This window comes from Mesorhizobium sp. M0870, from assembly GCF_040319775.1.
Lineage (GTDB): Bacteria > Pseudomonadota > Alphaproteobacteria > Rhizobiales > Rhizobiaceae > Mesorhizobium.
In genome coordinates, this window is the sequence record NZ_JAMYOI010000009.1 from 112,262 (window position 1) to 225,715 (window position 113,454).

The following is a 113,454-nucleotide window of genomic DNA, read 5'->3' on the forward strand; positions in this document are numbered from 1 at the left end:
CGGCGACGAGCCGACGACGGCGGAGAAGATGTCGGGCGACTTGGCGACGCTCTCGACATCCTTCCAGCGGGTGACGAACCACAGATTGACCGCCGGCACGAAAGCGACAGGCGCGCTGCGCCTGAGCTCTGCATAGATCGGGTAGGGATCGGCTTCCAATGCCTCGACGGTGATATTTTCGGCAAAGCTCAAATCCGCCACTCCCCTTGGTGTAAGGGGCGGCGTGGCACGCCGCCCCTTTGCTTTTCTCAATCTTTCAACGGCTGGCCGAGGGTTTCGAAGGCTATGGGATCGCGGCTCTTCAGCGCGCTGGCCAGCAGCAGGCCGACGATCGCGGCGATCAGCACCAGCCCCGGCAGGAACACACCGAGAAAACCGCCGGCCCCGGACAGGCTGCCGAAATTGATGACGATCAGGTAGATGATGATGACGAAGGCGATGAAGGTCAGCCCGGGCAGGATGGTGGTCTTCATCGCGTTCTCCTGCGTCGATGGATTGGCGCGGAAGAACATCACCACGGCAAGCGAGGCCACCGCCATCATGACGATGACGCCGAGCGTCGCGACATTGGTCAGCCACGAAAACAGCGCCAGCACCGGATCGAGGCCGAGCACGGCGAAGAGGCCGACGACGACCGCGGCGAGCACGCTCTGGATGATGGAAGCGACATGCGGGCTCTGGTGCACCGCATGCGTCACGCCGACCGTCTGCGGCAACAGTTTTTCGCGGCCCGAGACATAGATATAGCGCGCAACCGCATTGTGGAACGCCAGCACGCCGGCAAACAGGCTCGACACGAACAGGATGCTCATCGCCTGCGACAGCATCGTGCCGGCGTAACGATCCGACAGGCCGAACAGGAAGGTCGTCGGATCCTGCAGCCCTTGCAGCGTCGGCAGCAGCTTGTCGACACCGGCGCCGACCGCCATCAGCCATGCCGTGAGCATGTAGAAGACACCGATCAGCACGACCGAAAAATAGGTGGCGCGCGGAATGGTGACCTTTGGATCGCGGGCTTCCTCGGCATAGATCGTCGTCGCCTCGAAACCGATGAAGGCGGCAAAGCAGAACAGGATTGCGATGGCCGGCGAGCCGCTGACGATCTGGCTCCAGCTGAATGGCGCCGCCGACAGGCCGCTGTCGCCGCCGGTCTTGAGGATGGCGATGTCGAGGACCAGCACCACAAGATATTCGCACAGCACCAGCACCGTCAGGATCTTGGCGGAGAGGTCGACCTGCCGATAGCCGAGCACGGCGACCAGCGCGATGGCGATGAAGCTCCACACCCACCAGGGCAAATTGATGCCCCAGCCGGCGAACAGGCCTGATGTCGCGGCACCGAGCAGGCCCATGACCCCGATCTGCATGGCATTGTAGGACAGGATGGCGATCAGCGCCGTAGCGCCGCCGGCCATGCTGCCGAGGCCGCGCGCGGCATAGGCATAGAAGGCGCCGGCATTGCCGACATGGCGTGACATGGCGACATAGCCAACCGCGAACAAAAGCAGCAGCACCGTCACGATCAGATAGGTGCCGGCAAAGCCGGCGCCATTGCCCATCAGCATGCCGAGCGGCGTGCCGCCGGCGACGGCCGTGAGCGGGGCGGCCGCCGAAATCACCATGAAGGTGATGGCGCCGACGCCAAGACTGTTCTTGCGCAGCCTGTTGGCCGGCGCCTGTTCTGCAACTGCCGTCATTGATCCCTCCTGTTTGCAAACCCTCAGGCTCGCCGGCCGAATGGCCTGTCCCATGCACTCTGGTGGTCGGTTCATTATTCGAACCGTTATTTTGAATATAGACTTGCAAACAATGCCGATGCCTGTCAAGTTAATTCACACGTTAAATGATTGTCCCGAACCGGGAGGCAAATTTGAGTACGGTCGGAAAAGCGATCTCGCTTCTGGAGCTGTTCAGCGTCGACGAGCCCGAGCTCGGCCTGTCCGATCTGGCGCGCCGCTCGGGCTTCGACAAGGCGACGACAAGGCGGCTGCTGGTTGCGCTGGCCGGCCATGGTTTTGTCGAGCAGGATATCGGCACGCGGCACTATCGCCTCGGCGCCGGCCTGTCGCGGCTGGCGCGCATCCGCGAAGCGCGCTTTCCCTTCCTGCAGACGGCTGTTCCGCTGGTGCGGGACCTGGCAGCATCGACGGCCGAGACCGTGCATTTGTCGGAATTCGGCGTCGACAGCCTGGTCACCGTCCATGTCGAGCATCCGGCATGGGCGAACCGGGTCAACATCGACATCGGTCAGTTGCTGCCCCTGCATTCGACCGCGTCAGGCATCGCCTATCTGGCCTTCGCCCGCGACGAGACCGTCAAGGCATGCCTGACGGGTTCGCTCGACGCTTTCACGGCCCATACGCTGATCGAGCCGGCCGCAATCTCAAGATCCATGAGCGAGGCGCGCGAGCGCGGCTATTCGATCTGCGACCAGGGCTATGAGGAAGGTGTGATCAGCGTCGCGGCGGCAATCCGCGGGGCGGATGGCTTTGCGCTCGGCACCATCGCGGTGGCGGCGCCAAAGGCCAGAACGACGGCAGCCGCGATCGCCGAACGGGGACTTGCCGTGAGGGAGGCGGCACGGGAGATTTCCATGCGCCTCAACGGCGAAAACCTGCAAATCTTGAGGAGGCAGGCCTGATGCCCTCGGAGACAGCGCCCCGCATCCTGGTCATCGGCACCGGCGACACAAAGGCCGAAGAGCTGCTGTTCATGAAACAGTGCATCGAGGCGTCGGGCGGCAGCGCCGTGATGATGGATGTCAGCGTGCTGGGCGACCCGCCCTACAGCCCGGACCACGACAAGCACGCCGTGGCCCGGGCTGTAGATGTGACGATCGCCGAGATCGTTTCGAGCGGTGATGAGAACACCGCCATGACGCTGATGGCCGGCGGCGCCGTGCAGCTGGTGCGCAAGCTCCATCAAAGTGGCGAGATCGACGCGTTCATTGCCATAGGCGGCTCCATGGGAACCGATCTGGCGCTCGACGTGGCGCTTTGCCTGCCGCTCGGCGTGCCGAAATTCGTCGTCTCGACCATCGCCTATTCGCATCTCATCCCGCCCGAGCGCGTCGCCCCCGACCTGATGATGATCCTCTGGGCGGGCGGACTGTACGGCCTCAACAACATCTGCAGGCTGGTCCTGTCGCAGGCCTGCGGTGCGGTCGTCGGCGCGGCTAAAATCGTACTGGCGTCTCGCGCGTCGGCGCAGGCACCGGGGCCGACCATCGGCATGACCTCGCTCGGCAGCAGCTGCCTGCGCTACATGAAGACGCTGAAGCCGGCCCTGGAACGGCGCGGCTATGACGTTGCGGTCTTCCACACCACCGGAATGGGCGGCCGCGCCTTCGAATCGATCGCCGGCCAAGATCATTTCTGCGCGGTCTTCGACTTCAGCCTGCAGGAAATCACCAATCATCTCGCGGGATCCGTCGTCAGTTCCGGCGCCGACCGGCTGGAGAATGCCGGCGCTCGCGGCATTCCGCAGATCGCCGCACCCGGGGCGGTCGACATGGTCGATCTGCCGACCTGGCAGGATTTGCCGGCTAAATTCTCGACGCGGCCGTTTCATGCCCACAACAGGCTGATCGCTTCGGTCACCGTCGATGCCGACGATCGCCGCCAGGTCGCCAAGACCATCGCCGCCAAGCTCGGTGCCGCGAAAGGCCGCTCCGCCTTCATCCTGCCAACCGGAGGCATCCAGGAATGGGACGTGCAGGGCGAGCCGCTCTATGACCCCGAGGCTCTCGCGGCCTTCACTGACGAAATGCGCAGGGCTATTCCCGCCGGGGTCGAGTTCCACGAGATCGACGCTCACATCAACAGCGACGACTTCGTCGGCAAGGCGCTCGAGATCTTCGACCGCTGGGTCGAGGAAGGCATCGTCCCGCGCGGCAAGCCGGCCAAGGGAGTGGCAGCGTGAGTGCTGTTCCCGCCCAGGCGCTTGTCCTCGATTTCGGCGGCGTCGTCACCCGGACCCTGTTCGAAACGCATGCTTTGACCGAACAGGCGCTCGGCCTTGCGCCTGGAACGCTGCAATGGCGCGGGCCGTTCGATCCTGACAGCGATCCGCTGTGGCGCGCGATGCAAGCAGACGAGATCAGCGAGCGCGACTACTGGCGCTCCCGCACCAGTGAGGTCGGTCAGCTCATCGGCGAGGACTGGCAGGCGATGGAAACCTTCGTCCGGCGCGCGCGTGGCGCGGAGCCGGAAAAGGTGGTGCGGCCCGAAGCCGACAGCGCCATTCGCACGGTGCATGCGGCCGGCTTTCGACTGGCCATACTGTCCAATGAACTCGACCTGTTCTACGGCGCCGACTTCCGCCAGCGGCTGCCGTTGCTCGGCTTCTTCGATGTGATCACCGACGCCACCTACACCGGCATCCTCAAGCCCGATCCGCGCGCCTATGCCTTGGTCACCGAAGCGCTCGGCCTGCCGGCCGGTGCTTGCGTCTTCGTCGACGACCAGCAGCGCAATGTCGATGGCGGCTGTGCTGCCGGCATGCGCACGGTTCATTTCGACGTTGCTCACCCGGCCCAATCCTATGCCGAAGCACTCGGCCATTTCGACCTCGTTTCAGCTGCCTGAGATTTTTGCGGAGCCCTTTCATGCGCGACATCAATTTCCTCACCGAGACCAACGCCAAGCCGATCTGGCACCCAATGGCGCATCCGGCCGAGATGCGGGCCAACCCGCCAAAGGTGATCATGAAGGGCGAGGGCGTGATGGTCACCGACATCGCCGGCAACACGGTGCTCGATGCCGTCGGCGGCCTGTGGAACGTCAATCTCGGCTACAGCTGCGCCCCGATCAAGAAGGCGATCGCCGACCAGCTTGGCGCGCTGCCCTATTATTCCGGTTTTCGCGGCACCTCGACTGGACCGTCGATCGAACTCGCCTACGAACTCTGCGAATGGTTCGAGCCTGAAGGCATGGTGCGGACCTTCTTCACCTCGGGCGGCTCGGATTCGGTCGAAACGGCACTGCGACTGGCCAGGCAATATTGGAAGATCCGCGGCCAGGCCGACCGCACCAAGTTCCTGGCGCTGAAGAAAGGCTACCACGGCACGCATTTCGGCGGCGCGTCGGTTAACGGCAACGCCAATTTCCGTCGCAACTACGAGCCGCTGCTGCCCGGCGTCTTCCACATTCCCGCACCCTGGACCTTCCGCAATCCATTCGACGAGACCGATCCCGCGCGGTTGGCGAGGCTCTGCGCCAAGGCGCTGGAGGACGAGATCGCCTTCCAGGGCGGCGACACCATCGCCGCTTTCATCATGGAGCCGGTTCTCGGCGCCGGCGGCGTCATCGTTCCGCATGAGAGCTTCATGCCGCTGGTGCGCGAAATCTGCGACCGCCACGAGATCCTGCTGATCGCCGACGAGGTGGTGACGGGCTTCGGCCGCACCGGCGCATGGTCGGGTTCGCGTCTGTCCGGCGTGAAGCCGGACTTCATGACCATCGCCAAGGCGATCACGTCAGGTTATTTCCCGCTCGGCGCGACCTTGATCGGCGGAAAAGTCGCCGATGTCTTCGAGGCCGACAAGACCAGTTTTGGTGCGATCGGCCACGGCTATACCTATTCCGGCCACCCGGTCGGCTGCGCCGCGGGTCTGGCGGCGCTTGCCGAGACCAAACGGCTTCGCCTGAACGAGAACGCGGCGGCACGGGGCGTCGAACTCGCGGCCGCGCTGGAGGAGCTGAAGGCCAGGCATGCGATCGTCGGCGATGTCAGGTACAAGGGCTTGATGGCGGCGCTGGAGTTGGTCTCGGACCGCACGACGAAAAAGCCGGCCGACAAGAAGACCATGGCCGTGGTTTCGGAGGCCGCCTATGAGGCCGGCGTCATGCTGCGCGTGTCGGGCAACGCCATCATCCTGTCGCCGCCGCTCATCATCACCGCCGCCGACGTGACGAAGATCGGTGAGGCGCTGGATGCCGGCCTGTCGAAGGTCTGACGGTTTAGTGGATGGAACGGAGTTTCGAGATGCAAATGGCTCAATCGCAGGAAGCTCTGGTTAGCCGGCGTTCCCGCCTGCTCGGGGGGAAATCGCAATTGTTCTATGATGAGCCCGTGCACCTGGTGCGCGGTGAAGGCGTCTGGCTCTACGAAGCCGACGGCCGCAAATATCTGGACGCCTACAACAATGTCGCGCATGTCGGCCACTGCCACCCGCATGTGGTCGAGGCCCTTTGCCGGCAGGCAAGCCTGCTCAACACACACACGCGCTACCTGCACACCGCCATCCTCGACTATGTCGAGCGGCTGACCGCGACCTTCGATGCCAGCCTGTCGACCGCCATCCTGACCTGCACCGGCAGCGAGGCCAACGACATCGCGCTGCGCATGGCGCAGGCCGCGACCGGCCGCATGGGCATCATCGCCACCGACGCCACCTACCATGGCAACACCACGGCGGTTTCGCAGCTCAGCACCCGCATGCCGCCGGTCGGAGGCCGCGCCCGCAACGTCAGGCTGGTGCCGGCGCCCGACAGCTATCGCCAGCCGGATGCGATGGCCAACAGCAAAGCCTTTGGCGACGCGGTGCGCGAAGCCATCGCGTCGCTGGAAGAGAACGGCATCGGCCTGTCCGGCATCATCCTCTGCCCGCTGCTCGCCAATGAAGGCTTTCCGACGCTACCCAGCGGCTTCTTCGACGGTGCCATGCGCGCGGTGCGCGACGCCGGAGGACTGGTCATCGCCGACGAGGTGCAGCCCGGTTTCGGCCGAACCGGCAGCCATTTCTGGGGCCACCAGCGCGCCGGCTTCGTTCCCGACATCGTCACCATGGGCAAGCCGATGGGCAACGGCCATCCGGTCGCCGCCGTGGTCACCACCAAGGACACATTGGCGACCTTCCGCAACGCTTTCCGTTACTTCAACACCTTTGGCGGCAATCCGGTTTCCTGCGCGGTGGCCAATGCCGTCCTCGACGTCATCGAGCAGGACGATCTCGTCGCCAACGCACGCGATGTCGGCGCCTATGCGCTCGGTCTGCTGCGCCCGCTGGCCGAGCGCCATGAATGCATCGGCGAGGTCAGGGGCGCCGGCCTGTTCTTCGGCGCCGAACTGGTTCACGACCGCGAGACGCGCGAGCCGGCGCCCGACATTGCCGAGCAGGCCGCCAACCGCATGCGCCATCGCGGAGTGCTGATGGGCAAGACTGGTATCCACGGCAATGTGCTGAAGATCCGCCCGCCAATGCCGTTTTCACGCGACAATGCCGACGTCCTGATCGGGCTGCTTGACGAAGTGCTTGGTGAAGTCGGCGGAGTGAAGGCGTGAGCGCTGTTTCCGCGCAGTCCGAGCCCGAGACGGCAGCCGATGTCACGGCGCTTGCCAGGCGCGCGCTCACCCATTGGGGCATTGATGAGGGTGAGCCGGAGCTGCTGAAATTCCGCGAGAACGCGGTGTTTCGCGTCATCTTGCCAACAGGCCAGCCGGCCGCCATGCGCATTCATCGGCTTGGCTATCACACGGACGCCGCCCTGCGCTCGGAACTGCAATGGATGGGCTTTCTGCAATCGGCCGGCATCGCCACACCCTCGCCGGTCGCCACGCCGGCCGGCGATCTGTTCGTGCTTGTCAGCGCCAACGCCTCAGTGCAACCCCGTCAAGTCGATTGCTTGAGCTGGCTGGAAGGCCGCGCCGTCGGCGCGCGAGGCGTGCCGCTGGATTTTACGCCCGAGCAGGCAAGACAGGTCTTTACCGCGATGGGGCGAACCATCGCCCACATGCACAATGTCACGTCTGCCTGGACGCCGCCCGCCGGCTTTGCCCGCCATGCCTGGGATTTCGACGGCTTCTTCGGTGCGAACCCGATTTGGGGCCGTTTCGAGACCTCGCCCTTCCTCGACGGCCCTCGTCGCGAGCTGGTTTTCCAGGCGCGGGAAAAGGCCGTGGAGGCGCTGTCGGAGCATGAACGCAGCGCCCGCAATTTCGGCATCATCCACGCCGACCTGGTGCGCGAGAATGTGCTCGTCCATGACGGCGCGATCCGCATCATCGACTTCGACGATTGCGGCCATGGCTGGCACATGTACGACCTTGCCGTCGCGCTGTACCAGAACCGCGAGGAGGCGATCTATCCGCTGATCGAGGCCGCTCTGCTCGACGGCTATCGGCAGGAGCGGGAGCTGACGGCGCGCGACATCGCCGCGCTGCCGCTGTTTTCGGCCTTGCGCGCCTTCGCCTTTCTTGGCTGGGTGCAGAGCCGCGTCGAAGGCGACATCACCAGGGATGTCGGCATGCGCATGTCGGCCATCGCGGCCGATGTGGTGATTGCCTATCTGCGTGGGGAATAGGCCGATCGACAAGAACTGGCGGGTCATCAGCCCTTCGCGAAATGGATGCTGACCGTGCCCGAACTGCCGAAATCGGCGACGATGGTGTCGCCGGGACGCGCCTCGACCGGGCGCACGAACGATCCTGACAGCACCACCTCACCTGCCGCGATCGACATGCCGTAGCGGGCGAGCCGATCCGCCAGCCAGGCGATGCCCATCGCCGGATGGTTGAGCACGCCGGCGCCGAGCCCGGTTTCCTCGACCTCGGCGTTGCGCGAGACGATGGCGCCGATCCAGCGCATGTCGGCCTCATCAGGACGTTGCGGCCGGCCGCCGATGACAATGCCGGCATTGGCGGCATTGTCGGAAATCGTGTCGAAGAAGGTGCGTGCCTTCTTCGTCTCGGCATTGACGCGCTCGATGCGCGTATCAAGGACTTCCAGCGCCGGCGTGATGTAGTCGGTTGCGTGGAGCACGTCGGAGATGGTCACGCCGGGGCCTTTCAGCGGCGCCTTCATGACGAAGGCGATCTCGGCCTCGACGCGCGGCTGGATGAAGCGGCCGGCCGGCACCGTCGCGCCGTCATGGAAGAACATGTCGTCGAACAGCACGCCCGAATCCGGCGTGTCGATGGCAAGCGCGTACTGCATTGCCTTCGATGTCAGCCCGATCTTCCAGCCCTTCGGCTTCAGCCCGGCATCGATCTTGCGCGTCACCAGCGCCGCTTGCACGCGGTAGGCGTCCTCCATCGTCGCATCGGGAAAATCGAGGCTGAGCAGACGGATCTGGCGGCGCGACCGCTCGGCCTCGAACAGCCGTGCCGCGGCGTCTTCCACTTGCTCCGGGGTCATTGCGCTGCCTCGTCGACGACACCGTTTCTGAGCACGCCGATGCCATCGGCCTCCACCTCGATCACATCGCCGGGCTTCAGCCAGATCGGCGGATCGAAGCGGGCGCCGGCACCCGTCGGCGTGCCGGTGACGATGATATCGCCCGGCACCAGCGTCGTGAAGGTCGAGATGTAATTGATGATCTTGCGGAACGGGAAGATCATCCGGCTGATGCGATCCTGCTGGCGCAGCTCGCCATTGACGCGGGTGGTCAGCGCAATGTCGGCAATCTGCGCCTCGTCGGTGAACGGCACCAGCCAGGGGCCGATCGAACCCGTGCGGTCGAAATTCTTGCCTTGCGTGACGTTGAACTTGGCATGGCGCACCCAGTCGCGGATGGTGCCCTCGTTGCACAGCGACAGCGCCGCAATATGGCCGAGCGCGTCGGCCTCCGCGATGCGCCGGCCTGCCTTGCCGATGACGATGACGATTTCGCCCTCATAGTCGAGCTGGGGTGATTCCGGCGGCCGCACCAGCGGCGCGCCATGGCCGACGAATGAACGGGGAAAGCGGATGAACAGCGACGGGTTGGAGGGCGCAGCCTGGCCGTCCTTGTACTCCTCGTTGCGGTCCGGATAGTTGACGCCAACGCAGATGATCTTTTCCGGCGACGGGATCGGGATTTCGTAGGCGATGGCGTCGAGTGGGAAGTCCGGGGCGAAGGCCTCGGCCTCTTCCGCCAGCCGCCGCAAGGCGCCGGCCTCGATCACTTCGCGCAGCGTCGGCCACTGTCTGTGGCGCGCCGACAGGTCGATGACGCCCTTGCTCGTGATCGCGCCATAGCGCGCCTTGCCGCCGACGGTGAAGGTGGCGAGCCGTGCGGGGTTCATGCTGCGGCTCCGGCTTTGGTGATGTTGATTGCGGGCAAGGTTGGAGCTCTACGGCGCCCCCCTCTGTCCTGCCGGACATCTCCCCCTCTTGGGGGGAGATTGGATATCGTCTCTGCCTTCGCCAATTTCCAGCGTTGCGAGAAGGGCCCGGGCCGCGAGGCCAGCCAATCTCCCCCCTTGAGGGGGGTGAGGAGTGATCCGCGTAGCGGACGGGAAGCCAATTGCTTGGCTTTCCGGACGACGAACGCCCGAAGCGGCAGCGAAGGGCCGGGTCCGGCAGGACAGAGGGGGGCGCCAAGGAACGCAGACATCTCCAAAATCCACTAAGGCGCAATGATCGGCGAAGCCGCCAAATCCGGCTGGCGCACCGCAGCTCCGGCAAATACACTACCCTCCTCGAACCAGCTTTTCGGCGCCGGCGCGCCCCACAGCGTCTGGCGCTGCGGGTCCTTGAGGTCCCATTTGATCGGCTCAAGGTCCGGATCGACCGTCTGGTAGTCCGAACAGTAGATCTCGATGCGGTGGTTGTCCGGGTCTCTGACATAGAGAAAGAAGGCGTTGGAGATGCCGTGCCGGCCAGGGCCGCGTTCGATGTTCGGCAGATAGCCCGTCGTCGCCATCAGGTCGAGCAGGTCGATGATGTTGAGCGGCGTCGGCACCCAGAAGGCGACGTGGTGCAGGCGCGGGCCGATGCCGTTGGTGAAGGCGATGTCGTGCACGCCGCCCTTGCGGTGCGTCCACGCCGCCCACAGTCTTCCGCTGCTGGCGTCCTCGGTATACTCGGTCACCCGGAAGCCGAGCTCGTTGTAGAAGGCGACGGACTCGTCGACATTGGGCGAGAAGCAGTTGAAGTGGTCGATGCGCAGCGGCTTCACGCCCTTGTACAGCGCGTATTTCTGGTGGATCGGCGGCAGCCGCTCCATCTCAGCGTAGAATTCGAGCGGAATGCCGTGCGGATCGCGGGTGCGCAAGGTTCGCGACTGGTAGGGTCGCTTGACCCATTCCACCGGCAGGCCTTTTCCCTTGAAGAAATGCACCGCTTTGTCGAGATCCTTGTCCGAGAAGACCTTGAAGCCGAGGTCGCGGGCTTCGGCCGTGGCCCCCTTCTTCAGCACGATACAATGGTGCCCGCGCTCCTCCAGCGCCCTGAGATAGATGGTGTCCGAAGTCTCGTCGGTGACCTGGAGGCCGAGCGTATCGACATAGAACGCACGGGCTTTGGCGAGGTCGGTGACGGCTAGCTCGACATGGCTGAGGCGCACGATGTTGAAGGCGGGATAGAGATTGGGCTTGGGCAAGGGCATCTGATTTCCTCCGGTCAACCGCCGAGTTTCTGGATCGCGTGCGCGGTCGTCGCGAAGGCTACGTTCTTCGTCTCCATGTAGAAGTCGAAGGAATGGTCCCCGCCGTCGCGGCCGATGCCGGAATTCTTGACGCCGCCGAACGGTGTCGGCAAATGGCGCACATTCTCCGAGTTGACCCAGATCATGCCGGCATCCAACGCATCGGTGAAGCGGAAGGCGCGGGTGACGTCGGACGTCCAGAGATAACCGGTCAGACCGTATTGGGTGTCGTTGGCCAGCGCGAGCGCTTCAGCCTCGTCCTTGAAGGGAATAGCGCTCAGCACCGGCCCGAAAATCTCCTCCTGCGCGATACGCATGCCGTTGGAGACGCTGGTGAACAGGGTCGGGCCGACATAACAGCCGCCGCCCGGCCCATCGACCTTGCCGCCGCCGACGGCGAGCGTGGCCCCCTCCGACCTGCCGATCTCGATATAGGACAGCACTTTCTTTTCATGCACCGGATGGATCAGCGGCCCGATCACCGTTTTCGGATCGAGCGGATGGCCGACGACGATGCGCTTCGCCCTCTCCGCGACTTTGGCGGTGAAGCTTTCATAGATCGAGGCTTCGACCAGCAGTCGCGACGACGAGGTGCAGCGTTCGCCATTCAGCGAATAGATCATGAATACGGCGGCGGCGGCGGCGCGTTCGAGATCGGCGTCGGCAAAGACGATCACCGGGTTCTTGCCGCCAAGCTCGAAATGCACGCGCTTCAGCGTGTCGGCGCCTTGTTTCATGATCATCGAGCCGGTGCGGCTCTCGCCGACAAAGCCGATCGCCTTGATGTCGGGATGCTCGGTCAACGCCTTGCCGGCATCTTCACCCAGGCCGTTGACCAGGTTCCAGACACCCTTCGGCAGGCCGGCCTCCTCGGCGATCTCGACGAGCAGGCGGGCGGTCAGCGGCGAAAATTCAGCCGGTTTATGAACCACCGTGCAGCCAGCCGCCAGCGCTGGCGCGATCTTCCAGGTCGACAGCATGAACGGCGTGTTCCACGGCGTGATGATGCCTACCGGGCCGATTGGCACCCGCGTGGTGAGGTTGACCTGGCCCGTGGTCCGCAGCGTCTCGCCGTCGCGAGCTTCGGGCGCACGGTCGGCGAAGAAGCGGAAATTCTCGGCACCCCGCAACGCCGCCTTGGCCATAAATTTCAGCGCCTGGCCGGTATCCATGCATTCGACGAAGGCGATCTCCTCGGCACGCGCCTCGATCGCGTCGGCGATTCTGTGCAGCAGCTTCTTGCGTGCCTCGCCAGGCATGGCGGCCCAGGCCGGGAAAGCCGCCTTCGCCGCCCTGGCGGCGCGGTCGATGTCGGCAGCCCCGCCGCGCGCGACGCTTGCCAGCGGCTTCAGGTTGACCGGCGACAGCGTTTCGAACGTCGTGCCGTCGAGCGCCGGCACCGCCTCGCTGCCGATCTGGTTCAACACGCCATCGTGCTTGAAGCGGGCCAGATAGGCCTCGGCCTTATTCAGATTGCCTTGCAGGTCGGACATGTCGGGTTCCGTCACTTGCCGCGCAGTCGCGGGTGGATTGCGTTTCTCTTCCAGCTGAGCACCGGGTCGATTTCCCGGATTTCGAGCGACAGGGCGAAATGCGGGGTCTCGAACAGCGTGCCAAGGTATTCGCTCACCGCCGCGAAGACAGCCTCGCCAGTCCGCTTCTTGTCGTCGGCGCTGCGGCCGGTGCCGATGCGAAACGACATGTCGAGAAAGGCGTTTTCCGGCAGCCTGTCGGCCATCGCGTAGGCCTCGGCGCGAAACGCCCGCACCCGCACGGCGCCGGTTTCGAACAGCCCGGTGTCCAGCACTGTGCGCAACACCAGAGCGCACAATTCGCCCATATCGACCTTGGCATCGAGATTGGCCGAATACTCGATGGAGAAGTGAGGCACGGCGTTTCGTTCCCTGGGTTATCGCCTTGTTGTAGTTAACGCGTTAATTACATGCAGCATGCGCGAAGTCAAGCCTTGCATCGGGCTTGGCGCAACGATACGGGATGGCGGGAACGGGCCCTGGCAGGCGGATTCGGCCGAGGGAGGCCTGTTTCGATCGCAAGCGTGGGAGGCTCTTTTCTTGCTGCCTGAAACCCGTCGTTCTCTGCCGATGGCGCTGCTTCATGCCCGCGAAGCGGTGATGGCGCGGTTTCGGCCGATGCTTGCCGCGCATGACGTGACCGAACAGCAATGGCGCGTGCTGCGCGTGCTGAGCGAAGCCGGCCCGGTCGAGGCGACGGAACTCGCCGACCGCGCCTCGGTTTTGCCGCCCAGCCTGACGCGCATCATCAAGGCGCTCGAGGGACGCAAATTCATCACCCGCAACAAGGCCGAAGGCGACGGCCGCCGCGTCGTTCTAACCATTGCGCCCGCCGGTTCCGCCTTGATCGACGCCCTGTCGCCCGAGCGTCGCGTCATTTATGACGACATCGAACAGCGCTTCGGCCACGAAAAGCTCGAGCAGTTGCTCGATTTGCTGGAGACGCTGATCGATGGCGAAAGCTGATCGTTCCGGCTACCGCAGAAGTTTCGACGGTCGCTCGGGTTGACGGCCCGCATACCTTGGAAAGGCCGAAACACCCGATGGGGGTCAGTTAACCTCGCAACCTCACCCCTTCCGGATCGAAGAACGGTATCGGCGCCACGACCGCACGCGTCGGCTGACCACCGATATCAATGTTCAATTCGGTGCCGACAGCCGTGAAGGGCAGCCGCAGATGCGCGGTGGCCAGCACCTTGCCGAGGGAATAGCCGTGGTCGCTGTAGGTGACGATGCCGGCGTCCTCGCCATCGGCCAGAACCTTGGCATCGGTCGCGGCCGGCTTGTCGCCGTCGAGGATCAGTCCGACCCATTGCTCGTCGAGGCCGGTGTCGCGGACCTTGAGAAGCGCCTCGCGGCCGACGAAATCGCCCTTGTCGAACTTGATCCAGCGGTCGAGGCCGACATGGAACGGGGTGCGGCTCTCGTCCATGTCGATGCCGTGCGCCGGGTAGGCCTTTTCCAGGCCCAGCGTGAACATCGCCAGCACGCCATAGGGTTTCAGGCCAAAGTCACGGCCGGTGCGCATCAGCGCGTCCCAGAGCGAGGCCGCCTCGTCGGCCGGCACGAACAATTCGAAGCCGAGTTCGCCGGTCACGCCGGTGCGCGAGATCAGCACCCGCGTGCCGTTGATATGGCCCGACGTGAACGACCAGCGCTTCAGTCCATCCAGATCGGCATCCGCAATCAACGCTTTCAGCAGTTCGCGCGAGCGCGGACCCTGGATGGTCGGGAAGGCGATGGCCGCCGTGATGTCGGTGACATAGGCCTTGCGGCCCTGGGCGTGATGATGCAGCCAGGGCAGCATCTTCAGGCGGTTGACCGAGCCGGTCACCAGCATGAAGTGCTCCGGGCCCAACCGAAACACGGTGAGGTCGTCCATGATGCCGCCATCGTCGCGGCAGACCGTGGAATAGCGGACCTGGCCCGGCTTCATGGCGGCGGCATTATTGACGATGACATGGTTGACCAGCGCCTCGGCGTCCGGCCCCTTGACGTCCATCTTGCCCATCGTGCTGAGATCCTGCACGCCGACGTTTTTGCGGGTGTTCAGGTGCTCGTCGGCAATGCCGGAATAAGTTTTGGCCGAGATGAAATCGCCGCCGACACGACCCATGGTCGCGCCCAGCCCGACGATGCTGCTGTAGAAAGGGGAACGCCGCTCAGCCAAGGAAGTCTCCATCATCCAAGAAAAACGGCAGCGCCAGGCGGCGCTGCCGAAGGTGATTGCGTCAGGATCAGCCGCCGTAGACGTCGAACGAGAAATATTTGTCGTTGATTTCCTTGTATTTTCCGTTGGCGCGCAGCGCGTCGATGGCCGCATTGAGCTTGTCGGCCAGTTCCTTGTTGCCCTTCTGCAGCGCGATGCCGACGCCGGGGCCGTGAATGGCCGGATCGGCCGTCAGAGTGCCGAGCAGCTTGCAGCAGGCGCCGTCGGGCTTCTTCAGCCACTCGGTCAAGATGATCGAGCCGTCCATCATCGCGTCGAGGCGGCCATTGGCCATGTCGGTGCGGGCGTCGTCGCCGGTCGGATAGGCCTTGACCGTCGAGTCAGCATATTTCTGGTCGGCGAATTTCTGGTGGATGGTCGCGGTCTGCACGCCGAGCGCCTTGCCTTTCAGGTCGTCCGGCGAGGTGCCTGATATGGTCGAATCCTTCGGTACGGCGATGGCCGGCGGCGTCTGGTAGTATTTGTGGGTGAACTCGACCTTCTCGGCCCGCTCGGGCGTGATGGTGATGTTGATGATGGCGTCGAACTTGCCGGCCTGCAGCGCCGGTATGGAACCATCGAAATCCTGCACGCTGAACTCACACTCGGCCTTCATCTCGGCGCACAGCGCCTTCCCCAAGTCGATGTCGAAGCCACCCAGCGTGCCGTCGGCACTGGCGTAATTGAAGGGCGGATAGGCGCCCTCGGTACCGATCCTGAGTTTTTTGTCCTGGGCGGAGGCGGCGCCCGTGGCAAGGGTGAGGGCGACGGAAGCGGCAAGCACGAAACGACCGGAAAGACGCATGTTCGAGTTCCCCGTTGAAAGCGGGAAGTCTACGGTCTTCCGGGCGTGTGGCGGAGACGGAAACGACATGCGCTGCGGCGATCGCGGCGCGGCGGGCGATCCAGGCCAGGCGATCGGTGGTGCGTTACCCGGCGCGCTGCTTGTTGGTCGCCGCCCGGTCGATGGCCAACTCCCCGGCCGAGAGGACAACGCCAAACTTTTCGGTGGCTTCCTCTGATGTGTAGTACCCCAGCGCCACGTCGCGCAGCACCAGATCCGGATCGCGCTGCAGCGGATCGCCGTAGCCGCCGCCGCCCGGCGTGCCGACGCGCACGCGGTCGCCGGCCTTGAGCGCAATGTCCTGCTCCTTCGAAAGGTGCAGCGGCACATGTTCCTCGCCGTTGCGGAAGACGGTCACCGTGTTGACCGCGCCATCCCTGCCGCCGAGTGCGCCCTGTGGGCCGAAACGGCCGTGGTCCATGACGAAGGAGGCCCGGGCGTCACCGCGCAGGATTTCGACCTCATAGGCGAGGCCGAAACCGCCGCGATGCTTGCCAGCGCCGCCCGAACCCTCGCGCAAGGCATAATGGCGGTAGAGCACCGGGAATGCCTGTTCCATGATCTCGACCGGTGGCGACTTCGAGATGCCGATGGTCGAGCAGCCATTGGTCAGCCCGTCATGGCCTGAATTGCCGCCATAGCCGCCGCCGGAGATCTGGTACATCACATAATCGCGGCCGCGCGCCGGGTCGTTGCCGCCAAGAGCGAAATTGCCGCTGGAGCCGGCGGGCGCCGCCGTCACCTTGTCGGGCAGCGCCTGCACCATGGCCGCGAACACCGCCTCGGCGATGCGCTGCGACACTTCGGCGGCGCAGCCCGAGACGGGGCGCGGGTATCTGGCGTCGAGGAAAGTGCCTTCCGGCCGCTTGACTTCAAGCGGTTCGAAGGCACCGGCGCTGATCGGCACATCAGGGAAAATGTGGCGCATGGCGAGATAGACCGAGGACAAAGTCGTCGCCAGCACGCTGTTCATCGGCCCGGCGCAGGGCTTTGACGAGCCGGTGAAATCGAAAGTCAGCGTATTGCCTTTTTTCTCGACGGCGAGCGCGATGGTCAGCGGCTCGTTGACCACCCCGTCGGAATCGACAAACGCCTTGGAATGGTAGGTGCCGTCGGGAATGGCTGAGATGTTGGCGCGCATCTGCTCGGCGGCGCGGCGGCGCAGTTCGGCGATCGCCTCGACAACGGTTTCGTCACCGTAACGATCCAGGATTCCGTTAAGCCGGTCCTGGCCGATCAGCAGTGCGGCGGCCTGGGCCCTGATGTCGCCGATGCGCTGGTCGGCAACGCGGATGTTGGAGCAGATGATGGCGTAGATCTCCGGATCGAGCACGCCCTTCTTGAACAGTTTTACGGGCGGCAGCCGCAGGCCTTCCTGCTCGACCGCGGTCGCGGAGGCCGAAAAACCGCCCGGCACCGAGCCGCCAATGTCTGGCCAGTGGCCGGTGTTGGACAGCCAGCAGAAGATTTTTCCGGCCCGGTAGACCGGCATGGCGAAGCGCACATCCATCAGATGGGTGCCGCCGAGATAGGGGTCGTTGACGATGTAGATGTCACCCGGCTCCGGGGCTAGGCAGCGGCCGTCGGCGATCATCTCGATCACCGTCCTGGTCGAATATTGCATGACGCCGACGAACACCGGCAGGCCTTGGCTTCCCTGCGCGATCAGCGAACCATCGACAGCCGAATAGATGCCGTCGGAGCGGTCGTTGGCTTCGGCGATGACAGGCGAGAAAGCGGCGCGAGAGAACGTAAGGTCCATCTCGTCGCAGACCTGTTGCAGGGCCGCCTGGAGGACCGAAAGGGTGATGGCGTCGAGTTTTGCCATATCAATGTCAGGCATCTCAGGCCTCGCCGATGTCGATGATGATGTTGCCGTCGGCGTCGCAGCGTGCGCGGTCGCCGGGCTCGAGCACGGTGGTGGCGTCCATCTGTTCGAGGATCGCCGGCCCTTCGATTTCAGCGTCAAGCGGCAGTTTTTCGCGTGCATATACCGGCGTATCGTGCCAACGCCCGCCATACCAGACCGGCCGGATTTCGCGCCTTGCCTCATCCAGCGTTGTTGCGCGCCCCGCCGGATCGATCAGCCGCGACAGATCGATCGCCGGACGCACGCCGGTCACCGACGTGTTGAGATTGACGAGGTTGGCGCGGATTTCCGGCAGTTCGACCTTGAAGCGGGCGAAATAGGCCTTTTCGAAAAGCTGCTGCAGTGTTGCCCGCGTCACCGATGAGGACGGCAGCGGCACGTTGATGATGTGGGTCTGGCCGACGAACTGCATGTCGGCGGAGTGGGTAACGCGGATCGTCTCCGGCTTCACCGCTTCCTTGCCGATCAGCTCTTCACCTTCGTTTCGGTGGCGTTCCAATACAGTATGAAGCTGTTTTTCGTCGAGCACCGCCACCGGCTGGTTGATGGTGTTGACGAAGTCATGGCGCAGGTCGGCGACGACGCAGCCGAGTGCGTTGGTGATGCCCGGACGCGCCGGCACCAGCACCTTGGGCAGGCCGAGTTCGCGCGCCAGGGCGGTCGCATGCAGCGGGCCGGCGCCGCCAAAGGCGAACAGCGCGAAATCACGAGGGTCATGGCCGCGCGACACCGAGACCATGCGGATGGCGCCGGCCATCTTCATGTTGCCGAGCCGCAGCACCGCGCCCGCCGCCTCGACGCCGGACAGGCCGGTCGCCTTGCCGATCTTGTCCTCGAAAATGCTGGTGACGCGCTCTGGTGTGACGGGATTTTGGACCGCCAGCAGCTTCTTCGGCGCCAGCCGGCCGAGCACCAGATTGGCGTCGGTAATGGTTGGCTCGAGGCCGCCACGTCCGTAGCAGATCGGGCCGGGATTGGCGCCGGCACTTTCCGGACCGATCTGGATCAGGCCGGCCGCATCGACGCGGGCGATCGAGCCGCCGCCGGCGCCGACCGTGTGCACCGCCACCATCGGCACATGGATCGGCATCGCATATTCGATCTCGATCTCGTTCGAGACTGCCGGCTCGGCATTGCGGATCAGCGCCACGTCGGTCGAGGTGCCGCCCATGTCATAGGTGACGAGGTTTTCGAAGCCGGCGCGTTTTCCGGTATAGGCGGCGGCGATGACGCCGGAGGCCGGGCCGGACATGACCGTCTTGGCCGATTCACGTGTGACGAAGCGGGCCGAGATCATGCCGCCATTGCCGTTCATGATCAGGAAGTCGCGGGCATAGCCTTTTGCGCCCAATTCCTTGCGCAGCCGCTCGACATAGCGCTCGAGGATCGGCTGCACGGAGGCGTTGACCGACGCGGTGACGCCGCGCTCGAACTCGCGCGCCTCCGACAGCAGCGCGTGGCCTGCCGTGATGTAGCCGTTCGGCCAGAGCTCGGCGGCGATTTCGGCGGCGCGCCGCTCATGTGCCGGGTTGGCGTAGGAATGCAGGAAATGGATGACGAGGGATTCGCAACCGGCCGCGATCAGCGTCTGCACGGCGTCGCGCATCTCGGTCTCGTCGAGCGGCGTGCGCACCGCGCCCGATGCTTCGACGCGCTCCGAGACTTCGAGCCTGAGATTGCGCGGAATGATCGGCACGAAGCTGCCGGTCATGCCATAGGCCTGCGGCCGCGTGCGCCGACCCAGTTCGATCACGTCGCGAAAACCGCGCGTGGTGATCATGCCGGTTTTCGCCAGCCGGCGTTCCAGCACCGCATTGGTGGTGGTGGTCGTGCCATGCACGATGAGGTCGATGCTATCGATGGCAAATCCGGTGGCGCCGAGTGCCGAAACGACACCGAAAGCCTGGTTGTCCACCGTGGTCGGCGTCTTGGCCAGATACACCCGGCCGCCGTCGCTTCCGTCGATCAGGAGCAGGTCGGTGAAGGTGCCGCCGACATCGATACCGGCGACGACATTTCCCCGGGAATTGCGCGCTTGCGCCGAAATATTCTCTTCCATCGTCGAAACCCGAAATGCGCGGACTACGGATATGCGCCAGTTTGGAAAGCTGTTTTAAGGGAGCATCTTGACGCAAATATCGTTTGTATACTAATAAATTCCGGACACAAGAGCTTGCCGCTTTGCAGTGTGCGAACAGCCCGCCGGGATCTGAATGGTCCGGGCGTGCAGGTGAAAGTTTGGCGCCCGCGTCCACGGTTGGGCCAGAAGGTTGGATTTGATGAACACCACATCCGCTCTCAACACCGTCGGCGCCCGACCGCTGCAGTTCCCGATTCCGGCCAACGTCTATGCCGAAACCGTCGTCTCGGTGAAGCACTACACCGACCGGCTGTTCTCGTTCCGCATCACCCGTCCGCAGTCGTTGCGCTTCCGCTCCGGCGAGTTCGTCATGATCGGCCTGCCCAATGCCGAGAAGCCGGTGTACCGCGCCTATTCGGTGGCAAGTCCGGCCTGGGACGAAGAGCTGGAATTCTTCTCGATCAAGGTGCCGGACGGCCCGCTGACCTCGGAGCTGCAGAAGATCCAGGTCGGCGACACCGTCATCATGCGCCAGAAGTCGACCGGCACGCTGGTGGTCGACGCGCTGACCCCGGCCAAGCGGCTGTTCATGATCTCGACCGGCACCGGCATCGCGCCTTTCGCCAGCCTGCTGCGCGACCCTGACACCTACGACAAATTCGATCAGCTGGTCCTGACCCATACCTGCCGCGACAATGCGGAACTCACCTACGGCCAGGAGCTGGTCGCGGCGTTGGAAAGCGACCCGCTGATCGGTGAACTGACCACTGGGCGCGTCACGCTCTACAATTCGACGACCCGCGAAGAGTCGGCACGCATGGGCCGCATCACCGCGCTGATCGGCTCCGGCAAGTTCTACAGCGATCTCGGCATCGACAAGCTCAGCCCGGAAACCGACCGCATCATGATCTGCGGCTCGATGCATATGCTGAAGGACGTCAAGGACCTGGCCGAAAGCCTCGGCTTCGAGGAAGGCTCGCTGAGCCATCCAGCGACTTTTGTCGTCGAGCGCGCCTTCGTCGGCTGAGCCGCACCAACATCTCGAAGTCTATGCTTTTGACCGCACGGTCAAAATTGCTGCTTTCGCCGCCTTTTTCGGTTATGACCGCCCGCAGGACTCGTGAAGTACGGCTTCACGGGCTATCTTCGGCACACGTCGCTGAATGAAAGGGCAGGAGATGAGCAGCACAATCCGAGAAGCCGATATCGGCTCGTCCAAGGTGACGCCGCTGCCGGCGCGTGCCGCCGCCAACACAGCCGTTCCACCGGACCATCGCATTGCGCGCAATCCCGGCATGAAGCTCGATCTCGGCTTCATGGAATCGGTGCGCAGCGTCAACCGCTCGGCGCTGGAACGGCGCGTCGCCAGCCTGACCAAGCGGCGCTCGATCAAGGCCGACAACCAGGCGGCCTGGCTGCTGCGCGCTGTCGCCTGCATGGATTTGACGACGCTGAATTCCAACGACACCGAGGAGCGTGTGCGCCGGCTCTGCGCCAAGGCGATCAATCCGTTCCGCCGCGACATCGTCGAGGGCCTGGGCATATCAGGTGAAACCATCCGCCCGGCCGCCGTCTGCGTCTACCATCCCTTCGTCACCACCGCCGTCGATGCCGTGCGCGGCGCCGGCATCCATGTCGCCGCCGTCTCCACCGCCTTCCCGCATGGTCTGGCACCCCTGTCGACCCGCCTGCAGGAAATCGAAGCCTCGGTCCGCGACGGCGCCGACGAGATCGACGTGGTCATTCCACGCGGGCTGGTGTTCGGCGCCAAATGGCGCGAGCTATACAATGAGATCGTCTCGATGCGCGCCGCTTGCGGTGACGCGCATCTGAAGGTCATCCTCGGCACCGGCGACCTCGCCACGCTGCGCAATGTCATGCTGGCCTCGATGGTAGCGATGATGGCAGGCGCCGACTTCATCAAGACCTCGACCGGCAAGGAAAGCGTCAATGCGACGCTGCCCGTCGGCCTCGCCATGGTGCGCGCCATCAGGGCCTATTTCGAGGAAACCGGCTATCTCATCGGCTTCAAGCCGGCCGGCGGCATTTCCACGGCCAAGGCCTCACTCGACTGGCTGGTGCTGATGAAGGAAGAACTCGGCCGCCCATGGCTGGAGCCGGACCTGTTCCGCTTCGGTGCGTCGAGCCTCTTGACCGACATCGAGCGCCAGCTCGAGCACCATCTGACCGGACACTATTCGGCCAATCATCGCCACGCGGTGGCTTGAGAGATTTACCCCCACCCCGATCGGCAAGCCGATCGACCCTCCCACAAGTGGGAGGGGTGAAGGAGGCGCCCAATGAACATTCTCGACCGCTACCACGCCATGGAATACGGCCCGGCGCCGGAAGCCCGCAACGAGGCCGATGCATGGCTTGCCGCGCGCGATTTCGGCAAGGCGCTGTTCATCGGCGGCGACTGGAAAGCCGCGTCCGGCGGCAAGACTTTCGAAACCAGCGAGCCGTCTTCCGGCAAGCTGCTGGCCAAGATATCCGACGCCAATGCCGTCGACATCGACGCGGCGGTTGCGGCGGCCACCAAGGCGCTGCCGAAGTGGTCGGCAGCCTCGGGCTATCAGCGCGCCAAGGTGCTTTATGCCATCGGCCGCGCCATGCAGCGCCACCAGCGCCTGTTCGCGGTGCTTGAGACAATCGACAATGGCAAGCCGATCCGCGAAAGCCGCGACATCGACGTGCCGCTGGCCATCCGCCATTTCATCCACCATGCCGGTTGGGCGCAGGCGCTGGACAGGGATTTCCCCGGCCACAAGGGTGTCGGCGTGGTCGGCCAGATCATTCCGTGGAATTTTCCGCTGCTGATGCTTGCCTGGAAGATCGCGCCGGCCCTCGCCGCAGGTTGCACCGTGGTGCTGAAACCAGCCGAGTTCACACCGCTGACATCAATCCTGTTCGCCGAGATCTGTGAGCGCGCCGGCGTACCGAAAGGCGTCGTCAACATCGTCCAGGGCGGGCCTGGGGCTGGTGCGGCCATCGTCAACCACCCCGGCATCCAGAAGATCGCTTTCACCGGCTCTTCCGAGGTCGGCAAGATCATTCGCAAGGCGACCGCCGGCTCGGGCAAGAAACTGTCGCTGGAGCTTGGTGGCAAGTCGGCCTTCATCGTCTTCGAGGATGCCGATCTCGACAGCGCCGTCGAAGGCCTGGTCGACGGTATCTGGTTCAACCAGGGCCAGGTCTGCTGCGCCGGTTCGCGACTGCTGGTCCAGGAAGGCATCGCCGACGCCCTGATCGCCAAGGTCAAGACGCGGATGAGCCGGCTGCGCGTCGGCAGCCCGCTCGACAAGAACACCGATATCGGCCCGCTGGTCGACGCCACACAGCTCGAGCGCGTCAAGGGCCTGGTCGCCGAAGGTGCCAGGCAGGGCGCCGTCTGCTGGCAGCCGGATGCGGCGCTGCCGTCTTCCGGCTACTACCATCTGCCGACGCTCGCCACAGGTGTTTCGCCGGCTAACATATTGGCGCAAGAAGAGGTGTTCGGCCCTGTTCTGGCGACCATGACCTTCCGCAACACCGAGGAAGCGATCGAGCTTGCCAACAACACGCGCTATGGCCTCGCCGCCTCGGTGTGGAGCGAGAACGTCAACCTTGCCCTGCACGTCGCGCCGCAATTGAAGGCCGGCGTGGTCTGGGTCAACGGCACCAACATGTTCGACGCCGCCTGTGGCTTCGGCGGCTACCGCGAGAGCGGTTTCGGTCGCGAAGGCGGGCGCGAGGGCATGTTCGAATATCTCACGGCGAAGCTGCCGCTCGGCCAGATCATCAAGCCGGCGACGACCTCCGCACAGCCGGTCGAGCAGGCCGACGGCTCGGCAATCGACCGCACGGCTAAGCTGTTCATCGGCGGCAAGCAGGTACGGCCGGACGGCAATTATTCGCTGGCTGTCGCCACCGCCAAGGGCAAGCTTGCCGGCGAGGTTGGGCTCGGCAGCCGCAAGGATATCCGCGATGCCGTCTCTGCCGCCCGCGGTGCCAAGGCCTGGCCGGAGGCGACCGCCTATAACAGGTCCCAGGTGCTCTATTATTTGGCCGAGAATCTTTCCGGCCGTGCCGGCGAGTTCGCCGCCCGTCTCACCGAATTGACCGGCGCTACGCCCAAGGCCGCGCGGGAAGAGGTAGAACAATCCATCGAACGGCTGTTCCTCTATGCCGGCCTAGCCGACAAGTTCGAGGGCCGCGTGCACCAGCCGCCGGCGCGTGCCGTGACGCTGGCGCTTCATGAACCGGTCGGCGTCGTCGGCATCGTCGCCCCCGACAGCTCGCCGCTGCTCGGCCTGATCTCGCTGGTCGCACCGGCGCTGGCCATGGGCAACACCGTGGTCGCGGTGCCTTCGGAGCGCTATCCGCTGCTGGCCACCGATCTCTACCAGGTCATCGAATATTCCGACATTCCCTCAGGCGCCATCAACATCGTCACCGGCCGCAGCTCCGAACTCGCCGGCGTGCTGGCCAAGCATGACGATGTCGACGGGCTCTGGGTGTTCGCCGATGCAGAGACCTGCGCCAAGGCGGAGGCCGAGTCCATCGGCAACCTCAAGCGCGTCTGGAGCGGCAATGGCCGCGGCATCGACTGGGCATCCGACGAAGCCGCCGGCGACGCCTTCCTGCGCCGCGCCGTCGAGGTCAAGAATGTCTGGGTGCCTTACGGCGATTAATGTATGTCGCCCAAAAGTGCGCAGCGGTTTTGGGGCAACGACATATATAAAGGCAAAGAGCCAAAGCGCGTCGCGCGCTTTGATCTCCCCCCGGCGCGGTAGAGATCGTGTTCGGGGTTGACGCATGGACAGATGTTCTTTAACGAGAAAAAACATCTTTATCAGTGAACGATCAACGGCGCAGGCTGCACGATCATGCGCGACTGGCACATGACGCCTTGGCCAGCCGCGGATTAGACCCGGACTATCCCTAGCGGACGAGGAGAACAGTATGGCTGATCTGGCAGGCAAGGTCGTTGTCGTCACGGCAGCGGCGCAAGGCATCGGCAAGGCGAGCGCGCTGGCTTTCGCAAAAGCTGGCGCCACCGTCTACGCCACCGACATCAACGAGGCACTGCTGGCGGAGCTCGCCAAGACGCCGGGGATCAAGACCCGCAAGCTGGACGTACTCAACGACGAAGCCGTCAACGCCGCCTTCGCCGAGATCGGTGTCGTCGACGTGCTGTTCAACTGCGCCGGTTTTGTCCATTCGGGCTCGATCCTTGAGATGAAGGACGGCGACCTCGATTTCGCGCTGAACCTCAATGTTCGCGCCATGATCCGCACCAGCCGGGCCGTGCTGCCCGGCATGCTGGAACGCGGCGACGGATCGATCATCAACATGGCCTCGCTGGCCAGTTCGACCAAGGGCGTGCCCAACCGCTTCGTCTACGGCCTGACCAAGGCCGCCGTCATCGGCCTGACCAAGGCGATCGCCGCCGACTATGTTGGCAAGGGCATACGCTGCAACGCCATTTGCCCCGGCACGGTCGAGAGCCCGTCGCTGCAGGACCGCATGCACGCGCAAGGCGACTACGATGCCGCCCGCGCCGCCTTCATCGCCCGCCAGCCGATGGGCCGGCTTGGCACGCCGGAGGAGATCGCGGATCTCGCCGTCTATCTGGCCGGCGCCACCTATACGTCAGGGCAGGCGTACAATATCGACGGCGGCTGGTCGATCTGACTGCGGAAATCTTGCGCGAGCCGGACGATTTGGCCCTTTCCCGGCGTTTGACAGGGGATCGAAGAGTCTGAAAATCCCGCGCGCCGCTATCTTGCATGGCGATCGCGCTTGTCCGTAGTCAGGTCGATGGGTACGGTCCGCCGGTTCCGCGAAGGCGCAATCGCCTTGGCGGAAAGTTTGCAAAAGGCCACGAGGCCGCAATCAGGAGAAGAATTTAGATGAAACTGCTGCGCTATGGCGAGGTGGGAAGCGAACGTCCCGGCCTGCTCGATGCGGATGGAACGATCCGTGATCTCTCCGCTCACGTTACCGATATCGGCGGCAAGACGCTCGATCCGGCATCGCTGGCGGCACTCGCCAAGCTCGATCCGAAGTCGCTGCCAGCGGTTTCCGGCAGCCCGCGCCTCGGCGCCTGCGTTGCCGGCACCGGCAAGTTCATCTGCATCGGCCTCAACTATTCCGACCATGCCGCCGAAACCGGCGCCACCGTGCCGCCGGAGCCGATCATTTTCATGAAGGCAAGCTCGGCCATTGTCGGGCCGGATGACGACGTGTTGATCCCCCGCGGCTCGGAGAAGACCGACTGGGAAGTCGAACTGGCCGTGATCATCGGCAAAACCGCCAAATATGTCAGCGAGGCCGATGCGCTCGACTATGTTGCCGGCTATAGCGTTGCCCACGACGTCTCCGAACGCGCCTTCCAGGCCGAGCGCCAGGGCCAGTGGACCAAAGGCAAGTCCTGCGACACGTTCGGCCCGACCGGCCCATGGCTGGTGACCAAGGACGAGGTAGCCGACCCGCAGAACCTCAAAATGTGGCTGACCGTCAACGGCAAGACGATGCAGAACGGCTCGACCAAGACCATGGTCTATGGCGTCAAGTATCTGGTTTCCTATCTCAGCCAGTTCATGTCGCTGCACCCCGGCGACATCATCTCCACCGGCACGCCGCCCGGCGTCGGCCTCGGCATGAAGCCGCCGGTGTTCCTGAAGGCAGGCGATGTGGTTGCACTGGGCATCGAAGGGCTGGGCCAGCAAAAGCAGACGTTCAAGGCGGACGTATAGAGGTTGCGCTGCCCCCTCATCCGGCCGCTTCGCGGCCACCTTCTCCCCGCTGGGGAGAAGAAGTGAGCGTCGGCGCTGACAATCTCCTCTCCCCTCGGGGAGAGGTCAGCCGAGCGAAGTGGAGGCTGGGTGAGGGGGCTGCGCCCGCCTACTTTAGCACCTTCCCATCAGCCCCAAACCTATATGTCTTCGCCGGATCCGGCGTCGCATAGAGCGTCGCACCCGGCTCTGCATCATAGACGCCGAAAATGCGCACGGTAATCAGCCCCGCCTTCTCGCAATCGAGATACAGATTGGTGTCGGCGCCGAGGTGCTCGGCGTGCACCACCGTTCCCTTCCAGGCGCCTGACTTCGGATCGACGGTCAAATGTTCCGGCCGCACGCCGATGGTCTTGGCGGTTTCGCCAAGCCTGGCGCCGTCGACGAAATTCATTTTCGGTGAGCCGATGAACCCGGCGACAAACTCATTTTCCGGCGAATTGTAGAGCTCCATCGGGCCACCGATCTGCTCGATTTTCCCTGCGTTGAGCACCACGATCTTGTCGGCCAGCGTCATCGCCTCGACCTGGTCGTGGGTGACGTAGATCATCGTCGCCTTCAGCCGGCGATGCAGCTGCGCGATCTCCAGCCGCGTGTTGACGCGCAGTGCCGCATCGAGGTTCGAAAGCGGCTCGTCGAAGAGAAAAAGCTTTGGCTCGCGCACCACGGCGCGGCCGATGGCGACGCGTTGGCGCTGGCCGCCGGACAGTTCGGCCGGCCGCCTCGCGAGATAGGGCTCCAGCGACAGCATCGAGGAGGCGATGCCAATGCGGCGCTCGATTTCGGCCGCCGGCGTTCCTGCCTGCTTGAGGCCAAGGCCCATATTGTTCTTCACCGTCAGATGCGGGTAGAGCGCATAGGTCTGGAACACCATGGCGATGCCGCGCTTGGCCGGCGGCGTGGCGGAGACGTCCGCGCCGTCGATCACCACACGGCCCGAGGTCGAATCCTCCAGTCCGGCAATGACTCTGAGCAAGGTCGACTTGCCGCAGCCGGACGGGCCGACGAAGACGACGAACTCGCCGTCGTTCACTTCGAGGTTGATGCCCTTCAGCACCTCGACCGGCCCGAAGGCCTTCTTCACGTTCTCAATGTTCAGCGAGCCCACGGCAGTCCTCCAAATTGGAATGTGGGCGCCAGGGCACCCCCTGACGACAATTCTGCGGTCACAATCGCACCGCCTTTCCACTGCGCACGCTCTCGTCGGCTGCAAGGCAGACCGCGAGCGATCTGACCGCGTCGTCCATGTGTTTGGTGAGATCCAGATCCTCGCGGATCGCCTTCAGCATGAAGGCCTGTTCGAGGTCGCAGAGGTCCTGGTGGCCGGGCTCGCCTTCCATCGACAGCATTTCGTCGGCCTTGAGAAACTTGCCGTCCGCGCCGGTCGCGGCGCTGTGCAGGCGAATGGTCGAGGTCTTGGTGTGGGTGTCGATGTCGTCGGACTTCACACCTTCCTTCATGACGATCGACACGCAGCCATTGGGCGAGATGACGTCCTTCACAAAGAACGCCGTTTCCGAAATCATCGGCCCCCAGCCGGCTTCGTACCAGCCGACCGAGCCGTCGTCGAACAGCACCTGCAAATGGCCGTAATTGTACATCGAGGCCGCCACCTCCTCGGTCAGCCGCACGCCCATGCCGCGCACCTCGACCGGCCTGGCGTCGGTGATCTGCAGCATGACGTCGAGATAGTGCACGCCGCAATCGACGATCGGCGACGTCGTCTGCATCAACTGCTTGTGCGTCTCCCAGGTGTGGCCTGAGGATTGCTGGTTGAGGTTCATGCGGAAGACGTAGGGGCCGCCGAGCTTGCGCGCTTCGGCGATCAGCCTGATCCAGGACGGGTGATGGCGCAGGATGTAGCCGATCACCAGCTTCTTGCCATTGGCCTTGGCCGCCGCGACGACGCGCTTGGCATCGGCCACGGTCGTTGCCAGCGGCTTCTCGACGAAGACATGGCAACCGGCTTCGAACGCCCTCACCGCATAGTCGGCATGGCTGTCGGAATAGGTGGCGATGCAAGCGACATCAGGCTTTTCGTCGCGCAGCGCCTCGTCGAAGGAGCGCCTGATGGCATAGCCCGACAGCCCGTCCGGCAACGGCACGTCCGAGCGGTTGATCAGCGCCGCGATCTGGAAGCCCGGATTGCTATGATAGGCCAGCGCATGGCTGCGGCCCATATTGCCGAGGCCGGCGACGACGACGCGAAGAGGTGTTTCAGAGTTCACTTGACGGCTCCGGACGTGATGCCGCGGATCAGCTGCCGCGAGAAGATGACGTAGAGGATCAGCACCGGCATGATCGCCAGCGACAGGGCTGCCAGGATGGCGTTCCAATTGGTGACGAACTGGCCGAGGAACAGCTGCGCGCCGAGCGTCACCGTCTTGGTTTCTTCAGACGGCGCCAGGATCAGCGGGAACCACAGATCGTTCCAGATCGGGATCATGGTGAAAACGGCGACGGTCGCCATCGAGGGCCTGACCAGTGGCAGCACCAGCCGGAAGAAGATGGTGTATTCCGACAGGCCGTCGATGCGGCCGGCATTCTTCAGATCGTCGGACACCTGCTTCATGAATTCCGACAGGATGAAGACGGCAAGCGGCAGGCCCTGCGCGGTGTAGACCAGGATCAGCGCCGTCAGCGTGTTGACCAGCCCGCTCGCCACCATCAGTTGCAGGATGGCGACGGTGCCCAGCCGGATCGGGATCATGATGCCGAGCGCCAGATAAAGCCCCATCAGCGAGTTGCCGCGGAAGCGGTATTCCGACAGCGCGAACGCCGCCATGGCGCCGAACAACAGCACGAAGAACAGCGAGGCGACGGTGACGACGAGGCTGTTCTGGAAATAGTGGATGAAGTCGCCCTGGCCGATCACCGTCGTGTAGCCGATCAGGTCGAAGGTTTTGGGCGTCGGCGGCGTCAGCGGCGCGCCGAAGATGCCCGCGCGCGACTTGAACGAGTTCATGATGACGAGGATCACCGGAAACAGCGCGATCGCCGTGTAGGTCAACAGGATCGCGTGGGCGCCGATGGTGCGGGGCACGGAACGGGTGGCGGTGCTCATTGGGAGGTCTCCTGACGCACACTTCCAAGGAATGGCGCCAAGGCACCCCCCTCTGTCCTGCCGGACATCTCCCCCGCAAGGGGGGAGATCGGATGTCGCGACTGCTTTCGCCAATCACAACGCAGCAAGATGGCCGGCAAGGCCAACGCTGCCAATCTCCCCCCTTGCGGGGGAGATGGCCGGCAGGCCAGAGGGGGGTGTTCAAGCTCGACATCTCGCCCCTCAGAACTGGTAGCGACGCAGGCGCGTCTGGACGAGGAAGAGGTAGACGCAGACGCCGCCGAGGATGATCAGGAACATCATCGTGGCAATCGCCGCGCCCATATTGGGGTCGCCGGTCTGCAGCTGGAAGCCGAAGAAGGCGCGGTAGAGGAAGGTGCCGAGAATGTCGGTCGAATAGTTCGGCCCGGCGAGCGCGCCTTGCGCGGTGTAGATCAGGTCGAAGGCGTTGAAATTGCCGACGAAGGTGAGGATCGAGATAATGCCGATCGACGGCAGGATCAGCGGCAGCTTGATCTTCCAGAACTGTGAAAGGCCGGTAATCCCATCGCATTCGGCGGCCTCGATCACCTCTTCGGGGATCGACAGCAGGGCGGCATAGATCAGCATCATCGGGATGCCGACGAACTGCCACACCGAGATCAGGCTGAGTGCGGTCAGTGCATATTGCTCCTTGCCGAGCCACGGCGTGAACAGGCCTTTGAGGCCGACGAGATCCATCAGATGCGGCGCCACGCCCCACAGCGGCGACAAGATCAGCTTCCAGGCGAAACCGACGATGACGAAGGACAGGATGGTCGGAACGAAGATCGCGGTGCGGTAGAAGGCCGCGAATCTGAGTTTCGGGCTGGACAGAAGCGCCGCCAGCATGACGCCGATCGGGTTTTGCACGATCATGTGGATGATGAAGAACCAGGTGTTGTTCCTGAGCGCGTTCCAGAAACCCACCGACCAGTTGGGGTCGCCGAACAGGGTGCGGAAGTTTTGCAGCCCAACGAAGACCTGGTGCTGCTCGATGTTGCGGAACAGCGACAGCTGCAGCGTGCCGGCGAGCGGCAGGATCATGATCGCCGTGTAGACAAGCACGGCCGGCGCCAAGAAGATGCCGATGTGCCAGCGGAACGGTCTTTTCGGTCTGATATCTGCGGCCATGAGTTCGGTCCCCGCCGTCTCTCGGTTCCAAAGGGTATCGATCTAGATGATGCCTCGATGCACGGCCCGAACACTCTTGCCCGATGCGGCAAGAACAAAGGCCTGCGACTGATCAGCTAGCCTTCCCCACAACAGTGAGGGTAAGGCCGGGAGGCGGTGCCGACAATCGCAATCTGAATAGGTGCACTGTGAATGAGGTGGTCCGGAACCGGCCAGGCGTGCGCCCGGCCGGCTCCGTTGCCTGAGCTCTTACTTCGCCGGCTTGTACCAGCTGTCGAGGCCGGTCTGCAGCTTCTTGGCGGCAGCTTCCGGCGTATCGGTGCCGTTGATGACGTTGGCCGATTCGACCCAGGTCTCGTTCTCGAGGTTCGGCGTGCCGCGCGACAGGATCTGGTAGGTCGAACGGATCGTCGGCTTGCACTTGGCGCGCCAGGAGACGAATTCCTGCGCCAGCGGGTCTGCCATCTTCACCGGCGAGGAGTTCAGGCTGAAGAAGCCCGGCAGCGCGTTGGCGTAGATGGTGGCGAAATCCGGCGAAGCGACCCAGGACAGGAAGGTCTTGGCCGCATCGGCATTCTTCGAAGCCGCATTGAGGCCCATGCCGATATCGGTATGGTCGGAGATGTAGCAGGTGTCGCCGGCCTTCTCGACCGGCGGCGGGAAGGCGCCCATCTTGAACTGCGCCTGGGTGTTGAACAGGCCGATTTCCCACGAGCCGGCCGGATAGATGGCTGCGCGGCCGAGCGTGAACAGGTTCTGGCTATCCGGATAGGTCTGCGCCTCGAAGCCATCGCCGAGATAAGGCTTCCACTTGGCCAGTTCCTCATAGGGCGCGACCCAGTCCTTGTCGGTCAGCTTCTGCTCGCCCTTGATCAGCGCCGCGCGGCCGTCCTCGCCCTTCCAGTAGTTGGGGCCGATGTTCTGGTAGCCCATGGTCGCGGCTTCCCAGAGATCCTTGGTGCCCATCGCCATCGGGATGTAGGTGCCGTCGGCCTTGATCTTGTCGAGCGCGGCGAAGAACTCGTCGCGGGTCTCCGGCACCTTGATGCCGAGCTTGTCGAAGGCGTCCTTGTTGTAGATGAAGCCGTGGATGACCGAGGCCATCGGCACGCAGAAGCTCGCCTTGCCGTCGTCGGTCTGCCAGGCGGATTTGGCGACGGGTGAGAAGTTCTCCATGCCGGGTAATGCCGAGAGGTCGGCAAGGTTGCCCTTCTTGAACAGCTCGAGCGACTTGTCGAATGGGCGGCAGGTGATCAGGTCGCCCGCCGAACCGGCGGCGAGCTTGGCGCCCAGCGCCGCGTCATATTCGGTCGGAGCCGACGGCGCGAACACCACCTTGATGCCCGGGTTCTTGGCTTCGAAGGCCGGGATCAGCTTGTCCTTCCAGATGGCAAGGTCGTCACCGCGCCAGCTTTCGATGTTGAGCGTTACGTCTGCGGCAGAAGCAACCCCGGCCGAGCCGAGAATGCTGGTGCCCAAAAGCAGTGCCGTCAGTAGTTTCGTTGTCATGCTCAGTCTCCCTGTTGACCTTTTTCAGGTTCGGTTTTGATGAGAACGGAGGCAGTGCGCCCTTTGCTCCCCTCTATCGCGGAAAGGGCCGGCCGCAGCTTCTGGCCGGCCTCTTCCAGTATCTTCTGCGCCGCGTCAGTGCTGTCGGCGCCGGCGGCGAGCAGAATGGCGGTCTTGACCGCGCCGCCGCTCTTCTCGAGCAGGCGGGCCGCCTCGTCCGTGTCGCGCCCGCTGACGGCGGCGACGATGCGCGCCGCGCGGTCGCGCAGCTTGATGTTGTCGGCCATGAGATTGACCATGTAGCCGTCATGCACATGGCCGAGATGGATTGCGGTCAGCGTCGACAGCATGTTGAGCGCGATCTTCTGGGCGGTGCCGGCGCCCATGCGCGTGGAGCCGGCGATCAGCTCCGGCGGCGTTTCGAGCAGGATAGCGGTTTGCGCCTGGCGCAGCAGAGCCGAGTTCCGGTTGTTGGCGATGCCGATGGTGGCAGCCCCACGGCGGGCAGCCTCCTCGATGGCCCGCACCGCATAGGGGGTCGTGCCACTGGCGGAAATGGCGATCAGGCAGTCGCCCTTGCCGAGGCCTGCCTCGGCAACCGCTGCCGCAGCCTCCTCGGTATCGTCTTCCGGCCCTCCGGCCAGCGTGCGGAAAGCGTCGTCGCCGCCGGCGATCAGGATGGCGATGCGGTCGCGGTGAATGCCGAAGGTGCCCGGCAACTCCAGTGCATCGGCCAGTGCCATCAGGCCTGAGCTGCCGGCTGCGGCGTAGGCGAGCTTGCCGCCGCTCTTCAGCCTGCCGGCAATGATCTCGGCGGCCCTGGCGATGGATGGAATGGCGTGGCGCACGACCTTGGCGGCTTCGATCTGCGCATCGGCCAAATAGGAAAGGACGGTGTCCGGAGCCTGGATATCCAGCCCCTCGGCATTTTTGTGAAGCGCTTCGGTGCGCGTTTCGGCCATCCCGGTTCCTCCAATACCAGAACAATACCAAAAAAATACCACTTGTCCACACGCATTAACGAATTCGCTGGTCGGAAATCGCTGAATCGACGAAATACGCAGATTTTTCAATAAAATACGGCTTAATCTTTTTGAAACGGAAATTAACCCTTGGCTATTGGTATTTTATTGGTATTATCCGCTTGGAGGAGAAATCACGTGAATTTCGTGCTCGGAATCGATGGCGGCGGCACCAGCTGCAGGGCCGCCCTGGCAACGGCGGACGGCATGGTGATCGGCCGCGCCAAAAGCGGCGCCGCCAACATCCGCACCGACCTGACCGGCGCCCGCTTGAACATCGTCGAGGCCGCGCGGCAGGCGTTCCTCGCCGCCGGGCAGGATGCGGAATTGATCCCGCGAACACCCGCAATTCTCGGCCTTGCCGGCGCCAATGTCGGCACCTACCGGCAGCAGCTCGAAGCGATCCTGCCGTTCAGCATCAGCCGCGTCGAGACCGACGCCGAGATCGCACTGGAAGGCGCCGTCGGCTCCGGTGACGGCGCCATGGCGATCCTCGGCACCGGCACCGCCTATATGGCGCGCAGACAAGGCAAATCGCGCGCCATCGGCGGCTGGGGCTTCCAGGTTGGCGACCAGGGCAGCGGCGCCCGTATCGGCCGCGACCTGCTCGAACAGACACTGCTTGCCTATGACGGCGTTCGCGCCGGTTCGCCGCTGACGCAGAGCATGCTGGCCGTCTTCCGCAACAACCCGGAGGACGTCGTCGAATTCACCACCAATGCCAAGCCGGGCGACTTCGGCGGCTTCGCGCCCAAGGTGTTCGAGCATGCCGAAAAGGGCGACAGCGTCGCCAACTGGATCCTCGACAGGGTGGTCGCCGACGTCGAAGCCTCGCTCGGCGCGCTCGACCTTGCCGACGACGCGCCGCTGTGCCTGCTCGGCGGGCTGGCGCCGCTCTACGCGCCGCGGCTGTCTGCCCGCTATCGGGCGCTGCTGAAGCCGCCGCTCGACGACGCGCTGGGCGGCGCGGTGCAGATGGCGGTTCGCCTTTTCGCCGGACACGCGGAGGCAACTCGATGAGCGAGGCCGCCGACCAGATCTTCGCCACGCTCAAACATCAGGCGCAAAGCGGCGCGCCGCTTTATCTGCAGCTTCGCAAGAGCATCGAGGACGCGGTCAATCGCGGCCTGATCGGGCCGGGCGACGCGCTGCCTTCCGAGCGCGACATCGCCACCAAGGCCGATATTTCGCGGGTTACCGTGCGCAAGGCGGTGCAGGACCTAGTCAAGGGCGGCATCCTGGTGCAGCGCCACGGCTCCGGCACCTTCGTGGCGCCGCGCATGGAGCGTGTCGAACAGTCGCTGTCGCGGCTGACCTCGTTCACTGAGGACATGGCGCGGCGCGGCATGGCTGTGCGTTCGGCATGGCTCGACCGCGGCCTTTACGCACCTTCGCCCGACGAGATGATGGTGCTCGGCCTGTCGTCGAGCGAACTGGTGGCGCGGGTGGCGCGCCTGCGCATCGCCAACGACACGCCGCTGGCGATCGAGCGCGCCTCGCTGTCGGCAAGCGTCTTGCCCGACCCGGCCGATATAGGCTCCTCGCTCTATGCGGCGCTGGAATTGACCGGCAACCGGCCGGTGCGCGCCGTGCAGCGCATTTCCGCCGCCAATCTCGGCGACAGCGACGCGCGCCTGCTCGAAGTGCCGCCAGGCATCGCCGGCCTGCACATCGAACGCATTTCTTATCTGGCGAGCGGCAAGGTGATCGAATTCACCCGCTCTATATACCGGGGCGACGCCTATGATTTCGTCGCCGAACTGCGGCTGACAGGGCCGAGCGAAGAGGGCCGACCATGAGTAAAGAGCCAACCAAGTCGACCGATGTGACCCATATGCGGCGCGAGATCGAGGAGATCCCGCAAGCCGTCGCCCGTCTGCTCGATGGCTCAGGCACCATGCTGACCGAGGCCGGGCGCGGCATCCGCGAACGCGACCCGCAGTTTGTCGTCACCGTGGCGCGCGGCTCGTCCGACCATGCCGCCACTTTCATGAAGTATGCCGTCGAGCTTACCGCCGGCCTCGCCGTGGCGTCGGTCGGACCGTCCATCGCCTCGATCTATGGCCGAAAGCTCAGGCTCGCCGGCTCGGCCTGCCTGGCGATCTCGCAGTCGGGCAAGAGCCCCGACATCGTCGCCATGGCCGAAACCGCGCGTGCCGGCGGCGCGCTGACCGTCGCCATCACCAACACCGCCGATTCGCCGCTGGCGCGTGCCTCGGACTATGCCATCGACATACTGGCCGGCCCCGAGCGCAGCGTGGCGGCAACCAAGACCTTCATCAATTCCGCCGTTGCCGGTCTCGCTTTGATGGCGCATGCCACCGGCGACGAAGCGCTGCTGGTGGCACTGGCCGGCTTGCCGGAGCATTTCCGCAAGGCGATCGCCTGCGACTGGATGAGCGTGCTGGCCGAAACGATCGAGAAACAGAAATCGCTGTTCATTCTCGGCCGCGGCCCGTCGGCGGCGATGGCCAATGAGGCGGCACTGAAGTTCAAGGAGACCTGCGGCATTCATGCGGAGGCCTACAGCGCCGCCGAAGTCATGCATGGCCCGCTGGCGCTGATCGGCCCCGATTTTCCGGTGTTGGCGCTGGCCGCGCGCGATGCGTCCGAACCGTCCATCGCCGAGGCCGCCGACAGCCTGGCGGCCAAGGGCGCGCCGGTGTTCGTCACCTCCGCACTTGGCAAACGCGCCGTGCGCCTGCCGCATGTCGCCACCGGGCACCCGCTGACCGATCCGCTGACGCTGATTGTGTCCTTCTACATGTTCGTCGAGGCCTTTGCCCGCCACCGCGGTCTTGATCCGGATACGCCGCGCAATCTTCGCAAGGTGACGGAGACAGTATGAACGATCGCTTTGCCCTGACTGGTGCCCGGATTTACGACGGGGACGACTGGCATGAAGGCCACGCGCTCGTCGTGCGCGACGGCCTCGTCGAGGCTATTTTGCCCACCAGCGCCATCCCCTCGGATATCCGCGTCGTCGAGACTGGCGGTGGCGTGCTGGCGCCGGGCTTCGTCGACCTGCAGGTCAATGGCGGTGGCGGCGTCATGCTCAACGACCATCCCGATGTCACCTCGATCGAAACCATCTGCAAGGCGCATGCGCCCTTCGGCACGACGGCGCTGCTTGTGACGCTGATCACCGACACGCCCGGCGTCACCGCCGCCGCCGTCGCCGCCGGCGAAGCAGCGGCGCTGCGGAAGGTGCCGGGCTTCCTCGGCCTGCATCTCGAAGGCCCGCATCTGTCGATCGCGCGCAAGGGCGCGCATGATCCGGCGCTGATCCGGCCGATGACGGACGCCGACCAGGCGATGCTGATCGCGGCGCGGCAAAAGCTGCCGGTGCTGCTCACCACCATAGCGCCGGAATCCGTCGAACCGGCGCGTGTCTCGGCACTCGCCAAGGCCGGCATCGTCGTCAGCCTTGGCCATTCCGACACCGGCTACGCCACCGCCAGTACCTTTGCCGAGGCCGGCGCCTCGATGGTCACCCATCTGTTCAACGCGATGAGCCAGATCGGCAATCGCGAGCCCGGGCTGGTGGGCGCGGCCATCGACATCGGCGCGTTGTCGGCCGGTCTCATCGCCGACGGCATCCATGTCGATCCCGCCACCATCAAGATCGCGCTGCGCGCCAAGCAAAGTCCCGGCAAGATCGTGCTTGTCAGCGACGCCATGGCGACGATCGGCACCGACATGACCTCGTTCACGCTGAACGGCCGCACCATCTACCGCAGGGACGGCAGCCTGCGGCTTGCCGACGGTACACTGGCGGGCGCCAATCTCGACATGATCTCTGCCGTGCGTTTCATCCACCGCGTAGTCGGGGTCGAGCTTTCCGAGGCCTTGCGCATGGCCTCGCTCTATCCGGCGCAGGCGATCGGCCAGTCGCACCGGCTCGGCCGCTTCGCCAACGGCACGGCCGCGGACATGGTCGCGCTGTCGGACGATCTCGACACGAAGGGCGTCTGGATCGGCGGCGAAAAGGTTTTTGCGGCCGGTTCCGCCACTGCGTTGATTTCAGGTTCAAGTCGGCTGACGTCATGAAACCTTTTGATTTTGAGGTCGTTGTCGGAGCGTATGTCCGAGGCGAAACCCAAATTGAAACAGGCCGACGGCATCAAACCGCGCGATGCCTTGAAGCCGCGACAGCAAGCGCCGCGTGACCAGAGGCCACGCCACGAGGAGTTGCGCGAAAAAAAGCCGTCGGCCGCCGAAGCTGCCCCCGAGGTCGACGGCCAGCCGGGACCGCCACCGGAGGCTGTCGAGCCCGATCCGCAACTGACGCTCGAAGAGGCCGAGCAGGCGCGCAAGAAATATCTGCTGCGGCGTTTCTGGATCAGCGCGCGCGGTTACTGGAGCCGGCGCGGCGACCGGCTCGCCTGGCCGTTCACGATCGGGGTGTTGCTTCTAATCTGCATCAATATCGGCTTCCAGTATGGCATCAATGTCTGGAACCGCTCGATGTTCGATGCGCTCGAGCAGCGCAACGCCCGCAGCGTCTACTTCCTCAGCGCGCTATTCGTACCGCTGGTGATCTGCAGCGGCAGCCTTGTCGTCGCGCAGGTTTACCTGCGCATGACGATCCAGCGCCGCTGGCGTTCCTGGCTGACCACCGCGGTCATTGCGCGCTGGCTGGCAAGCGGTCGCTACTACCAATTGAACCTCGTCGGCGGCGACCACCAGAACCCCGAGGCCCGCATGACCGAGGATTTGCGCATCGCCACCGAGTCGCCGGTCGATTTCATCGCCGGCGTCCTCAACGCGTTCCTGTCGGCCTCGACCTTCATCGTCGTGCTGTGGACCATCGGCGGCGCGCTCACCCTGCCGATCGGCAGCGAGAGCATTACCATTCCCGGCTTCCTAGTCATCACCGCGATGATCTATGCCGCCATCACCTCGACCTCGATGGTGGTCATCGGCCGCCATTTCGTCCGGCTCTCCGAGCAGAAGAACCAGGCGGAAGCCGAATTGCGCTACACGCTGACGCGCGTGCGCGAAAACGGCGAGAGCATCGCCTTGCTGGGCGGCGAGGAGGAGGAGCGCAGCGGCATCGACAGGAATTTCGGCCATGTGCTCAGGCAATGGGCGCTGCTGACGGGCCAGCACATGCGCACGGCGGCGGTGTCGCAGGGATCGAGCCTGTTTGCGCCGGTCGTGCCGATCCTGCTGTGCGCGCCAAAATTCCTCGAAGGCTCGATGACGCTTGGCGAGGTGATGCAGGCAGCGTCTGCCTTTGGCATCGTGCAAGGCGCGTTCGGATGGCTGGTCGACAACTACCCGCGTCTTGCCGACTGGAACGCCTCGGCGCGGCGCATCGCCTCGCTGATGATGTCGCTCGACGGGCTCGAGCGTGCGGAGCAGAGCGACGCGCTCGGACGCATCCAGCACGGCAAAACCGAAGACGGTGCGATGCTCAGCCTCGACGATCTCTCCGTCACGCTCGACGACGGCACCTCCGTGGTCAAGGAAACCGAGGTTGCGATCGAACCGGGTGAGCGCGTGCTGGTGGCTGGCGAATCCGGCTCGGGCAAGTCGACGCTGGTGCGGGCCGTTGCTGGCCTGTGGCCATGGGGCGGCGGCAGCGTCAATTTCCACGCCGACAGGCGACTGTTCATGCTGCCGCAACGCCCCTACATCCCCTCGGGCACGCTTCGCCGCGCGGTCGCCTATCCCGCGGCGGCGGACAAGTGGACGATCAAACAGATCAAGGCCGCCCTCGACAAGGTCGGCCTTGCCTATCTTGCCGAAAGGATCAAGGAAGAAGCGCCATGGGACCAGACGCTGTCGGGCGGCGAAAAGCAGCGCCTCGCCTTCGCGCGCCTGCTGCTGCACCGCCCCGATATCGTCGTGCTGGATGAAGCAACCTCGGCGCTCGACGAGAAGAGCCAGGACACCATGATGGCGACGGTGATCCGCGAATTGCCTGATGTCACCATCATCAGCGTGGCGCACCGGGCCGAGCTGGAAGCCTTCCACAGCCGCAAGATCACCCTCGAACGGCGCGAGGGCGGCGCCAAGCTTGTCAGCGACATCAATCTCGCCCCACGCAAGCGCAACCTGCTGAAGCGCGCCTTGTGGGGTTCCGGCAGCCGGGCCGAAAGGCCGCGCAAGGAGTAAGGCGCCCCTGCCCCAGCGCAACTATGATGCGTATATGTCCTTGTAGGTGTCGCGCAGCAGGTTCTTCTGTACCTTGCCCATGGTGTTGCGCGGCAGTTCATCGACGAAGATCACCCGCTTCGGGTGCTTGTATTTCGCCACCCGCCCGGCGATGGCGCCGAGAATTTCGGCATCGGTGATCGGCGATGACGGCGCACGCACGACGACGGCGGTGACGCCTTCGCCGAAATCCGGATGGGCAACGCCGATGACGGCGCTTTCGCTAACCCCGTCGAGCGCGTCGATCTCGCTTTCGAGTTCCTTCGGATAGATATTGTAGCCGCCCGATATGATCAGGTCCTTGCCGCGGCCGACAATGTGGACGTAGCCGTCGGCGTCGACCATACCGAGATCGCCGGTGATGAAAAAACCGTCGGCGCGGAATTCCGCCTTGGTCTTCTCCGGCATACGCCAATAGCCGCCGAAGACGTTGGGGCCTTTGACCTCGATCATGCCGACCTCACCCTGCGCAAGTGCTGCGCCGCTGTCGGGATCGGCGATGCGAAGCGTGACGCCGGGCAAGGGGAACCCGACCGTACCGGCGCGCCGCTCGCCCTCATAGGGGTTCGAGGTGTTCATGTTGGTCTCGGTCATGCCGTAGCGTTCGAGGATCGCGTGGCCGGTGCGCTCGCGCCAGGCCTTGTGCGTCTCGGCCAAAAGCGGCGCCGAGCCGGAAATGAACACACGGATGTTTTTTGCCGCCTCATGGGCCAGCCCATCCTGCTGCAGCAGGCGCACGTAGAAGGTCGGCACGCCCATCAGGGCCGTGGCACGCGGCATCAGCGAGACGATGCGGGCCGGATCGAACTTCTGCTCGAACAGCATCGAGGCGCCGGCCATCAGGACGACATTGGTGGCGACGAACAGGCCGTGCGTGTGGAAGATCGGCAATGCGTGGATCAGCACGTCGTCTCCAGTGAAACGCCAGTGCTCGACCAGCACGCGCGCGTTCGAAGCAAGGTTCTCGTGGCTGAGCATGGCGCCTTTCGAACGGCCGGTGGTTCCCGACGTGTAGAGGATTGCCGCGAGGTCATCCGACCCGCGCGCCACGTCATGAAAATCCGTCGGCAGCCGCGAGGCCTGGTCGGTCAGCGATCCCCGGCCGTCGCGGCCGAGCGTGACGGTGACGGCGCCCGTCTTTTCCGCCAGCGCGCCGATATCGGCCGCTCTTGCCGGATCGCAGACGACCAGGCGTGGTTCCGCGTCGCCGAAGAAATACTCCAGCTCGGCCAGCGTATAGGCGGTGTTGAGCGGCAGGAAGACGGCGCCGGCTCGCAAGCAGGCGAGATAGAGCATGACCGCTTCCGGGCTCTTCTCGACCTGCACGGCAATGCGGTCACCGGGTTCGACATCCAGTTGCAAGAGCGCATGCGCAAGCTGCGCAGAGCGGGCCAGCATATCGCCATAGGTGAGCAAGCGGCCATCATCGGTCTCCATCAGCAAGCGCGCTGGCGCCGGCATCCGGGACCGGAACGCATCGAACAGATGATTGCTCATGAAGACTTCCTGGGGTGCTACGGCGCTGAGCATGCGCCTGTCGCGGCATGCCCCGGCGGCGAGAGTTCGCGGTTCTTGGCCGCGCCGTCAAGCCCGCCGACAGCGGTTCACGCCGGCCGCTCTCCACGCAGGCTGAGCGCAAGAAACGAGCGCAAGAGACCCGCCAGGAAACGACTGCTATCGCCGAGCGCGTTTGCCGGCGAGTTCCTTCGTTTCGTCGTCCTGCTCGAAGCGCTTCATGCACATGGCGGCAGTCAACCGGTAGTGGTTGAGCAGTGCCTCGACGGCGCCGTCGGCATTGCCGTCCAGGGCACATTCGGCGATCAGGCGATGCTCGCCGAAATCGTCGCGCTGGACGCCTTCGCCATCATTGGCCATTTGCCGGTAGCGATAGGCGTGATCGGAGAGCTGGTCGCAAAACCCCACCAGCCATTGCGACCGGCAGGCCGAAATCAGCACCCTGTGAAAGATGCGATGCAGCCTCTCCCAATCGGGATTGAGCGAGACGAGGTTCTGCGGCGAAAAACGTGACGCACGGCCCAGGCGATGCAGCGCCAGCACGAGTTGTTCTTCCCATTCGGCGGTGCGGTGGACGATGGATTCGCGAAGCGCCCGCTCCTCGAGCCAGCAGCGGGTGCGCGTCAGCTCTTCGAGTTCCGGCGCACTGACCGGCATGATGAAGAAGCCGCGCTGGTCGTGCCGGCCGAGAAGTCCTTCCGAGGCGAGGCGATTGAGAGCCTCGCGGACAGGTGAGGCGCCGGCCCCATATTTGGAGACAACCCATTCGACCCGCAGTTTGCTCTCGGTTTCAAGGACACCGCCGAGAAGATCGTCCCGCAATTGCTGATAGACCGTACTCGCAAGCGTGCTCTTCGGTCCCGCAGCGTCGTCGTTCAGATTGGCAGCTCCGTATGTCATAGCGACTCCTTGTCCCCAAGACTTGGCCTGGGCGATTCGAGTCTGAAAGCATTCGCCGTCTCGTACTTGTACCATACAGCGCGAGCATTCGCCTGCTCAAGCAGAAGATCACGCTATTGTACTTTAGCACGAAGGAATATGCGGCATTCCGGAGCTCAATGCTGTAATTCCGCGCATTTTCACAACCTGTGGAAACTTAACATGTTTTGTATGCACGCAGGAGAATCTGTCTTTCTGTTCTTTTGTATGCGCGCGAGATCAACTGTCTGCTTTGGGCATAGGCCGGCGGACCTTGAGACCGAATCAGGCAACCGCTCAGCCCGATGCCGTTGCGCATCAGATCTTCACAAGCCCCGCCCGGGACCAGAACCTTAGCCGGCATGTCGGGCCGACCGCGGGAACACCGCCGGTCAGCCGGCTGCGTTGTCGGCTGCCGTCCTGATCGCCTGGATGTTCTGACGATAAGCCTCGACGCTGCCGCCTTTGAAGATGGCGGCGCCCGCCACCAGCACGTCGGCGCCGGCAGCGGTGACCAGCGGCGCGGTCTCGGCTGAAACACCGCCGTCGATCTCGATGCGGATCGGCCGGCCGCCGATCAGGGCCTTGACCCGCTTCACCTTGTCGACGACCGCCGGGATGAAGGCCTGGCCGCCGAAGCCCGGATTGACGGTCATGATCAGGATCAGGTCGAGCCGGTCGAGCACGTATTCGACCACGCTTTCCGGCGTCGCCGGATTGAGCGACACACCGGCCTTCTTGCCAAGGTTCCTGATGGTCTGCAGCGAGCGGTCGAGATGCGGGCCGGCCTCGGCATGGACGGTCAAACCGTCGCAGCCGGCCTCGGCAAAAGCGGCCAGATAGGGGTCGGCCGGGGCAATCATCAGATGGCAGTCGAAGAAGGCCTTGGTGCGGTTGCGGATCGCCTTGATCACCGGCGGGCCAAAGGTGATGTTGGGCACGAAATGCCCGTCCATAACATCAAGATGGATCCAGTCGGCGCCGGCCGCCGCCACCGCTTCGACCTCATCGCCGAGTTTGGAAAAATCCGACGCCAGCACCGATGGTGCAATCAGGGTCTTTCTGCTCATGGGTGCGGCCTTTCCGAGTGTCCTTCTCGTTCGGCCACCCTATCGACTGCCTAATGTGCCACAGCCGACTTGTCGAGGGTGCAGGCGCGGGCACCGCGCAGGCTGACGTGCCAGCATCCCCGATCACGTGCGGCCAATTCCCGCTTGCCCCCACAGCTACGAAGAAAAACCCGCCGAATTGCTCCGGCGGGTTTCTGGTCTCGTGTCGAGCAGTGGTTATTGCTGCTGGAGTTTCAGGATTCTGTCTGGAACCGGATCCTGTTGCTGTTCGACCTGCGGCCTGCGCCGTGGCAATACCTGCTGCAGCAGCAGGCCGGGGTTGAGCTCCAGCGACGGTTGTCCGCGGACGGGCCGGCAGTTCGGATAGCGCCCGATCGTGCCTTCCGGGCAGCGCCGCCTGATGATCGGCTGGCATTGGCCATTGATCATCTGCGAGCCCGGTGCGCATTCCACCTCCTGTCTGGGCTTGCGGCATGCGCCGTTGATCACCTGCGTCCCACGCGGGCAGACACACTCGCCGCGCTTGTTGTGGACCTGGCCGCGTATGTCGCATTGCTCCTGCGTCGGCTGCTTGCGCCGGCAGGCATTGCCCCGCACCTCGGTACCCCTCGGGCAGACACAAATGCCGTTGGCGTCGTGGACCTGACCACGGATGGTGCACTGCTCAGGCTTTGGCCGGATCGGACGGCAGGCGCCGTTTCTGACCTCGGTACCCCTTGGGCAGGCACAATCGCCATCCGCGTCGTGGATCTGACCACGGATGATGCACTGCTCAGGCTTCGGCTGGATCGGGCGGCAGGCACCATTGCGCACCTCGGTCCCTCTCGGGCAGACGCAGTCTCCATCGGCGTCGTGAACCTGACCACGGATCGTGCACTGCTCAGGCTTTGGCTGGATCGGGCGGCAGGCATTGCCCCTGATCTCGGTTCCCCTGGGGCAGACACAATCGCCATCCGCATTGTGGACCTGGCCACGGATGGTGCACTGCTCGGGCTTGTCGGTCCTGACACATCTGCCGTTCTCGAGCCCGGTTCCGCGTGGGCAGACGCAACGTCCGTCCTCGGTGCGGATCTGGCCTTCGAGCAGCACACAGCGCTTCGGCTGTTCCGGCTTCGGCACGATACCACCGCCCGGCGAGCACTGGCCGTTGCGGTAGGTAGTGCCTTCCGGGCAAACGCAGCGGCCGGCATCGTTCATGACGAAGCCTTGCGAGCATTCCTTCTTCGTCTCCTGGCTAATGGTGAAGGGATGGCAGGCATAGGCCTTGCCACGATCGCCCTGCACATTGGTCTGATCGCCGCCGAGCACCTCGCCACCGCCTTGCACCCGTGTCTCGGGAGAGAGCACGCCGACGCAGTTCTGGCCGCTGACATTGCCCTGCAGATTGGCCAGGCGACCGTCGTCGGGAATGACCACGGTGACATGGTGCACCTGGCTTTCGCCGGCGCCGAGCGTCAGGTTGGCAATGCAGGACGCAGGCAAGGTTGCCGGTTCCGGCGAACAGCCAAAGGGCGGATCGATCGACGTGATCTCAACGCCTTCCAGCCTGCCGAGACCCTCCACGCCGATCGCATCGCCAATGCGGACCGGCCCGGAGAAGGGGGTCGTTCCGTCATTGGTGATAGTGATCTCGAACGAACAGGGTTGGCCGAGCCTGCATTCACGGTCGCCGGTCTTTTCGACACGGATGGTCGAAGAACCGCCGCCCTTGGCGCAGGCCTGGCCAAAGGGATAGACGACGTCGTCGCCCGGTGCCGGCCCATAGGAGCCGCGCGCGCAGTTTTCGAACGCGCCATTGGCCGAGACCGTCACGTCGAAGTGGCGGCTGGTTCCAGGTACCATGACGGCACCGGGAATCTGGCACGACAGCGCGTTGGCCGGAACCGGTCCACACGCCCATTCCGCACCGTCAGGGGTGACGGTCTGGATCTGGACAGGCGCGCCGCCGGCAACCAGCGTGGCGGCATCGTTGACCCGCACCGGGCCGGTGGGGGCAGCGGTGCCAAGGCTGATGACGGTGATGCGGCAAGAGATGACCGCAGCGCCGGCGAGCGAGCCGTTGCACACCTTGGCGATGCGCAAGGTCGGCTTGCCGCCATTGGGATGACGGAAGCGTTCCTTTGCGCAGGCCTTGTTGTTGGTGAGATCGTTTTCACCGGGGATGGGCTTCACCGTCGCGCAATTCTCGACAGTGTCCGACTGGTAGCCGGCCGGCATGACCGCCTTGACGACGATCGGCGTCGAGCCGCCCGGAGGCAGCGAGATGCCCGCATTGTCGCAGCGGAACAGCCCGGGGCCGGTTGGTGCGCAGGTCCATGGCGGGCTCGGGCCGAAGGTCGAGGAGGCTGGCGCGCCGCCGGGATAATTGTCGATGACCGTCAGCGGTCCATTGTAGGTGGCGCTGCCGTTGTTGATGATGTCGATCACGAAGTAGCAGATGCCGTCGGCCGTGCAGACCGGGATACGGGCACGCTTCTTCAGGATCAGGTCGACCTTCTTTTCGACCGGCGGCCGGCAGTCGCGGTCGCGATCGCCACGCCGGCAGACCGGGATCGAGGCACAGCCGCGGTCGTTCGACTGGCTGCCGAACAGTGGCTTGTCGCTGGCCCCGTAATTATAGGTGGCGCAGTTGCGCAAGACGCTGCCTTGCCAGCCTCCGGCCGGCTTGAAGCCGAGCTTGAGGTCGACGGAGGCCCCCGGATTGAGCGTGGTCACCGGATGGGTGCAAATCATAGGGGTGGTGCCGGGTACGCAGACCCAGGGCGGATTGGGCCCTGAATCGAGTGTCGAGCCGGCCGGCAGCGTCACCTCGTCGAGCACGATCTTGCCGTGGTAGGCACCGGTGCCGACATTGGTGACCCTGATGGTGAAGTCGCAGCCGCCGCCCATCGTGCAACGCGTCACGTCGGCGCGTTTCTCAACCTTGAGGTCCGGCTCCTTGTCCTTGGGCGGGCACCTCTGGTCACGCGGGATGACGATGTCGATGGTCTGCGTGCAGCACAGGCCCCAGCCTTCCTTCGGACCGGCATAGGTTTCGATGCCGGTGACGATGAGGTGGATGACGTCGCCGGGCGATGCGCCGACGATCTTCCAGTTGAGCACACCGCCGCCCGCCGGCACCAGTTGGGTGTCGGGGATGACGGTGACGCCTGATGTGGTCGTCGAAACCTGCACCCATTTGCCGCCCATCTCCGGGCCGACCGGCATGTGGTAGATGAAGGCACCGCCGCCGGGCACGCAGTCGACGGTGCCGCGCTCCACCTTGAAGCATTCCTTGCCGGGAGGTGGCGGCGGCGGGTTGCACTTGGTGACGTCGATCTTGATCGAGGTCTTCACGCCGGTCTTGAAGTCGCCGTCGTCGGGCTTGCTCGGATCCTGCGACGGGATGATGGTCCCGGTGCCCGGTCTGGCGGTCACCTTGATCATCCCGTGGTTGTCGACGATCGTCGGCGCGGGAAATGCCGCATGATCGATCTTGGCCGTGATCTTGAAGTTGATGACGCGCTCGTTGGGAGCGCCGGCGCCGTCGAGATCGGAAGTGGAGATGCGGAAGTCTGAAACAACAGCGGTATCGTTGGGACCCGCCGAGGTGCTGATCGTCGCGCCCGGCAGTGGTCCGCCGGATGAATCCGTGCCGTCGCCGGACACATTGACGTTGACGATCTCAAGGCCGTGCGGAAGCTGGTCCTTGAAGTCGACCCGGACCTTCTTCAGCCTGGCCTCAAGGCTTGGGTCGGCAAGGCCCTGCGGATCGCCGCGCAGGCCGAAGCTCAGCGAATAGACGACGTAGTCGCAGCCTCGTTGAGTGCCTTTCTTGGTGAAGAAGGGTACGACCCGGTCGGGCCTCGGAGTGATGACGCGCGAACTGTCGAGATCGAGCTTCAGCTCCGGGGTGATCGGGGCAGCGCCTTCCGCAAAGCCTTGCACCGGGGTTAGCATGGCGACCGCGATACCGGCCGCCATCAGCCAGCGCGCGCCGCGCCTGGCGTATGACAGGGGTTTCATGATCGTCTCCACGACGGTTTCTTGAGTGTTGGTTGCGAATGGGGAGAGTGCGAGATTTTTCATCTTCCCCTCCTCAACGTTCGCAGCTGACGGCTGGGGTTCGGAGCGGCAAGATCATCTTGCAGCAAGGGTAGTAGCCACCCTTGTCCTTGTCGGACTTCCTGTAGAAGCAAAGTCCAACATCCACTCTGTCGCCCGGATAGTGGCCGGTAATGTCGATCGTGTAAGGCTGGCCGGGCGCATGCGACTGGAATGACGTCACCCCGACGCCTGGCGTCCTGGACTTTGTCTCATTCGAAGGTTGGGCCTTTATCGAATCGCCGCCGAAGCCGGCACGGTCATGGAGATAGAGATCGGCCTGGAGGCCGCGAGGCGTACAGTAATACCTGATATCCTCGACATCGATGCACGGAGGCAGATTGCCGGGCGGTGGGAAGTCCGGCGGGTAGAAGGGGGGCAGGTAGCCGCCCGGGATTTCTTCATAATAGCCGGCGCGGCCTTCACAAGGATGCCAGACGGCAACGTCGCCGACATGACCCTCGACCTCCGGGTCTTCGAAATAGCCGTCGAAGTCGACGAACCAGGAGCCGAAGGGCGGCACATTGGCCGGCTTGACCAGCTCTTTCGGCGTGATCTGCACGCCGTGCACGGCGAGCGGCCCGCCGGCGGCGAGCTGTTCGGCGAGAGCCGGATTGTCGCGCAATTTGTCGCCGGTGTTGACCAGCGTCTGCGTGCAGACCGATGTGTCGAGAGTGCCGTCGGAATCATAACCATACTGCAGGTCGAGACCGCCGGCCGACTGCCTGTTGCCCTGAGGGAAACCGACCGCATATTCCTGCGGCACTTCGACCCAGACCGATTCCGTCTCCGGATCGTCCGGGTTCTCTCGGAAGTAGCGGATGACCTCGCCCTTGCCGGAATCGGCGAACTGGCTGTAATCGTAGCGGTTCTCGACCGGGCCGCGCTGGGCCAGGTACATGAAGCCGGTGTTGTCGAAAGCGATGTCGGTGACGGCGTAGTCCTTGTCGGCCTTGACCGTCAGTTCCCAACGCGGGTCGCCGGCAAAGGTGCCGTTGCGGGCAATGCCCACCGACCAGATTTCAGACTTTTCACCGACCGAATAATAAAGCCGGCCGCCATGATAGGAGACGGCCCAGATGCGGCGCTCGTCCTGCGTGTAGCCCCAGCTGTCGGGGTCTTCGCTGTCGAAAGCCGCACCCTGTATGTCCATCACCGAACCATCGTCGGCGATCGGAGCTAGCCCATGCGCCGGGCGCCCGGCAACGCCGTGGTCGAAGCTGTCGATCAGCGTACCGGTGGCATCGATGCGATGGACCAGGCCGGTATCGAGGTCGGAGGCGAAGAACTGGCGATGAGCGGCGTCGAAGGTGAGATTGCCGATACCGGGACCGCTGTTGGTGTCGATGTCGGCGAACTTGGAGACCTGGCCGGTGATGCCGTCGATTTTCCAGATGGTGCCCGGCCCGCCACCGTTTTCGGTGCCGAACTGGCCGTCCATGAAGGTGGCGCCGGCCGCGCCGCGGCGCTGCCGCTCGGGGCGGCCGTCATCATCGGCGTCCGGGGTGACGATGCGGATGCCGTGCAGCGAGGCGGCGCCGGCATAGAGATTGGGAATGCCCGATGGAACGCCGTCGCGCACGCCGTCATCATAGGTGACGCCGAACACCTGGCCGATCTGCTCCGCCGTCACCTCGAGGGGCGGCGGCGTGTTGACCAGTTGCCCGGAGGCTGGGCCGCCCAGATGCGAGACGTCGAACACGCGCAAGGTGGCTCGCGTGGTGTCGATGAAGGTTTCGTCGACCGGATCGACGCCGGGCGGCAGGCCCCCTTTTTCGGAATCAGGGGGGTCGAAATTGGGAATGACGGTGCCGGAGAATCCAGTCACCGCCATCGAACCGGGATAGATGATCCGGGTTTCCTGCGCCTGGGCGGCGCCCAGCCACAGGCCGAGTGCCAGCGCCAGCAACCCGCCTGGATGCACAGCGCGGCGCAAGCCGCCATCAAGAGACGACACGAACGAGCCGCGGATGCGAGACATGACACTACCCCCCGTAGTCGACGGGAGAACGTCGGGTCTGGCCGCGCAAATCAGGGCAAGGCGCGGCGGTCCGGCTCGTTCTTCCCTGATCGAATTGTCTGCTTTCCTCAAAATCACGATACGCCTGCTCTTACGCAGGGTCAACGGAACCAGCGGGAAGCCCAGCGCATCGACCTCGTCCCGAAGGCAGTGGTCGCGCCGAGCTCCTGTTGTTCCCGGAGACCGCAGAGCCTCTGGGTTATTGGTCATGGGGGCTTCCTTTCCGGGCCGCACCATGCGGCACCTGGAGATCAGTCGCGGGCGGAGGTGGAAAGGTTCATGGAAGCCTTGCGCAGAATGCTTGCGCGCGATGCCGCCTGTTCTTATATACGCGCCAAGCCGTTCGGCGCCGGAATGCCGGTTGCCGGAACGGGATTTCTTGTGAACAGGGGCTTTCGTCGGAACGCCTGTACGGGTCCTGAGAGCCTGCTTAGCGGAGAGACTAGAAAAATGGCAAAAGTAATCGGTATCGATCTCGGCACCACCAACTCCTGCATCGCCATCATGGATGGCAAGGAGCCGAAGGTAATCGAGAATGCGGAAGGCGCGCGCACGACGCCTTCCATCGTCGCCATCTCGGGCGACGACGAACGTCTTGTCGGCCAGCCGGCCAAGCGCCAGGCGGTCACCAATCCTGAAAACACCATCTTCGCGGTCAAGCGCCTGATCGGCCGCCGCTATGACGATCCGGTGACGGAGAAGGACAAGAAGCTTGTCCCCTACAAGATCGTCAAGGGCGACAATGGCGATGCCTGGGTCGAGGCCGGCGGCAGGAAGCAGTCGCCCTCGCAGATTTCGGCCATGATCCTGCAGAAGATGAAGGAAACGGCGGAAGCCTATCTCGGCGAGAAGGTCGAGAAGGCGGTCATCACCGTTCCGGCCTACTTCAACGACGCCCAGCGCCAGGCAACCAAGGATGCCGGCAAGATCGCCGGCCTCGAAGTGCTGCGCATCATCAACGAGCCGACCGCGGCAGCGCTTGCCTATGGCCTCGACAAGAAGGAAGGCAAGACCATTGCCGTCTATGACCTTGGCGGCGGCACGTTCGACATTTCGGTGCTCGAAATCGGCGACGGCGTGTTCGAGGTGAAGTCGACCAATGGCGACACCTTCCTCGGCGGCGAGGATTTCGACATGCGCCTGGTCGAATACCTGGCGGCCGAGTTCAAGAAGGAACAGGGCATCGACCTGAAGAACGACAAGCTCGCCCTGCAGCGCCTCAAGGAGGCGGCTGAAAAGGCCAAGATCGAGCTGTCGTCGACGACCCAGACCGAAATCAACCTGCCTTTCATCACCGCCGACGCGACGGGGCCGAAGCACCTGACGCTGAAGCTGACGCGCGCCAAGTTCGAGCAGCTGGTCGACGACCTGGTCCAGCGCACGATTGCCCCTTGCAAGGCGGCGCTCAAGGATGCCGGCCTGAAGGCCGGCGAGATCGACGAAGTCGTCCTGGTCGGCGGCATGACCCGCATGCCCAAGATCCAGGAGATCGTGAAGCAGTTCTTCGGCAAGGAGCCGCACAAGGGCGTCAATCCGGATGAGGTCGTCGCTCTCGGCGCCGCCATCCAGGCCGGCGTGCTGCAGGGCGACGTCAAGGACGTGCTGTTGCTCGACGTGACGCCGCTGTCGCTCGGCATCGAGACGCTGGGTGGCGTGTTCACCCGCCTGATCGAGCGCAACACGACGATCCCGACCAAGAAGAGCCAGGTGTTCTCGACGGCCGAGGATAGTCAATCGGCCGTGACCATCCGGGTCTTCCAGGGTGAGCGTGAAATGGCCGCCGACAACAAGGCGCTCGGCCAGTTCGACCTGGTCGGCATTCCGCCGGCGCCGCGCGGCGTGCCGCAGATCGAGGTCACCTTCGATATCGACGCCAACGGCATCGTCAACGTTTCGGCCAAGGACAAGGGCACCGGCAAGGAGCACCAGATCCGCATCCAGGCATCGGGCGGTCTTTCGGACGCCGACATCGAGAAGATGGTCAAGGACGCCGAGGCCAATGCCGAGACCGACAAGAAGCGGCGTGCGCTGGTCGAGGCCCGCAACCAGGCCGAAGCGCTGCTGCATTCCTCGGAGAAGTCGCTGAAGGAATATGGCGACAAGGTTTCGGAAGGCGAGCGCACGGCGATTTCCGACGCGATCGCGGCGCTTAAGACCGCGACCGAAGGCGACGACCCGGCCGACATCGAAGCCAAGAGCCAGGCGCTTGCCGAGGCTTCGATGAAGCTTGGCCAGGCCATGTACGAGGCTTCGCAGAAGGAAGCGGCGGAAGCCGACGCCAAGGCGGACGCCGCCAAGGACAGTGACGTTGTCGACGCCGATTTCGAGGAAATCGACGAGGACGACGACAAGAAGAAGTCGGCCTGAACCGTTTGACGGCAAGATAAAGCGAAAAGCCCGGCGAAGGCCGGGCTTTTTTGCAACCCCTTGCAGAAAAACAGCGGGCCTTGCTGAAAAAATGCAGGCAAAGCCGCGTCGACACTGGCATCCCCCTTCCATCGCACCTAAATCGAAGCGTCAGTGCCGGCAAGAGACGCAACAATGCTTCAAGACGTTGAGCATCCGGACAGCGGGAAAAAATGAAAGCTGATTTCTACGAGACGCTGGGCGTCCAAAAAGGCGCCGACGAGAAGGAGCTCAAGAGCGCTTTCCGCAAGCTCGCCATGCAGTTCCATCCCGACCGCAACCCCGGCGATCATTCCTGCGAGCACAAGTTCAAGGAAATCAACGAAGCCTACGAGACGCTGAAGGACCCGCAGAAGCGCGCGGCCTATGACCGCTTCGGCCACGCCGCCTTCGAACAGGGCGGAATGAATGGCGGCGCGCAAGGTTTCGGCGCCGGCGGTTTCGCCGATATCTTCGAGGACATTTTCGGCGACATGATGGGCGGGCGCCAGCGCCGCTCGTCGGGCGGCCGCGAGCGCGGCGCCGACCTGCGTTATAACATGGAAATCACCCTGGAAGAGGCTTTTGCCGGCAAGACCGCGCAGATCCGGGTGCCGGCGTCGATCTCCTGCTCTGAATGTTCGGGCAGCGGCGCCAAGCCCGGCACCCAGCCTGTTACCTGCTCGATGTGCAACGGCCACGGCAAGGTGCGCGCCACGCAAGGGTTCTTTTCGATCGAGCGGACCTGCCCGCAATGCCAGGGGCGCGGCCAGACGATCAAGGATCCGTGCCCGAAATGCGCCGGCCAGGGCCGCGTCACCGAGGAGCGTTCGCTGTCGGTCAACATCCCGGCCGGCATCGAGGACGGCACCCGCATCCGTCTTGCCAATGAGGGCGAAGCCGGCCTGCGCGGCGGGCCATCGGGCGATCTCTATATTTTCCTGGCGGTCAAACCGCACGAGTTCTTCCAACGCGACGGCGCCGACCTGTATTGCAAGGTGCCGATCTCGATGACCACAGCCGCCCTTGGCGGCTCCTTCGAGGTGACGACGCTGGACGGGACGCAGACCAAGGTCAAGGTGACCGAAGGCACGCAGAACGGGCGCCAGTTCCGCCTCAAAGGCAAGGGCATGCCTGTGCTGCGCCAGCCCAATATCGGCGACCTCTACATCCAGACCGCGGTCGAGACGCCGCAGAACCTCACCCGCCGCCAGCGCGAACTGCTGGAGGAGTTCGAACAGCTCTCCTCGCAGGACAATTCGCCACAATCGAGCGGCTTTTTCGCCCGCATGAAGGATTTCTTCGAGTCGTTCGGCGAACGTTGATGCACTTTGGCCCGCCCAAGCCGATTTGCAACGCGTAAATCCTTGAATCTCGTCACCCCTTGAGACGCGACGAAAATTATCTTATCCACGACATGCGTCCGGCCGCGCCTTGCCTAGCACCGCTCAGGTGCTAAGTAACTTGCGGGGAGCGCTGAGGAGAGCTTGCATGACACGTGGCCCTGGACTGCGGAAGGCGCTTGTCGAAAAGTTCGACGACGAACTCAAATTCTTCAAGGGCTGGATCGACAAGCCGAAGGCGGTTGGTTCGATCGTGCCGACCAGTTCGGTCACCGCGCGCAAGATGGCGTCGATCGTCAATCCTAAATCCGGCCTGCCGGTGCTCGAGGTCGGTCCCGGTACCGGCGTCATCACCCGCGCCATCCTCGCCCAGGGCGTGCGGCCCGAGAACCTCTACGCGGTCGAGTATTCCACGGATTTCGTCCGTCACCTGCGGCGACTCTATCCCGGCGTCAACGTCATCGAGGGCGACGCCTTCAACCTCAACGCCACGCTTGGCGACAAGAGCGGGATGATCTTCGATTCCGTCGTTTCCGGCGTGCCGCTGCTCAACTTCCCGGTCGCCCAGCGCATTGCCTATATCGAAAGCCTGCTTGACCGCATCCCGGCCGGACGGCCGATCGTGCAGCTGACCTACGGCCCGATGTCGCCGATCCCGGCCGGCCGTGGCAATTATACGGTCAAGCATTTCGATTTCATCCTCCGCAACATCCCGCCGACCCAGCTGTGGATCTACCGCCGCGAAGCGCATTAATTTCTCGGCGCAGGGTTGTTCGCGGATCGCCAGTGCTCACCGCATACCTTGGCGATGGCGGGAACGTCCCTCGCTTCGTCATCCACGGGCGGAGCAAGGAGCGCAGCGACGCAGCGCAGACCCGAGGATCCATGCCGCGACTTCCGAGCGCCGCTACGGCGCAGAATTCTGTTCCGCTGCACTCCTGGATAGCTGTCACGGAATGGATTCCAGGGTCTCCACGACGGAGCTTCGCTCCTGCTTCGCCCAAGGATGACGAAGTTGGCGTTGATTTGCTCGATCCTTGGCTGTACCTGTCCGGGAACAAGGGTGGCCAATGGCAGTGATCCCGAAAATCCTCGTCTTCGCCGGCTCGGTTCGCAGCGGCGCCTATAGCGGCAGGACCGCCGACGTGGCGCAGAAGGAACTCGCCATGCAGGGCGCCGAGGTGACCCGCATCTCGCTTGCCGACTACCCCCTGCCGATCATGGACGAGGATTTGGAAAAGGAAAAAGGCGTTCCTGAAAACGCCCAGAAACTTGGCCGTCTGGTGATCGCCCATGACGGGCTGCTGATCGCCACGCCCGAATATAATGGCTCCATTCCGCCGCTGCTCAAGAACACGATCGACTGGGTGAGCCGGGTGCGCAGGGATGGCGGCCGGCCGGTGAGGCCGCTGGCCGGCAAGGTCGCCGGCCTCTGTTCGTCCTCCAGCGGGCACTTTGCCGGCATCCGCTGCATCAACCATCTGCGCGCGGTGCTGGTGCGCTGCCAGATGGAGGTGGTGACGCCGGAATGCTCGGTGCCCGACGGCGGCGGCGCCTTCGACGAGGATGGAAACTTCCGTGACGAAAGACTGCACAAATCGATGGAGCACCTATGCCGCACCCTGATCGAAACCTCGCGCATGCTGTCCACCCGGATCGAGGCGTGATCGCAACGACGATGCAGGCACAATCCATACAGGCACGATCCATGCAGGAAAGACTGATAGTCGGCCTCGATGTCCCGACCGTGAGGGAGGCCGAGCAGGCGGTGCGCGAACTCGACGGCGTCGTCTCCTTCTACAAGATCGGCTACCAGCTTGCCTTCGCCGGCGGGCTCGATTTCGCCAGGGAACTGGCCAGCGGCGGCACCAAGGTTTTCCTCGACATGAAGCTGCTCGACATCGACCACACGGTGGCCAAGGGCGTCGAGAACATCGTCAAGATGGGCATGACCATGCTGACCATCCACGCCTACCCGAAGGCTATGCAGGCCGCCGTAGAGGCGGCCAGAGGCAGCGATCTTTGCCTGCTTGCGGTCAGCGTGCTGACCTCGATGGACGAGCAGGACATGATCGACGTCGGCTATGAGTACGACCCGCATACGCTGGTGCTGCGGCGCTCGGAACAGGCGCTGCATGCCGGCATGGGGGGCATCGTCTGCTCGGCCGCGGAAGCCGAAGCGGTGCGCCGCATCGTCGGCCCCGACATGGCGGTGGTGACGCCCGGCATCCGGCCGGCGGGCAGCGATCATGGCGACCAGAAGCGCGTGGTGACGCCGGGCCAGGCGATCCGCAACGGCGCCAGCCACCTCGTCGTCGGCAGGCCTATCATTGCTGCGGCCAACAAACGGGAAGCGGCCGAAGCCATCCTCGACGAGATGCGCTCGGCCTGAGATTTCCAAGAACAAGTTCGGAGACCAAGAAAATGCCCAAGGGATACTGGATCGCCCGTGTCGATGTGCGCGACGCGGAAGGCTACAAGGACTACGTCGCCGCCGCCAAGCCTGCCTTCGAGCGCTTCGGCGCGAAGTTTCTGGCGCGCGGCGGAGAGCATGAAAAGGCCGAAGGCCCCGGCCGGGCACGCAATGTCATCATAGAGTTCGAATCGCTCGCCGCCGCGCATGATTGCTACCATTCGCCGGAATACCAGCGCGCCGTCGCCATCCGTCAGAAGGTCGCCGACGGCGAGATCGTTCTGGTCGAGGGCGCCTAAAATCCGCCTCGAGCAGTTTTGACGAATCGCGGGTGTGACGGACGGCATACCTTGGCGATTGCCGCAAACGCCCAGCGCCTTCGTCATCCACGGGCGAAGCAAGGAGCGTAGCGACGCAGCGCAGACCCGAGCATCCATGCCGCGACTTCAAAGCGTTGCAGCGGTGTAGAATTCTGCTCCGCTGCATTCTTCGGCCAAGGTCGCGGCATGGATCCCAGAGTCTCCGCGACGGAGCTTCGCTCCTGCTTCGCCCTAGGATGACGAAGTTGGGAGGCTTCGGCCAATCTCGAACGCTTAGGATGGTCCACCAACGAACGATGAAATCTCGGCCGTCGATAGGCATCCTGTCAAATCCCTGCTGCAGCGCTAGTAGCAGGACTTCAGACGAAATCCTGCAGGTTTACGTCCGCAGTTTGGCGCCGCTAAGCAGGGCTCCGACATCAGGTACATGGCCGGGGCGGCCCATCGCGCAATCAACGTCCGAGTCCGAATAGCCGCATCCAGTCTTGCGATGCGGGGCGAACTGTAGGTTGACATGCAGGTATTTACCTGCATATTATGCCTTACAACAGAGTGAGGCAGATGGACGCCGACAAGGTTTTCAAAGCGCTGGGCGACCCGACACGCAGAAGGCTGCTTGACCTTCTGTGCGAGCAGAACGGGCAGACGCTCGGTCAGCTTTGCGAAAACCTGGACATGGCCAGGCAATCCGCCACCCAGCACCTCGATCTGCTGGAGGCGGCCAATCTGGTGAGCACGGTCAAGCGCGGCCGCGAAAAGCTGCATTTCATCAATCCCGTGCCCTTGCACGAAGTCTACGAGCGCTGGGTACGGAAATTCGAACGGCAGCGGCTCAGCCTGTTGCACGACCTGAAGCAAGAACTCGAAGGAGAAGACCAATGACCAGGGAAACGACCAGCTTTGTCTACGTGACCTATATCCGCTCGACGCCGCAGAAGGTGTTCGAGGCCATAATCAAGCCCGATGTCGCAAAGCGCTACTGGGGTCACGAGAACGTCTCCGAATGGACGCCGGGCTCGAAATGGGAGCATATCCGCGCCAATGACGAACGGACCGTCGAACTCGTCGGCAATGTCGTCGAGGTTTCGCCGCCGACCCGCCTCGTCATCACCTGGGCGAACGCTTCGCAGGCCGACGATCCGTCAAAAACGAGCCGGGTGACGTTCGCCATCGAGGAATACGACACCATGGTGCGGCTGACCGTCAGCCATGACGAACTCGAAGCCGGCAGCGGCATGGCGAAAGGCGTCAGCCAGGGCTGGCCGGCGGTGCTGTCGAGCATGAAATCCTTCCTCGAAACCGGCAGCGGCATCGACATTTTCGCCAAGCCGAAATCAGCCCTGATCGCCGCGGGAGAATAACGATGACCAAGCGCTATACCGGCGGCTGCGCATGCGGCGCGATCCGTTACGAAACCAATGACGAGCCGATCTTCCAGAACCACTGCCAGTGCAGCGATTGCCAGAAGCGCTCAGGCACCGGCCACGGATCCTACCTGACCTTCGGCCAGCGCACCGATATGGCAATTACCGGGGAGGTGAGCACCTGGCGCGTGGCGGGCGCCAGCGGCAATGAAAAAATCCACACCTTCTGTCCAACCTGCGGAACGCCGGTCTTTTTGATATCCGTCGCCATGCCGGAATTCATAGCGGTCCACGCGGCCAGCCTCGACGATCCGGAACAGTTCAGCCCGCAGATGGTGACCTACACGAGCCACGGCCATGCCTGGGACAAGATGGATCCGTCCTTGCAGGCGGCCGAGCGAATGCCTGGCGGGTAGCGTCTGCTGGTTAGCTCGCCGACACAAGGCGCACAGCTATCGGTCGACACCGGTCAGCCGGCTGGCCGCAGTTTCGGCCATGGCGCCGGCCAGATCGAGGCCCCATTGCTGGCGGCAATAGGCGCGAAAATCGAAGCAGGGCAGGCCGGGGCAAACCTCGAACTCGATGAGGTGGACGGTGTCGTCGGCCTCGACCCTGAGATCGATGGAAAACACATCGCGCAGGCCGAGCCCGCTCATCAGCCGCCCGGCGATCGCACGTATCGTGGCGTCGGCGGCCGGCTGGCTGTCGGCAACCGCAACGAGCTCCGGTTCGGCGTAATGTCCCTCCGCCTTCGCTGCCTCGCCGGTGTCGCCGTAGAGCGCCAGGCTGTCCGCCATGGTCTGGAAATCGGCGCCTGAATCGACAAAAGCCACGCCAAGCGCTTCGACCCCGGCGCCTGGCACCAGGCCGAGGAAACTGGCGCGCACGTTGCGGCCGGCGACATAGGGCTGGACGACGACATCGTCGCGATAGGCCGAAAAGACGCGCCGGCTGAGTTCCAAAGCGTGGGCGAGATCGCAACAGCGCGAATCCGGCCAGATGCCGATCTTGGCGCCGAGCCGGTTGGGCTTGACGAACCAGCCGGCGGGCGAGGCCGGCGGCTCGACCAGCCATTGGCCGTCGCGCGCAAGCCCGGCCTGCGGCACCGGCAGGCCGAGTGCGCCGAGCACGGCGCCGGAGCGGAACTTGTCCTGGCAGAGTGCGAACAGCGCATCATCTGCGCCGATCGTCTTGAAACCGCCCAATCGCGCCAGAGCGGGCGCCGCGCCGCCGCGAAAATAGGCGATGCCGTCGGTCAGCGTCCAGACCAGCGTTGTGCTGGGATGCTCGCCGGCGAGCACGCCGGTGGCCTCGTCCAGCGCCACCGGCGTGAACGACAGGCCGCGTGCCTGGCAGGCACGGCCAAGCACGTCGAATTCGGGGGCGAGGTCGGTCGACTGCGCCAGATAGGACGCGATTTCGCCGGCGCGCTGCGGTGCATGACCGTCGGCGACCAGACGGTCCAGGCAGGCCTTTTCCGGCTCATGGACGAGGATCAGTTTCGGCTTGCGGCTGGGCATGAGATGACGATCCCCGGCAGTAGGATCGCCTACCATCGCATGGTCAAGGCGTCAGGCTCTCGTGAAACCGACATGGCGCGGGCGGTTGCGTGACAACGCACCGTCCAACCGCAGAATCCAGTTCGCTCAGGCGATCAGCACGCGCGGCTCGAAGCGGCCGTTGACGGGAATATCGAGCAGAAAGGTCATGCCGCCCTGCAGATCCAGCAGACGCTGCTTCTCATCCTTGCCCGACCAGGCGGAAGTGACCGCCAGCCGGTCGGCCTTGGCGCCGACAAAGGCCGGGCAAGATGGCTGCGTCACCGGCATGGCGACCGTGCGGACGAGCTTGCCGTCGGGTCCGTAGGCTTCGATGACGCTGCCGCCCCAGACGGCGTTCCACAGGATGCCGTCGCGGTCGAGCACGGACCCGTCGATATAGCCCTTGGCCGAGCGGTGATCGACGAACAGCTTTGGCTCACCGGCAGGCAGGCCGGTCGCCGGGTCGCAGGCGACGCGCATCAGCAGCCCGGTCGAGGTGTCGGTGTAGTGGGCGATTGCGCCATCCTCGGTAAAACAGATCGAATTGGAGACGGTGATGTCCGAAAACAGCCGGCGCAGTTCGCCTCTGAAAAACCAGTAGATCGAACCCGCACCCTTTTCCTCGCCCTTGCCCATGGTGCCCATCCACAAGGCGCCGCAGGGGTGGACCCGGGAATCGTTGGAGCGCGTAACCGGATTGCCGGCCTCGACAGACGTGTGCAGCGTCAGTCTGCCGGTCGCGACATCGCGGACATAAAGGCCGGTTTCGGCGGCGATAAGCTGGCGCTTGTCATCGATGACGGCGATGGCGCTCGCCATCTGGCCAAGCTCATGGACGGTGGTCGCGCCGCCGGAAAGCCGCTTTTCCAGAAGCTGACCGTTGACGATGTCGAACCAGTAGAGCGTATCGGTGGCGGGATCGTAGCTCGGTCCCTCGCCGAGCTGGCAGACGTGATCGGAAAAAACCGTAACGATCGCTTCGCTCATCCTGCTTCTCCGAACGCCGCATCCCAGGCTGTCACCGCCGCCTCGGCCCGCGCGGCCACCTCGTCGACGCTCATGCCCGGCTTGAACAGGCTGGATCCCAGTCCAAAGGCGGTAACGCCGGCCGCCTTGTAGCCGGCAAAATCTTTTTCGGAGACGCCGCCGACGGCACCGACCAGCGTCTGCGCCGGCAACACAGCGCGCATCGCTGAAATGCCGCCGGCACCCAGCACGCTCGCCGGGAAGAATTTCAGGGCTGAGGCGCCGAGCTTGATCGCCAGCAAGGCTTCGGTCGGCGTGAACACGCCGGGCATCGTCACCATGCCGTAATGCATGGCGCGCGCCATGACCTCGGCATCGACGTTGGGACTGACCAGCAGCCGCCCTCCGGCCTGGTGCAAGCCATCGACATCGGCCGGCGTCAGCACCGTGCCGGCACCGACCAGTGCCGTTTTCGGCAGCACTTGGACGATGCGGGCGATCGACGAGAACGGTTGCGGTGAGTTCAGCGGCACTTCGATCGCCTCGATGCCGGCGTCGAACAGCGCCTGGCCCATGGCCATCGCCTCGGTGGGCTTGAGCCCGCGAAGGATGGCGACCAGCCCGCGCTTGAGTTTTGGAAACGGTGCGGTCTGGCTCATCGGGCTGCTCCAATTCTGGCGATCATGCCGTTCTCACGCGCCGCCTCGACGAGACCGGCACGCACCGCTTCGTCGGCGTCGACGGCCCGAACCTCGAGGCCGGCAAGGCCGAGTGCCTCGCCGTACAGCGTTCCCAGCGCGCCGGAGGCGACCAGTACGATGGGTTCGGCACCGGCGCCGTGCCGGCGGCTGGCGGAGGCGATCTCGCCGCCGATCAGAAGGCCGGACAGGCAGGCGGCGGCATCGTCGGCTTTCAAGTCCTGCAGCAGGCCGGCGGCGCGGATGGAAAACAGCCGCGAGGTGACATCGCCGCCTTCACCCAATGCGGTTTCGCACCAGCGGCGGAAGAACGGATTGTCCGATGTGACGGGCTTCGGATGTTCGCCGAGCGAATGGCGCAGGATCGAATGCGCGGCAAGCACGGAAAACAGCTCACCGGTCGGCCAGGTGCCGAAGCCGGCAACCGCGCCATCCTCTATCAGCACCCATTTCGAATGGGTACCGGGCATGCAGACCAGCTGGCGCCCCCTGGCCGGCAGGCCGGCGCCGGCGAGCTGGGTTTCCTCGCCGCGCATGACGTCGGGCGCATCGGTCAGCCGCTGGGCAAGACCCGGAACGATGCGGATGTCGCGGCTCTGGCCGGGCACGCTGGCGGCACCAGCAAGAATGGCGCTAAGCGGCGCCGGCACGGTGACATAGGGCGCTTCCAGCCAGCCCTGGCGGGATCCGGCCATGCCGCAGATGATGACGGGCAGCGCCGCTGGTGCTCCCATCGCCGCCAGGTGCCCTTCGAGGATGGTCGAAAAGCCCTTTTGCTGGGCGGTGATCAGGCCATCATCGCCACGGCGTTCGGCAAGCACCTTGCCTTGCCCGTCGATCAGCCAGACCCGCATGCGGGTCGTGCCCCAGTCGACGGCGGCAACCGCCGGTGCGCCGGCAAACCCTTGGCTCACAGGAAACCTCCATCGACGACCAGCATCTGCGCGGTCAGCATGCGCGAGGCGTCCGAAGCGAGGAACAGCACGGTGCCGACGATGTCGTCGGGCTGCATCACCTGTTTGATGCACTGCTTGGCAACATGGGCGGCAAGCCCCTGTTCGGTCACCCAGAGCTCCTTCTGCCGCTCGGTGATCACCCAGCCAGGCGCAATGGCGTTGACGCGGATGCCGTCGACACCGAGCTTGCCGGCCAGTCCCTTGGTCAGGCCGAGGATACCGGCCTTGGCGGCCGTGTAGGACGGCATGTCGGGGTGGTTGATCAGATAGGATGTCGAGGTGAAGTTGATGATCGAACCGCCGCCGGCCCGCTTCATGCCCGGCGCCACCGCTTGCGCGGTGAAGAAATGCGGCCGCAGATTGATGGCCTGGTTGTTGTCCCAGAACTCGACCGTCACATCCTCGACGGCGTGGCGTTCATCCCAGGCCGCATTGTTGACCAGGACGGTGACATCGCCATGCGCCTCGGCCGCCTTGGCCGCCGACGCCCGCAAGGCATCGACGTCGCGCAAATCGGTCTTGAGATAGAGCGGCCGGCGGCCGAATTCTTTCTCGATGCGATCGGCAAGGGCCGTGCTCGGACCGTCGGCGATGTCGATGAAGGCGACATTGGCGCCCTGGCGCACAAACCCCTCGGTCAGTGCAGCACCTATTCCGGAGCCGCCGCCGGTGATCAGCACCGAGGCTCCTTCGAGGTCGGCAAAATGCGCCGATGGCATCATCGTTCCTGTCTCCCAGCGTGATCGGCGCGCATCCTAGCCACGCAAGGCGCGCGGGCAAGGGCGAACCGCCGAATTTCAGGGCTTATGTCGGACAAAACGACAATACACCGCGCTGGACACCCGAGGTGAAGTCACCAGGGTCGCAAACCGCTTCGAGATCGCCGGTCAGATCGCCTTGGCGCGGAGGGCGCCGCGGAAGGAATCGCGGAGATAGCCGAGCGTGGCATCGGCATCGACCGGCTTGCCGAACAGATAGCCCTGCCCGCCGGCGCAGCCGAACTGGACGAGGCGATCGGCCTGCGCTTCCTGCTCGATGCCTTCGGCGACCACGTCCATGCCGAGCCCCTCGCACATTGCGAGAATGGCGCGGATGATGTGTTCGGACGGGCGGTCGTCGAGAATGGAAGAGACGAAGGCACGGTCGATCTTGAGCTTGTCGAAATGGAATTCGCGCAAGCGGCCGAGCGAAGACTGGCCTGTGCCGAAATCGTCGAGCGAGACGCGGATGCCGACGCGGCGCAGATCCTCGACGATCTGCGCCGCAGAGGCCGGGTCGTTCATCAGGCCGGTCTCGGTGATCTCGATCTCCAGCCGGCGCGGATCGAAGCCGGTGCGGTCGAGGATCGCCAGTATGTGCAGGCCGGTGTTCTGGTCGACGAGCTGCGATGGCGACAGGTTGAACGACAGGAACAGATCCTTCGGCCAGCTTCGGGCGGCCTCGGTCGCCTTGCGCAGCACCAGCTGCGACAACGGGCCGATGATGCCACGCTCCTCGGCGATGGGAATGAAGACGGTCGGCGGCACCGAGCCGAGGTCGCGATCTGTCCAGCGCGCCAGCGTCTCGAAGCCGATGGTGCGGCGCGTGTTGAGGTCGACGATGGGCTGGAAATGCGGCTCCACCTCGCCGGCCGAGACAGCCCGGCGCAGCGCCTGTTCGATGCGGGTGACGCGCTTGGCCGCTTCTTCCATCTCACGGGTGTAGACGACGACGCGGCCACGGCCGGAACGCTTGGCGTGATAGAGCGCCGTCTCGGCCTTGTTGATGAGGATCTCGGTGGTCTCGTCGCCCGAATAGAACAGCGAGCAGCCGACCGAGGCCGAAAGCCTGGCGGTGCGTTCGCCGACATCATAGGGCGCCGACAGGATCTCGATCAGCATGCGGGACTTTTCGGCCGCTGCATCCTCGCTGAACACCAGAGGATAGAGAAAGGCGAATTCGTCGGCACCGATGCGGCAGACCGTGGAATGGCCGTCCATCGAGGCGCGCAGCCGCATCGCGACCTGGATCAGGATGTCGTCGCCGGCCTTGTGGCCGAACAGATCGTTGATCGGCTTGAAGCCGTCGAGGTCGAGAATGCCGACGGTAAAGGGCGCGGGATCCTCGGCACGGTCGGCGATCAGGCGATCGACCTTGTCGAAGAAGCGGCGATGGTTGCCAAGCCCGGTCAACGGATCGGTGAATGCCAGATCCGTGCTCTCCCTGTTTGCCTGACCGGTGCCAAACGAAGTTTGCATCGGTGTCCCTGTTTTGTGACGTCGGAATTTATTTTCAGACTGGCAGCAAACCCTTTAGGAAACGTATCGCGAAATCGATTTTCCACGGGCAACCGCGACTGTTTCGAAGGATCGAGGAAAGCAGCGCATTCGGCTGTCGGGTGCCAATCCTAGGAATGTCGCGATTGGCAGACGGGCAGTGAGCCTGTACAGGCAAGACAGTCGTCCATCCGAGCCTCCGGAGACCCGCAATGAAGCTGAAAATCGCCGTCCAGATGGACCACATCTCCACCGTGTCGATCGCCGGTGACACCTCGTTCGCGCTGTCGCTGGAAGCGCAGCGGCGTGGCCATGAGCTGTTCCACTACACGCCGGATCGGCTGTCGTTGCGCGACGGCAAGGTGTTTGCCCGCATCGAGGAAATGCAGGTGCGCGACGAGAAGGGCAGCCACTATTCGCTGGGCGAGAAGGTGCGCACCGATCTGTCGGAGATGGATGTCGTGCTGCTGCGCCAGGATCCACCCTTCGACATGAACTACATCACCACCACGCACATCCTGGAGCGCATCCATCCGAAAACGCTCGTGGTCAACGACCCGGCCTGGGTGCGCAACAGCCCCGAAAAGATCTTCGTCACCGAATTTGCCGACCTGATGCCGGACACGCTGATCACCAAGGATCCACTCGAAGTTGCCGCCTTCCGCAAGGAGTTCGGCGACATCATCATCAAGCCGCTGTACGGCAATGGCGGCGCCGGTATCTTCCACATGCTGGAGGCCGACCGCAACCTTGCCTCGCTGCTGGAAATGTTCGGCCAGATGTTCCGCGAACCCTATATCGTGCAGCGCTATCTCAAGGACGTGCGCAAGGGCGACAAGCGCATCATCCTGATCGACGGCGAGCCGGTCGGCGCCATCAACCGGGTGCCGGCCGAACACGATTCCCGCTCCAACATGCATGTCGGCGGCCGCGCCGAAAAGACCGAACTGACGGAGCGCGAACGCGAGATCTGCGCCCGCATCGGGCCGTCGCTGAAAGAGCGCGGCTTCATCCTCGTCGGCATCGACGTCATCGGCGACTACATGACCGAGATCAACGTGACCTCGCCGACCGGCGTGCGTGAGGTCAAGCGTTTCGGCGGCGCCGACATCGCCAGCCTGTTCTGGGACGCGGTCGAGGACAAGCGGCGGACGTAACCGTTTTCACTTTGTCTTAACCATGTTCCGGTTTCTGCAACCGGCCACAACCCAGCCGCGACCGGCGCGGCTGCATATTCTTGTAATGTTCCTCATTTGATCGGGCGATTGCATAAGCCCGCTGCTGATCGACACCGGCGATGGGCTTTCCCTCCCCGCCACTGACCTTGCTGTTTCCACTTGGTTGCGCGACGGCTAATATGTGCGTGTAGTTCGAAGCCTGAAGGCCCGCGCCATGAAAATCAATGTCGTCTACGCGCATCCACTAGCCGACAGTTACCAGGCGGCGCTCCACAAACGGGTCGTTCAGACCCTCAAAGCCAGGGGTGACGAGGTCGTTGATTTCGATCTCCATCAGATGAAGTTCGATCCTGTGATGCATGCCGAAGAAAGACATGGCCACTTTGACCCTGCCCAGGCACCCAGCGACTTGCAGGTTTACATCGACGCGTTGAGATGGGCGGAGGCATGCGTTTTCTGCTTTCCGACATGGTGGTCAGGCATGCCCGCAATCTTGAAGGGTTATTTTGATCGAGTTTGGCGACCGGGGGTGGCTTACGAGTTGCCGGCAGACGGTGGCGTGATCAAGCCGGCGCTATTGAACATCCGGCGGATGGGCGTTGTTACCACATGCGGGTCGCCGTGGTGGTATACTGAACTGTACATGCAAAACCCGGGAAGAAAGGTGCTGCTGCGCGGTCTCAAGACTATGTGCGGCCGCAACGTGAGGCACCTCTACCTGACGAGATATTCCGTCGAAAACATCTCTGATGACCAGAGGGAAATGTTCGCCCGCAAGGTGGAGCGCCTGTTCGACAAATTCTAGCCATCTATGCTCGGGTATGTCATCTTTGATGCCAGCGAGCCTTTGACGGAGCGGGCGCTCAAGCTTCCGATCAAAGCCTAGCTTATGGACGGCGCTCCTTCCCGGCAGAATTCCTCACCGTGGTGAAGCTATATGTTCTCGTAATGTTCTTGCTTAACTCCGAAATCTGTGGTTGTCTTCTTTGACTTCGCTCACACCCTGATCGCCAGGGCATGGGCGAACTACTGTCCGGGGGTACAAAAAATGGTGGCGCGGGTTCGCACGGTCGCTTTCCAAGGCATCGAGGCCGTGCCGGTCGACGTGCAGGTGATGATCGCGCCCGGCAAGGTCAACATGCACATCGTCGGCCTGGGCGACAAGGCGGTGGCCGAAAGCCGCGAGCGGGTGCAGGCCGCACTGCATGCTTCCGGCCTGTCGATGCCGTCGAAGAAGGTGACTGTCAATCTGGCGCCGGCCGACCTGCCGAAGGAAGGCAGCCACTACGACCTGCCGATCGCACTCGGCCTAATGGCCGCGCTGGGCGCCATTCCGGGCGACATGCTGGCCGGCTATGTCGTGCTTGGAGAATTGTCGCTCGACGGCACGATTGCCGCGGTCGCCGGCTCCTTGCCGGCGGCGATCGCCGCCAATGCCGAGGGCAAGGGCCTGATCTGCCCGTTCGCATGCGGGCCGGAAGCGGCCTGGGCTGGAAAGGATATCGACATTCTGGCACCGCGCAGCCTGATTGCCATCGCCAATCATTTTCGTGGCACGCAGGTGCTGTCGCGCCCCGAGGCCGGTATGCACGCCGCGGCGCTGGATCTGCCTGACCTCGCCGACATCAAGGGCCAGGAGACCGCCAAGCGGGCGCTGGAGGTGGCGGCGGCCGGCGGTCATAATCTGCTTATGATCGGACCGCCTGGATCCGGCAAATCGATGCTGGCGCAGCGGCTGCCGTCGATCCTGCCGCCGCTGGCGCCGAAGGAATTGCTCGAAGTCTCGATGATCGCCTCGGTGGCGGGAGAGCTCGGCGAAGGCAAGCTGACCGACCGGCGGCCGTTCCGCGCCCCGCATCATTCGGCCTCGATGGCGGCGATGGTCGGCGGCGGCATCCGCGCGCGGCCGGGCGAGGTGTCGCTGGCCCATCACGGCGTGCTGTTCCTCGACGAGTTTCCCGAGTTCACGCCGCAGACGCTCGATGCGCTGCGCCAGCCGCTGGAGACCGGCGACTGCATGATCGCGCGGGCCAACCATCGCGTCACCTATCCGGCGCGTATCCAGCTGGTGGCGGCGATGAACCCGTGCCGCTGCGGCATGGCCGGCGAGCCGGGCTATCGCTGCCTGCGCGGCGAGCGTTGCCGCACCGACTATCAGGCGCGCATTTCGGGCCCGCTGCTCGATCGCATCGATCTCAGGATCGAAGTGCCGGCGGTCTCGGCCAGCGACTTGATCCGGCCCGACCGGGCGGAGAAAAGCGCCGATGTGGCGATGCGCGTGGCACGCGCCCGCACCATCCAGCGCGAACGCTTCGAGCGGCTCGGCGCCACCCGCGCCACCACCAACGCGCATTGCTCACCGTCGATCATCGAGGAAATCGCCATGCCTGACGTCGCCGGCCTGTCGCTGCTCAAGGACGCCAGCGAAAAGCTCGCCTTTTCGGCGCGGGCCTATCACCGTGTGCTGAAGGTGGCACGGACGCTTGCCGATCTCGACGCCAGCGAAACCGTCGGCCGAATCCATCTGGCCGAAGCGATCTCCTACCGCATGAGCTCGGAGCGGATGGCGCAGGCGGCGTAGGTCACTCGCCGCCCGACAAGCCGACCTCGCCACATTGCCTTCCGCGATCACGCCATAACACCGCCTCCGCGAATCGATCATCTCCACGGTGCGGCGGACCTGATTGTCCGCTTGGCCGGCGCCCTCACCACCCAACGGCCCCACCGACCGGACGCCGGCCATTTTCTTCCTCTTCCAGAAAGCGTGGATGTCATCGGCGTCGGACCAAGGTCTTGGCCTCCGCATTGACATTCCTTATTTAGACAATGCGAATATGGTGTGGTCGGGGAGCCCGCTATGTTCATTGACTACTACGAAGTTTTGGAAGTTAGCCCGAACGCCAATTCGGAAACGTTGGAGCGCATATTTCGCTATTTTGCGATGCGCTATCATCCAGACAATCGCGAAACCGGCGATGAAGCCCGTTTCAGTGAAATCGTGGAAGCCCACAATACGCTCAAGGATCCGGTCAAACGCGCACAATACGACATCGCGTACAGAGACCATGCCGGCCTTCGCCACGAGCTGGCCGAGGAAGCCAGCAGCACCAAAGGCATCGAGCGGGATGTCGTGATCCAGGCCAGGCTGCTGTCGCTGCTTTACGCGAAGCGCCGGCACGACGTCAGCAATCCCGGGATCGGAGATGTGGAGCTCGAACGCTTGTCAGGCTGTCCGCGAGAGCATCTCGAATTTCATCTCTGGTATTTGAAAGCGAAGGGCTGGATAGCAAGAGTGGAAAACGGGACGATCGCGATTACGGTGGAAGGCGTCGATCGGGTCAACTCCGAACACCGTCGCGATCCCACCATCCGGCTCCTGGACCATACGGCTTCCTGACGCCTTGTCTGTGGCCGGAAGCAAATAGCATCCGCCGCACCAGTCGCGGACGCGCCTTCAACGCCGCTGGCGATTTCACCACCGTCGAGCGAAATACGACAAAACCGATCCGTTGCCTCAGGCTTGCTGCGCCTTCAGTTCCAGCCGCCGCGCGTGCAGCACCGGCTCGGTGTAGCCGTTGGGCTGGACGCGGCCCTTGAAGACCAGGTCACAAGCGGCCTGGAAGGCGATCGACTTGGTGAAATCGGCGGCCATGGGCTGGTAGAGTGGGTCGCCCGCGTTCTGGCGGTCGACGATGTCAGCCATGCGCTTCATCGTCGCCATCACCTGGTCCTCGCTGCACACGCCGTGGTGCAGCCAATTGGCGATGTGCTGTGAGGAAATACGCAGCGTGGCGCGGTCTTCCATCAGGCCGACATCGTTGATGTCAGGCACTTTCGAGCACCCGACGCCCTGGTCGATCCAGCGCACGACATAGCCAAGAATGCCCTGCGCGTTGTTGTCGAGTTCCTTCTGGATGTCTTCGGGCGACCAGTTCGGCCGCACCGCAACGGGCACCGACAGGATGTCGTCGAGCCTGGCCTTCGGCCGGTTCTTCAGCGCCGCCTGCACGGCGTGGACATCGACCTTGTGATAGTGCGTGGCATGCAGCGTCGCCGCCGTCGGCGACGGCACCCAGGCGGTGTTGGCACCGGCCTTGGGGTGGGCGATCTTCTCGGCCAGCATCGCCGCCATCAAATCCGGCATCGCCCACATGCCCTTACCGATCTGGGCGTGGCCGGCCAAGCCGCATTCCAGCCCGGTGTCGACATTCCACGCCTCGTAAGCGGAAATCCAGGCGGCCTGCTTCATGTCGCCCTTGCGGATCATCGGGCCGGCTTCCATCGAGGTGTGTATCTCGTCGCCGGTGCGGTCGAGGAAGCCGGTGTTGATGAACACGACGCGCTCTTTTGCGGCGCGGATCGCCTCCTTGAGGTTGACGGTGGTGCGCCGCTCCTCGTCCATGATGCCCATCTTGATGGTATTCCTGGCCATACCGAGCAGGGCCTCGACGCGGTCGAATATCTCGACGGCGAAAGCGACCTCCTCCGGCCCATGCATCTTGGGCTTCACGACATACATCGAGCCGGCGCGGGAATTGGCGCGGCGGCCGTTCGGCCCTACATCGTGCAGCGCGATCAGCGCCGTCATCGCCGCATCCATGATGCCTTCCGGAACCTCGTTGCCGTCGCGATCCAGTATCGCCGGGTTGGTCATGAGGTGGCCGACATTCCTGACCAGCATCAGCGAGCGGCCGGGCACGGTCAGCGTGCCGCCGGCGGGCGCGGTGTAGGAGCGGTCAGGATTGAGCTTGCGGACAAAACTCTTGCCGCCCTTGGTGATCTCTTCCGTCAGATCGCCCTTCATCAGGCCGAGCCAGTTGCGGTAGACGACGACCTTGTCTGGCGCATCCACCGCCGCGACCGAATCCTCGCAGTCTTGGATGGTGGTCAGCGCCGATTCCAGGATGACATCGGCGATGCCAGCCGGATCGGTGCGGCCGATCTGGTTGTTGCGGTCGATCACGATCTCGATGTGCAGGCCGTTGCGCACAAGCAGCACGGTATCGGGATTGGCGGCATCGCCACGATAGCCGACGAATTGCCTGGGGTCGGCCAGCGTCGTCGAGCCGGCGCCGGCGCTTAGCCGCAGGGCGCCTTGCGCCAATGACAGACCGTTGACCCCGGCCCATTTGCCCGAGGTGAGCGGGGCAGCCTCGTCGAGGAAGGTCTTCGTCCAGGCAACGACCTTGGCGCCGCGCGCCGGATTGAAGGCTTTGCCCTTTTCGGCGCCATCCGTTTCGGGGATGGCATCGGTGCCGTAGAGCGCATCGTAGAGCGAACCCCAGCGCGCATTGGCGGCGTTGAGCGCATAGCGCGCATTCATCACCGGCACGACCAGCTGCGGTCCGGCAACATCAGCGATTTCGGGGTCGACATTGTCGGTCGACACGCTGAAGGGCGGGCCCTCCAGAACGATATAGCCGATCTCTTTCAGGAAGCCCTTGTAGGCCTCCATGTCGACCGGCGCGCCGTGATCGCGATACCAGCCATCTACCTGTTCCTGGATGGCGTCACGCGCTGCCAGCAGCGCCCGGTTCTTCGGCGCCAAATCATGGATGATGGCCGAAAAACCGTTCCAGAAGGCGTCCGCTTCGATCTCCGTGCCCGGCAGCGCTTCCCTGGCCACGAACTCATGCAGCTCGCGGGCAATCCGCAATCCGGCGATCTCGATGCGGTCGGTCATCAGGCTACTCCAGATGAAAGGCTTTGCGGGCCTTTGGCATGTCAGGTTTGCCGGGTCAATTCAGCTTAGGGTGAAGGTGGCGTATTTCGCCGCCCCGCTCAAACCGCAATGCGCGGCCTTCCCGAGGCCACGGCCACGACATGCGCCTCGATGAACATGCGCTGGGCTTCGACGGTCGAGACCCGGAATTCGGTGGCGACGTCGATCTCGGCGCTGTCGGTGCCGGCATCCCTGGCGCGCTCCGCGACGATGGCGCGGACATCGGCCTCGGCCGCCGCGATCGCCGTCGCCTCGTCGAGGAAATCGCGCACGGTCTCGCCCGAGGCGAGACGAAACAGCCCTTCCATGGGCTGGCTGACCCGCGCCTCGGCCGATACCCTGACCTGGCCGACGACGGCGCCGAGCGCGTTGGCGACATCGGTATCCCTGGGCACCACGCAGTCATTGCCGATCAGCGGCGGCAGCCCGGCATAGTGCAGCGGCGCCGAGGCGCCGAGGCCGATGACCGGGCGGTCGAGCGCAACGCTCAGGCGGGCGATGCCGGGATGCGCGTCGACCGCGCGCTGCACCAGGGCGTGCGCCACCGTCGACGCGCCATCGAGCCCATCCTCGGCAAAGGCGGTCTCGAGGATATATTCGGCCGACCAGCGCGTCAGCGTCACCAGCACCCGTTCCGAAATCGCTTCCGGCGAAGCGGCGATGTTCTGGCCACGGCCGTCACGCTTGCGGGCGAACAGTTCGGCGCCGAGGCGCGCGGCGATGGGATCCCAGTTCGCCTGCTTGCCCAGCACATGGGCGGCGTCCGACGGGGTGAAGCCGGCGACATGCACCAGCCCGCGCGACACCAGCCGGTTCAGCGTCGCGTTCTGCGCGTTGGAACTCAAAAGCCTGTCGACGGCGAGCGGCACGGCACCGATCAGCTCGTAGAGCCTGGCTTCGGCGCCGGTCAGGCCGGCGGCGAGCCGGTCCGGCACGCCGGTGCGCACCGCGAAGCGGCCGTCCATGCGGCCGGGATTGGGCGCCCGCAGCTGGCGTTCGAGTTCGGAGGTGACAGCTGTACCGTGCGCCATGCCGGCCAGCGCCAACGGCACCAGGCGGCGCGGCCCGAGCAGGATCTTCGGGTTGAGCGCGCCATCTTCCAGCGCCACTTCGGAATCGCCGCCGAGGCCGAAGGTGCGCATGGCGACGGCCTCGACCATGGTGCGGAAGCCGCCGACGGTGGCGCCTTCCGGGTCGAGCCTGGGACGGCCGCCATCGAGCACGGCGACGTCGGTGGTGGTGCCGCCGATATCGGACACCATGGCATTGTCGAGCCCGGTCATGTGGCGGGCGCCGACCAGGCTGGCGGCCGGGCCGGACAGGATGGTCTCGATCGGCCGCTGGCGGGCAAACGCTGCCGAAACCAGCGCACCGTCGCCGCGCACCACCATCAGCGGGGCTGCAATGTTGCGCGCCTGGAGAAAGCCTTCGGTTGCCGCCACCAGCCGGTCGATCATTGAGATCAGCCTGGCGTTGAGCAGAGTGGTGAGTGCCCGGCGCGGGCCGCCGAGCTTGGCCGACAGCTCGTGGCTCGATGTGACCGGCAGGCCTGTCTTTTCGCGGATCAACTCGCGGGCGGCGATCTCATGCGCCGGATTGCGGGTGGCAAAATAGGCGCAGACGGCAAAGCCGGACACCGAGGCGCCGAGTTCCGGCAACGCCGCCTCCAGTCCAGACAGATCGAGCTTGGCGGCATTGCCGTGCACATCGTGGCCGCCCGGACAAAAAACCACCGGATCGGTGCCGAGCGCGGCCTTCAGCCCGTCGCGGGCGAGGTCGCCCTCGGAAAAGCCGATCATCACCAGCGCGACGCGGCCGCCCTGGCCCTCGACAAGCGCGTTGGTGGCAAGCGTCGTCGACATCGACACCAGCTTGATATCAGCCGGATCGGTTCCCGCTTTCTGCAGCACCGCGTCGACGGCGCCGGAAATACCCACGGCAAGATCATGCCTGGTGGTCAGCGCCTTGGCCTTGGCCAGCACCTTGCCTTTGTTCGGCCCCTCTTGCGGGCCTTCCGTCTCAGACCACAACACGGCGTCGGTATAGGTGCCGCCGGTGTCGATCCCGAGGAACAGCGGCTTTGGCTTGGTCTTGGCTGTCATCTTTTTGGCGGCGGTCCGGGTGGCAATTTATTTGTCCCTGCCCTTAGCCGATACGGAACGGACGATAAAGCCGCGAGCGCTGGGCCACGGTAGGTAGGTTGGTGGTGGTGAACAAGCGAGGTCGGCGGGACAGCACCCCCCTCTGCCCTGCCAGGCATCTCCCCCGCAAGGGGGGAGATCGGATGTCATCCCCGCTTTCGCCATCTTCAATGCCGAAAAGGGCGCCGCCGGCGGAAACTGCCAATCTCCCCCCTTGCGGGGGAGATGTCCGGCAGGACAGAGGGGGTGCTGTCCCGCCGGCCAAAACAGCTACCCCACAAACCCCACCTTCTTGTGCGTACCATCGCAGAACGGCTTGTTGGCGGAATGGCCGCAGCGGCAGAGGAAGGCGCGTTGGGTACGGTCGACCGTATGGCCGGTTCCGGTGACGATCTCGAGATTGCCCTCGAGCTTGAGCGGGCCATTGGTGGTCGGCGTCACTTTCAGCGGACCATTCCTCGCTTCGAGCGCCGGCGTGTCCTTCAGCGGCGGCTCGCCGGTGGCGGCAAAACCGGACTTGTTGTGGCTGCCGTCGCAAAACGGCTTGTTTTCCGAAGCGCCGCAGCGGCAAAGCGTGGCACGATAAGAAGTCTCGCCGTCGAGCACGATCTCGGCGTGTACCGCCAGCGGGCCGTTTTCCCGCAGCCGCACCGTGTTGACCACCGGCGATTGCTCCTGCGGCCCGCCATCCTTCCGGACATAGGTGATGGCGCCCGAGGGGCAGCTTTCGGCGATGGCAACGATCTTCTCGACGCTGGCCGCCTCGGGATGGATCCATTGGCCCGGCGCGTTGGGCACGAAGACGTGCGGATCGCCGAGCACGCAGTTGCGCGAATGGATGCAACGCTTGCCGGAAAACCCGATGTCGATCTTGTCGCTTTCGACCATGCCGGCCATAGCTGAGCTCCTTTTGCCTGAAGCGCGTCGCGTCTGAACAGGTCGAGGCGTCGCGCGCTGGGTATTTGCACAGGCTATGGCTTCCGGTCCGAAGACCGTCAAGCTGGCAAACCGGTCAGGGGACCAGTTCGATCTCCTCGGTCTCGCCGCCGTTGCAGGTGTAGCAGCAATCCTCGCATTTTTCCGTATTGCCTGGACCGACGCCCCAATAGGTGCCCTCGTCGCCATCGACCCAGGCGCCGTAGCAGATCGATTCGCCCGCGTTGCAGGATATCGGCAGCTGCTTGGTCTCGCCGTCGTCGAGGAAATAGTCCTTGTCCTCGCCCGGCCAGACATAGTCGCGATCCTGGCTGTAGAGCTCGACGCGCATGGCATTGGGATGGCTGTTCTTGATGGCGAAGGTGACATCGTCGGCATGCGCCGCCGACGCAACCAGCATGACGAAGGACAGCGCGGCCAGCATGCGGCGCGCATAGGCATGAAACATGATAACCCCCGAATAAGCGGCCCACCCGGCCGCGGGGCGACCATTGCATGCAGCGCTGAATCGCGGAAGTGGACCGGACGGGCCGATCCCCGACTTAATTTGGGTCCAACGAAACTTCCGCGCTCTACGGCACCAGATCGATCGTCTCGGTCGAGTGTTCCACGCAGATGAAGCAGCAAGTGTCGCAGGGCTGGTCATTGTCCGGCCCGACGCCGGCCGAGAGGCTGTCATTGCCGTCAACCCAGGCGCCATAGCAGATATGTTCGCCCTGATTGCAGGACAGCGGCACGGATTTCTGCGACTCGGGTTCGACCAGGAACACCTTGTCATTGCCCGGCCAGACCGTCTCACGGTCGCGGCTGAACAGCTCGACCGCGACAGATTCCTTGCGCAGGTTCTTGACGAAGAAGGCCATGTCGGCGGCCTGCGCCGAGGCGGTGAAGACCAGCGCTGCCAGTGCAACCATACGAAACAGCGTCACGGCCTGGATCTCCCGAATCATCGCGGCAGAATCGCATGCCTGCCCGTAACTAGGAAGGCGCGGAACCCTGCGTTGCGATCTCGCGCCCCAGTCGCACTGTTTCCCGCACCAGAAGATCGAGATCCTCACGCCGTGTACGGTGGTTGGTGATCGCCACCCGCAGCCAATGCTCGCCATGCACCGTAGTGTCGGACAGTGCCGCAATACCCTGTTCCTGCAACCGCAGCATGATCTCCATGTTGAGCGCCTTCAGAGCCTCGCCTGTCAGACCGGGCTGATAGCGGAAGCAGACGATGTTGACGGTCGGCGATGCCGCCAGCTGCAACCGCGGCGCGGCCTCGATCAAGCCGGCAAGATAAACGGCCTGGGCAATGTTCTGGTCGATCAGGCGGCCGAATTTTTCGACGCCATGCTGCTTCAGCGCCATCCACACCTTCAGCGCGCGAAAACCGCGCGACGTCTGCAGGCCGTAATCGTGCAACCATTCGCCGGAAGCGAGGCCGCGCGGCGTCGATTCCAGATATTCCGGCGTCACAGCGAAGGCCCCGCGATGCGCGGCGGCATCCCTGACCAGGGCGCAGCCGACTTCGAACGGCGCGTGCAGCCATTTGTGGGGATCGAGCGCGACCGAATCCGCCCGTTCGATGCCGGCGACGCGATGGGCATTTTCAGGTGCAATGGCGATCAGCGCGCCGATGCAGCCGTCGACATGGAACCAGAGGTCTTCCTCATGTGCCAGCTTCGCAAGCGCCTGCAAATCGTCGATCGCCCCGGTGTTGACCGTGCCGGCCGTACCGATGACGCAGGCCGGCTTGAACCCTGCGGCGCGGTCCTCGGTGATCGCCGCACGCAAGGCATTGATATCGATGCGCAGCCCGGCATCGGTCGGGATGCGGCGCAGTGCCCGGTTGCCGAGGCCGAGTGCCTCCATCGCCTTGCGGTGGCACGAGTGGATCTGCTCCGAGCCGTAGAAGCGCAGCGGCTTTTCGATGGCGGCGACACCGTGCTCACGCACGTCGATGCCGGCCTTGACATTGCGCGCCACGGTCAGCCCTATGATGTTGGCCATCGAGCCGCCGCTGACCAAGGTACCGCCGGCAGAAGCTGGAAAGCCCAGCATCTCCTTGCACCAGTTCACCACCTGGCTGTCCATCAGCCCGGCGGCGTGGTTGCCGCCGCCGAGGTTCGAGCCCTGGATAGCCGCCAGGAAATCGCCGAGCGCGCCGGTGAAGTTGCTCGACCCCATATACCAGGACCAGAAGCGCGGATGGATATTGCCCATCGGATAGGACATCACCGTGCGGGACACCTCGGCATAGACAGCATCCAGCGGCGCCGGGGAGCGCGGCAGCGGCGCCGAGAAGGCCTTTCTCACATCGGCCGGCATCTCCCGCCAGACCGGGCGGTCGCGCACATCGCGGAGATAATCGACCGCATCGTCGATGACCCGGTGCGACAGGGCCTGCACATCGGCCCAGTCCAGGGGATCGAGCGTTTCCTCGGCCACCAGGCCGAGGTTTTCTTGCACGGCGTCCATGACGGATCTCCCGTCAAGCCGCGGGAAACTGACAGCCGGGCGTCGAGCGCGACAGGGCGGTCTCGTCGGCATCCATCTCGGCCTCGATGCCGTCGAACAGCGGTGTCGACATGTAGCGCTCGCCGGTGTCGGGCAGCATGCACAGGATCACCGCGCCAGCCGGCGCCTTCTCCGCGACCTGCCGTGCCACGGCGAAGGTCGCGCCGCCGGAAATGCCGGTGAAGATGCCCTCTTTCCGCGCCAATTCTCTGGCCCATTTGATGCCCTCGGGTCCGGCGATCGGCATCACCTCGTCATAGAGGCTGGTGTCGATCGCCTCCTGCAGTACGTTGGGGATGAAATCCGGCGTCCAGCCCTGGATCGGGTGCGGCTCGAAGGCTGGATGGCTGGCGGCCGGGGCACCATCGGCGCCGCGCTGCTGCACCTTGCCGCTGCCGATGAGCTGCGCGTTGGCCGGCTCGGAGAGCACGATGCGGGTTTCCGGACGCTCGCGGCGCAGCACGCGCGCCACGCCGACCACCGTGCCGCCGGTGCCATAGCCGGTGACGAAGCAATCGAGCCGCGAGCCGGCGAAATCATTGACGATCTCGCGCGCCGTCGTTGCCTCGTGGATGGCGGCGTTGGCCGCTGTTTCAAACTGGCGGGCAAGGAACCAGCCATTGGCCTCGGCCAGTTCCACCGCCTTCTTGTACATGCCGAAACCTTTTTCGGCGCGCGGCGTCAGCACCACCTTGGCGCCCAGCATGCGCATCAGCTTGCGGCGCTCGACCGAAAAACTGTCGGCCATGGTGACGACCAGCGGATAGCCCTTTTGCGCGCAGACCATGGCGAGGCCGATGCCGGTGTTGCCGCTGGTCGCCTCGACCACCGTCTGGCCCGGCTTCAGCGCACCGCTGCGCTCGCCCTCCTCGATGATGTTGAGCGCCAGCCGGTCCTTCACCGAGGCGCCGGGATTGAAATACTCGGCTTTGACGTAGATCGTCGCGTGGGACGGTCCGAGATTGTTGATGCGAACCACCGGCGTGTCGCCGACGGTGTCGAGAATGCTGTCGAACAGGCGGCCGCGCCCGGCCGTGGTTCTGATCTTCTGCTGCTGCAACATCTTGGTCTCCCTGATTGTCATCGTGTTTTGTCTTCACGGGCCGGTTACAAGCCAGCGGGTTGGGCGGCGAGGTTTGGTGACCTTGCCGCGCTAGGACTGACATGCCGCACAGCGGCAATGGCTGTATTCGGCGCTGAAATCCGCTGCCGGATGCGCCGTATCGTGTTTGGTGATACAGGAGAGGCCGACAGGCCAGCGTGGGAGCAGGCGTGGAAACGCACGTGGAATCCAACCGATCGAGGCTGGACGGCGACATGCCGGACCTGTCGGTGCGCCTGCTCGGGCCGCTGATGATCTCCCACGACGGCGCTCCGGTAGCCCTCCCCGCGTCACGCAAGCTGCGCGCGCTGCTCGCCTATCTGGCGCTGGCGCCGCATCCGGTCGGCCGCAGTCGCCTGTGCGAGTTGTTGTGGGATGTGCCGAACGACCCAAGGGGCGAACTGCGCTGGTGCCTGAGCAAGCTGCGGAGCGCGCTCGACGCGGTGGGCCGACACCGGGTTGCGACACAGGGGGACACGGTCGCACTCGATCTGAGCGATTGCCTGGTCGATGCGCTGGAGGTGAGCCGCGCCGCCACGCAAGGGCTCGGCAGCCTTGATGTCGACCGCTTGCGGACGCTGGCCAAACTGTTTGCCGGCGATTTCCTCGACGGGCTGGAGCTCGAGCGCAGCCCGCATTTCAACAGCTGGCTGACCGCGCAGCGCCGCCGCTTCCACTCGTGCCACGTCGCCGTGCTGGAGCAACTCGTCGGCAGCCTGGCGGCAGACAGCGACGAGGCAATCGCCCATCTCGACACATGGGTGGAACTGGCGCCGTTCGACCGGCGTGCACATGCGGCACTTTTGGCAGGTCTGGCCGGACGCGGCGAGATCGGCGCGGCTGAAGAGCATCTGGCGGCGGCAGAACAGTTGTTCAAATCGGAAGAACTGGATTTCGCACCGCTTCGCGCGGCCTGGCGGGCGATCCGTGACCGACAGTCGGGCATCTCGCTTCGGACGGCCTGCCTGTCCACACTATCGCCATTGGTGGCCACGCCGACCGCACCCGGCCCGGTCGAGCCCAGCCATGCTTCGCTGGCGGTGATGCCGTTTGTCGAGGAGGTCGGCGGCGCACGCGGCGGATTGGCCGACGGTTTCACCCACGACATCATCACCCGCCTGGCCAAGCTCAGGGACTTCTTCGTCATCGCGCGCGGATCGGTGTTTGCGCTGGCAGAGCAGAACATCGCGCCCGAGGATGCCGGCCGCCGGCTGAATGTCGACTATGTCGCCACCGGCACGGTGCGCAGCCCGTCCGGCCGCCTCATCGTCAGCGTCGAACTGATCGAGGTGCGCAGCGCCAGGATCGTCTGGGCCGAGACCTTCGAGCGCAGGCCCGATGACATCTTTTCCGTGCTTGACGACATCGGCAACAGCATCGTCTCCTCGATCTCGGCCGAGATCGAAACGGTCGAGCGCAACCGCGCCATGCTGAAGGCGCCATGCTCGCTCAACGCCTGGGAGGCCTATCATCGCGGCCTCTGGCACATGTACCGCTTCACCCAGGCCGAAAACGAGCAGGCGCGGCATTTCTTTGCCCAGGCCTTGCAGCTCGACCCGACCTTTGCGCGCGCCTATGCCGGCCTGTCCTTCACCCACTGGCAGAACGCCTTCCAGCGCTGGGGCGACCGCGACCGCGAAAGCGCGCTGGCCTTCGAGAGCGCCGGACACAGCCTGCTGGTCGACGACCACAATCCGGCCGCGCATTGGGCAATGGGCCGGGCGCTGTGGCTGCGCGGCGAGCAGGACGGTTCGCTGCTCGAACTGGAACGGGCTGTCGATCTCAGCCCCAACTTCGCGCTCGGCCACTACGCGCTGTCCTTCGTGCATTCGCAGTCGGGCGACCCGCGAGCGGCGATAGGCTCTTCCGATCATTCGCGCCATCTCAGCCCGTTCGACCCGCTGCTGTTCGGCATGCTGGGCGCACGCGCCATGGCGCATGTCCGGCTCGGCCAGTTCGAGGAAGCGGCCGAATGGGCGCTGAAGGCGGCGGCGCGGCCCAACGCCCACGCCATCATACTGGCGATCGCCGCACACTGCCTGGCGCTGGCCGGACGGCTCGACGAGGCGCGCGGCTTCGCCGCCGCCATTCGCAAGACAAGGCCGGACTATTGCGCCGACGATTTCATCGGCACCTTCCGCTTCGAGCCGGATGCCGTGGCGCTGTTCCGGCAGGGCGCCAAGCTTATCGGGCTGAACTGAAGCTGGCATCGCCATCTGGGGCATCGCTTGGGAATTTCGCCTCAATTCCGCTGGGTTAACGAAGTCGGAAGGAGTTGTTTAACCGTTCGCGGCTATGTCACCGCGTGGGGGACCGACAAAGTGAGTATGATGAGCAACAGCCCCGACAAGCGCAATGAATGGCGCGCCATCTTTTACGTGCAAGCTCGCGTCGCCATCCTGTTTGTCCCGGTGGTTGCCAGCCTGCTGATCATAGCGGCGCTTGCCGGAAACGAACGCAAGTCCGTTCCCAGCATGATCGACCCGACCGTCACCGGCTCCGTGCGGTAGACCAGCGGTCATCGGTTCTTCGAGACGCTCCCGGAGGCGGGCGCCTGGCGTGCGCTGTCGGCGGTTTTCATTTGGCGCTAAAATCATCCAATGGCACTGAATGAGTGGGCCCGAACGATCAAGCGCGATGTGCATGCGCTCTACCTCGCCGCTCGCGATCCCCGAACGCCCTGGTACGCCAAGGCGCTTGCCGTGTGTGTTGCAGGCTATGCCTTGTCGCCAATCGACCTGATCCCCGATTTCATTCCGGTGATCGGCTATCTCGACGACGTCATCCTTGTCCCTTTGGGCGTCCTTGCCGTGGTCAGAATGATACCGCCCGAGGTGATGGCGGAACACAGAAAGACCGCCGCGCTGGCCGCCGACAGGCCGGTGAGCCGCTACGCGGCGGTGATCATTGTTTGTATCTGGACTGCCTCCATCGTGCTGGCCGGGTGGCTGGGATATCTGTATTTCGCCGACTGACTGCCAAGCCGTTCAGCAGGGAAACCGCCGCCAAAGAAGCCCGGACGGATCGCGCTTTTCTCGGGATTCCGTCGCCATGCGGCGCCGCTCAAACAAAGCGCGGGATCGGACCGTTCTGCGGGGTCACATCGTCGCCAAGCTCGATAAAAACCTCGTCGACATAGCACCATGCCCAGCCTTCGGGCGGATCGTAGCCCTCGATGATCGGATGCTGGGTGGCGTGGAAATGCTTGGTGGCGTGGCGGTTGGGCGAGTCGTCGCAGCAGCCGACATGGCCGCAGGTGCGGCAGAGCCGCAGATGCACCCATTGCGACCCGCTCTTCAGGCATTCCTCGCAGCCGAGGGCGCTCGGCGTCACCTTCCTGATGTCGCGCGTATGTCTGCATTCATCCATCATGCTCTCCTGCCATTCGAGGTGTGTCGGCGTTGCCGCGAGCGAGATATGCATGCAATGCCGCGACCACCTGGGCGCCTTCGCCGACAGCCGCCGCGACCCGTTTGACCGAGCCGGCGCGGACGTCGCCTATGGCGAACACGCCGCTGCGGCTGGTCTCCATCTGCGTCGATCCTATGTCCGATCCGGTGCGCACGAAACCCCTGGCGTCCAGCGCCACATCGCAGTTCGCCAGCCAGTCGGTGTTCGGGTCAGCGCCGATGAACAGGAAAAGATGGCGGATCGAGCGCGTCGTTTTCGCGCCGCTGGCGCGGTTGCGCCAGCGCACTGTGGCAAGATTGCCCTCTTCGCCCTCCAGAGCCTCGATTTCGGTCCCGGTCAGCACCTCGATGTTCGGCTGCGCCCGGATGCGCTCGACCAGATAGCGCGACATGCTGGCATCGAGGCTGCCGCCGCGCGCCAGCAGTGCCACCTTCCGCGCATGGCTGGCCAGATAGACGGCCGCCTGTCCGGCCGAATTGCCGGCGCCGACAAGCGCCACTTCCTGGTCCGCGCAAAGCCGACCTTCGATGGGCGACGCCCAATAATGCACGGACGTCCCCTCGAACCGCGCCAGATTGGCGATGTCGAGGCGGCGATAGCGCGCGCCGCTGGCGATCACCACGCTGCGCGTGCGCACGGTCTCGCCATCACCGACATCGAGCAGATAGCGGGCGCCTGACGCGTCGGTGGCGGCACTCAGCAGCTTCGCCTCATCCGGGATGACCATTTCGACGCCGAATTTCTGCGCCTGGTTGTAGGCGCGCGCCATCAGCGCCATGCCCGAAATGCCCGTGGGGAAACCGAGATAATTCTCGATGCGCGAGGAGGCGCCAGCCTGTCCGCCGAAGGTACGGCAATCGAGCACGATCGTCGACAGCCCTTCGGATGCCGCATAGACCGCCGCCGCCAGCCCTGCCGGGCCGGCGCCGACGATGGCCACGTCATACACCGCATCGGCATCGATCGGCCGCAGCAGGCCGATGCAGCGGGCGAGGTCCTTTTCGCCGGGGTTCATCAGCAGCCTGCCGTTTGGACAGAGCACGATCGGCAGGTGGTGCGGATCGACCTCGAAGCGTTCTACCAGGGTTTTGGCGCAGGGATCGCTGTCTGAATCGAGCACGCGGTGCGGTTGGCCGCTGCGGGCGAGGAAACCCTGCAGCCGCAACACGTCGGCATTGTCCTGGGGCCCGATGATGATCGGCCCGCTGGTGGCGCTCTCCAAAAGCCCGACGCGGCGCAGGATCAGCGCCCGCATGATGCGCTCGCCGAGATTGGCCTCCTGCACCATCAGGTCACGCAGCCGCTGCGAGGCGATGACGAACGCCTCCACCGGTTCGGCGGCCTGCGCATTGACCAGCGAGGGACGGGCCGAAAGCTGCGCCAGTTCGCCGACAAAGCTGCCTGGACCGTGGGTGACGACCGTCTCGTGCCGGCCGAGCCCCCCGTCCTGGGTGATATCCACGCTGCCCGACAGCACGACGATCAGACCGGGCGCCACATCGCCCGCCGTGACGATGTTCTCGCCGGCCGCATAGGCGCTGGCCTCGCCGAACCGGCGCATGCGGTCGATGTCGACTTGTGCCAGCGTCGGGAAGGTCTGATCACGACGGGCGCCGAAGATCGGGTTGGTGGGTTGAGACATGGTTTGAACCGTAACGTGGGGATAGCCGGGTTTGAAGTGGTTTGTTAGGGGCCTGACCAGGAGGGGAGGTTTGGCTGATGGATGCGGCTTCGTCAGTCCGGCTGGCTTACGGCCAGTCCCGAAGGTTTCGATTTGCGGCTGAATGGAAAAATTGGCGGTCGGGATAGATTTAGCGGGGTTTCGCTGCGAAACTTCGCTAACGTCGTGCGACTAGTGCAGTCCCCCTAAGCTTGCTGTATATGCAGCGTAAGAGGATGACGCTCGCATCAATAAGGCAGAAAACATGCAGTTTGACGTTCTTAGCTTGGACTATGACCAGCGAATTAAGTGCTTCATGGTGAGCGCACGGGCTGATTATGAGTGGTACCTAACAAAAACGGCCGGGTCAGAAGAAAATCTTGTGATCCAGCGCGATATCATCAAGGGTACCAAGCCGTATCGAACGTTGCGTGCAGACCTGAAGTTGGGCTGCATACTTCCGACGATCGTTCTCGCCGCCCGTGGTGTGACAACTACGCCTACGGAAACCTATGACGCGCGTGAGGGCTTTATAAGGGCATCAACTGAAGACTTGAAGGCACTTCAAGACTCCATAGCTGCAGCCACCCCTGCGGATATCGACATTGTGGATGGATTGCAAAGGACGAACGCCCTTAGACATACGCTTGAAGAATTGGAGGGCGAGGCCAAGATCGCCTTTTTACAACGGTCACTTCGGCTTGAGATCTGGATAGGTATCCCTTTCTACTCTTTGGCGTACCGAATGCTTTTGCTAAATGCGGGGCAGAAGCCCATGTCGATGAAGCATCAGATCGATATCCTTTCCAGGGGATTGGCTGAGGACTTGAAGGACCTGCCCGGCATCGAAATAATTACGCGCAAGGATCACAAGAGGCGAGTTCGACCCGGCCAGTTTCATCTCTCAACATTGGCGCAGGCATTCCAGGCCTGGCTCCAAAAGAGCCCGAATGTCGATGCAAGCAATTTTGTTGTTGAGACCCTGATGGTCGATGAGGCGCTAGATTCCTTGGGCGTTGATCTACAAAGCGAACGCAATGCAATTCATCGCGACAGCTTCAGGCAATTTATCCGATGGATCATTGAACTCGACGCCGTTTGCGGAGAAGAGAACAATAGGTTCTTCGGTAACGATACTGTGGTCCTTGGGTTTGCGGCGGCTGTTGGCTTCATTCACAAGAACGACCAACTCAGAGACCGACTAGCGCCATCAATGGAGCGACTGCTGCATGAAGCGAGAGAAAATGGTCATAATCCTATAGGAATTGGGACGTTTGACGTTCTCCGGAGAAGCATTGATACCAGAAAAAGTAATGTGGGCGAGGCAACGCGTGAGTTTGTTTTCAGGGCAGTGCGAGAATACATCTCTCAGTCCGGGACAAGCTCTATGGAGGCGTGTTGGACCCAGTCCGCTAGCATGATCTAGGTCGCCGTTCATGCCAATCGGGGAGCGACTTGGAATCACATCTGCTGCCGAGATTGATCCGTCGAGAGGAATTGTATTAGGGCATCTCAACCTTGGACCGGAGGCTGCTCAAGAGGCCATAACCATCATGAATGGAGGGCAGTTCCCAGCAGGGCTGGAGATCCGCCCGAGATCAGTAAGCGATTGCTTCTTTTGGCAGATATCAAGAATGGGTATTTTGTTGGGGGAAGTTTACGCATTGCCCGCTGGGGCCAATGGGCCATTTCCAACAGCGATCGAAGTCGCTCTCGTGCGGTCTGCCCACATTGCGACACAGCCACAATGGGACGCGATAATCCAAGGAGATTCCCTTGTGGTTATCGGAGACACGAAAGAACTCGCTCCGTTCTGCGACATCGCCATGATCGCGAAAGAGCCTGTATGCGGGACGAGCGCGCTCTGGAAGACTCACACGAGAGCGGACTTGGTCTCGGAAGATGATAAATTGATCACTAAGCAGGTGTTACGATGCCTGCAGGTATCGATGGCCGCCTCGCCACTCAAGTTTCGATTCCTTGAGATTTACAGGATAATGGAAGCGAAGTTTCTGTCTGAGGTAAAAGAGCGGATCGACCAGAGATTTTTTCTTGAACCCAGTAGCTCGCTAGAACAAGCGCTTGAGAGCTTGCGGTCAGAAGTTGTCCAACTTGCAGGGCTGGCCGAAAGGGAATCGATCTATTTCGAGGCTATCTATGACGAGGTTGCCAGACTTAGAGGTAGAAATGACTTCGCAGACGCCCTATTCAAGAAACTTGAAGGTCGTGGGCATAAATTTAAGTCTCCTCGCTGGAAGGCCGGTGCTGCGCTCATATACTATGTGCGGTGCGCGGTTGTTCATGCGGGTGAGAAGGATATGATCTTCGAAGCTTATAATGATGGCGACGCGGTTCTAGAAGCTATAGTCCGGCCTTCTGAGGAGGCGGCGTTAGCCCTTTCCGGCATCACGCTTCTGCCGTAGCTCTCGTATCCGCATCCTGGAACACAGGCCACCCTATTTGTGGGCGAATGCAAAAGGCTTATCTTCCTGATCCCGTTGGTAGTCGGGAAAAAATGGTGCCCAGAAGAGGACTCGAACCTCCACTCCTTGCGGAACACGGACCTGAACCGTGCGCGTCTACCAATTCCGCCATCTGGGCTGGTGCGGGCTCATGTAAGCGGGCAAGCGATGTGTGTCAACGCGCTTTTTTCAAAGCTGTTGCCGCTTGCCGGCTCAGGGACCGTCAGCCCTCCAGCACTTCCTTGGAAGCCACGGTGGAATCGGCGTTGAGCTGGTAGATGACCGGCACGCCGGTGCCGAGTTCCAGCTTGACGATCTCCTCGCCCGACTTGCCGTCGAGCGCCATGATCAGCGCGCGCAGCGAGTTGCCGTGCGCGGCGACCAGCACGGTGCCGCCGCGCAGCACATGCGGCTGCAGATCGTGCAGGTAATAGGGCCAGACCCGGGCGCCGGTGTCCTTCAGGCTTTCGCCGGCGGGCGGCGGCACGTCGTAGGAGCGGCGCCAGACATGCACCTGCTCCTCGCCCCATTTCTTGCGGGCATCGTCCTTGTTGAGGCCGGAGAGATCGCCATAGTCGCGCTCGTTCAGCGCCTGGTCCCGAACGGTCTTCAGGTCGCTCTGGCCGACCGCGTCGAGGATGTGCTGACAGGTCTTTTGCGCCCGGATCAGCGCCGAGGTGAAGGCGATGTCGAATTTCAGGCCGCGCGCCTTGAGTTTTTGCCCGGCGGCCTTGGCCTCGGCGTGGCCCTGCTCGGTCAGGTCGACGTCGCGCCAGCCGGTGAACAGGTTTTTCAAATTCCATTCGCTCTGGCCGTGGCGCACGAGCACGAGGGTTCTCGACATGTTTGCTCCCTTCAGGTTGGGCAAGTTGGCAGATTGGCCGCTCAGCTGAGGCCGAGCACGTCCCGCATCGAATACAGCCCCGGCTTCTTGCCGCGCGCCCAAAGCGCCGCCTTGACGGCGCCGCGGGCGAAGATGGCGCGGTCCTCGGCATGGTGGGCAAGCGTGATGCGCTCGCCGGTGCCTGCCAGCATCACGCTGTGGTCGCCGACCACCGAGCCGCCGCGCAGCGTGGCAAAGCCGATCGAGCCCGTCTTGCGCACGCCGGTGTGGCCGTCGCGGACCCGCACGTCATTGCCGGAAAGTGCTACGCCGCGACCGGCGGCGGCGGCTTCACCCAGCAGCAGCGCTGTGCCCGATGGCGCGTCGACCTTGTGCTTATGGTGCATTTCGAGGATCTCGATGTCGAAATCGTCGGCGTCGAGCGCGCGCGCCGCCTTTTCGACCAGCACCGCCAGAAGATTGACGCCGAGACTCATATTGCCCGATTTGACGATCGTCGCGTGGCGCGCCGCCGCCGTTATTTTCGCGTTATCGTCGGCTGAACAGCCCGTCGTGCCGATGACATGGACGATGCGTGCCTGCGCCGCGTAGCCGGCGAATTCGACTGTCGAAGCAGGCGTGGTGAAGTCGAGCACGCCGTCTGCCTTGGCGAAGACCGGCAGCGGGTCGTCACCGATCGGCACATTGATGATGCCGATGCCCGCCAGTTCGCCGGCATCCTTACCCAGATGCGGCGAATCCGCCCGCTCGACCGCGCCGATAACTCGAGCGCCTGATATAGAGTGGATGGCGCGGATCAGCGTCTGGCCCATGCGGCCGGCAGCGCCCACCACCACAAGGCCCATATCGCTTGCTTCGCTCATGTGCTCCTCACAGCAGTCTTCTTCGCACGCGTGGCCCGGACCGGAGTTTGGATCGGCTTGCTGTCGTCGACAAGCCCCAGCCCCTTCTTGCCCTGGATGCGGTGGAAGCGGGAATAGATGCTGTCCGGGTCGGCCATCAGCGTCGCATGGGTGCCTTCCTCGACCAACCGGCCCTCTTCCAGCACGATGATGTGGTCGGCATTGACCACCGTCGATAGCCTATGCGCTATGACGATGGTCGTGCGGCCTTGCATGACTTGGGTCAGCGCTTCCTGGACGCGCGCCTCCGCCTCGTTGTCGAGCGCCGATGTCGCCTCGTCGAGCAGCAGGATCGGTGCCTGGCGCACGATCGCGCGGGCGATCGAGACGCGCTGGCGCTGGCCGCCGGAAAGGGTCGAGCCGCCTTCGCCGACCGGCGTGTCGTAACCTTGCGGCTGCTGGCGGATGAACTCGTCGGCTGCCGCCTGTTTCGCCGCCTGCTCGATCTCGGCGTCCGTGGCCGACAGACGGCCGTAGCGGATGTTGTCGCGGATCGTGCCCTCGAACAGATATGGCGCCTGCGCCACATAGGCGATCGACTGCCGCAGCGAATGCTTGGTTACCTTCGAGATGTCCTGGCCATCGACCTCGATGCTGCCCCGGTCGACGTCGTAGAAGCGCTGCAAGAGCGCCACCAGCGTCGATTTGCCGGCGCCCGACGCACCGACGATCGCCGTCACCTTGCCGGCCGCGGCGGTAAAGCTCAGGTCCCTAAGCACCGGCATGTCGGCGCTGTAGCCGAACGTCACATTGTCGAAACGCACCTCGCCGGTGGTGATCCTCGCCTCGACGGCATCGGGTGCGTCGCCCTGTTTCGGCTCCAGGTCGAGCAACTCGTAGATCATGCGCGCGTTGACCAGGGCACGTTCCATGCCCACCTGTGTGCGCGCCAGGCGTCTTGCCGGATCGTAAGCCATGATCAGTGCGGTGATGAAGGAGAAAACCGCGCCCGGCGGCTGCCCAAGATACAGCGCCCGGTAGCCGGAATAGGCAAGCACGGAGGTGATGGCGAGACCGCCCAGAATCTCGGAAATCGGCGACAGCCGCTCCGAGACGCGGGCGATCTTGTTGTTACGCTGCTCGGCCGTGTCCGCCATGATGCCGATGCGGCGCGCCAGCTCGGCCTCCAAGGTGAAGGCCTTGACGATGGCGATGCCTTGCGTGGCTTCCTGCACGGACCCGTTCAGCCGCGAATTGATCAGGACGGATTCCCGGTTGATACGCCGCAGTCGGCGGGTGATATAGACGACGGCCCAGATCAGTGGAGGGCCGATCAGCAGCGAGCTGAGCGACAACACCGGATCCTGATAGATCATCACGCCGACGAGAGCGACCAGCGTGACCGCGTCGCGGCTGATGGAGGTCAGTGTCAGCGACAGCAGATCGCGAACGCCGCCGACATTCTCGCTGACCTGTGCCGCCAGCCGACCGGAACGCGTATCGTTGAAGAAGTTGACGCCGAGCTTCATCAGATGGTCGAAGCTGCGCTTCTGGTAGCGCGCGACCAGATTGTTGCCGATACTGGCCAACGCGACTGCTTGGCCGTAACCGGCGAAGCCGCGCAGCAGGGAGGCTCCCATGAAACCGGCGCAGATCAACCAGAGCATATCGCCGCGTCGTTCGTAGAAGATCTGGTTGATCATCGGGGCCATGATCCACGCCGTGAAGGCAGTGGTGCCGGAAACGATCAGCAGGCAAGAGACGGCGACGACATAGGTCCAGCGATACTCGTTGCCGTTTTCAGCGAGGATGCGGCGGAGCACCGCTGTGACCTCGCCGGGCCGGGCTTTTTGTTTGTTTGGAGCTTGAAGTGTCAAATCGGGAGCGCTTTGTGGTTTTCCGCCTCGTGGGACCGGGGCTGCAAATTCGGCACCCCTCTTAACGCCCTGCGGCCTGATTGCCTATGCCCGCACCTGATTAACTTCGTCGCGGGGGCGCGAGCGCTTCGCTGGCTTTCAGGCCTGCCAGCGCCGGCCCTCGGTCTGGACACCGAACAGCGAGGGGGTCCTGGCATAGGCGGCAAGGCCCAGAAGTGCAGCCAGCGGGTGGATGATGACGTAGACCGGCATGGTGCGCATCATCGCGCTGTGCGGCGCCTTGTCCTCGAAAGCGGCCCGGAAATTGCCGGCTTTCAGCGCCGGCACGATCTTCTGCGCGATGCCACCGGTGAGGAACACGCCGCCGCGGCTCATGAATACCAGAGCAAGGTCGCCTGCGGTGCGCCCAAGGCAGGTGACGAAGATCTCCAGCGCTTCCTCGGCAACCGGATCGGTTTTCGCAAGTGCCGCGGCAGTGATCTCGGCCGGCGTCGTGAAGGGCGACGCCTTGCCGTCCGCCTTGGCCACCGCCCGGTAGACATTGACCAGGCCGCGCCCGCACAGGATCTGCTCGCCCGAAACGCGGCCTTCGAGCTTCTCGATATGCGGAAAAACCTCGAAATCGCGCGGTGTGCGCGGGCCGATGTCCATATGGCCGCCCTCGCCGGGGACCGGTATCCAGTGGTGCAGCGCATGGACCAGCCCGGCGACGCCGAGCCCGGTTCCCGGACCGAGCACGACGCGCCCGGCATTGGGCTCCGGCGTGCCGCCGCCGATCTTTTCCATTTGCTCCTCGCCGAGCGCGACGACGGCCAGCGCCTGCGCCTCGAAATCGTTGAGCACGACGATGTCGCTCAGGCCGAGGCTGGCGAACATTTTCCTCGGCTTGACGATCCAGGGGCAGTTGGTCAGCTCGATCTCGTCGCCGTCGACCGGGCCAGCCACCGCCAGCACCGCCGAATTGGGACGCACCGACGAGCGGTCGAGCACGGCCGCCTGGATCGCCTCGTCGATGGTGTTGTAGTTTGCCGTCTGGACGATGGTCGGCTCGCCAGCCTCGGAATTGGCGTCGAGCACGATCGAAAAGCGCGCATTGGTGCCGCCGATGTCGCCGATCAGGATCGGAAACCGCAGCAAAGTGTCGTCGTCGCCTGTGCGTGGCATGCTCTCGTCCGTCTCCGGCGCCCCCGACGGCATCTGGCCGTTCTTCCGTTGACTAGCGCATGGGTTTGAAAAGGGAAACGGTTTTCGACCCCGGCGGCGCGCTGAGGCCGGCTCTGCGGCCAAACCGCCACGGTTTCGCAAAAATGCGGCGCTGAACCGATTGAGTCTGCCTATAAGCCGTGATCGTCAGTTTCCAGGCGGCCGCGGTCTCGGCAGCGGCACGCCGATCTCGGGCGTCGCCGTGAAAGCGTTCATCGTGCTTGGCAAGCCGGCGGCGGCCGGGGTGGCGGGCAACGAGGGCGCTTCGGGTTCGGGCGCGGCAGCCGCGACCGGCACGCCGCCGCCATGGTAGGTCGCCGCCTCGGCCGACGACGGCCCCGGCGCGTCGAGCACGGCGCGGCATTCGCTCGGCAGGTTCTCCATCGTCATCAAGTCGCGGGCCTTGGGCGCATCGGGGTTCTTGTTGGGGCGCCAGGGCTCCTGCGTGAACCACCAGGCCAGCGGCTTGCCGCAACCGTCATCGTCCGGCGTCGCTTCCTGCGCCTTGCAGCCGGGCGATCCGGGCTGACAGCCGATGCGCATGTGGAAATGATAGTCGTGGCCCCAGAACGGCCTGACCTTACGCAGCCAGAAGCGGTCGCCCTTGACGGTATCGCAGAGCTTTTTCTTGATGCCCGGATTGACCAGGATGCGCTCGACCTGGCTGTAGCTCGCCGCGCGCTTCAAAAGCCTTGTGTGCGCTGGCGTCCACAGCGCGTCCTTCACCAGATGGGTCTTCTCATCGACCATCAAGGTGGCGCTCATCGATTCGCGCTGCGCCATCGACAGCGGGCGGCTGGGCATCGGCGTCAGCCAGATGTCGGCGTCGAGCCCGATCTGGTGCGAGGCATGTCCTGTCAGCATCGGGCCGCCGCGCGGCTGCGAAATGTCGCCGATCAGCAGGCCTGGCCAACCATCGGCCGCTGCGTCGCGCGACAATTTCTCGACTACCGCGATCATCGCCGGATGGCCCCAGCGGCGGTTGCGCGACGGCCGCATCACCTGCCAGGTCGGACCGTCCAAGGGAATGGCGACGCCGCCGGCAAAACAGCCCTTGGAATAGAATCCGATCGACTGCGCCGCGGTGGCGGCCGGCAGTTTCTTGGCGCCGAACAGGTCTTTTGCCCGCTCCTCGGCGCTCGCCGGCTGAACGGCTAACCCAAGCACGGCAAGCAGGCCGACCGCAGCGGCCAACAGGGGCGTTTTGCCGAAAGATGGCCTCATCGCTGTCTTCATGAACCCGGTTCTCCACCGCAATCCCAAGGCCGAATCATAGCACGCCGCGCCCGCGGCTTCGATCGTCAGCGCTTCATCGGGCTGCGCGCTTCGCCGTCACGCCAATCGCCGCTTGCCCACATATGATCGAAGGCGGCGCGGTAGTCGCGAAAGCGCAGGGAATAGCCCGCCGCCTTGATCGCCGCGTTGGCGACACGCTTGTTCTCGCCATAGAAGGACCGCGCCATGGGCGAAAGTTGGGCGGCGTCGAAGGGAATCTCGGGCGGCGGCTCTATGCCCATCAGCGAAGCGGCATAGGCGACGACATCCTGTGGCGGCGCCGGCAGATCGTCGGTGACGTTGAAGATGCCGCCTGTGTTTCCTTCGATGAGCTGCCACAGGGAGCCTGCAATGTCCTCGCAATGAATGCGGTTGAACACCTGGTCCGGCTTGACCAGCCGTCTTGCGGTGCCTTTTTCCAGATTGACCAGCGCGTTGCGGCCGGGGCCGTAGATGCCGGACAGGCGCAGGATCGCCCCCGGTCGGCCGATCTCGCGGCCCAGCTCCAGCCAGTCCTGTTCGGCGGCAACCCGCATCACCGAGCGCTTCGACACCGGCCGGCATTCTGCCGTTTCATCAACCCAGGCGCCGTCATAATTGCCATAAACCCCGACCGTAGAGAGATAGCCGATCCATTCCAGCAAAGGCATTTGAGCGATTGCCGCGCGCGCGGCATTCAGAACGGGATCGCCGGCCTCTTCCGGGGCAACCGAAATCAGCAGATGCGTTGTTTTTCCCAATGCATCACCGATTTCGCCGGTCATCGCGCCGTCGAACAGGAGCGGCGCGATGCCGGCCTGCCGCAGCGTCTCGAATTTTTCCGGCGAGCGTGTCGTGCCGAAGATCGTCGCAGCGCCTTTGTTATCCCGAGCAAAAGCCCTGCCGGAATAGCCGGCGCCGAAGATGAAGATCTGCTTTTCGCTCATGCATTCGCCCTGGTTGGCCGCGCCAGACGCCATTCGTCGCGCACGGCTTCGTCGCTCTCGGTTTTCAGGCCGAGGGCTGCCCTTTCTGAATATTCGGCGTCGAGCACCAGCCGCGCCAGCGCCCATATTGCCGCGCCCCGCACCAGCGGCGAAGCATCGTCCAGCAAGACGCGCACAGTGTCGGCAAGAGAGGCATCGCCGGAATTGCCGGCGGCGATCAGCACGTTGCGAATGAACCGGTCGCGGCCGATACGTTTTATCGGCGAACCGGAGAAGAATGCGCGGAAGGCCGCGTCATCGAGACCCAAAAGGTCGGCGAGCGGCGGCTGGCGCAAATCATCGCGCGCGACGAGTTTTGCTTCGGAAGCCGCCTTGGCGAATTTGTTCCACGGGCAGGCGGCAAGACAATCGTCGCAGCCATAGATGCGGTTGCCGATCTTTTCACGGAACTCATGCGGGATCGGCCCCTTGTTCTCGATGGTGAGATAGGAAATGCAGCGCCGCGCATCGAGCCGGTAGGGCGCCGGAAAAGCATCCGTCGGGCACGCGTCGAGGCAGGCGCGGCAGGAGCCGCAATGATCGATCTCGGCGCGGCCGGGCACGAGTTCGGCGGTGGTGAAGATAGTGCCGAGGAACAGCCAGGAGCCGTGCTCGCGGCTGACCAGATTGGTGTGCTTGCCTTGCCAGCCGAGCCCGGCGGCCTCGGCCAGCGGCTTTTCCATCACCGGCGCAGTGTCGACGAACACCTTCACATCACCGCCGGCGCGCGCCACGAGCTTGCCGGCGATCTCCTTCAGCCGCCCCTTCATCACATCGTGATAGTCGCGGTTTTGCGCATAGACCGAGATGGCGCCACGGTCGCGCTTGGCCAGCACGCCGCGCGGATCATGGTCGGGGCCGTAGTTCATCGCCAGCACGACGATCGACCGCACCTGCGGCCACAGTGCCGCCGGTTCGGCCCGGCGTTGCAGCGTCTCGGCGATCCAGTCCATCGAGCCGTGAAAGCCATCGGCGACGAATTCGGCCAGGCGCGCCGGCGCCAGCGGGATCGCATCGGGGGAGGTGACGGCGACGGCACCGAAGCCGGCGCGCTGCGCCTCCGCGTCGATCAGCGCGCGCAGTTTCGCGGCGTCAGAAGTCGAGGTCCGCATAGTGCGACACCGGCGACAGGCCACGCACCCGGTCGGTCAAGAGCGGCCGAAAGGATGGCCGCGACTTGACCCGCGTGTACCACTCGCGTGCAGCGCTGTGCTCGCGCCAGTCGATCTCGCCGAGATAATCGAGCACCGACAGCGTCGCCGCGGCCGCGAGATCGGCATAGGTGACCCTCGAACCGGCCAGCCAATGGCGGGTGCCGGCCAGCCAGTTGGTGTATTTCATGTGCTGGCGGATGTTGGCGCGCGCGGCACGGATCGCGCCCGAATCGGGCGAGCCGCCGCCCGCCGTTTCCGGCATGACCGGCTTCAGCACGCGCTCGCGCACCAGATGGCGGGTAACTTCGCTTTCAGCCTTGTTGAGATACCAGTCGATGAGCCGGCGGATTTCGGCGCGCTGCATCGGGTCCTCGGCGAACAGCCGCTTGTCGCGCTTCAGCACACCGCGCGTTTCATCGAGATATTCCGAAATCACCGTCGCGCCGACGATCGGCACGTCGCCTTCGGCCAGCAGGATCGGCAGCGTGCCGGCCGGGTTCAGCGCCAGGAACTCCTTGCGCCGGGTCCACGGCTTTTCCTCGATCAAAGCCAGCTCCTCGCCATACTCGCCGAATGCGAGGCGGACGAAGCGACAGGTGGCGAACATGGGATGGTGGAAAAGCGTCAGCATGGTTCCGCGATGATAAAGCGCACTGGCGAATCGCAGGGCGCACCGGTAAGTCTTGGCCGCCCGGTTAGCGGGCCGTCAGGGTGTTGCGACCTATAGGGGGACTTCAACGCCATGACAAGCAAGCCCTTCTGTCAGCCGTCACGCCAATGCCGAGGTAGCCATGGAAAGCCAGACCATCGTCGAAGCCCTGCTGCTCGGCCTGCTGGAGGGGCTGACCGAGTTCATCCCGGTGTCGTCGACCGGCCATATTCTGCTTGCCGGTCATTTCCTCGGCTTCCATTCGACCGGCAAGGCCTTCGAGATCCTGATCCAGCTCGGCGCCATCCTGGCGATCCTCAGCGTCTATTTCCGCCGGCTGTGGAAGATGCTGCTCGACCTGCCGCATGACCGGCTGACGCGGCATTTCGCCATCGGCATCCTGATCGCCTTCCTGCCGGCGGCGATCATCGGCGCGCTGGCGCATGATTTCATCAAGACGGTGCTGTTCGAATCGCCGAGGCTGATCTGCATCATGCTGATCATCGGCGGCGTCGTACTGCTGGCGGTGGACCGCATGAACCTCAAGCCGGTCTACCGCGATGTCGAGCGCTTCCCGACCCGGCTTTACCTGCAGATCGGGCTTTTCCAGTGCCTGTCGCTCATTCCCGGCACATCGCGTTCGGGCTCGACCATCGTCGGCGCCCTGCTTTTGGGCGTCGATAAGCGCGCGGCCGCGGAATTTTCCTTCTTCCTTGCGATCCCGACCATGGTCGGCGCCTTCGCCTTCGACCTGTTCAAGAACCGCAACGTGCTGAGCAGCGCCGACCTGCCGATCATCGCCGTCGGCTTCGTCGCCGCCTTCGTCACGGCGCTCATAGTCGTACGCTTCCTGCTCGATTACGTCTCGCGCAACGGCTACTCGCTGTTCGGCTGGTGGCGGCTGGTGGTGGGTATTGTCGGGCTGGCGGCGCTGATGGTTTGGGGGTGAGCTTACCCTCCCCCTTGTGGGGAGGGTAAGCTACTCAATTCCTTCCGTAAAACGCGTTCTCGACATGCACCGGCCAGCGCCAGGGCAGCACCGCGACCATGTCGAAGCGCATCGACAATCTGCCGTAGTCCGCTTGGCGTGACAGCCAGATGTCAGCCGCGCCTTCTATGCGACGCTCCGATTCGTGACCGATCGCCTCCATGGCTTCCATCAGCGTGCGGCGCGCCTTGACCTCGACGAACAGCACCAGATCGCCGCGCCGCGCGATCAGGTCGATCTCGCCGAAGCGTGTGCGGTGGCGGCGCGCAAGAATCCTGTAGCCCTTCATCATCAGGGCTGCCGCCGCCAGCCATTCGCCGCGATGACCGCGTCGATAGGCTTTCAGGCGGCTGGAGCTCGGGCGCTCAGCCACTGTCGCTTTCTCCAGAAATCTCCCTGAGCTCTAGCAGCCGCCGATAGAGCGCCTGTTTCTGGCCGCCGGTCATTTTCGCGGCTTCCGCAGCCGCCTTGGAAGCCGGCATCTCGGCGGCGAGCGACAGCAGCAGGCGGTCGATATCGGCGGGCTCGTCCGCCTTGGCCTCGGCCGGGCCGACGCAGACGACGATCTCGCCCTTCGGCGTATCGGCCGCAGCATAGTGGTCGGCCAGCGCCTGCAGCGTGCCGGTTCGCATCTCCTCGAAGGTCTTGGTCAATTCCCTGCCGATAGCCGCCTTTCGCTCGCCGCCCAGCGCTTCGACCATGGCACCGAGGGATTCGGCCAGCCGACGCGGCGATTCGAAGAAGATCAGCGTCGCCGGCACGGCTTTCAGTGCCTCCAGCCGCGTCAACCGCTGCCCGGTCTTCACCGGCAAAAATCCGGCGAACATGAAGGCATCGGAGGGCAGGCCGGATGCGGTCAACGCCGCAAGCGGCGCCGACGGGCCGGGGATCGGCACGACGCGAATGCCGTGGTCGAGCGCCTCGCCGACCAGCCGGTAGCCGGGATCGGATACCAGCGGCGTGCCGGCATCGGAGATCAGCGCCACGCTCTGCCCGGCCTGAAGTGCCGATATCAGCTTCGGCCCGGCCTCGCCGGCATTGTGTTCATGATAGGCCGTGGTGCGGCGGCGAATGCCGTAGCGCTCGAGCAGCACGCGCGACACCCGCGTGTCTTCGCAGGCGACGATGTCGGCCGCGGCCAGCGTCTCCAGCGCGCGCAGCGTGATGTCGGCGAGATTGCCGATCGGCGTCGCCACCAGATAGAGCGCCGGCTCCAATGGCCGTGCCGCGATCTCGGTCTGCCCGACCACATAGCTGCGCTTGCTCGTCTCTGCGGTCACCGATGACTTCTCCATTCAGCCCTGTTTGGCACGGCTGACGCGGGCTTGCAAAAGCTGACGCCGATGTAAGGAATTCGCCTTTCCTTTGCCACAGTGGGGAACCAAACCGGCGTTGGCAGATTAGCCCCCTGATTCCGGAGGAGGACAGGATGGACAGCCTGAAGATACAGGACGCTTTCGAGCCTTACTATGCCGGCCGCAAGCGCGGTGCCGCGCCCACGGCCAAGCGCCCGCCTGCCAAGACCGAGAACAGCCTGACCAAAGAGCGGACCGCGAGCACCTCGCCGACGAAGGGCAGGCATTCCGACAGCAACAAACCAGACAGCACGACGGAGCACTGACCGGACGATGCCCAATCGCTTCGACATCTTCATCACCCGTCTTGAAACAAAGAATGCCCGCAACGGCGCGCAACTAGCCTCGATAGGCGACCAGCACCGCGCCCGCCGCGATAAGGGCGACGCCAAGCCAATTCGCTCCGGACAACCGCTCGCCGAGAAAGGCCGCGCCAAACACCGCCACAAGCACGACGCTTAGCTTGTCGATCGGCGCCACCTGCGCCGCATTGCCGATCTTGAGCGCCCGAAAATAGCAGAGCCATGAGGCGCCGGTCGCCAGACCGGACAGGCCGAGGAAAGCCCAGGTCTTTCCCGAGATTGTAGCCGGCGACTGGAACTGGCCGCTGGCGAGCAGGATGGCACCGAGCACGATCAGGATGATGACCGTGCGGATGAAGGTGGCGAAATCGGAATTGATGTTCTCGATGCCGACTTTGGCGAAGACCGCCGTCAGGGCCGCGAATGCAGCCGAGAGGAGGGCCCAGAATTGCCAGGAGGATACGGTCAGGTTCATGCCGGTGGCCTTTGCGGATGGCGTCTCAACCGAGATACCGTGAAACGCGTGCCTTCAGAAGGCTAATCAACTCAAGATCCATGAATTCATACTCGTCAGGTATATCGAGGCAGATAACACGGGCCTTCCTCAGGCTGGCCTTGAATTTCTTCTGCAGTTTGGTGCGGTGCGCCTTTTCCATGACGAAGATGAGGTCGGCCCACGCCACCAGATAATGCGTCAGCGGCGTGTCGGCATCGTGGTTGGTCCCCGCCGAGGCCACCTCGATATCCCGGCGCGTTGAAAACACCTGTTCGGCGGTGGGGCTGCGCAAGCGATTCTGGCTGCAGACAAAGAGGACGTTCTTCAAAGGGTTAGCGCGCCAGATCGGCGACCACGGCGTCGAGCACGATCATACCGGCCGGCGTGGCGCGCAGGCGCGAATTGCCGATCGGCGCCACCAGCCCCTCTCCCTGCAGCATCGACAGCCGCGAGCTCGACAGGCCGCGTCCGGAGAACGCTTCGTAGCGGGAGAGGTCGATGCCTTCGGCGAGCCGCAGGCCCATCAGCAGGAATTCGTCGGCCTCTTCCGAACGCGTCAGGATTTCGCCGCCGGTGACGCCATGGCCCTTGGCCTCGACCAGATTGGCCCAGGTTTCCGGCATCCGCTCGGCGATCGTCACCGTGCGGCGACCATTTTCGACGAAGCGGCCATGCGCGCCCGGCCCGACGCCGACATATTCGCCATAGCGCCAATAGGTGAGGTTGTGCCGGCTCTCGGCGCCCGGCCTTGCGTGGTTGGAGATCTCGTAAGCCGGCAAACCATGCGCCGATGTAATCTCCTGCGTCAGCGCATAGAGGTCAGCGGCGTGGTCATTGTCGGGAATGATGAATTTCTTTGCCGCGTGCAGGGCGTGGAAGGGCGTGCCTTCCTCGATGGTCAGCTGGTAAAGCGACAGATGGTCGGCGGCATGGCCGATCGCCTGTTCCAGCTCCGATGCCCAAGCCTCCGGCGTCTGGCCGGGCCGGGCATAGATCAGGTCGAAGGACAGCCTTGGGAATATTTCCCGCGCGAGGCCGATGGCGTGCAGCGCTTCCTCGACATTGTGCAGCCGCCCGAGGAAGCGCAAATCCTTGTCATCCAGCGCCTGCACGCCGAGCGACACGCGGTTGACGCCGGCTGCCCGGTAGCCGCGAAAGCGTTCGGCCTCGACCGAGGACGGATTGGCCTCCAGCGTCACCTCGATGCCGTCAGGCACAGTCCAGTTCTTCGCCACGGCGTCCAGAACCCTGGCCACCGTTTCCGGCTTCATCAGCGACGGCGTGCCGCCGCCGAGAAAAATGCTGGTCACCTCGCGCGGCCCGGTGCGTTCGCGCATCGTCGCCAGCTCGGCCTCGAAGGCGCTGGCAAAGCGCTCCTGGTCGACCGGCTGGTGGCGGACATGGCTGTTGAAGTCGCAATAGGGGCATTTGGCCGCGCAGAACGGCCAGTGGACATAGACGCCGAAACCGGGCGTCCGGTCGAGCAGCATGCTCATGCCGAGCCCAATCTCGCCTTGGCGAACTTCTGGAAGGCGCGAGCGCGATGCGACAGCGCCGTCGGCTGGCCGGGCTTCCAGCCGTGCTTTTCCTCGGCCGTCATCTCACCAAAAGTCTTGTCGAAGCCGTCGGGGAGGAAGACCGGGTCGTAGCCGAAGCCGAGTTCGCCGCGCGGCGGCCAGACCAGCGTGCCTTCGGCCTCGCCGCGATAATATTCCGCCTCGCCGTCGGGAAACGCCAGGCAGATGACGGCGACGAAGCGTCCCTTGCGCTGTTGCGGCAAGGCCGCGCCGACTTCCTGCAACGCCACTTCGGTGCGCTGCATGGCCATGCCGAAATCGCGCGATCCATCCGGGGTTTCGGCCCAGTTGGCGGTGTAGACGCCGGGCGCGCCGTCGAGCGCGTCGACGCACAGGCCGGAATCGTCCGACAGCGCCGGCAGGCCGGTCGCCTTGGCGGCGGCGAGCGCCTTGATGTAGGCGTTCTCCTCGAAGGTGGTGCCGGTCTCGTCAGGCTCCGGCAGGCCATACTCCTTGGCCGACTTGGCTTCGAAGCCGAACGGCCCCATCAGGTCGGCGAATTCGCGCAGCTTGCCGTCATTATGGCTAGCGACGACGATCTTCTTTCCGTCGAGAGAATGCATCAAAGGCCCCAGATTCGTGGCTCGGCGAATTCGATCGAATTGCCCGAGGGGTCGCGTATATAGATCGAACGGCCGCCCTGCGGCCATTCGAATTCGCTCTCGATAGCGATGTGCTTCGCCTCGAGATGCGCTTTCCAGCGCACGATTTCGTCGGCGGTCGCCGCAAAGCAGAGATGGCCTTCCCCGACCGTGCCGTGCGGCGGCACCGGCAGCCTGGCGTCGGACGCCGGCGGGATTTTGGTCGCCTCGGCGTTGAAGACGAGCAGCACGCCGGGGCCGCAGCGGAAGAAGAGATGCCGGCCGGCCACCTTGCCGAGGAGGGGGAGGCCGAGGATGTCGGTGTAGAAGGTTTCCGCTGCGGTCAGGTCGCTGACGTAGAGAGCTGATTCAAGGATGGCAGAGAGCATCACGAGGCACCCCCCTCTGCCCTGCCGGGCATCTCCCCCGCAAGGGGGGAGATTGGCAGCCTCCGCATCGCCGCGCCCTTTGCAACGTTAGAGATTAGCGAAGCCCGAAACGACATCCGATCTCCCCCCTTGCGGGGGAGATGCCCGGCAGGGCAGAGGGGGGTGTTCAAGCTCGGCATTTAATCCTAAGCCACTGCCATCTGCTGCAAACTCACCAACCGCTGGATGCCTTTCTTGGCCAGGCCCATCAAGTCCGCGAACTGCTCTTCGGAGAAAGGCTCGCCCTCGGCGGTGCCTTGGATCTCGACGATGCCACCCTTGCCGGTCATGACGAAATTGGCGTCGGTGCCGGCCGCGGAATCCTCGATATAGTCGAGGTCGATAACCGGCTGACCGTCATGGATGCCGCAGGAGATCGCAGCGACATGGTCCTTCAGCACCTTGGCGACGCTGGCCATCTGGCGCGCTTCCATCCAGCGCAGGCAGTCATACAGCGCCACCCAGCCGCCGGTGATCGATGCGGTGCGGGTGCCGCCATCGGCCTGGATGACGTCGCAGTCGACGGTGATCTGCTGCTCGCCCAGCGCCTGCAAATCGACCACGGCGCGCAGGGAGCGGCCGATCAGCCGCTGGATTTCCAGCGTGCGGCCGCCCTGCTTGCCGGCCGAAGCCTCGCGGCGCATGCGCTCGCCGGTCGAGCGCGGCAGCATGCCGTATTCGGCCGTCACCCAGCCCTTGCCGGAATTGCGCATCCAGCCAGGCACTTTTTCCTCAAGGCTGGCCGTGCACAGGACATGCGTGTCGCCGAACTTCACCAGGCACGAGCCTTCGGCATGCTTGGAGACGCCGCGCTCGAAGGAGATGGCACGCATTTCGTCGAATTGGCGTTTGGAAGGGCGCATTCAGGCTGCTTTCTTGTCATTTTTCGGAATCTTGGCCGGCTTGTAACCGCATGGGACGCGTGGCGCAAAGGAAAATGGCCTGACGATCTGACGCAGACACCGGGTGATCTCACACAGACACCGGGTGATCTCACAAAGACACCGGGTTGCGCGGGTGCAGTGTAAGTCTATATCGTTGGGCCGGAGGTTTTTGGCCGTATGACCAAGGCAGTCGATCCCGCTTCGCAGTCGCCCGCGCTTCAGTCGCTCGATATGCGTTCCCGCGACATCTTCCGGCGCATTGTCGATTCCTACCTCAGGGACGGTGAACCGGTGGGCTCGCGCAGCCTGTCGCGTATCCTGCCGTCCTCGCTGTCGCCGGCGACCATCCGCAACGTGATGAGCGATCTCGAGCATCTCGGCCTGATCTACGCGCCGCACATCTCGGCCGGCCGGTTGCCGACGCAGGCCGGCCTGCGTTTCTTTGTCGATGCCTTCATGGAGCTTGGCGACCTTTCCGACGAGGAGCGCCGCGCCATCGAGGCACAGGTTCGGGCGTCCGGCTCGGGCGCGACGCTGGAGCACATGCTGACCGAGGCCAGCCAGATGCTGTCGGGCATGTCGCGCGGCGCCGGCCTGGTTCTGGCCGCCAAGAACGAGGTGGCGCTGAAGCACATCGAATTCATCCAGCTCGAACCGACCAAGGCGCTGGCGGTGCTGGTGTCGCAGAATGGCGACGTCGAGAACCGCGTCGTCGAGCTGCCTGCCGGCATCACCGTCTCGCAACTGCACGAGGCCTCAAATTTCCTCAACGCCCATATACGCGGCCGAACGCTTGCCGAGGCGCGGATCGAGATCGCCCGCATCAAGGAAGAGACCAGGGCCGCGCTCGACACGCTGTCGCAGGACCTGGTCGAGAAGGGGCTGGCGGTGTGGGCCGGCGCCGACAGTGGCCTGCCGGCACGGCTCATCGTGCGCGGGCGCGCCAATCTGCTCGAAAACGTCACCGCCCAGGCCGACATCGAACTGCTGCGCCATCTGTTCGAGGACATGGAGACGCAGGACGGGCTTATCCAGCTGCTTGACCTCGCCGAAGAGGGATCGGGCGTGCGCATCTTCATCGGCTCGGAAAACAAGCTGTTTTCGCTGTCAGGCTCGTCGCTGGTTGTCGCGCCCTATCGCGACAAGGATGCCCGCGTCGTGGGCGCGCTCGGCGTCATCGGCCCGACCCGGCTGAACTACGCGCGCATCGTCCCAATGGTCGACTATACGGCGCAGCTGATTTCCCGCATGCTGCGCTGAGCTGATCCAACCGAGGAGACGATGATGGCGCTCGAAGAATTCAAGGCCCGGATCAGCCTGCTGCTGGAAGAGATGGTCAACCAGCCGGAAGACCAGCACGAGATCCAGGAGCAGTTGCGTGAAAAACTGCAGGAAATGCGCGCCATGGGATTGCCGCTGCCGGCTGACCTCGTCGAGTTGGAAAAACGCCTCGACGACGATTTTTACGCCGCCGGGACCTGAGCCGGGAAACCGGAAGCTTCCTCCACCTCATCGTGTGCCGTGGAACGATCGACGAGACCGCTCGTTCCTGTTCTCACGCCCAAACATTGGAGGACCGAATGATGCGTTTTGCCGGCCCCGCACTTTTCGCCGCACTGTTTCTCTCGACCGCTTCGTTCGCGCAGCAGGCGGACGAGCCGGTGCTGAAAGGTGCGGCCGCCTTCGGCGACTGGCGAGCGGACAAGCCGGGCACACGTCGGCTGATCAGACCGGATGATCTGCCTAAGCCCGATGCCAACAGATCGACCTCGAACAGCGCCGGCGTTGCGGACATGCCGGCAGACGCGAAGCTGCAACTGCCGCCGGGATTCTCGGCCGAGCTGGTTGCATCGGGCATCGACAATCCACGCGTCGTGCGCGTCGCGCCGAACGGCGACCTGTTCGTCGCCGACAGCAAAGCCAATCAGGTCCGCATCTATCGCCTGGCGGAAGGCAGCGCGAGCCCTGTGCAGGACGGCATCTTTGCCGGCAATCTCAAACGGCCCTATGGCATTGCCTTCTATCCGCCGGGCGCTGACCCGCAATGGATCTATGTCGCCAACAGCGACAGCATCGTGCGCTTTGCCTACCGCAATGGCGACCTGAAGGCCTCCGGCGATCCGGAAACCATCGTCGGCAACATCCCCGCCAATCATCACTGGACCCGCGACATCGCCTTTTCGCCGGATGGCAAGACGCTTTATCTGTCGGTCGGCTCGGGATCGAATGTCGCCGAGCGCATGGGCAAGGAACCGAAGGGCGGCCTCGACGCCTGGGCGAAGTCGCAGCCGCTCGGCGCCACATGGGGATCCGAGGACGGCCGCGCCGGCGTCCTGGCCTTCGATCCCAATGGCAAGAATGGCCGCATCCTTGCCACCGGCCTGCGCAACTGCTCGGGCATGACCGTGCAGCCGGCGACCGGCGCGCTGTGGTGCGTCGTCAACGAACGGGATGCGCTTGGCGACAATGTGCCGCCCGAATACGCGACCGTGATCAAGGACGGCGCCTTCTATGGCTGGCCGTGGTATTATATCGGCGACAATGAGGATCCTCGCCACAAGGGTGAGCGCCCCGATCTTGCCGGCAAAACGACCGTTCCCGATGTGCTGATGCAGGCGCATTCGGCGCCGCTCAACATTGCCTTCTACGAGGGGAAGAGCTTTCCGGCTGAATACAAGGGCGATGCTTTCGTCGCTCTGCACGGTTCATGGAACCGCGGCAACCGGACCGGCTACAAGGTGGTGCGGTTGCTGTTCAAGGACGGCAAGCCAACCGGCGAATATGAGGATTTCATCACCGGTTTCGTCGTCTCAAACGGCGAGGTGTGGGGGCGGCCGGTCGGCGTGGCGGTGGACCTGGATGGTGCGCTGATCGTCACCGAGGACGGCAACGGCACCATCTGGCGTGTCACCCATGGCGACGGTCGTTCCTGAGCGCAACTCGCACAGGCGTGGTGCAATCGAATCCGAGTTCCAGGGAATTCACGCCCGCCGGGCTTTGTGCGATAGGATGCCGTGATAGCAGCGTCGCGCAAGGCCGCAACCATGACCCTCACCGGATTCCTCGCCTACAGCGCCGCTCTCGGCATCGCCGCCGCGATTCCTGGTCCCGGCATCACCGCGCTGGTCGCCCGTGCGCTCGGCTCCGGCTTCCGCTCGTCGCTGGCGATGTCTTTTGGCCTGATGGTTGGCGACATCACCTATCTGACCGCTGTGGTGCTCGGCCTCGCCATCGTTGCACAGAGTTTCGGCATGGTTTTCCTGGCCATCAAATGGCTCGGCGTCGCCTATCTCGCCTTCCTCGGCTGGCGCTTCTGGAACAGCGGCATCACGCTCGAGACCGTCGAGGCCAGAAAAGGCAAGGGCGGCTTGCTGTCGAGCTTTGCCGCCGGCCTGACTGTCACGCTCGGCAATCCGAAGACGATGATCTTCTATCTCGCCATCACGCCGACCATCGTCGACCTGAAAACCATTACGCTGGCCGACTACGGCATTCTCGTCGCGCTGACGGTCGTCGTGCTTCTGGTGGTGCTGGTGCCGTATCTGGCGCTGGCCGCCAAGGCGCGCTGGTTCCTGAAGTCGCCGCGCGCGCTCAAGGCGCTGAACCGTACGGCTGCCGGCTTCATGGTCGGTGCCGCTGCAGCGATTGCCGCCCGCCAATAGCGGGCTTTCGGCCAAAGCATTTCGCAAACAGGCCTTTGCGGGAAATGCTTTTCCGAGACGGCACTGTTTTAGACACAGGTCCCACTCGGATATTTTCAATCGACAGTCTATCTTGCGCGGTCGAAGGTCCTATGTTGCCCGCAAATCCACTTGCCTGAAATTCTGGGAGCGAAACCAATGAACAAGCCCGTTACATCAGCCCGCGTGCCCGGCCGCGGCCGCGTCTACGATTCCATCACCGACACGATCGGCGACACGCCGCTGGTGCGGCTCGACAAATTCGCTCGGGAAAAGGGCATCGTCGCCAATCTCATCGCCAAGCTCGAATTCTTCAATCCGATTGCCTCGGTCAAGGACCGCATCGGCGTGGCGATGATCGAGGCCCTGGAGGCGTCGGGCAAGATCTCTCCCGGCAAGACCACGCTGATCGAACCGACGTCTGGCAACACCGGCATCGCGCTTGCCTTCGCCGCTGCCGCCAAGGGCTACAAATTGATCCTGACGATGCCCGAAACGATGTCGATCGAGCGCCGGAAAATGCTGGCGCTGCTCGGCGCGGAGCTGGTGCTGACAGAAGGCCCGAAAGGTATGAAGGGCGCCATCGCCAAGGCCGACGAACTGGCAGCGACGATCCCCAACGCGATCATCCCGCAGCAGTTCGAGAATCCGGCCAATCCGGAAATCCACCGCACGACGACAGCCGAGGAAATCTGGAACGATACGCACGGCGAAGTCGATATCTTCGTCGCCGGCATCGGCACCGGCGGCACCATCACCGGCGTCGGCCAGGTGCTGAAGAAGCGCAAGCCCTCCGTGTATGTCGTCGCCGTCGAGCCGGACTCCTCGCCGGTTCTGTCGGGCGGCCAGCCCGGCCCGCACAAGATCCAGGGCATCGGCGCCGGCTTTGCGCCCAAAATCCTCGACACGACGATCTATGACGAGATCGTCAAAGTGTCGAACGAGGATTCCGTGGCCAATGCCCGCCTCGTCGCCCGCCTCGAAGGCGTGCCGGTCGGCATCTCGTCGGGCGCCGCCTTGCAGGCAGCCATCGTCGTCGGCTCGCGGCCGGAGAACAAGGGCAAGAACCTTGTGGTGATCATCCCGTCCTTCGCCGAGCGCTATCTGTCGACGATCCTGTTCGAAGGGTTGGGATCGTAGTCCGACGCTTCTCCGTGACTGAGCTGGCCCGCTGAAAAAATCCCCGTGGCGTCAGCCACCGGCTTGAGCAGCGCCCTGCTTCCGGTGCATACCGCCCACGGCCCGTCTGCGCGGGCCGGGGGAGGATTTCATGTACAAGCTCTACACCCGTCCTGGCAGCGGCGGCTTCGTCGTCGAGGCGGCGCTGGTGCTGGCGAATGCACCGTTCGAGCAGATCGACGTGCCGAAGACCGACCGGCCCGATCCCGCCTTCCTCGACATCAGTCCGTTGAACCAGGTGCCGGTGCTGACCTTGCCAAACGGAAGCTCGATGACCGAATCGGCGGCGATCTGCATCCTGCTTGCCGAGCGTCATCCCAATGCCAATTTGGCGCCGGCAGTAGACTCGCCTGCCCGCGCCGATTTCCTGCGCTGGATGGCATTCATGTCGTCGGTGCTCTATCCGGCGGTGCTGCGTTTCTACTACGCATACCGCTACACGGCCGATCCCGAAGGCACCAAGGCGGTCAAGCTGGCGGCCGTGGCCGAGATGGACCGCGGCTTTGCCGTTCTCGATGCCGCGCTCGAGGGCCGTGACTGGCTGGTCGGTGACGGGATGTCGCTGGCCGACATCTGTCTGGTCATGCTGGTCGCCTGGCATCCCGACATCGACAGCGCGCGGACGGCATGGCCGAACATTGAACGCCTGTGGGCGCGGCTGCGCGACCATCCGCTGATGAAGACGCTCAACACCTCGCACGAGATGTGGCCGGGCTGAAGCTCAATTTCTGAGCACCGCTCTTTTACCTTGCAGGAACCGGCGCACCGCCGGGTCGCGCTCAAGGCCGATCGCCCGGTCATAGGCTTCGCAGGCTTGCGGTACCTGACCAAGCCTGGCCAGGAGACCGGCGCGTGCGGCCCAATAGGGCTGATACTCGTCAAGCCGCTTGTCGTCGCCCAGCACGTAAAGGGCCGCCAGGCCGGCCACGGCGCCCTCGGCCTCGGCGATCGCCACCGCGCGGTTTATCGCCACCACCGGCGATCCTGCGATCGAAAGCAGCGCGTCGTAGAGTTCCTGGATCGCCACCCAATCGGTGCGGCCGGTGAGCCTTCGTGCCGCATGCGCGGACTGCACGGCCGCCTCAAGCTGGTAACGGCCGATGACGCCCTTGGACGCGGCGTGGGAAAGCAGCGCCTCCGCCTCATCGATGAGGGCGCGGTCCCATAGAAGGCAATCCTGTTCCGCCAGCGGCACGAAGTCGCCGGCGGCACTGCGCCGTGCCGCGCGGCGGGACTCAGCAAACAGCATCAGCGACAAGAGGCCCAGTGCCTCCGGCTCCTCCGGCAACAGCGAAGCCACCAGCCGGCCGAGCCAGATGCCTTCGGTCGCCAGGTTGCGGCGCCGCGTTTCGGTGCCGGCCGGATCGGACCAGCCTTCGGCGAAGGCGGCATAGATCGCCTCCAGCACCGCGTCCAGCCTTTCGCCGAGTTCGACCCGCTCCGGCACGCGGAACGGAATGCCGGTTTCACGGATGCGGGACTTGGCGCGCACCAGGCGCTGGCCCATGGTTGCGGGCGAGACCAGGAAGGCGGAGGCGATCGTCGCGGCGTCGAACCCTAGTACGGTCTGCAGGATGAGCGGCGAACGTACGCTCGATTCGATCGCCGGATGGGCGCAAGCGAACATCAGCCGCAGCCGATCGTCGGGCAGATCTTCCTCGGTCATGCGTGCCTCCGCCTCCTGCGCAATCAGCTTGAGATGCTCGCGGCCGGCCTCGCTGGTGAGCCGCCGCCGCACCGCATCGACGCGGCGCCGCCGCGCCACCGCCAGCAGCCAGGCTTCCGGCTTTTCCGGCACGCCGGTTCGCGGCCAGCGCTCGAGGGCGGCGGCAAAGGCATCGGCCAGCGCGTCCTCGGCGGCGGCCACGTCGCGCGTGCGGGCCGCGAGCCAGGCGACCAGCTTGCCGTAGCTCTGCCGCGCGGCCGCCTCGGCGGCCGCCCGGGCGATGTCCGGGCGACTGTCCATCACCGTCATTTCTTGGGCATGTAGTCGGCCATTTCCCAGATCGGCCGCAATTCGACCGTGCCGGTGCTGGCTGCCGGACAGCGTGCCGCCCATTCGATGGCTGTATCGATGTCAGCCGCCTCGATCATGTAGAAGCCGGCAAGCTGCTCCTTGGTGTCGGCATAGGGGCCGTCGATCACGTTGGTCTTGCCGTCAGCGATCCGCACCGAGGTGGTGGCCTGGGTCGGGCGCAGCCTTTCGCCAGCCAGCCACGCACCGGATTTCTTCAACGCTTCGGTATAGGCGCCATAGGCCGCGCTCATCTGCTGGGCCTTCTCGATCGGCGTGTTCGCCAATGCGGCTTCGTCGCTATTGATCAAAATCATGTATCGCATGGTCTTCTCCCGTTTTGCGAAGGCCGCGTCCTTGCGAGGCCGGACGTATGTCGCGCGGCAGTGGCCGATTTCGACAGGCTGCTCAAAAAACTTTCGGCCCCGATGGCTTTTTGTGCAAGCCGCCATCTGTTTCCTGATCCCTCAACCGTTCGTCTAACGAGCACAATTGCGGGTTGGCATTTGCGGCTCGCTGTCTAAACTCGCCCCGGTTCGCATCTAGGAGGCGGTGCGGTCGTCGATATTTTCAGGGAGGAGATCCGATGTTCAATTTCAGAACGAAATTCGTTGCAGCCGGCGCCGTGGCGCTCTCGCTTGGCTTGGGCACCATCTCAGCCAGGGCGCAGGAATTCATCAATGTGCTGACCGGCGGCACATCCGGCGTCTATTATCCGCTCGGCGTGGCGCTGTCGGAAATCTACGGCAAGGGCATCGAAGGCGCCCGCACCCAGGTACAGGCGACAAAGGCTTCGGTCGAAAACCTCAATCTGTTGCAGCAAGGCAAGGGCGAGATCGCCTTTGCGCTGGGCGATTCCGTCAAGCTGGCCGCCGAAGGCAATGCCGAGGCCGGTTTCCCTGGCAAGCTCGATAAATTGCGCGGCATCGCCGCCATCTATCCCAATTATATCCAGATCGTCGCCAGCCAGGAGTCCGGCATCAAGACGCTGGCCGACCTCAAGGGCAAGAGCCTGTCGGTCGGCGCGCCTGCGTCCGGCACCGAGCTCAACGCCCGCGCCATCTTCGCCGCCGCCGGGCTGAAATATGAGGATCTCGGCCGGGTCGAGTATCTGCCCTTCGCCGAATCGGTCGAGCTGATCAAGAACCGGCAGCTCGACGCCACGCTGCAATCGGCCGGGCTCGGCGTCGCCTCGATCCGCGACCTCGCCACCTCGGTGCCGATCAATGTCGTGGCGGTGCCGGCCGAGGATGTCGCCAAAATCGGCTCGCCCTATCTTTCGGTGGTCATTCCCAAGGGCACCTATGAGGGCCAGAGCGAGGATGTCGCGACCGCCGCCGTCGGCAATTTCCTCATCACCCGCGCCGATGTCTCCGACGAGACCGCCTACCAGTTGACCAAGCTGATATTCGACCATCTCGACCAGCTTGCCGCGGCGCATGCCGCTGCCAAGGCGATCGACCCGGCCAAGGCGCTCGACGGCATGCCGGTGCCGCTGCACCCCGGTGCCGAGCGTTATTACAAGGAGAAGGGGTTGCTGAAGTAGAGTGGGTGGCTCGGCTATCTGAGATGTACTCGCCAGGCCACAATTCGCTTGTTTTGAAGTGCGTCGGATGAGCGAAATAACCGACGGCAAATCCGCCACCTTCCATCTCCCTGCCGTCGAAGAGCAGGTTGAAGGGCTGCCGCCGGGCTTCGGCGACGGCCTTGCAGGCAAGGCCGCTTTTCTCATCGCTGTCGCCTTTTCCGTGTTCCAGATCTATGTCGCCGCCTATGGCAGCATTCCGAGCCAGGTGGTGCGGGCCATGCATGTCGGCTTCCTGCTGCTGCTCGGCTTCGGCCTGATCGCCAATCTGCGCGCCAAAAGCATGCCGGCCAAAGCCGCGTTCTGGACGCTCGGCGTGCTCGGTTTCGGCACCGGCCTCTACAATTGGGTGTTCTACACCGACCTCATCCGGCGCTCCGGCTTCCTGACCACGCCGGACCTGATCGTCGGCGCTGTGCTGGTGGTGCTGGTCTTCGAGGCGGCGCGGCGGCTGATGGGCCTGCCGCTGGCGGTCATCGCCTTCATCTTTCTCGCTTACTGCTTTTTCGGCAACCATCTGCCGCCGCCGCTCATCCATCGCGGCTATGATTTCGCCCAGCTGGTCGACACCTTCGCCTACGGCACCGAAGGCATCTACGGCACGCCGATCTATGTCTCGGCCGCCTACATCTTCATCTTCGTCGTCTTTGCCGCCTTCCTCGAACGTGCCGGCATGATCGCGCTGTTCAACGATTTCGCGCTGGGCCTTGTCGGCACATGGCGCGGCGGCCCGGCGCAGGTCTGCGTGCTGTCGTCGGCGCTGATGGGCACCATTTCCGGCTCGGGCGTCGCCAATGTGGTGGCCAGCGGCCAGTTCACCATCCCGCTGATGAAGCGCTTCGGCTTCCGCTCGGCCTTTGCCGGCGCCGTCGAGGCGACCTCCTCGATGGGCGGCCAGATCATGCCGCCGGTGATGGGCGCGGTCGCCTTCATCATGGCCGAGACGCTGAACGTGCCTTATGCCGAAGTGGTCAAGGCGGCGATCATCCCGGCGCTGCTCTATTTCGGCGCCTGCTTCTGGCAGGTGCATCTGGAAGCCGGCAAGGCCGGCCTGCACGGCATGGCCAAGGCCGAGCTGCCCAACCCGTGGGACGCGGTGCGGCAACACTGGCCGCTGGTGCTGCCGCTGGCAGCGCTGATCTATCTGCTGTTGGCCGGCTACACGCCGATCTTCGCCGGCACGATGGGCCTGGCGCTGACCATCGTGCTCATCCTCGGCACGCCGCTGGCGGCGGCGATCGGACCGCTCGCCTTCCGCATCGTCTTCTGGATCGCGCTCGGGCTTGCCGCCGCTTCGTTCATGAAGTTCGGCGTCAACCTCCTCGGCCTGGTGATCGCCGCACTGGTCGTCGCCTGCTTCACGTTCAAGGGCGGCCGCGAGACGTTGCAAATCTGCGTCGACTCGCGTGCCGAAGGCGCCAAGAACGCGCTGCCGGTCGGCATTGCCTGCGCCATCGTCGGCATCGTCATCGGCACGCTGACGCTCACCGGCATCGCCTCGACCTTCATCGGCTGGATCATCTCGATCGGCCAGGACAATCTGTTCCTGTCGCTGGTGTTGACCATGGTCACCTGCCTGGTGCTCGGCATGGGCATCCCGACCATCCCCAACTACATCATCACCTCGTCGCTGGCCGGGCCGGCGCTGCTGGAACTCGGCGTGCCGCTGCTGGTCAGCCACATGTTCGTGTTCTATTTCGGCATCATGGCCGATCTGACGCCGCCGGTGGCGCTGGCCGCGTTTGCCGCCGCACCGATGGCTAGGGAAAGCGGCCTCAAGATCGGCATCCAGGCGACCAAGCTCGCCATTGCCGGCTTCGTCGTGCCGTTCATGGCGGTCTATACGCCGGCGCTGATGCTGCAGGACGCCGGGCCAATCGCCGCCCAGTTCGGCTATCCCGTCGAGGTCGCATACATCGTCGCCAAGGCGTGCATGGGCATCGTGTTGTGGGGTGCCGCCGCCGTCGGCTTTCTCGCCCGCCGCATGGCGTTGTGGGAACGGCTCATCGCCTTCGCGGCCGGCGTGCTTCTGGTCGCTGCGGTGCCGCTCACCGACGAGGCCGGCTGGGTGCTGGCGCTGGCCTGGATCGGCTGGCACTATTTTCGCTCACGGCAGGCCGCCAAAGCATGAGCCTGTGCATCCTGGCCGCCGGCAAGACGGTGACGCTCTCCGTTGCCGCCTTCACGCTGTCCTGGACGCATTCGGTGGAACGGACGCGGTGGGAGGAGGACTGGAAGATCACGCCTTCCGGCCTGCAGGTGGTCGAAGCCCGGATCGAGGGTTCGGGTGCCGGCATGGAGCCCCCGGAAGGCGCGGTGCTGCGCGACGGCTGGTGGATCTATGCGCCTGATGTCGGCCCGCAGCGGCGCGTCGTGCTGGCCGCCTCCGGCGCGACCGGTGACGGGTGGACGCTGTGCACGGCTCAGGGCTGCAGGGAGCTCGGCAAGACTGCAGGCAGACCGATCGTGCTTGAGCCATGCGGGCCGGATGGCACCGGCCAACCACGATAACGCGTGATCGGCCTTCTGAGCAGATGAGAAATCTCGCCGGGAACGTGGAAGCGGCTACCCTCGGCAGCTTCGAACAATGTGGGCAGCGATCACAGCCACCTTGGCAACGCAAATGGACAATGCAGCCGCCAGAAGCCGTCGGTGTTAGATGAGACGCTTCACGCGCTGCTCCCCACGTTTTCTAGCCAAGGAACCGTTCCCGCAGCTCGGGTGCGGGGATCTCGCAGCTGTCCTTCCTGCCGAACAGGGCGTAGCGGTTCTTGGCGATGCGATCGTAGAGCCAATCACGCAGCGGGCGCGGCAGCAGCAACAGCGCTTTTGCCGCCCGCCAGGGCCAGCCGAGTTCCGCCATGACTGCGACGAAGCTGTCAAGCCGCGTGAAGGCGACGCCGTCGATCAGGACGAGATTGGTTTCGTAAGAGTCCGTGCGCAGTCCATGCCTCCGGAACAGCGTTTCACCGAAGGGCGACTGCGCCGTGGCGAAGCGGAAACGGCCTTGGCGGTCGAGCCTGACCACCATGCGCACGAAGCCGGAACAGAGCACGCAGACGCCATCGAAAACGATCAATGGATAGCGTGCGTCGAGAGTTGTTCCGGAGGGACGGTTTGACTTGGGTCGACTGGGTTGGGAATGGTCGGTCAAGCTGGCCTCGGCTGCTCGTGTCCTACGACACTAAGCCGGCCAGCGTCGGTATCAAAGCCGTGGCGATGTCGCACGGCGCCTGTCGGCGAGAGCGGGACGCTCGGCGCGATAGGTGGTGGCGCGGGTAGAGGCGGCGGGCCTGCAGATCCGGCTGTCGTGGCGATTTTCGAAAGCCATGATCAGTGCGCGCCCAGCGAGTTGCCGCGACGGGCGCAGGCCGGGCCGGGGCCGCGCATGTAATAGCGCTCGGGCCGATAAGTCGGCGCGATGAATTCGCGGATTGCGGCGGCATAGCCGATGAGGTGCGCGAGGAAGTTCATTACCCTGGTCCCTGTCCCGATTTTCGGATGTCCCTTCCGAATTGCGGTCATCATAGCGTCGAGGCGTGAATAGTCGGTGAACGTGATGTTAATATCTGGTCGAAAATGCCTCGCTTCGTGGCTGGAATGCGGCTGATTCGGGGTCTTTCGGTGCAGTTGGTCGGCATTCCGGTCAATGTGACTTTTGCATCACATATGTTTCGTTTGAATGTCGCCCGTGCGCGGTTCTGTTTCAACTTTTGCCGCGCTCGCGAAATTTCCGTGCTGGCGGCCAGAACGCCACGGGTGGCCCTCGGCATCCAGATCGGCGCGTGAGCGCGGAACTGGAGCGCGGTCTGTCCGTTCTCACCTTCATCTCGTTCTGGAAGGGAAGAGCTCATGGCGCCGCGTCCGGCCTGGAAGGGCTATCTGAAGCTATCGCTGGTCACCTGTGCCGTCGAACTGACCAATGTCGTCACCCACACGGAGCGGGTCTCGTTTCGCATTCTCAACCGCAAGACCGGCAACACGGTGAAGCGGCTCTATGTCGATGCCGAAACCGGCAAGCCGCTGGAGGAGGATGAGGAGGTCAAGGGCTATGAACTCGACGATGGCGATTTCATCCATATCGAGGAGGACGAGATCGAGGCGGTACAGATCGAATCCTCGCACACGATGGCGCTGGACGGTTTCGTCGACAAAGCTTCGATCCAGCAGATCTATCTCGATACGCCCTATTATGTCGCCCCGGCCGACAAGGTGTCGGAAGAGGCGTTCGCCGTCATCCGGGATGCGATGGCGGGCAAGAAGATGGCCGGGTTGGCGCGTATCGTGCTCTACCGACGCGAACGGCCGGTGGTTATCGAGCCGCTCGGCAAAGGGATGGTGCTGACGACCTTGCGCTACGACAACACGGTGCGCCAACCGGAAACCGTGTTCGGCGACATCGAGTCCGTGAAGACCGATCAGGAGATGACCGACCTCGCCGAGTTGATCATCGACAAGAAGAAGACGAAGTTCGACCCCTCGAAATTCGACGACAAATACGAGGAGGCGCTGCTGGAGCTGATCCGCGCCAAGAAGGCCGGCCACAGGGCGCCGAAGGCCAAAGCGGCGCCCAAACCTTCCAATGTCGTCAATCTGTTCGACGCGCTGAAGAAGAGCCTGTCGGACTCCGGGTCATCGAAAAAGCCTTCGTCGGCGAAAGCCAAGCCGGCGGCCAAACGCGCCAAGCCGGAAGGCAGCGCGCCCAAACGCAAATCGGCCTGAGGAACCCAACGGATGGCCAGCCTCGAACAATATCATTCCAAGCGCGATTTCAAGAAGACCGCCGAACCGGCCGGCAAGGTTGCCCTGGCCAAGAAGGGCGAGGCCGGCGGCATCTTCGTCATCCACAAGCATGCCGCGACGCGGCTGCATTACGACCTGCGGCTTGAGCATGACGGCGTGCTGTGGAGCTGGGCGGTGACGCGCGGCCCGAGCCTCGACCCGCATGAGAAGCGGCTCGCCGTGCATGTCGAGGACCACCCGATCGACTATGCGCCGTTCGAGGGCACCATTCCCAAGGGCGAATATGGCGGCGGTTCGG

106 protein-coding genes and 1 tRNA gene (2 of these 107 only partly in view) are annotated in these 113,454 nt (G+C 64.1%); 49 read left to right on the forward strand and 58 right to left on the reverse strand.

Translation table 11 applies throughout. The features are described 5' to 3' along the window. Both NKH97_RS13445 and NKH97_RS13450 read right to left on the reverse strand, forming a co-directional pair. Positions 1-192: the 5' end (the start) of a cytochrome P450 gene (locus NKH97_RS13445; RefSeq protein WP_352611510.1), read on the reverse strand. It extends 1,002 nt beyond the left edge of the window; only the first 192 of its 1,194 coding nucleotides appear in the window; its start codon is at positions 190-192; its stop codon lies beyond the left edge, outside the window. A gap of 56 nt (positions 193-248) precedes the next feature. Then, the gene (locus NKH97_RS13450) at positions 249-1,697 is read right to left on the reverse strand and encodes an APC family permease (protein ID WP_352611511.1); all 1,449 of its coding nucleotides are present in this window, start codon (positions 1,695-1,697) and stop codon (positions 249-251) included. Positions 1,698-1,870: 173 nt separating this feature from the next. Between NKH97_RS13450 and NKH97_RS13455 the strand changes: the two genes are divergently transcribed. From NKH97_RS13455 to NKH97_RS13480, 6 genes are read left to right on the forward strand one after another with little or no spacing between them, the layout of a single operon-like run. Continuing rightward, the gene (locus tag NKH97_RS13455; RefSeq protein WP_352440634.1) at positions 1,871-2,641 is read left to right on the forward strand and encodes an IclR family transcriptional regulator; all 771 of its coding nucleotides are present in this window, start codon (positions 1,871-1,873) and stop codon (positions 2,639-2,641) included. After that, entirely contained in the window at positions 2,641-3,921 is a 1,281-nt protein-coding gene (locus NKH97_RS13460; protein WP_352553237.1) for a Tm-1-like ATP-binding domain-containing protein, read from the forward strand. The genes NKH97_RS13455 and NKH97_RS13460 overlap by 1 nt, the downstream gene beginning before the upstream one ends. Next, positions 3,918-4,586, forward strand: a complete 669-nt coding sequence (locus tag NKH97_RS13465; protein ID WP_352673111.1) for an HAD family hydrolase — start codon at positions 3,918-3,920, stop codon at positions 4,584-4,586. Before NKH97_RS13460 ends, NKH97_RS13465 begins: the two co-directional genes overlap by 4 nt. 20 nt (positions 4,587-4,606) lie before the next feature. Beyond that, positions 4,607-5,956, forward strand: coding sequence for an aminotransferase class III-fold pyridoxal phosphate-dependent enzyme (locus tag NKH97_RS13470; RefSeq protein WP_352673113.1), 1,350 nt, complete (start codon positions 4,607-4,609; stop codon positions 5,954-5,956). Positions 5,957-5,991: 35 nt separating this feature from the next. Then, positions 5,992-7,284 (forward strand): aminotransferase class III-fold pyridoxal phosphate-dependent enzyme, encoded by a 1,293-nt coding sequence (locus tag NKH97_RS13475; RefSeq protein ID WP_352673218.1) that lies wholly within the window; start codon positions 5,992-5,994, stop codon positions 7,282-7,284. Next, entirely contained in the window at positions 7,281-8,303 is a 1,023-nt protein-coding gene (locus NKH97_RS13480; RefSeq protein WP_352774314.1) for a phosphotransferase enzyme family protein, read from the forward strand. Before NKH97_RS13475 ends, NKH97_RS13480 begins: the two co-directional genes overlap by 4 nt. 26 nt (positions 8,304-8,329) lie before the next feature. On the opposite strand, the gene hpaH is transcribed toward NKH97_RS13480, so the two are convergent. The 5 genes from hpaH to NKH97_RS13505 all read right to left on the reverse strand — a co-directional run bounded on the left by hpaH (position 8,330) and on the right by NKH97_RS13505 (position 13,239). Next, on the reverse strand, positions 8,330-9,136 hold the full coding sequence (gene hpaH, locus NKH97_RS13485; RefSeq protein WP_352774316.1) for a 2-oxo-hept-4-ene-1,7-dioate hydratase: 807 nt from the start codon (positions 9,134-9,136) through the stop codon (positions 8,330-8,332). Beyond that, the gene (locus tag NKH97_RS13490) at positions 9,133-10,005 is read right to left on the reverse strand and encodes a fumarylacetoacetate hydrolase family protein (RefSeq protein ID WP_352774318.1); all 873 of its coding nucleotides are present in this window, start codon (positions 10,003-10,005) and stop codon (positions 9,133-9,135) included. The genes hpaH and NKH97_RS13490 overlap by 4 nt, the downstream gene beginning before the upstream one ends. A gap of 323 nt (positions 10,006-10,328) precedes the next feature. After that, positions 10,329-11,309 carry a 3,4-dihydroxyphenylacetate 2,3-dioxygenase gene (gene hpaD / locus NKH97_RS13495; protein WP_352797258.1) on the reverse strand — a complete coding sequence of 327 codons (981 nt, stop codon included), beginning with the start codon at positions 11,307-11,309 and terminating at the stop codon, positions 10,329-10,331. Positions 11,310-11,323: 14 nt separating this feature from the next. Beyond that, positions 11,324-12,841 carry a 5-carboxymethyl-2-hydroxymuconate semialdehyde dehydrogenase gene (gene hpaE, locus NKH97_RS13500; protein ID WP_352797261.1) on the reverse strand — a complete coding sequence of 506 codons (1,518 nt, stop codon included), beginning with the start codon at positions 12,839-12,841 and terminating at the stop codon, positions 11,324-11,326. Between the two features lie 11 nt (positions 12,842-12,852). Beyond that, positions 12,853-13,239, reverse strand: a complete 387-nt coding sequence (locus NKH97_RS13505) for a 5-carboxymethyl-2-hydroxymuconate Delta-isomerase (protein WP_023810846.1) — start codon at positions 13,237-13,239, stop codon at positions 12,853-12,855. Positions 13,240-13,450: 211 nt separating this feature from the next. Between NKH97_RS13505 and hpaR the strand changes: the two genes are divergently transcribed. After that, positions 13,451-13,846, forward strand: coding sequence for a homoprotocatechuate degradation operon regulator HpaR (gene hpaR / locus NKH97_RS13510; RefSeq protein WP_127276380.1), 396 nt, complete (start codon positions 13,451-13,453; stop codon positions 13,844-13,846). Between the two features lie 88 nt (positions 13,847-13,934). Here the strand turns inward: hpaR and NKH97_RS13515 are convergent, their stop codons facing one another. The 4 genes from NKH97_RS13515 to NKH97_RS13530 all read right to left on the reverse strand — a co-directional run bounded on the left by NKH97_RS13515 (position 13,935) and on the right by NKH97_RS13530 (position 19,862). Further along, the gene (locus NKH97_RS13515) at positions 13,935-15,065 is read right to left on the reverse strand and encodes an aminomethyl transferase family protein (protein ID WP_352553252.1); all 1,131 of its coding nucleotides are present in this window, start codon (positions 15,063-15,065) and stop codon (positions 13,935-13,937) included. Between the two features lie 52 nt (positions 15,066-15,117). Next, complete coding sequence (locus tag NKH97_RS13520; protein ID WP_352553253.1) at positions 15,118-15,894, reverse strand: ABC transporter substrate-binding protein; 777 nt, start codon at positions 15,892-15,894, stop codon at positions 15,118-15,120. A 124-nt stretch (positions 15,895-16,018) separates the two neighbouring features. After that, complete coding sequence (locus NKH97_RS13525) at positions 16,019-17,761, reverse strand: hydantoinase B/oxoprolinase family protein (RefSeq protein ID WP_023810849.1); 1,743 nt, start codon at positions 17,759-17,761, stop codon at positions 16,019-16,021. Positions 17,762-17,777: 16 nt separating this feature from the next. Continuing rightward, a complete protein-coding gene (locus tag NKH97_RS13530) occupies positions 17,778-19,862 on the reverse strand; it encodes a hydantoinase/oxoprolinase family protein (RefSeq protein WP_352797266.1) in 2,085 nt (694 codons plus the stop codon). Positions 19,863-20,082: 220 nt separating this feature from the next. Here NKH97_RS13530 and NKH97_RS13535 point away from each other — a divergent pair, with 220 nt between their 5' ends. From NKH97_RS13535 to NKH97_RS13555, 5 genes are all read left to right on the forward strand, one after another. Then, the gene (locus NKH97_RS13535; protein ID WP_023810851.1) at positions 20,083-20,910 is read left to right on the forward strand and encodes a ferredoxin--NADP reductase; all 828 of its coding nucleotides are present in this window, start codon (positions 20,083-20,085) and stop codon (positions 20,908-20,910) included. Positions 20,911-21,061: 151 nt separating this feature from the next. Beyond that, on the forward strand, positions 21,062-22,111 hold the full coding sequence (gene deoC / locus NKH97_RS13540) for a deoxyribose-phosphate aldolase (RefSeq protein WP_352797270.1): 1,050 nt from the start codon (positions 21,062-21,064) through the stop codon (positions 22,109-22,111). A 72-nt stretch (positions 22,112-22,183) separates the two neighbouring features. Then, complete coding sequence (locus NKH97_RS13545; protein ID WP_352797273.1) at positions 22,184-24,556, forward strand: aldehyde dehydrogenase family protein; 2,373 nt, start codon at positions 22,184-22,186, stop codon at positions 24,554-24,556. A gap of 271 nt (positions 24,557-24,827) precedes the next feature. Further along, positions 24,828-25,559 (forward strand): SDR family oxidoreductase, encoded by a 732-nt coding sequence (locus tag NKH97_RS13550; protein ID WP_352440647.1) that lies wholly within the window; start codon positions 24,828-24,830, stop codon positions 25,557-25,559. A 218-nt stretch (positions 25,560-25,777) separates the two neighbouring features. Next, positions 25,778-26,623: a fumarylacetoacetate hydrolase family protein gene (locus NKH97_RS13555; RefSeq protein WP_352440648.1), complete on the forward strand. Its 846-nt coding sequence runs from the start codon at positions 25,778-25,780 to the stop codon at positions 26,621-26,623. A 148-nt stretch (positions 26,624-26,771) separates the two neighbouring features. Here NKH97_RS13555 and NKH97_RS13560 read toward each other — a convergent pair whose 3' ends face one another. The 6 genes from NKH97_RS13560 to NKH97_RS13585 all read right to left on the reverse strand — a co-directional run bounded on the left by NKH97_RS13560 (position 26,772) and on the right by NKH97_RS13585 (position 33,349). Then, complete coding sequence (locus tag NKH97_RS13560; RefSeq protein ID WP_352774328.1) at positions 26,772-27,770, reverse strand: ABC transporter ATP-binding protein; 999 nt, start codon at positions 27,768-27,770, stop codon at positions 26,772-26,774. A 58-nt stretch (positions 27,771-27,828) separates the two neighbouring features. Next, on the reverse strand, positions 27,829-28,890 hold the full coding sequence (locus NKH97_RS13565; protein ID WP_352440650.1) for a Gfo/Idh/MocA family protein: 1,062 nt from the start codon (positions 28,888-28,890) through the stop codon (positions 27,829-27,831). After that, positions 28,887-29,726, reverse strand: coding sequence for a carbohydrate ABC transporter permease (locus NKH97_RS13570; RefSeq protein WP_127380895.1), 840 nt, complete (start codon positions 29,724-29,726; stop codon positions 28,887-28,889). Before NKH97_RS13570 ends, NKH97_RS13565 begins: the two co-directional genes overlap by 4 nt. 222 nt (positions 29,727-29,948) lie before the next feature. Then, positions 29,949-30,878 carry a carbohydrate ABC transporter permease gene (locus NKH97_RS13575; RefSeq protein WP_352774330.1) on the reverse strand — a complete coding sequence of 310 codons (930 nt, stop codon included), beginning with the start codon at positions 30,876-30,878 and terminating at the stop codon, positions 29,949-29,951. Positions 30,879-31,127: 249 nt separating this feature from the next. Next, positions 31,128-32,387 (reverse strand): ABC transporter substrate-binding protein, encoded by a 1,260-nt coding sequence (locus tag NKH97_RS13580; protein WP_352440652.1) that lies wholly within the window; start codon positions 32,385-32,387, stop codon positions 31,128-31,130. A 2-nt stretch (positions 32,388-32,389) separates the two neighbouring features. Then, entirely contained in the window at positions 32,390-33,349 is a 960-nt protein-coding gene (locus NKH97_RS13585; protein ID WP_352440653.1) for an N-acetylmuramic acid 6-phosphate etherase, read from the reverse strand. 198 nt (positions 33,350-33,547) lie between these two features. Between NKH97_RS13585 and NKH97_RS13590 the strand changes: the two genes are divergently transcribed. Genes NKH97_RS13590 through NKH97_RS13610 form a run of 5 tightly spaced genes read left to right on the forward strand, consistent with a single transcriptional unit; the run spans position 33,548 to position 39,532 of the window. Then, on the forward strand, positions 33,548-34,429 hold the full coding sequence (locus tag NKH97_RS13590; protein ID WP_128305138.1) for a glucosamine kinase nucleotide-binding domain-containing protein: 882 nt from the start codon (positions 33,548-33,550) through the stop codon (positions 34,427-34,429). Beyond that, positions 34,426-35,208 (forward strand): GntR family transcriptional regulator, encoded by a 783-nt coding sequence (locus NKH97_RS13595; protein ID WP_027040192.1) that lies wholly within the window; start codon positions 34,426-34,428, stop codon positions 35,206-35,208. Before NKH97_RS13590 ends, NKH97_RS13595 begins: the two co-directional genes overlap by 4 nt. Further along, positions 35,205-36,257: an SIS domain-containing protein gene (locus NKH97_RS13600; RefSeq protein WP_352774334.1), complete on the forward strand. Its 1,053-nt coding sequence runs from the start codon at positions 35,205-35,207 to the stop codon at positions 36,255-36,257. Before NKH97_RS13595 ends, NKH97_RS13600 begins: the two co-directional genes overlap by 4 nt. Next, positions 36,254-37,459 (forward strand): N-acetylglucosamine-6-phosphate deacetylase, encoded by a 1,206-nt coding sequence (gene nagA / locus NKH97_RS13605; protein ID WP_352797283.1) that lies wholly within the window; start codon positions 36,254-36,256, stop codon positions 37,457-37,459. Before NKH97_RS13600 ends, nagA begins: the two co-directional genes overlap by 4 nt. Positions 37,460-37,492: 33 nt before the next feature. After that, positions 37,493-39,532 carry an ABC transporter ATP-binding protein/permease gene (locus NKH97_RS13610; RefSeq protein WP_023810866.1) on the forward strand — a complete coding sequence of 680 codons (2,040 nt, stop codon included), beginning with the start codon at positions 37,493-37,495 and terminating at the stop codon, positions 39,530-39,532. A gap of 21 nt (positions 39,533-39,553) precedes the next feature. Here the strand turns inward: NKH97_RS13610 and NKH97_RS13615 are convergent, their stop codons facing one another. From NKH97_RS13615 to NKH97_RS13635, 5 genes are all read right to left on the reverse strand, one after another. Beyond that, a complete protein-coding gene (locus NKH97_RS13615) occupies positions 39,554-41,068 on the reverse strand; it encodes a malonate--CoA ligase (RefSeq protein WP_352720939.1) in 1,515 nt (504 codons plus the stop codon). A 177-nt stretch (positions 41,069-41,245) separates the two neighbouring features. Further along, positions 41,246-41,986, reverse strand: coding sequence for a GntR family transcriptional regulator (locus NKH97_RS13620; RefSeq protein WP_128305144.1), 741 nt, complete (start codon positions 41,984-41,986; stop codon positions 41,246-41,248). Between the two features lie 410 nt (positions 41,987-42,396). After that, positions 42,397-43,074 carry a ribulose-phosphate 3-epimerase gene (rpe, locus tag NKH97_RS13625; RefSeq protein WP_023810869.1) on the reverse strand — a complete coding sequence of 226 codons (678 nt, stop codon included), beginning with the start codon at positions 43,072-43,074 and terminating at the stop codon, positions 42,397-42,399. A 216-nt stretch (positions 43,075-43,290) separates the two neighbouring features. After that, entirely contained in the window at positions 43,291-47,142 is a 3,852-nt protein-coding gene (locus tag NKH97_RS13630; RefSeq protein ID WP_352774339.1) for a DUF7929 domain-containing protein, read from the reverse strand. Positions 47,143-47,152: 10 nt separating this feature from the next. Further along, positions 47,153-49,138, reverse strand: coding sequence for a hypothetical protein (locus tag NKH97_RS13635; RefSeq protein WP_502895373.1), 1,986 nt, complete (start codon positions 49,136-49,138; stop codon positions 47,153-47,155). Positions 49,139-49,627: 489 nt separating this feature from the next. On the opposite strand from NKH97_RS13635, the gene dnaK reads away from it, so the two are divergent. The 9 genes from dnaK to NKH97_RS13680 all read left to right on the forward strand — a co-directional run bounded on the left by dnaK (position 49,628) and on the right by NKH97_RS13680 (position 57,418). Then, entirely contained in the window at positions 49,628-51,544 is a 1,917-nt protein-coding gene (gene dnaK, locus NKH97_RS13640; RefSeq protein ID WP_023810872.1) for a molecular chaperone DnaK, read from the forward strand. Positions 51,545-51,756: 212 nt separating this feature from the next. Then, positions 51,757-52,887, forward strand: coding sequence for a molecular chaperone DnaJ (gene dnaJ / locus NKH97_RS13645; protein WP_023810873.1), 1,131 nt, complete (start codon positions 51,757-51,759; stop codon positions 52,885-52,887). Between the two features lie 166 nt (positions 52,888-53,053). Next, positions 53,054-53,659: a phospholipid N-methyltransferase PmtA gene (gene pmtA / locus NKH97_RS13650; RefSeq protein WP_128305147.1), complete on the forward strand. Its 606-nt coding sequence runs from the start codon at positions 53,054-53,056 to the stop codon at positions 53,657-53,659. 316 nt (positions 53,660-53,975) lie between these two features. Continuing rightward, positions 53,976-54,572 (forward strand): NADPH-dependent FMN reductase, encoded by a 597-nt coding sequence (locus NKH97_RS13655; protein ID WP_023814188.1) that lies wholly within the window; start codon positions 53,976-53,978, stop codon positions 54,570-54,572. Positions 54,573-54,583: 11 nt separating this feature from the next. Continuing rightward, positions 54,584-55,297, forward strand: coding sequence for an orotidine-5'-phosphate decarboxylase (gene pyrF / locus NKH97_RS13660; protein ID WP_031213922.1), 714 nt, complete (start codon positions 54,584-54,586; stop codon positions 55,295-55,297). A gap of 32 nt (positions 55,298-55,329) precedes the next feature. After that, entirely contained in the window at positions 55,330-55,617 is a 288-nt protein-coding gene (locus NKH97_RS13665) for a DUF1330 domain-containing protein (protein WP_023762651.1), read from the forward strand. Positions 55,618-56,199: 582 nt separating this feature from the next. Continuing rightward, positions 56,200-56,520, forward strand: a complete 321-nt coding sequence (locus NKH97_RS13670) for an ArsR/SmtB family transcription factor (RefSeq protein ID WP_056592605.1) — start codon at positions 56,200-56,202, stop codon at positions 56,518-56,520. Further along, entirely contained in the window at positions 56,517-56,999 is a 483-nt protein-coding gene (locus tag NKH97_RS13675; protein ID WP_128305149.1) for an SRPBCC family protein, read from the forward strand. Before NKH97_RS13670 ends, NKH97_RS13675 begins: the two co-directional genes overlap by 4 nt. Before the next feature lie 2 nt (positions 57,000-57,001). After that, complete coding sequence (locus tag NKH97_RS13680) at positions 57,002-57,418, forward strand: GFA family protein (RefSeq protein WP_128305150.1); 417 nt, start codon at positions 57,002-57,004, stop codon at positions 57,416-57,418. Between the two features lie 36 nt (positions 57,419-57,454). Here the strand turns inward: NKH97_RS13680 and NKH97_RS13685 are convergent, their stop codons facing one another. From NKH97_RS13685 to NKH97_RS13710, 6 genes are all read right to left on the reverse strand, one after another. Beyond that, positions 57,455-58,522, reverse strand: coding sequence for a D-alanine--D-alanine ligase family protein (locus NKH97_RS13685; RefSeq protein WP_352752021.1), 1,068 nt, complete (start codon positions 58,520-58,522; stop codon positions 57,455-57,457). Between the two features lie 126 nt (positions 58,523-58,648). Continuing rightward, positions 58,649-59,530: an SMP-30/gluconolactonase/LRE family protein gene (locus NKH97_RS13690; RefSeq protein ID WP_352720952.1), complete on the reverse strand. Its 882-nt coding sequence runs from the start codon at positions 59,528-59,530 to the stop codon at positions 58,649-58,651. Next, positions 59,527-60,168 carry a 2-dehydro-3-deoxy-6-phosphogalactonate aldolase gene (locus NKH97_RS13695; protein WP_352752023.1) on the reverse strand — a complete coding sequence of 214 codons (642 nt, stop codon included), beginning with the start codon at positions 60,166-60,168 and terminating at the stop codon, positions 59,527-59,529. The genes NKH97_RS13690 and NKH97_RS13695 overlap by 4 nt, the downstream gene beginning before the upstream one ends. Next, positions 60,165-61,121 (reverse strand): 2-dehydro-3-deoxygalactonokinase, encoded by a 957-nt coding sequence (locus NKH97_RS13700; protein WP_352752024.1) that lies wholly within the window; start codon positions 61,119-61,121, stop codon positions 60,165-60,167. The genes NKH97_RS13695 and NKH97_RS13700 overlap by 4 nt, the downstream gene beginning before the upstream one ends. Continuing rightward, complete coding sequence (locus NKH97_RS13705) at positions 61,118-61,885, reverse strand: SDR family NAD(P)-dependent oxidoreductase (protein WP_352752026.1); 768 nt, start codon at positions 61,883-61,885, stop codon at positions 61,118-61,120. Before NKH97_RS13705 ends, NKH97_RS13700 begins: the two co-directional genes overlap by 4 nt. Positions 61,886-62,050: 165 nt before the next feature. After that, complete coding sequence (locus NKH97_RS13710) at positions 62,051-63,400, reverse strand: putative bifunctional diguanylate cyclase/phosphodiesterase (RefSeq protein ID WP_128305156.1); 1,350 nt, start codon at positions 63,398-63,400, stop codon at positions 62,051-62,053. A 230-nt stretch (positions 63,401-63,630) separates the two neighbouring features. Here NKH97_RS13710 and gshB point away from each other — a divergent pair, with 230 nt between their 5' ends. From gshB to NKH97_RS13730, 4 genes are all read left to right on the forward strand, one after another. Then, on the forward strand, positions 63,631-64,575 hold the full coding sequence (gshB, locus tag NKH97_RS13715; protein ID WP_352442625.1) for a glutathione synthase: 945 nt from the start codon (positions 63,631-63,633) through the stop codon (positions 64,573-64,575). A gap of 235 nt (positions 64,576-64,810) precedes the next feature. Beyond that, positions 64,811-65,401 (forward strand): NAD(P)H-dependent oxidoreductase, encoded by a 591-nt coding sequence (locus NKH97_RS13720; protein ID WP_128305158.1) that lies wholly within the window; start codon positions 64,811-64,813, stop codon positions 65,399-65,401. Positions 65,402-65,644: 243 nt separating this feature from the next. Continuing rightward, positions 65,645-67,177, forward strand: a complete 1,533-nt coding sequence (locus NKH97_RS13725; RefSeq protein WP_352797304.1) for a YifB family Mg chelatase-like AAA ATPase — start codon at positions 65,645-65,647, stop codon at positions 67,175-67,177. Between the two features lie 276 nt (positions 67,178-67,453). Beyond that, positions 67,454-67,993: a J domain-containing protein gene (locus NKH97_RS13730; protein WP_352797307.1), complete on the forward strand. Its 540-nt coding sequence runs from the start codon at positions 67,454-67,456 to the stop codon at positions 67,991-67,993. 117 nt (positions 67,994-68,110) lie between these two features. Here the strand turns inward: NKH97_RS13730 and NKH97_RS13735 are convergent, their stop codons facing one another. The 7 genes from NKH97_RS13735 to cysK (NKH97_RS13765) all read right to left on the reverse strand — a co-directional run bounded on the left by NKH97_RS13735 (position 68,111) and on the right by cysK (NKH97_RS13765) (position 76,963). Beyond that, a complete protein-coding gene (locus NKH97_RS13735; protein WP_352797310.1) occupies positions 68,111-70,279 on the reverse strand; it encodes a malate synthase G in 2,169 nt (722 codons plus the stop codon). Between the two features lie 98 nt (positions 70,280-70,377). Then, a complete protein-coding gene (locus tag NKH97_RS13740) occupies positions 70,378-72,420 on the reverse strand; it encodes a hydantoinase/oxoprolinase N-terminal domain-containing protein (RefSeq protein WP_352793429.1) in 2,043 nt (680 codons plus the stop codon). Between the two features lie 309 nt (positions 72,421-72,729). Beyond that, positions 72,730-73,356 (reverse strand): CDGSH iron-sulfur domain-containing protein, encoded by a 627-nt coding sequence (locus tag NKH97_RS13745; protein ID WP_352797313.1) that lies wholly within the window; start codon positions 73,354-73,356, stop codon positions 72,730-72,732. 115 nt (positions 73,357-73,471) lie between these two features. Next, the gene (locus NKH97_RS13750; RefSeq protein WP_352797316.1) at positions 73,472-73,843 is read right to left on the reverse strand and encodes an RES family NAD+ phosphorylase; all 372 of its coding nucleotides are present in this window, start codon (positions 73,841-73,843) and stop codon (positions 73,472-73,474) included. A gap of 124 nt (positions 73,844-73,967) precedes the next feature. Continuing rightward, a complete protein-coding gene (locus NKH97_RS13755) occupies positions 73,968-74,324 on the reverse strand; it encodes a hypothetical protein (protein ID WP_352797319.1) in 357 nt (118 codons plus the stop codon). Positions 74,325-74,373: 49 nt separating this feature from the next. Beyond that, positions 74,374-75,861 carry a pyridoxal phosphate-dependent decarboxylase family protein gene (locus NKH97_RS13760; RefSeq protein WP_352797322.1) on the reverse strand — a complete coding sequence of 496 codons (1,488 nt, stop codon included), beginning with the start codon at positions 75,859-75,861 and terminating at the stop codon, positions 74,374-74,376. A gap of 13 nt (positions 75,862-75,874) precedes the next feature. Beyond that, positions 75,875-76,963, reverse strand: coding sequence for a cysteine synthase A (gene cysK / locus NKH97_RS13765; RefSeq protein WP_127297007.1), 1,089 nt, complete (start codon positions 76,961-76,963; stop codon positions 75,875-75,877). Between the two features lie 254 nt (positions 76,964-77,217). On the opposite strand from cysK (NKH97_RS13765), the gene NKH97_RS13770 reads away from it, so the two are divergent. From NKH97_RS13770 to NKH97_RS13780, 3 genes are all read left to right on the forward strand, one after another. After that, the gene (locus NKH97_RS13770) at positions 77,218-79,203 is read left to right on the forward strand and encodes a BTAD domain-containing putative transcriptional regulator (RefSeq protein WP_352797396.1); all 1,986 of its coding nucleotides are present in this window, start codon (positions 77,218-77,220) and stop codon (positions 79,201-79,203) included. Between the two features lie 126 nt (positions 79,204-79,329). Beyond that, positions 79,330-79,512, forward strand: coding sequence for a hypothetical protein (locus tag NKH97_RS13775; RefSeq protein WP_013528612.1), 183 nt, complete (start codon positions 79,330-79,332; stop codon positions 79,510-79,512). 90 nt (positions 79,513-79,602) lie between these two features. Beyond that, on the forward strand, positions 79,603-79,977 hold the full coding sequence (locus NKH97_RS13780; protein ID WP_352752032.1) for a YkvA family protein: 375 nt from the start codon (positions 79,603-79,605) through the stop codon (positions 79,975-79,977). A gap of 88 nt (positions 79,978-80,065) precedes the next feature. Here NKH97_RS13780 and NKH97_RS13785 read toward each other — a convergent pair whose 3' ends face one another. Both NKH97_RS13785 and NKH97_RS13790 read right to left on the reverse strand, forming a co-directional pair. After that, positions 80,066-80,374, reverse strand: coding sequence for a UBP-type zinc finger domain-containing protein (locus NKH97_RS13785; protein ID WP_164893051.1), 309 nt, complete (start codon positions 80,372-80,374; stop codon positions 80,066-80,068). Beyond that, positions 80,364-82,055, reverse strand: coding sequence for an FAD-dependent oxidoreductase (locus NKH97_RS13790; RefSeq protein WP_352797327.1), 1,692 nt, complete (start codon positions 82,053-82,055; stop codon positions 80,364-80,366). The genes NKH97_RS13785 and NKH97_RS13790 overlap by 11 nt, the downstream gene beginning before the upstream one ends. A gap of 283 nt (positions 82,056-82,338) precedes the next feature. Between NKH97_RS13790 and NKH97_RS13795 the strand changes: the two genes are divergently transcribed. Next, positions 82,339-83,499 carry a hypothetical protein gene (locus tag NKH97_RS13795; protein ID WP_352797330.1) on the forward strand — a complete coding sequence of 387 codons (1,161 nt, stop codon included), beginning with the start codon at positions 82,339-82,341 and terminating at the stop codon, positions 83,497-83,499. A 10-nt stretch (positions 83,500-83,509) separates the two neighbouring features. Then, complete coding sequence (locus tag NKH97_RS13800; protein WP_352797333.1) at positions 83,510-84,496, forward strand: hypothetical protein; 987 nt, start codon at positions 83,510-83,512, stop codon at positions 84,494-84,496. Between the two features lie 93 nt (positions 84,497-84,589). Here NKH97_RS13800 and NKH97_RS13805 read toward each other — a convergent pair. The 9 genes from NKH97_RS13805 to NKH97_RS13845 form a co-directional block, all read right to left on the reverse strand. Then, a tRNA-Leu gene (locus NKH97_RS13805) sits at positions 84,590-84,674 on the reverse strand. Positions 84,675-84,758: 84 nt separating this feature from the next. Continuing rightward, complete coding sequence (locus NKH97_RS13810) at positions 84,759-85,379, reverse strand: 2,3-bisphosphoglycerate-dependent phosphoglycerate mutase (RefSeq protein WP_352797335.1); 621 nt, start codon at positions 85,377-85,379, stop codon at positions 84,759-84,761. Between the two features lie 41 nt (positions 85,380-85,420). Next, positions 85,421-86,242, reverse strand: coding sequence for a 4-hydroxy-tetrahydrodipicolinate reductase (gene dapB, locus NKH97_RS13815; protein ID WP_352797338.1), 822 nt, complete (start codon positions 86,240-86,242; stop codon positions 85,421-85,423). Further along, positions 86,239-88,098 (reverse strand): ABC transporter ATP-binding protein, encoded by a 1,860-nt coding sequence (locus NKH97_RS13820; RefSeq protein ID WP_352442639.1) that lies wholly within the window; start codon positions 88,096-88,098, stop codon positions 86,239-86,241. Before NKH97_RS13820 ends, dapB begins: the two co-directional genes overlap by 4 nt. A gap of 138 nt (positions 88,099-88,236) precedes the next feature. After that, entirely contained in the window at positions 88,237-89,262 is a 1,026-nt protein-coding gene (locus NKH97_RS13825) for a glucokinase (RefSeq protein WP_352673190.1), read from the reverse strand. Positions 89,263-89,448: 186 nt separating this feature from the next. Further along, entirely contained in the window at positions 89,449-90,537 is a 1,089-nt protein-coding gene (mepA, locus tag NKH97_RS13830; RefSeq protein WP_352613496.1) for a penicillin-insensitive murein endopeptidase, read from the reverse strand. Positions 90,538-90,602: 65 nt separating this feature from the next. Continuing rightward, a complete protein-coding gene (locus NKH97_RS13835; protein WP_352628881.1) occupies positions 90,603-91,502 on the reverse strand; it encodes an SDR family oxidoreductase in 900 nt (299 codons plus the stop codon). Next, complete coding sequence (queG, locus tag NKH97_RS13840; RefSeq protein WP_352797343.1) at positions 91,499-92,653, reverse strand: tRNA epoxyqueuosine(34) reductase QueG; 1,155 nt, start codon at positions 92,651-92,653, stop codon at positions 91,499-91,501. The genes NKH97_RS13835 and queG overlap by 4 nt, the downstream gene beginning before the upstream one ends. Further along, entirely contained in the window at positions 92,634-93,326 is a 693-nt protein-coding gene (locus NKH97_RS13845) for a glutathione S-transferase family protein (protein ID WP_013528622.1), read from the reverse strand. The genes queG and NKH97_RS13845 overlap by 20 nt, the downstream gene beginning before the upstream one ends. 160 nt (positions 93,327-93,486) lie before the next feature. On the opposite strand from NKH97_RS13845, the gene NKH97_RS13850 reads away from it, so the two are divergent. Next, a complete protein-coding gene (locus NKH97_RS13850; protein WP_352613490.1) occupies positions 93,487-94,293 on the forward strand; it encodes an undecaprenyl-diphosphate phosphatase in 807 nt (268 codons plus the stop codon). Positions 94,294-94,327: 34 nt separating this feature from the next. Here NKH97_RS13850 and NKH97_RS13855 read toward each other — a convergent pair whose 3' ends face one another. Together NKH97_RS13855 and rsmI are read right to left on the reverse strand one after the other, a co-directional pair. Further along, positions 94,328-94,705 (reverse strand): YraN family protein, encoded by a 378-nt coding sequence (locus NKH97_RS13855; RefSeq protein WP_128305282.1) that lies wholly within the window; start codon positions 94,703-94,705, stop codon positions 94,328-94,330. Continuing rightward, a complete protein-coding gene (gene rsmI / locus NKH97_RS13860) occupies positions 94,698-95,627 on the reverse strand; it encodes a 16S rRNA (cytidine(1402)-2'-O)-methyltransferase (protein ID WP_128305283.1) in 930 nt (309 codons plus the stop codon). Before rsmI ends, NKH97_RS13855 begins: the two co-directional genes overlap by 8 nt. Positions 95,628-95,761: 134 nt before the next feature. On the opposite strand from rsmI, the gene NKH97_RS13865 reads away from it, so the two are divergent. Continuing rightward, positions 95,762-95,953, forward strand: coding sequence for a hypothetical protein (locus tag NKH97_RS13865; RefSeq protein ID WP_023814163.1), 192 nt, complete (start codon positions 95,762-95,764; stop codon positions 95,951-95,953). A gap of 73 nt (positions 95,954-96,026) precedes the next feature. Here NKH97_RS13865 and NKH97_RS13870 read toward each other — a convergent pair whose 3' ends face one another. The 6 genes from NKH97_RS13870 to rph form a co-directional block, all read right to left on the reverse strand. Then, on the reverse strand, positions 96,027-96,464 hold the full coding sequence (locus NKH97_RS13870) for an EamA family transporter (protein ID WP_023814162.1): 438 nt from the start codon (positions 96,462-96,464) through the stop codon (positions 96,027-96,029). 25 nt (positions 96,465-96,489) lie between these two features. Then, entirely contained in the window at positions 96,490-96,813 is a 324-nt protein-coding gene (locus tag NKH97_RS13875) for a low molecular weight protein tyrosine phosphatase family protein (RefSeq protein ID WP_023814161.1), read from the reverse strand. 4 nt (positions 96,814-96,817) lie between these two features. Next, positions 96,818-97,981, reverse strand: coding sequence for a radical SAM family heme chaperone HemW (gene hemW / locus NKH97_RS13880; RefSeq protein ID WP_352628871.1), 1,164 nt, complete (start codon positions 97,979-97,981; stop codon positions 96,818-96,820). After that, positions 97,978-98,625 carry an RdgB/HAM1 family non-canonical purine NTP pyrophosphatase gene (gene rdgB / locus NKH97_RS13885; protein WP_128305286.1) on the reverse strand — a complete coding sequence of 216 codons (648 nt, stop codon included), beginning with the start codon at positions 98,623-98,625 and terminating at the stop codon, positions 97,978-97,980. Before rdgB ends, hemW begins: the two co-directional genes overlap by 4 nt. Beyond that, entirely contained in the window at positions 98,625-99,035 is a 411-nt protein-coding gene (locus NKH97_RS13890) for a VOC family protein (RefSeq protein WP_352797352.1), read from the reverse strand. Before NKH97_RS13890 ends, rdgB begins: the two co-directional genes overlap by 1 nt. Before the next feature lie 182 nt (positions 99,036-99,217). After that, positions 99,218-99,934 carry a ribonuclease PH gene (gene rph, locus NKH97_RS13895; protein ID WP_013528632.1) on the reverse strand — a complete coding sequence of 239 codons (717 nt, stop codon included), beginning with the start codon at positions 99,932-99,934 and terminating at the stop codon, positions 99,218-99,220. 198 nt (positions 99,935-100,132) lie between these two features. Between rph and hrcA the strand changes: the two genes are divergently transcribed. The 6 genes from hrcA to NKH97_RS13925 all read left to right on the forward strand — a co-directional run bounded on the left by hrcA (position 100,133) and on the right by NKH97_RS13925 (position 105,532). Beyond that, the gene (gene hrcA, locus NKH97_RS13900) at positions 100,133-101,215 is read left to right on the forward strand and encodes a heat-inducible transcriptional repressor HrcA (protein ID WP_027040272.1); all 1,083 of its coding nucleotides are present in this window, start codon (positions 100,133-100,135) and stop codon (positions 101,213-101,215) included. A gap of 24 nt (positions 101,216-101,239) precedes the next feature. Then, entirely contained in the window at positions 101,240-101,437 is a 198-nt protein-coding gene (locus NKH97_RS13905; RefSeq protein ID WP_023814156.1) for a hypothetical protein, read from the forward strand. 98 nt (positions 101,438-101,535) lie between these two features. Then, complete coding sequence (locus NKH97_RS13910; RefSeq protein ID WP_352797357.1) at positions 101,536-102,888, forward strand: PQQ-dependent sugar dehydrogenase; 1,353 nt, start codon at positions 101,536-101,538, stop codon at positions 102,886-102,888. A 111-nt stretch (positions 102,889-102,999) separates the two neighbouring features. Beyond that, positions 103,000-103,617, forward strand: coding sequence for a LysE family translocator (locus NKH97_RS13915; protein ID WP_352797359.1), 618 nt, complete (start codon positions 103,000-103,002; stop codon positions 103,615-103,617). 177 nt (positions 103,618-103,794) lie between these two features. After that, positions 103,795-104,775 (forward strand): cysteine synthase A, encoded by a 981-nt coding sequence (cysK, locus tag NKH97_RS13920; RefSeq protein ID WP_352774376.1) that lies wholly within the window; start codon positions 103,795-103,797, stop codon positions 104,773-104,775. Positions 104,776-104,905: 130 nt separating this feature from the next. Then, a complete protein-coding gene (locus NKH97_RS13925) occupies positions 104,906-105,532 on the forward strand; it encodes a glutathione S-transferase family protein (protein WP_352774378.1) in 627 nt (208 codons plus the stop codon). Between the two features lie 3 nt (positions 105,533-105,535). On the opposite strand, the gene NKH97_RS13930 is transcribed toward NKH97_RS13925, so the two are convergent. After that, a complete protein-coding gene (locus NKH97_RS13930) occupies positions 105,536-106,780 on the reverse strand; it encodes an RNA polymerase sigma factor (protein WP_352797364.1) in 1,245 nt (414 codons plus the stop codon). 5 nt (positions 106,781-106,785) lie between these two features. Continuing rightward, positions 106,786-107,154: a YciI family protein gene (locus tag NKH97_RS13935; protein ID WP_031213674.1), complete on the reverse strand. Its 369-nt coding sequence runs from the start codon at positions 107,152-107,154 to the stop codon at positions 106,786-106,788. 260 nt (positions 107,155-107,414) lie between these two features. Here NKH97_RS13935 and NKH97_RS13940 point away from each other — a divergent pair, with 260 nt between their 5' ends. The 3 genes from NKH97_RS13940 (at position 107,415) to NKH97_RS13950 (ending at position 110,924) form a co-directional block, all read left to right on the forward strand. After that, a complete protein-coding gene (locus NKH97_RS13940; protein ID WP_352758931.1) occupies positions 107,415-108,374 on the forward strand; it encodes a TAXI family TRAP transporter solute-binding subunit in 960 nt (319 codons plus the stop codon). 67 nt (positions 108,375-108,441) lie between these two features. After that, positions 108,442-110,544, forward strand: coding sequence for a TRAP transporter permease (locus NKH97_RS13945; protein WP_352797367.1), 2,103 nt, complete (start codon positions 108,442-108,444; stop codon positions 110,542-110,544). Next, the gene (locus NKH97_RS13950) at positions 110,541-110,924 is read left to right on the forward strand and encodes a DUF1850 domain-containing protein (protein WP_352443170.1); all 384 of its coding nucleotides are present in this window, start codon (positions 110,541-110,543) and stop codon (positions 110,922-110,924) included. Before NKH97_RS13945 ends, NKH97_RS13950 begins: the two co-directional genes overlap by 4 nt. A gap of 181 nt (positions 110,925-111,105) precedes the next feature. Here NKH97_RS13950 and NKH97_RS13955 read toward each other — a convergent pair whose 3' ends face one another. Continuing rightward, on the reverse strand, positions 111,106-111,567 hold the full coding sequence (locus NKH97_RS13955; RefSeq protein WP_031213673.1) for a DCC1-like thiol-disulfide oxidoreductase family protein: 462 nt from the start codon (positions 111,565-111,567) through the stop codon (positions 111,106-111,108). Positions 111,568-111,746: 179 nt separating this feature from the next. Continuing rightward, positions 111,747-111,887, reverse strand: a complete 141-nt coding sequence (locus tag NKH97_RS13960; RefSeq protein ID WP_023813501.1) for a hypothetical protein — start codon at positions 111,885-111,887, stop codon at positions 111,747-111,749. Positions 111,888-111,992: 105 nt separating this feature from the next. On the opposite strand from NKH97_RS13960, the gene NKH97_RS13965 reads away from it, so the two are divergent. From NKH97_RS13965 to ligD, 3 genes are all read left to right on the forward strand, one after another. Next, complete coding sequence (locus NKH97_RS13965) at positions 111,993-112,202, forward strand: hypothetical protein (RefSeq protein ID WP_155930604.1); 210 nt, start codon at positions 111,993-111,995, stop codon at positions 112,200-112,202. Positions 112,203-112,265: 63 nt separating this feature from the next. Beyond that, positions 112,266-113,135 (forward strand): non-homologous end joining protein Ku, encoded by an 870-nt coding sequence (ku, locus tag NKH97_RS13970; RefSeq protein WP_352797372.1) that lies wholly within the window; start codon positions 112,266-112,268, stop codon positions 113,133-113,135. 12 nt (positions 113,136-113,147) lie between these two features. Beyond that, positions 113,148-113,454, forward strand: the 5' portion of a protein-coding gene (gene ligD, locus NKH97_RS13975) for a DNA ligase D (RefSeq protein WP_023813498.1). Its footprint extends 2,207 nt past the window's final position; 307 of the gene's 2,514 nt are visible here — the first part of the coding sequence; it begins with the start codon at positions 113,148-113,150; the stop codon falls past the right edge of the window.

Excerpts from the sequence above, each read along its gene's own strand:
- NKH97_RS13450 (WP_352611511.1), bottom strand. The coding sequence starts at position 1,697 with ATGACGGCAGTTGCAGAACAGGCGCCGGCCAACAGGCTGCGCAAGAAC.
- NKH97_RS13460 (WP_352553237.1), top strand. The coding sequence starts at position 2,641 with ATGCCCTCGGAGACAGCGCCCCGCATCCTGGTCATCGGCACCGGCGAC.
- NKH97_RS13470 (WP_352673113.1), top strand. The coding sequence starts at position 4,607 with ATGCGCGACATCAATTTCCTCACCGAGACCAACGCCAAGCCGATCTGG.
- NKH97_RS13475 (WP_352673218.1), top strand. The coding sequence starts at position 5,992 with ATGGCTCAATCGCAGGAAGCTCTGGTTAGCCGGCGTTCCCGCCTGCTC.
- hpaH (WP_352774316.1), bottom strand. The coding sequence starts at position 9,136 with ATGACCCCGGAGCAAGTGGAAGACGCCGCGGCACGGCTGTTCGAGGCC.
- NKH97_RS13490 (WP_352774318.1), bottom strand. The coding sequence starts at position 10,005 with ATGAACCCCGCACGGCTCGCCACCTTCACCGTCGGCGGCAAGGCGCGC.
- hpaD (WP_352797258.1), bottom strand. The coding sequence starts at position 11,309 with ATGCCCTTGCCCAAGCCCAATCTCTATCCCGCCTTCAACATCGTGCGC.
- hpaE (WP_352797261.1), bottom strand. The coding sequence starts at position 12,841 with ATGTCCGACCTGCAAGGCAATCTGAATAAGGCCGAGGCCTATCTGGCC.
- hpaR (WP_127276380.1), top strand. The coding sequence starts at position 13,451 with ATGGCGCTGCTTCATGCCCGCGAAGCGGTGATGGCGCGGTTTCGGCCG.
- NKH97_RS13515 (WP_352553252.1), bottom strand. The coding sequence starts at position 15,065 with ATGATGGAGACTTCCTTGGCTGAGCGGCGTTCCCCTTTCTACAGCAGC.
- NKH97_RS13520 (WP_352553253.1), bottom strand. The coding sequence starts at position 15,894 with ATGCGTCTTTCCGGTCGTTTCGTGCTTGCCGCTTCCGTCGCCCTCACC.
- NKH97_RS13525 (WP_023810849.1), bottom strand. The coding sequence starts at position 17,761 with ATGGCAAAACTCGACGCCATCACCCTTTCGGTCCTCCAGGCGGCCCTG.
- NKH97_RS13530 (WP_352797266.1), bottom strand. The coding sequence starts at position 19,862 with ATGGAAGAGAATATTTCGGCGCAAGCGCGCAATTCCCGGGGAAATGTC.
- NKH97_RS13535 (WP_023810851.1), top strand. The coding sequence starts at position 20,083 with ATGAACACCACATCCGCTCTCAACACCGTCGGCGCCCGACCGCTGCAG.
- deoC (WP_352797270.1), top strand. The coding sequence starts at position 21,062 with ATGAGCAGCACAATCCGAGAAGCCGATATCGGCTCGTCCAAGGTGACG.
- NKH97_RS13545 (WP_352797273.1), top strand. The coding sequence starts at position 22,184 with ATGAACATTCTCGACCGCTACCACGCCATGGAATACGGCCCGGCGCCG.
- NKH97_RS13550 (WP_352440647.1), top strand. The coding sequence starts at position 24,828 with ATGGCTGATCTGGCAGGCAAGGTCGTTGTCGTCACGGCAGCGGCGCAA.
- NKH97_RS13555 (WP_352440648.1), top strand. The coding sequence starts at position 25,778 with ATGAAACTGCTGCGCTATGGCGAGGTGGGAAGCGAACGTCCCGGCCTG.
- NKH97_RS13570 (WP_127380895.1), bottom strand. The coding sequence starts at position 29,726 with ATGAGCACCGCCACCCGTTCCGTGCCCCGCACCATCGGCGCCCACGCG.
- NKH97_RS13575 (WP_352774330.1), bottom strand. The coding sequence starts at position 30,878 with ATGGCCGCAGATATCAGACCGAAAAGACCGTTCCGCTGGCACATCGGC.
- NKH97_RS13580 (WP_352440652.1), bottom strand. The coding sequence starts at position 32,387 with ATGACAACGAAACTACTGACGGCACTGCTTTTGGGCACCAGCATTCTC.
- NKH97_RS13585 (WP_352440653.1), bottom strand. The coding sequence starts at position 33,349 with ATGGCCGAAACGCGCACCGAAGCGCTTCACAAAAATGCCGAGGGGCTG.
- NKH97_RS13595 (WP_027040192.1), top strand. The coding sequence starts at position 34,426 with ATGAGCGAGGCCGCCGACCAGATCTTCGCCACGCTCAAACATCAGGCG.
- NKH97_RS13600 (WP_352774334.1), top strand. The coding sequence starts at position 35,205 with ATGAGTAAAGAGCCAACCAAGTCGACCGATGTGACCCATATGCGGCGC.
- nagA (WP_352797283.1), top strand. The coding sequence starts at position 36,254 with ATGAACGATCGCTTTGCCCTGACTGGTGCCCGGATTTACGACGGGGAC.
- NKH97_RS13610 (WP_023810866.1), top strand. The coding sequence starts at position 37,493 with ATGTCCGAGGCGAAACCCAAATTGAAACAGGCCGACGGCATCAAACCG.
- NKH97_RS13615 (WP_352720939.1), bottom strand. The coding sequence starts at position 41,068 with ATGAGCAATCATCTGTTCGATGCGTTCCGGTCCCGGATGCCGGCGCCA.
- NKH97_RS13620 (WP_128305144.1), bottom strand. The coding sequence starts at position 41,986 with ATGACATACGGAGCTGCCAATCTGAACGACGACGCTGCGGGACCGAAG.
- rpe (WP_023810869.1), bottom strand. The coding sequence starts at position 43,074 with ATGAGCAGAAAGACCCTGATTGCACCATCGGTGCTGGCGTCGGATTTT.
- NKH97_RS13630 (WP_352774339.1), bottom strand. The coding sequence starts at position 47,142 with ATGAAAAATCTCGCACTCTCCCCATTCGCAACCAACACTCAAGAAACC.
- NKH97_RS13635 (WP_502895373.1), bottom strand. The coding sequence starts at position 49,138 with ATGTCTCGCATCCGCGGCTCGTTCGTGTCGTCTCTTGATGGCGGCTTG.
- dnaK (WP_023810872.1), top strand. The coding sequence starts at position 49,628 with ATGGCAAAAGTAATCGGTATCGATCTCGGCACCACCAACTCCTGCATC.
- dnaJ (WP_023810873.1), top strand. The coding sequence starts at position 51,757 with ATGAAAGCTGATTTCTACGAGACGCTGGGCGTCCAAAAAGGCGCCGAC.
- pmtA (WP_128305147.1), top strand. The coding sequence starts at position 53,054 with ATGACACGTGGCCCTGGACTGCGGAAGGCGCTTGTCGAAAAGTTCGAC.
- NKH97_RS13655 (WP_023814188.1), top strand. The coding sequence starts at position 53,976 with ATGGCAGTGATCCCGAAAATCCTCGTCTTCGCCGGCTCGGTTCGCAGC.
- pyrF (WP_031213922.1), top strand. The coding sequence starts at position 54,584 with ATGCAGGCACAATCCATACAGGCACGATCCATGCAGGAAAGACTGATA.
- NKH97_RS13665 (WP_023762651.1), top strand. The coding sequence starts at position 55,330 with ATGCCCAAGGGATACTGGATCGCCCGTGTCGATGTGCGCGACGCGGAA.
- NKH97_RS13670 (WP_056592605.1), top strand. The coding sequence starts at position 56,200 with ATGGACGCCGACAAGGTTTTCAAAGCGCTGGGCGACCCGACACGCAGA.
- NKH97_RS13675 (WP_128305149.1), top strand. The coding sequence starts at position 56,517 with ATGACCAGGGAAACGACCAGCTTTGTCTACGTGACCTATATCCGCTCG.
- NKH97_RS13680 (WP_128305150.1), top strand. The coding sequence starts at position 57,002 with ATGACCAAGCGCTATACCGGCGGCTGCGCATGCGGCGCGATCCGTTAC.
- NKH97_RS13685 (WP_352752021.1), bottom strand. The coding sequence starts at position 58,522 with ATGCCCAGCCGCAAGCCGAAACTGATCCTCGTCCATGAGCCGGAAAAG.
- NKH97_RS13690 (WP_352720952.1), bottom strand. The coding sequence starts at position 59,530 with ATGAGCGAAGCGATCGTTACGGTTTTTTCCGATCACGTCTGCCAGCTC.
- NKH97_RS13695 (WP_352752023.1), bottom strand. The coding sequence starts at position 60,168 with ATGAGCCAGACCGCACCGTTTCCAAAACTCAAGCGCGGGCTGGTCGCC.
- NKH97_RS13705 (WP_352752026.1), bottom strand. The coding sequence starts at position 61,885 with ATGATGCCATCGGCGCATTTTGCCGACCTCGAAGGAGCCTCGGTGCTG.
- NKH97_RS13710 (WP_128305156.1), bottom strand. The coding sequence starts at position 63,400 with ATGCAAACTTCGTTTGGCACCGGTCAGGCAAACAGGGAGAGCACGGAT.
- gshB (WP_352442625.1), top strand. The coding sequence starts at position 63,631 with ATGAAGCTGAAAATCGCCGTCCAGATGGACCACATCTCCACCGTGTCG.
- NKH97_RS13720 (WP_128305158.1), top strand. The coding sequence starts at position 64,811 with ATGAAAATCAATGTCGTCTACGCGCATCCACTAGCCGACAGTTACCAG.
- NKH97_RS13725 (WP_352797304.1), top strand. The coding sequence starts at position 65,645 with ATGGTGGCGCGGGTTCGCACGGTCGCTTTCCAAGGCATCGAGGCCGTG.
- NKH97_RS13730 (WP_352797307.1), top strand. The coding sequence starts at position 67,454 with ATGTTCATTGACTACTACGAAGTTTTGGAAGTTAGCCCGAACGCCAAT.
- NKH97_RS13735 (WP_352797310.1), bottom strand. The coding sequence starts at position 70,279 with ATGACCGACCGCATCGAGATCGCCGGATTGCGGATTGCCCGCGAGCTG.
- NKH97_RS13740 (WP_352793429.1), bottom strand. The coding sequence starts at position 72,420 with ATGACAGCCAAGACCAAGCCAAAGCCGCTGTTCCTCGGGATCGACACC.
- NKH97_RS13745 (WP_352797313.1), bottom strand. The coding sequence starts at position 73,356 with ATGGCCGGCATGGTCGAAAGCGACAAGATCGACATCGGGTTTTCCGGC.
- NKH97_RS13750 (WP_352797316.1), bottom strand. The coding sequence starts at position 73,843 with ATGTTTCATGCCTATGCGCGCCGCATGCTGGCCGCGCTGTCCTTCGTC.
- NKH97_RS13760 (WP_352797322.1), bottom strand. The coding sequence starts at position 75,861 with ATGGACGCCGTGCAAGAAAACCTCGGCCTGGTGGCCGAGGAAACGCTC.
- cysK (WP_127297007.1), bottom strand. The coding sequence starts at position 76,963 with ATGTTGCAGCAGCAGAAGATCAGAACCACGGCCGGGCGCGGCCGCCTG.
- NKH97_RS13770 (WP_352797396.1), top strand. The coding sequence starts at position 77,218 with ATGCCGGACCTGTCGGTGCGCCTGCTCGGGCCGCTGATGATCTCCCAC.
- NKH97_RS13775 (WP_013528612.1), top strand. The coding sequence starts at position 79,330 with ATGATGAGCAACAGCCCCGACAAGCGCAATGAATGGCGCGCCATCTTT.
- NKH97_RS13780 (WP_352752032.1), top strand. The coding sequence starts at position 79,603 with ATGGCACTGAATGAGTGGGCCCGAACGATCAAGCGCGATGTGCATGCG.
- NKH97_RS13785 (WP_164893051.1), bottom strand. The coding sequence starts at position 80,374 with ATGATGGATGAATGCAGACATACGCGCGACATCAGGAAGGTGACGCCG.
- NKH97_RS13790 (WP_352797327.1), bottom strand. The coding sequence starts at position 82,055 with ATGTCTCAACCCACCAACCCGATCTTCGGCGCCCGTCGTGATCAGACC.
- NKH97_RS13795 (WP_352797330.1), top strand. The coding sequence starts at position 82,339 with ATGCAGTTTGACGTTCTTAGCTTGGACTATGACCAGCGAATTAAGTGC.
- NKH97_RS13800 (WP_352797333.1), top strand. The coding sequence starts at position 83,510 with ATGCCAATCGGGGAGCGACTTGGAATCACATCTGCTGCCGAGATTGAT.
- NKH97_RS13810 (WP_352797335.1), bottom strand. The coding sequence starts at position 85,379 with ATGTCGAGAACCCTCGTGCTCGTGCGCCACGGCCAGAGCGAATGGAAT.
- dapB (WP_352797338.1), bottom strand. The coding sequence starts at position 86,242 with ATGAGCGAAGCAAGCGATATGGGCCTTGTGGTGGTGGGCGCTGCCGGC.
- NKH97_RS13825 (WP_352673190.1), bottom strand. The coding sequence starts at position 89,262 with ATGCCACGCACAGGCGACGACGACACTTTGCTGCGGTTTCCGATCCTG.
- mepA (WP_352613496.1), bottom strand. The coding sequence starts at position 90,537 with ATGAAGACAGCGATGAGGCCATCTTTCGGCAAAACGCCCCTGTTGGCC.
- NKH97_RS13835 (WP_352628881.1), bottom strand. The coding sequence starts at position 91,502 with ATGAGCGAAAAGCAGATCTTCATCTTCGGCGCCGGCTATTCCGGCAGG.
- queG (WP_352797343.1), bottom strand. The coding sequence starts at position 92,653 with ATGCGGACCTCGACTTCTGACGCCGCGAAACTGCGCGCGCTGATCGAC.
- NKH97_RS13845 (WP_013528622.1), bottom strand. The coding sequence starts at position 93,326 with ATGCTGACGCTTTTCCACCATCCCATGTTCGCCACCTGTCGCTTCGTC.
- NKH97_RS13850 (WP_352613490.1), top strand. The coding sequence starts at position 93,487 with ATGGAAAGCCAGACCATCGTCGAAGCCCTGCTGCTCGGCCTGCTGGAG.
- rsmI (WP_128305283.1), bottom strand. The coding sequence starts at position 95,627 with ATGGAGAAGTCATCGGTGACCGCAGAGACGAGCAAGCGCAGCTATGTG.
- NKH97_RS13865 (WP_023814163.1), top strand. The coding sequence starts at position 95,762 with ATGGACAGCCTGAAGATACAGGACGCTTTCGAGCCTTACTATGCCGGC.
- NKH97_RS13870 (WP_023814162.1), bottom strand. The coding sequence starts at position 96,464 with ATGAACCTGACCGTATCCTCCTGGCAATTCTGGGCCCTCCTCTCGGCT.
- hemW (WP_352628871.1), bottom strand. The coding sequence starts at position 97,981 with ATGAGCATGCTGCTCGACCGGACGCCCGGTTTCGGCGTCTATGTCCAC.
- rdgB (WP_128305286.1), bottom strand. The coding sequence starts at position 98,625 with ATGCATTCTCTCGACGGAAAGAAGATCGTCGTCGCTAGCCATAATGAC.
- rph (WP_013528632.1), bottom strand. The coding sequence starts at position 99,934 with ATGCGCCCTTCCAAACGCCAATTCGACGAAATGCGTGCCATCTCCTTC.
- hrcA (WP_027040272.1), top strand. The coding sequence starts at position 100,133 with ATGACCAAGGCAGTCGATCCCGCTTCGCAGTCGCCCGCGCTTCAGTCG.
- NKH97_RS13905 (WP_023814156.1), top strand. The coding sequence starts at position 101,240 with ATGGCGCTCGAAGAATTCAAGGCCCGGATCAGCCTGCTGCTGGAAGAG.
- NKH97_RS13910 (WP_352797357.1), top strand. The coding sequence starts at position 101,536 with ATGATGCGTTTTGCCGGCCCCGCACTTTTCGCCGCACTGTTTCTCTCG.
- NKH97_RS13915 (WP_352797359.1), top strand. The coding sequence starts at position 103,000 with ATGACCCTCACCGGATTCCTCGCCTACAGCGCCGCTCTCGGCATCGCC.
- cysK (WP_352774376.1), top strand. The coding sequence starts at position 103,795 with ATGAACAAGCCCGTTACATCAGCCCGCGTGCCCGGCCGCGGCCGCGTC.
- NKH97_RS13925 (WP_352774378.1), top strand. The coding sequence starts at position 104,906 with ATGTACAAGCTCTACACCCGTCCTGGCAGCGGCGGCTTCGTCGTCGAG.
- NKH97_RS13930 (WP_352797364.1), bottom strand. The coding sequence starts at position 106,780 with ATGGACAGTCGCCCGGACATCGCCCGGGCGGCCGCCGAGGCGGCCGCG.
- NKH97_RS13935 (WP_031213674.1), bottom strand. The coding sequence starts at position 107,154 with ATGCGATACATGATTTTGATCAATAGCGACGAAGCCGCATTGGCGAAC.
- NKH97_RS13940 (WP_352758931.1), top strand. The coding sequence starts at position 107,415 with ATGTTCAATTTCAGAACGAAATTCGTTGCAGCCGGCGCCGTGGCGCTC.
- NKH97_RS13945 (WP_352797367.1), top strand. The coding sequence starts at position 108,442 with ATGAGCGAAATAACCGACGGCAAATCCGCCACCTTCCATCTCCCTGCC.
- NKH97_RS13950 (WP_352443170.1), top strand. The coding sequence starts at position 110,541 with ATGAGCCTGTGCATCCTGGCCGCCGGCAAGACGGTGACGCTCTCCGTT.
- NKH97_RS13960 (WP_023813501.1), bottom strand. The coding sequence starts at position 111,887 with ATGAACTTCCTCGCGCACCTCATCGGCTATGCCGCCGCAATCCGCGAA.
- NKH97_RS13965 (WP_155930604.1), top strand. The coding sequence starts at position 111,993 with ATGCCTCGCTTCGTGGCTGGAATGCGGCTGATTCGGGGTCTTTCGGTG.
- ku (WP_352797372.1), top strand. The coding sequence starts at position 112,266 with ATGGCGCCGCGTCCGGCCTGGAAGGGCTATCTGAAGCTATCGCTGGTC.